98 protein-coding genes and 1 tRNA gene (2 of these 99 cut by a window edge) are annotated in these 115,343 nt (G+C 56.6%); 60 read left to right on the top strand and 39 right to left on the bottom strand.

Annotated elements, in window-relative coordinates; all coding sequences use genetic code 11:
* The 5 genes from VGR81_08265 to VGR81_08245 form a co-directional block, all read left to right on the top strand.
* Window positions 1-613 carry the final stretch of an SPFH domain-containing protein gene (locus VGR81_08265; protein ID HEV2288931.1) on the top strand. The gene continues 728 nt to the left of window position 1, outside the view, so the window shows 613 of its 1,341 coding nt (coding positions 729-1,341); the start codon falls outside the window, past its left edge; it ends in the stop codon at window positions 611-613.
* Between the two features lie 412 nt (window positions 614-1,025).
* Window positions 1,026-2,201: a hypothetical protein gene (locus tag VGR81_08260; protein ID HEV2288930.1), complete on the top strand. Its 1,176-nt coding sequence runs from the start codon at window positions 1,026-1,028 to the stop codon at window positions 2,199-2,201.
* Window positions 2,164-3,627: an ABC transporter substrate-binding protein gene (locus tag VGR81_08255; protein HEV2288929.1), complete on the top strand. Its 1,464-nt coding sequence runs from the start codon at window positions 2,164-2,166 to the stop codon at window positions 3,625-3,627. The genes VGR81_08260 and VGR81_08255 overlap by 38 nt, the downstream gene beginning before the upstream one ends.
* On the top strand, window positions 3,624-5,465 hold the full coding sequence (locus VGR81_08250) for an ATP-binding protein (protein HEV2288928.1): 1,842 nt from the start codon (window positions 3,624-3,626) through the stop codon (window positions 5,463-5,465). Before VGR81_08255 ends, VGR81_08250 begins: the two co-directional genes overlap by 4 nt.
* Window positions 5,466-5,471: 6 nt before the next feature.
* On the top strand, window positions 5,472-6,902 hold the full coding sequence (locus VGR81_08245) for a sigma-54 dependent transcriptional regulator (protein ID HEV2288927.1): 1,431 nt from the start codon (window positions 5,472-5,474) through the stop codon (window positions 6,900-6,902).
* 46 nt (window positions 6,903-6,948) lie between these two features.
* Here VGR81_08245 and VGR81_08240 read toward each other — a convergent pair whose 3' ends face one another.
* A complete protein-coding gene (locus VGR81_08240; GenBank protein ID HEV2288926.1) occupies window positions 6,949-7,581 on the bottom strand; it encodes a hypothetical protein in 633 nt (210 codons plus the stop codon).
* Window positions 7,582-7,789: 208 nt separating this feature from the next.
* On the opposite strand from VGR81_08240, the gene VGR81_08235 reads away from it, so the two are divergent.
* Complete coding sequence (locus VGR81_08235; GenBank protein HEV2288925.1) at window positions 7,790-8,536, top strand: polysaccharide deacetylase family protein; 747 nt, start codon at window positions 7,790-7,792, stop codon at window positions 8,534-8,536.
* A gap of 28 nt (window positions 8,537-8,564) precedes the next feature.
* Window positions 8,565-8,834, top strand: a complete 270-nt coding sequence (locus tag VGR81_08230; GenBank protein ID HEV2288924.1) for a hypothetical protein — start codon at window positions 8,565-8,567, stop codon at window positions 8,832-8,834.
* A gap of 115 nt (window positions 8,835-8,949) precedes the next feature.
* On the opposite strand, the gene VGR81_08225 is transcribed toward VGR81_08230, so the two are convergent.
* Window positions 8,950-9,150, bottom strand: a complete 201-nt coding sequence (locus tag VGR81_08225; GenBank protein HEV2288923.1) for a hypothetical protein — start codon at window positions 9,148-9,150, stop codon at window positions 8,950-8,952.
* A 200-nt stretch (window positions 9,151-9,350) separates the two neighbouring features.
* Here VGR81_08225 and VGR81_08220 point away from each other — a divergent pair, with 200 nt between their 5' ends.
* Window positions 9,351-10,136: a hypothetical protein gene (locus VGR81_08220; GenBank protein HEV2288922.1), complete on the top strand. Its 786-nt coding sequence runs from the start codon at window positions 9,351-9,353 to the stop codon at window positions 10,134-10,136.
* Window positions 10,137-10,153: 17 nt separating this feature from the next.
* Here VGR81_08220 and thiO read toward each other — a convergent pair whose 3' ends face one another.
* The 5 genes from thiO to VGR81_08195 all read right to left on the bottom strand — a co-directional run bounded on the left by thiO (window position 10,154) and on the right by VGR81_08195 (window position 16,242).
* The gene (gene thiO / locus VGR81_08215) at window positions 10,154-11,341 is read right to left on the bottom strand and encodes a glycine oxidase ThiO (GenBank protein HEV2288921.1); all 1,188 of its coding nucleotides are present in this window, start codon (window positions 11,339-11,341) and stop codon (window positions 10,154-10,156) included.
* Between the two features lie 177 nt (window positions 11,342-11,518).
* Window positions 11,519-12,124: a hypothetical protein gene (locus VGR81_08210; GenBank protein ID HEV2288920.1), complete on the bottom strand. Its 606-nt coding sequence runs from the start codon at window positions 12,122-12,124 to the stop codon at window positions 11,519-11,521.
* Window positions 12,125-12,329: 205 nt separating this feature from the next.
* Window positions 12,330-12,908: a hypothetical protein gene (locus VGR81_08205; GenBank protein HEV2288919.1), complete on the bottom strand. Its 579-nt coding sequence runs from the start codon at window positions 12,906-12,908 to the stop codon at window positions 12,330-12,332.
* A 39-nt stretch (window positions 12,909-12,947) separates the two neighbouring features.
* Complete coding sequence (locus VGR81_08200; protein HEV2288918.1) at window positions 12,948-14,858, bottom strand: ATP-binding protein; 1,911 nt, start codon at window positions 14,856-14,858, stop codon at window positions 12,948-12,950.
* Window positions 14,836-16,242, bottom strand: a complete 1,407-nt coding sequence (locus VGR81_08195) for a sigma-54 dependent transcriptional regulator (protein HEV2288917.1) — start codon at window positions 16,240-16,242, stop codon at window positions 14,836-14,838. Before VGR81_08195 ends, VGR81_08200 begins: the two co-directional genes overlap by 23 nt.
* Before the next feature lie 562 nt (window positions 16,243-16,804).
* On the opposite strand from VGR81_08195, the gene VGR81_08190 reads away from it, so the two are divergent.
* The 6 genes from VGR81_08190 (at window position 16,805) to VGR81_08165 (ending at window position 26,164) form a co-directional block, all read left to right on the top strand.
* Complete coding sequence (locus VGR81_08190) at window positions 16,805-18,616, top strand: OmpA family protein (protein HEV2288916.1); 1,812 nt, start codon at window positions 16,805-16,807, stop codon at window positions 18,614-18,616.
* A 104-nt stretch (window positions 18,617-18,720) separates the two neighbouring features.
* On the top strand, window positions 18,721-20,718 hold the full coding sequence (locus VGR81_08185; GenBank protein ID HEV2288915.1) for a hypothetical protein: 1,998 nt from the start codon (window positions 18,721-18,723) through the stop codon (window positions 20,716-20,718).
* 204 nt (window positions 20,719-20,922) lie between these two features.
* Window positions 20,923-21,540, top strand: coding sequence for a hypothetical protein (locus VGR81_08180; GenBank protein ID HEV2288914.1), 618 nt, complete (start codon window positions 20,923-20,925; stop codon window positions 21,538-21,540).
* 377 nt (window positions 21,541-21,917) lie between these two features.
* Window positions 21,918-23,327 carry a sigma-54 dependent transcriptional regulator gene (locus VGR81_08175; GenBank protein HEV2288913.1) on the top strand — a complete coding sequence of 470 codons (1,410 nt, stop codon included), beginning with the start codon at window positions 21,918-21,920 and terminating at the stop codon, window positions 23,325-23,327.
* A gap of 459 nt (window positions 23,328-23,786) precedes the next feature.
* Entirely contained in the window at window positions 23,787-25,478 is a 1,692-nt protein-coding gene (locus VGR81_08170; protein ID HEV2288912.1) for an ATP-binding protein, read from the top strand.
* Window positions 25,475-26,164: a histidine kinase dimerization/phospho-acceptor domain-containing protein gene (locus VGR81_08165; GenBank protein HEV2288911.1), complete on the top strand. Its 690-nt coding sequence runs from the start codon at window positions 25,475-25,477 to the stop codon at window positions 26,162-26,164. The genes VGR81_08170 and VGR81_08165 overlap by 4 nt, the downstream gene beginning before the upstream one ends.
* A gap of 55 nt (window positions 26,165-26,219) precedes the next feature.
* On the opposite strand, the gene VGR81_08160 is transcribed toward VGR81_08165, so the two are convergent.
* Window positions 26,220-26,495, bottom strand: coding sequence for a DUF4242 domain-containing protein (locus VGR81_08160; protein HEV2288910.1), 276 nt, complete (start codon window positions 26,493-26,495; stop codon window positions 26,220-26,222).
* A 255-nt stretch (window positions 26,496-26,750) separates the two neighbouring features.
* On the opposite strand from VGR81_08160, the gene VGR81_08155 reads away from it, so the two are divergent.
* Window positions 26,751-28,427, top strand: coding sequence for a SpoIIE family protein phosphatase (locus VGR81_08155; protein HEV2288909.1), 1,677 nt, complete (start codon window positions 26,751-26,753; stop codon window positions 28,425-28,427).
* 99 nt (window positions 28,428-28,526) lie between these two features.
* Here the strand turns inward: VGR81_08155 and VGR81_08150 are convergent, their stop codons facing one another.
* From VGR81_08150 to VGR81_08130, 5 genes are all read right to left on the bottom strand, one after another.
* On the bottom strand, window positions 28,527-29,387 hold the full coding sequence (locus VGR81_08150) for an ABC-2 family transporter protein (GenBank protein ID HEV2288908.1): 861 nt from the start codon (window positions 29,385-29,387) through the stop codon (window positions 28,527-28,529).
* Between the two features lie 5 nt (window positions 29,388-29,392).
* Window positions 29,393-30,211 (bottom strand): ABC-2 family transporter protein, encoded by an 819-nt coding sequence (locus tag VGR81_08145; GenBank protein ID HEV2288907.1) that lies wholly within the window; start codon window positions 30,209-30,211, stop codon window positions 29,393-29,395.
* A gap of 133 nt (window positions 30,212-30,344) precedes the next feature.
* Window positions 30,345-32,252 (bottom strand): tetratricopeptide repeat protein, encoded by a 1,908-nt coding sequence (locus VGR81_08140; protein ID HEV2288906.1) that lies wholly within the window; start codon window positions 32,250-32,252, stop codon window positions 30,345-30,347.
* 653 nt (window positions 32,253-32,905) lie between these two features.
* Complete coding sequence (locus VGR81_08135; protein ID HEV2288905.1) at window positions 32,906-34,357, bottom strand: aminotransferase class V-fold PLP-dependent enzyme; 1,452 nt, start codon at window positions 34,355-34,357, stop codon at window positions 32,906-32,908.
* Between the two features lie 31 nt (window positions 34,358-34,388).
* On the bottom strand, window positions 34,389-35,426 hold the full coding sequence (locus tag VGR81_08130) for an ATP-binding cassette domain-containing protein (protein HEV2288904.1): 1,038 nt from the start codon (window positions 35,424-35,426) through the stop codon (window positions 34,389-34,391).
* A 132-nt stretch (window positions 35,427-35,558) separates the two neighbouring features.
* Here VGR81_08130 and VGR81_08125 point away from each other — a divergent pair, with 132 nt between their 5' ends.
* On the top strand, window positions 35,559-35,816 hold the full coding sequence (locus tag VGR81_08125; protein HEV2288903.1) for a hypothetical protein: 258 nt from the start codon (window positions 35,559-35,561) through the stop codon (window positions 35,814-35,816).
* A gap of 414 nt (window positions 35,817-36,230) precedes the next feature.
* Here the strand turns inward: VGR81_08125 and VGR81_08120 are convergent, their stop codons facing one another.
* The gene (locus VGR81_08120) at window positions 36,231-36,884 is read right to left on the bottom strand and encodes an IS1 family transposase (protein ID HEV2288902.1); all 654 of its coding nucleotides are present in this window, start codon (window positions 36,882-36,884) and stop codon (window positions 36,231-36,233) included.
* Between the two features lie 392 nt (window positions 36,885-37,276).
* On the opposite strand from VGR81_08120, the gene VGR81_08115 reads away from it, so the two are divergent.
* Window positions 37,277-38,491 (top strand): hypothetical protein, encoded by a 1,215-nt coding sequence (locus VGR81_08115; GenBank protein ID HEV2288901.1) that lies wholly within the window; start codon window positions 37,277-37,279, stop codon window positions 38,489-38,491.
* 103 nt (window positions 38,492-38,594) lie between these two features.
* Here the strand turns inward: VGR81_08115 and VGR81_08110 are convergent, their stop codons facing one another.
* On the bottom strand, window positions 38,595-39,794 hold the full coding sequence (locus tag VGR81_08110; protein HEV2288900.1) for an ABC transporter permease: 1,200 nt from the start codon (window positions 39,792-39,794) through the stop codon (window positions 38,595-38,597).
* A complete protein-coding gene (locus VGR81_08105; GenBank protein HEV2288899.1) occupies window positions 39,791-40,528 on the bottom strand; it encodes an ATP-binding cassette domain-containing protein in 738 nt (245 codons plus the stop codon). The genes VGR81_08110 and VGR81_08105 overlap by 4 nt, the downstream gene beginning before the upstream one ends.
* Window positions 40,529-40,801: 273 nt before the next feature.
* Between VGR81_08105 and VGR81_08100 the strand changes: the two genes are divergently transcribed.
* From VGR81_08100 to rfbD, 6 genes are read left to right on the top strand one after another with little or no spacing between them, the layout of a single operon-like run.
* Window positions 40,802-42,061, top strand: a complete 1,260-nt coding sequence (locus VGR81_08100) for an efflux RND transporter periplasmic adaptor subunit (GenBank protein ID HEV2288898.1) — start codon at window positions 40,802-40,804, stop codon at window positions 42,059-42,061.
* Entirely contained in the window at window positions 42,058-43,041 is a 984-nt protein-coding gene (locus tag VGR81_08095; GenBank protein HEV2288897.1) for a tetratricopeptide repeat protein, read from the top strand. Before VGR81_08100 ends, VGR81_08095 begins: the two co-directional genes overlap by 4 nt.
* Before the next feature lie 34 nt (window positions 43,042-43,075).
* On the top strand, window positions 43,076-43,861 hold the full coding sequence (locus VGR81_08090) for a sugar phosphate nucleotidyltransferase (GenBank protein HEV2288896.1): 786 nt from the start codon (window positions 43,076-43,078) through the stop codon (window positions 43,859-43,861).
* Entirely contained in the window at window positions 43,858-44,313 is a 456-nt protein-coding gene (locus VGR81_08085) for a dTDP-4-dehydrorhamnose 3,5-epimerase family protein (GenBank protein ID HEV2288895.1), read from the top strand. Before VGR81_08090 ends, VGR81_08085 begins: the two co-directional genes overlap by 4 nt.
* A gap of 18 nt (window positions 44,314-44,331) precedes the next feature.
* Window positions 44,332-45,360, top strand: a complete 1,029-nt coding sequence (gene rfbB, locus VGR81_08080) for a dTDP-glucose 4,6-dehydratase (protein ID HEV2288894.1) — start codon at window positions 44,332-44,334, stop codon at window positions 45,358-45,360.
* Between the two features lie 6 nt (window positions 45,361-45,366).
* Window positions 45,367-46,221 (top strand): dTDP-4-dehydrorhamnose reductase, encoded by an 855-nt coding sequence (gene rfbD / locus VGR81_08075; protein HEV2288893.1) that lies wholly within the window; start codon window positions 45,367-45,369, stop codon window positions 46,219-46,221.
* 31 nt (window positions 46,222-46,252) lie between these two features.
* On the opposite strand, the gene VGR81_08070 is transcribed toward rfbD, so the two are convergent.
* The 3 genes from VGR81_08070 to VGR81_08060 form a co-directional block, all read right to left on the bottom strand.
* Window positions 46,253-47,119, bottom strand: a complete 867-nt coding sequence (locus VGR81_08070) for a 2OG-Fe(II) oxygenase (protein HEV2288892.1) — start codon at window positions 47,117-47,119, stop codon at window positions 46,253-46,255.
* Between the two features lie 130 nt (window positions 47,120-47,249).
* Window positions 47,250-48,719: a hypothetical protein gene (locus VGR81_08065; GenBank protein HEV2288891.1), complete on the bottom strand. Its 1,470-nt coding sequence runs from the start codon at window positions 48,717-48,719 to the stop codon at window positions 47,250-47,252.
* Window positions 48,720-48,836: 117 nt separating this feature from the next.
* A complete protein-coding gene (locus tag VGR81_08060) occupies window positions 48,837-49,640 on the bottom strand; it encodes a glycosyltransferase family 2 protein (GenBank protein HEV2288890.1) in 804 nt (267 codons plus the stop codon).
* 235 nt (window positions 49,641-49,875) lie between these two features.
* Between VGR81_08060 and VGR81_08055 the strand changes: the two genes are divergently transcribed.
* From VGR81_08055 to hpnI, 6 genes are all read left to right on the top strand, one after another.
* On the top strand, window positions 49,876-51,090 hold the full coding sequence (locus VGR81_08055; GenBank protein ID HEV2288889.1) for an ABC transporter permease: 1,215 nt from the start codon (window positions 49,876-49,878) through the stop codon (window positions 51,088-51,090).
* Window positions 51,091-51,097: 7 nt separating this feature from the next.
* Entirely contained in the window at window positions 51,098-52,486 is a 1,389-nt protein-coding gene (locus VGR81_08050) for a TolC family protein (protein HEV2288888.1), read from the top strand.
* Window positions 52,487-52,599: 113 nt separating this feature from the next.
* The gene (hpnJ, locus tag VGR81_08045; protein ID HEV2288887.1) at window positions 52,600-54,135 is read left to right on the top strand and encodes a hopanoid biosynthesis associated radical SAM protein HpnJ; all 1,536 of its coding nucleotides are present in this window, start codon (window positions 52,600-52,602) and stop codon (window positions 54,133-54,135) included.
* Complete coding sequence (locus tag VGR81_08040) at window positions 54,132-54,548, top strand: EamA family transporter (GenBank protein HEV2288886.1); 417 nt, start codon at window positions 54,132-54,134, stop codon at window positions 54,546-54,548. The genes hpnJ and VGR81_08040 overlap by 4 nt, the downstream gene beginning before the upstream one ends.
* Window positions 54,545-54,919 (top strand): EamA family transporter, encoded by a 375-nt coding sequence (locus VGR81_08035; GenBank protein HEV2288885.1) that lies wholly within the window; start codon window positions 54,545-54,547, stop codon window positions 54,917-54,919. Before VGR81_08040 ends, VGR81_08035 begins: the two co-directional genes overlap by 4 nt.
* 45 nt (window positions 54,920-54,964) lie before the next feature.
* Window positions 54,965-56,110, top strand: a complete 1,146-nt coding sequence (gene hpnI, locus VGR81_08030; protein ID HEV2288884.1) for a bacteriohopanetetrol glucosamine biosynthesis glycosyltransferase HpnI — start codon at window positions 54,965-54,967, stop codon at window positions 56,108-56,110.
* Between the two features lie 45 nt (window positions 56,111-56,155).
* On the opposite strand, the gene VGR81_08025 is transcribed toward hpnI, so the two are convergent.
* Complete coding sequence (locus VGR81_08025) at window positions 56,156-57,931, bottom strand: TonB family protein (GenBank protein HEV2288883.1); 1,776 nt, start codon at window positions 57,929-57,931, stop codon at window positions 56,156-56,158.
* A gap of 295 nt (window positions 57,932-58,226) precedes the next feature.
* On the opposite strand from VGR81_08025, the gene VGR81_08020 reads away from it, so the two are divergent.
* A tRNA-Gln gene (locus VGR81_08020) sits at window positions 58,227-58,301 on the top strand.
* Window positions 58,302-58,370: 69 nt separating this feature from the next.
* Here the strand turns inward: VGR81_08020 and VGR81_08015 are convergent.
* The gene (locus VGR81_08015; GenBank protein HEV2288882.1) at window positions 58,371-59,933 is read right to left on the bottom strand and encodes a glycoside hydrolase family 27 protein; all 1,563 of its coding nucleotides are present in this window, start codon (window positions 59,931-59,933) and stop codon (window positions 58,371-58,373) included.
* A 267-nt stretch (window positions 59,934-60,200) separates the two neighbouring features.
* Between VGR81_08015 and VGR81_08010 the strand changes: the two genes are divergently transcribed.
* From VGR81_08010 to VGR81_08000, 3 genes are all read left to right on the top strand, one after another.
* Window positions 60,201-61,490 carry an SGNH/GDSL hydrolase family protein gene (locus tag VGR81_08010; GenBank protein ID HEV2288881.1) on the top strand — a complete coding sequence of 430 codons (1,290 nt, stop codon included), beginning with the start codon at window positions 60,201-60,203 and terminating at the stop codon, window positions 61,488-61,490.
* Between the two features lie 76 nt (window positions 61,491-61,566).
* Window positions 61,567-64,248 carry a hypothetical protein gene (locus VGR81_08005; protein HEV2288880.1) on the top strand — a complete coding sequence of 894 codons (2,682 nt, stop codon included), beginning with the start codon at window positions 61,567-61,569 and terminating at the stop codon, window positions 64,246-64,248.
* A gap of 66 nt (window positions 64,249-64,314) precedes the next feature.
* Window positions 64,315-64,815: a DinB family protein gene (locus VGR81_08000; protein HEV2288879.1), complete on the top strand. Its 501-nt coding sequence runs from the start codon at window positions 64,315-64,317 to the stop codon at window positions 64,813-64,815.
* Between the two features lie 59 nt (window positions 64,816-64,874).
* On the opposite strand, the gene VGR81_07995 is transcribed toward VGR81_08000, so the two are convergent.
* The 4 genes from VGR81_07995 to VGR81_07980 all read right to left on the bottom strand — a co-directional run bounded on the left by VGR81_07995 (window position 64,875) and on the right by VGR81_07980 (window position 68,428).
* Window positions 64,875-65,405 carry a peroxidase-related enzyme gene (locus tag VGR81_07995; protein ID HEV2288878.1) on the bottom strand — a complete coding sequence of 177 codons (531 nt, stop codon included), beginning with the start codon at window positions 65,403-65,405 and terminating at the stop codon, window positions 64,875-64,877.
* 178 nt (window positions 65,406-65,583) lie between these two features.
* Window positions 65,584-66,207 carry a hypothetical protein gene (locus tag VGR81_07990; GenBank protein HEV2288877.1) on the bottom strand — a complete coding sequence of 208 codons (624 nt, stop codon included), beginning with the start codon at window positions 66,205-66,207 and terminating at the stop codon, window positions 65,584-65,586.
* 29 nt (window positions 66,208-66,236) lie between these two features.
* Window positions 66,237-66,998 (bottom strand): hypothetical protein, encoded by a 762-nt coding sequence (locus VGR81_07985; GenBank protein HEV2288876.1) that lies wholly within the window; start codon window positions 66,996-66,998, stop codon window positions 66,237-66,239.
* Window positions 66,999-67,258: 260 nt separating this feature from the next.
* Complete coding sequence (locus VGR81_07980; GenBank protein ID HEV2288875.1) at window positions 67,259-68,428, bottom strand: energy transducer TonB; 1,170 nt, start codon at window positions 68,426-68,428, stop codon at window positions 67,259-67,261.
* A 199-nt stretch (window positions 68,429-68,627) separates the two neighbouring features.
* On the opposite strand from VGR81_07980, the gene ileS reads away from it, so the two are divergent.
* From ileS to VGR81_07955, 5 genes are read left to right on the top strand one after another with little or no spacing between them, the layout of a single operon-like run.
* Window positions 68,628-71,474 carry an isoleucine--tRNA ligase gene (gene ileS / locus VGR81_07975; protein HEV2288874.1) on the top strand — a complete coding sequence of 949 codons (2,847 nt, stop codon included), beginning with the start codon at window positions 68,628-68,630 and terminating at the stop codon, window positions 71,472-71,474.
* A gap of 3 nt (window positions 71,475-71,477) precedes the next feature.
* Window positions 71,478-71,990 (top strand): signal peptidase II, encoded by a 513-nt coding sequence (gene lspA / locus VGR81_07970; GenBank protein HEV2288873.1) that lies wholly within the window; start codon window positions 71,478-71,480, stop codon window positions 71,988-71,990.
* A gap of 2 nt (window positions 71,991-71,992) precedes the next feature.
* Window positions 71,993-72,832 (top strand): prolipoprotein diacylglyceryl transferase, encoded by an 840-nt coding sequence (gene lgt, locus VGR81_07965; protein ID HEV2288872.1) that lies wholly within the window; start codon window positions 71,993-71,995, stop codon window positions 72,830-72,832.
* Window positions 72,807-73,817 (top strand): RluA family pseudouridine synthase, encoded by a 1,011-nt coding sequence (locus VGR81_07960; protein HEV2288871.1) that lies wholly within the window; start codon window positions 72,807-72,809, stop codon window positions 73,815-73,817. Before lgt ends, VGR81_07960 begins: the two co-directional genes overlap by 26 nt.
* A gap of 12 nt (window positions 73,818-73,829) precedes the next feature.
* Complete coding sequence (locus tag VGR81_07955; protein HEV2288870.1) at window positions 73,830-74,867, top strand: VWA domain-containing protein; 1,038 nt, start codon at window positions 73,830-73,832, stop codon at window positions 74,865-74,867.
* A gap of 58 nt (window positions 74,868-74,925) precedes the next feature.
* On the opposite strand, the gene VGR81_07950 is transcribed toward VGR81_07955, so the two are convergent.
* On the bottom strand, window positions 74,926-76,050 hold the full coding sequence (locus VGR81_07950) for a VWA domain-containing protein (protein ID HEV2288869.1): 1,125 nt from the start codon (window positions 76,048-76,050) through the stop codon (window positions 74,926-74,928).
* 113 nt (window positions 76,051-76,163) lie between these two features.
* Here VGR81_07950 and VGR81_07945 point away from each other — a divergent pair, with 113 nt between their 5' ends.
* Complete coding sequence (locus VGR81_07945) at window positions 76,164-77,231, top strand: VWA domain-containing protein (protein HEV2288868.1); 1,068 nt, start codon at window positions 76,164-76,166, stop codon at window positions 77,229-77,231.
* Between the two features lie 225 nt (window positions 77,232-77,456).
* Here the strand turns inward: VGR81_07945 and VGR81_07940 are convergent, their stop codons facing one another.
* The 3 genes from VGR81_07940 to VGR81_07930 all read right to left on the bottom strand — a co-directional run bounded on the left by VGR81_07940 (window position 77,457) and on the right by VGR81_07930 (window position 81,670).
* Complete coding sequence (locus tag VGR81_07940; protein ID HEV2288867.1) at window positions 77,457-80,447, bottom strand: ATP-dependent DNA helicase; 2,991 nt, start codon at window positions 80,445-80,447, stop codon at window positions 77,457-77,459.
* Window positions 80,448-80,563: 116 nt separating this feature from the next.
* On the bottom strand, window positions 80,564-80,971 hold the full coding sequence (locus VGR81_07935; GenBank protein HEV2288866.1) for a hypothetical protein: 408 nt from the start codon (window positions 80,969-80,971) through the stop codon (window positions 80,564-80,566).
* Window positions 80,972-81,130: 159 nt separating this feature from the next.
* Entirely contained in the window at window positions 81,131-81,670 is a 540-nt protein-coding gene (locus VGR81_07930) for a hypothetical protein (GenBank protein HEV2288865.1), read from the bottom strand.
* 207 nt (window positions 81,671-81,877) lie between these two features.
* Between VGR81_07930 and VGR81_07925 the strand changes: the two genes are divergently transcribed.
* Window positions 81,878-83,062 (top strand): acetyl-CoA C-acetyltransferase, encoded by a 1,185-nt coding sequence (locus VGR81_07925; protein ID HEV2288864.1) that lies wholly within the window; start codon window positions 81,878-81,880, stop codon window positions 83,060-83,062.
* A gap of 36 nt (window positions 83,063-83,098) precedes the next feature.
* On the opposite strand, the gene VGR81_07920 is transcribed toward VGR81_07925, so the two are convergent.
* Entirely contained in the window at window positions 83,099-83,530 is a 432-nt protein-coding gene (locus VGR81_07920; GenBank protein HEV2288863.1) for a hypothetical protein, read from the bottom strand.
* A 253-nt stretch (window positions 83,531-83,783) separates the two neighbouring features.
* Here VGR81_07920 and VGR81_07915 point away from each other — a divergent pair, with 253 nt between their 5' ends.
* The 10 genes from VGR81_07915 (at window position 83,784) to VGR81_07870 (ending at window position 93,573) form a co-directional block, all read left to right on the top strand.
* Window positions 83,784-84,533 carry a hypothetical protein gene (locus VGR81_07915; GenBank protein HEV2288862.1) on the top strand — a complete coding sequence of 250 codons (750 nt, stop codon included), beginning with the start codon at window positions 83,784-83,786 and terminating at the stop codon, window positions 84,531-84,533.
* A gap of 103 nt (window positions 84,534-84,636) precedes the next feature.
* Complete coding sequence (locus VGR81_07910) at window positions 84,637-85,191, top strand: hypothetical protein (GenBank protein HEV2288861.1); 555 nt, start codon at window positions 84,637-84,639, stop codon at window positions 85,189-85,191.
* Between the two features lie 3 nt (window positions 85,192-85,194).
* A complete protein-coding gene (locus VGR81_07905) occupies window positions 85,195-85,500 on the top strand; it encodes a transcriptional regulator (GenBank protein HEV2288860.1) in 306 nt (101 codons plus the stop codon).
* 15 nt (window positions 85,501-85,515) lie between these two features.
* Complete coding sequence (locus tag VGR81_07900) at window positions 85,516-86,085, top strand: hypothetical protein (GenBank protein HEV2288859.1); 570 nt, start codon at window positions 85,516-85,518, stop codon at window positions 86,083-86,085.
* Window positions 86,086-86,481: 396 nt separating this feature from the next.
* Window positions 86,482-87,339, top strand: coding sequence for a 3-hydroxybutyryl-CoA dehydrogenase (locus VGR81_07895; GenBank protein HEV2288858.1), 858 nt, complete (start codon window positions 86,482-86,484; stop codon window positions 87,337-87,339).
* A gap of 75 nt (window positions 87,340-87,414) precedes the next feature.
* Window positions 87,415-88,284 (top strand): alpha/beta hydrolase, encoded by an 870-nt coding sequence (locus VGR81_07890; GenBank protein HEV2288857.1) that lies wholly within the window; start codon window positions 87,415-87,417, stop codon window positions 88,282-88,284.
* Window positions 88,285-88,451: 167 nt separating this feature from the next.
* The gene (recA, locus tag VGR81_07885) at window positions 88,452-89,561 is read left to right on the top strand and encodes a recombinase RecA (GenBank protein HEV2288856.1); all 1,110 of its coding nucleotides are present in this window, start codon (window positions 88,452-88,454) and stop codon (window positions 89,559-89,561) included.
* A 248-nt stretch (window positions 89,562-89,809) separates the two neighbouring features.
* Complete coding sequence (locus tag VGR81_07880) at window positions 89,810-90,961, top strand: penicillin-binding transpeptidase domain-containing protein (GenBank protein ID HEV2288855.1); 1,152 nt, start codon at window positions 89,810-89,812, stop codon at window positions 90,959-90,961.
* A 166-nt stretch (window positions 90,962-91,127) separates the two neighbouring features.
* On the top strand, window positions 91,128-92,438 hold the full coding sequence (locus VGR81_07875) for a peptidoglycan DD-metalloendopeptidase family protein (GenBank protein HEV2288854.1): 1,311 nt from the start codon (window positions 91,128-91,130) through the stop codon (window positions 92,436-92,438).
* Window positions 92,439-92,577: 139 nt separating this feature from the next.
* Window positions 92,578-93,573, top strand: a complete 996-nt coding sequence (locus tag VGR81_07870; GenBank protein ID HEV2288853.1) for a c-type cytochrome — start codon at window positions 92,578-92,580, stop codon at window positions 93,571-93,573.
* Window positions 93,574-93,619: 46 nt separating this feature from the next.
* Here the strand turns inward: VGR81_07870 and VGR81_07865 are convergent, their stop codons facing one another.
* Both VGR81_07865 and VGR81_07860 read right to left on the bottom strand, forming a co-directional pair.
* Window positions 93,620-94,570: a thiamine pyrophosphate-dependent enzyme gene (locus tag VGR81_07865; GenBank protein ID HEV2288852.1), complete on the bottom strand. Its 951-nt coding sequence runs from the start codon at window positions 94,568-94,570 to the stop codon at window positions 93,620-93,622.
* A 31-nt stretch (window positions 94,571-94,601) separates the two neighbouring features.
* Entirely contained in the window at window positions 94,602-96,563 is a 1,962-nt protein-coding gene (locus tag VGR81_07860; protein HEV2288851.1) for a 2-oxoacid:acceptor oxidoreductase subunit alpha, read from the bottom strand.
* A 374-nt stretch (window positions 96,564-96,937) separates the two neighbouring features.
* On the opposite strand from VGR81_07860, the gene VGR81_07855 reads away from it, so the two are divergent.
* The gene (locus VGR81_07855; GenBank protein HEV2288850.1) at window positions 96,938-99,406 is read left to right on the top strand and encodes an ABC transporter permease; all 2,469 of its coding nucleotides are present in this window, start codon (window positions 96,938-96,940) and stop codon (window positions 99,404-99,406) included.
* A 52-nt stretch (window positions 99,407-99,458) separates the two neighbouring features.
* Here VGR81_07855 and VGR81_07850 read toward each other — a convergent pair whose 3' ends face one another.
* Window positions 99,459-99,611, bottom strand: coding sequence for a hypothetical protein (locus VGR81_07850; GenBank protein HEV2288849.1), 153 nt, complete (start codon window positions 99,609-99,611; stop codon window positions 99,459-99,461).
* On the bottom strand, window positions 99,608-99,952 hold the full coding sequence (locus tag VGR81_07845; protein ID HEV2288848.1) for an NIPSNAP family protein: 345 nt from the start codon (window positions 99,950-99,952) through the stop codon (window positions 99,608-99,610). Before VGR81_07845 ends, VGR81_07850 begins: the two co-directional genes overlap by 4 nt.
* 15 nt (window positions 99,953-99,967) lie before the next feature.
* Here VGR81_07845 and VGR81_07840 point away from each other — a divergent pair, with 15 nt between their 5' ends.
* From VGR81_07840 to VGR81_07820, 5 genes are all read left to right on the top strand, one after another.
* Complete coding sequence (locus tag VGR81_07840) at window positions 99,968-100,771, top strand: helix-turn-helix transcriptional regulator (GenBank protein ID HEV2288847.1); 804 nt, start codon at window positions 99,968-99,970, stop codon at window positions 100,769-100,771.
* 89 nt (window positions 100,772-100,860) lie between these two features.
* Window positions 100,861-102,213: a hypothetical protein gene (locus tag VGR81_07835; GenBank protein HEV2288846.1), complete on the top strand. Its 1,353-nt coding sequence runs from the start codon at window positions 100,861-100,863 to the stop codon at window positions 102,211-102,213.
* An 87-nt stretch (window positions 102,214-102,300) separates the two neighbouring features.
* Complete coding sequence (gene lexA, locus VGR81_07830) at window positions 102,301-102,924, top strand: transcriptional repressor LexA (GenBank protein ID HEV2288845.1); 624 nt, start codon at window positions 102,301-102,303, stop codon at window positions 102,922-102,924.
* A gap of 80 nt (window positions 102,925-103,004) precedes the next feature.
* Window positions 103,005-103,868, top strand: a complete 864-nt coding sequence (locus tag VGR81_07825) for a glucose 1-dehydrogenase (protein HEV2288844.1) — start codon at window positions 103,005-103,007, stop codon at window positions 103,866-103,868.
* Window positions 103,869-104,183: 315 nt separating this feature from the next.
* Window positions 104,184-104,618, top strand: a complete 435-nt coding sequence (locus VGR81_07820) for a polymer-forming cytoskeletal protein (GenBank protein ID HEV2288843.1) — start codon at window positions 104,184-104,186, stop codon at window positions 104,616-104,618.
* Window positions 104,619-104,701: 83 nt separating this feature from the next.
* Here the strand turns inward: VGR81_07820 and VGR81_07815 are convergent, their stop codons facing one another.
* Entirely contained in the window at window positions 104,702-105,853 is a 1,152-nt protein-coding gene (locus VGR81_07815; protein ID HEV2288842.1) for a hypothetical protein, read from the bottom strand.
* A 167-nt stretch (window positions 105,854-106,020) separates the two neighbouring features.
* On the bottom strand, window positions 106,021-106,380 hold the full coding sequence (locus VGR81_07810; protein ID HEV2288841.1) for a cytochrome c: 360 nt from the start codon (window positions 106,378-106,380) through the stop codon (window positions 106,021-106,023).
* 184 nt (window positions 106,381-106,564) lie between these two features.
* Between VGR81_07810 and rplM the strand changes: the two genes are divergently transcribed.
* The 4 genes from rplM (at window position 106,565) to tsf (ending at window position 109,330) form a co-directional block, all read left to right on the top strand.
* Complete coding sequence (rplM, locus tag VGR81_07805) at window positions 106,565-107,020, top strand: 50S ribosomal protein L13 (protein ID HEV2288840.1); 456 nt, start codon at window positions 106,565-106,567, stop codon at window positions 107,018-107,020.
* 67 nt (window positions 107,021-107,087) lie between these two features.
* Window positions 107,088-107,510 (top strand): 30S ribosomal protein S9, encoded by a 423-nt coding sequence (rpsI, locus tag VGR81_07800; protein ID HEV2288839.1) that lies wholly within the window; start codon window positions 107,088-107,090, stop codon window positions 107,508-107,510.
* Between the two features lie 185 nt (window positions 107,511-107,695).
* Window positions 107,696-108,577 (top strand): 30S ribosomal protein S2, encoded by an 882-nt coding sequence (gene rpsB / locus VGR81_07795; protein ID HEV2288838.1) that lies wholly within the window; start codon window positions 107,696-107,698, stop codon window positions 108,575-108,577.
* Window positions 108,578-108,658: 81 nt separating this feature from the next.
* The gene (gene tsf, locus VGR81_07790; GenBank protein ID HEV2288837.1) at window positions 108,659-109,330 is read left to right on the top strand and encodes a translation elongation factor Ts; all 672 of its coding nucleotides are present in this window, start codon (window positions 108,659-108,661) and stop codon (window positions 109,328-109,330) included.
* A gap of 88 nt (window positions 109,331-109,418) precedes the next feature.
* Here the strand turns inward: tsf and VGR81_07785 are convergent, their stop codons facing one another.
* The 3 genes from VGR81_07785 to VGR81_07775 form a co-directional block, all read right to left on the bottom strand.
* Window positions 109,419-112,091, bottom strand: coding sequence for an ABC transporter permease (locus VGR81_07785; protein HEV2288836.1), 2,673 nt, complete (start codon window positions 112,089-112,091; stop codon window positions 109,419-109,421).
* Window positions 112,088-112,429, bottom strand: coding sequence for a PadR family transcriptional regulator (locus VGR81_07780; GenBank protein HEV2288835.1), 342 nt, complete (start codon window positions 112,427-112,429; stop codon window positions 112,088-112,090). The genes VGR81_07785 and VGR81_07780 overlap by 4 nt, the downstream gene beginning before the upstream one ends.
* Window positions 112,430-112,678: 249 nt before the next feature.
* A protein-coding gene (locus VGR81_07775) for an ABC transporter permease (protein ID HEV2288834.1) crosses the window boundary here: on the bottom strand, window positions 112,679-115,343 show its 3' portion. Its footprint extends 29 nt past the window's final position; the window shows 2,665 of its 2,694 coding nt (coding positions 30-2,694); the start codon falls outside the window, past its right edge — the gene reads right to left on this strand; it ends in the stop codon at window positions 112,679-112,681.

The raw sequence follows: 115,343 nt of genomic DNA, 5'->3' as shown, positions 1-115,343 counted from the left end.
GGAGTATGCGCAAGGGCTGCAAAATATTTTGCTGAAAGAGCAGCAGGGCGAGGAAATGACCTTTGAGCAGGAGATCGAAGCCAAGCGCGTGAAGATTGCCGAATATCAGGCCGAGGAAAACAAAGTCCGGCAGGTGAAACAAGCGGAGGCGAGCGCGCAGGCGCGCGTCATCGGCGCCAAGGCGGAATCGGATGCGATGCAGTACACGCTGCCGTTGAAACAGAAGCAAATCGAGCAGGCGCGGCTGGAAGCGAAGGCGCGCAAGGAAGCGACGCTCGAAAATGCACAGGCGGAAGCGCAGGCGAAAGTCATTGACAGTCAGGCCGAGCAGCAAAGCCAAGAGCTTCTGGCCAAGGCCGACGCGGATCGCATTCGCATCACCGGCGCGGCCGAGGCGCAGGAGTTGCAACTGGAAGGAGCCGCACTCAAAGGCAATCCACTGCTGATTCAAAAAATCGTTGCAGAGAAACTGTCGGACAAAGTTCGCATCATGATGGTGCCGATGGATGGCAAATTTTTCTTCACCAACGGCGTGCTCGATGCGCCGCTGGGCACTGACGCGCCTCCCGCGACGGCTAATGATCCGCCGACTCCGCGCGGAGGCAGCCAGTGATGCGAGTTCCCGGGCGGCTGAACAGCCGTCGCAGCCGGGTAACTGCTGGCCAAACCCCTGTGGGTGGCTTCGCTCCCGCCGCAGCAAAGCCACCCGCCAGCGGTTCTTCGAGAGCGACCTGCTGGGGGATGCGAACTCGTTGGGCACACGCTCTTCGAGCGCATGCGTTGCGGAGAAACCGCGTGTGCTATGATGGCCCGCGACGCGCGTGTGGCGCGATCCCATGCTTTCCTTCCGCCGAAATTTGTTCTTCCGCATCGCCGATTGGCTTGCATTTTTGTTTTTTGCTCTCGCTGCGGTTGGCGCGCATGCATCCCCGCAATCCTCAGCGCGAACCGAGACACAGTCGAAGGCCGCCACAACAGAGCAGTCATCAGAGAGCCAGGAAAAAGCGCAGACAGAGGAGCAGGGATTGACATCCGCGGCACGCGAGCTAGCACGCAAGGTCGCCGGAGCGGTGGGCGTCGACGTGCAAGCTCTTGTCGCCCTTTCGAGCCCGCCCGCAAATCTTTCTTCAGTTTCACAGACGGAATTTCAGCAGGCATGCGACGCTTTCCGCGGCGAAATGGCCAAAGCAGGGAAGACCTTGCAATCCGCGGCGGCGCAGCCGCCGGCGAATGTCTCGCTGACGATTACACTTTCTGAAAATCTTTGGGAGTATTTGTGGGTTGCGCAAGTGAATGGGTACGGCGCTGTGAAGACGTTTTTCGTCGCTGTTCCGCGGGACCGCGTGAGCGCGGCGCAGCGATTCCAACCGTCGCTCGTGCTTCAAAAACAATTCATTCTCAGCTCGCCTGAGCCAATTCTCGATGTGGCGTTGCTACCGGCGAAAGAGGGTGCGCACGAGGAACTTCTGGTGCTGCAGCTGGAGCGCGTCGGGCTTTACACGCAAGAAAATGGAGCGTGGGAACTTCAATTTGACACTTCGCAAGCTGTGGACTTTGGCCTCTTTCGCCTGCCACGGGATGCGCGCGGACGATTACAGCCTGACGAAAATGGCCAGGAACACGCCGTACTGCCGGGCATCGACTGCAGCATTGCGCTTGCTGGAACAGCGCTCGTGCCGTCCTGCAAGCAGACCAATGTCGGCTGGCTTCCCTCTCTTCGTTTCCCGAGCGCTTCCACTCTTCAGCCGACGGGTTCAACGGATGAAAACACTTTTACACTTCCTGCAACGGGAACGCAGGAGTTCGATTCGCTTGCGTTTTTCGCGCCTCCGCCTGCCTCCGGAGCTTCGCTCGATTTCGTCGCTGCGGCACCGGATGGCCGGGCATTGCTATTCGATGGATCGTCGACACCGGTCGCCACTATTTCCGGTTGGGGCAGCGACATCGCCGCGCTTTACTCTTCCAGCCGAAATCGGTGGCCGTTGCTTGTGACCGGCACGGGTGATTGGACTACGGCTGATACGCTTCAGGCTTTCCATATCGTTGATCGGAAGGCGACACCGGCGAGCGACGTTCTGGAATTCGACGGGCCGATCACGACGCTGTGGTCCGAGGGAGAAAATAGGGCGCTCGCGGTTTCGCGGAATCTCAAGACAGGAATGTATGAAGCGTACTTTATTCGCGCAAATTACAACCAGTAGCCTCTTGGCAACTGCGCTATTTGCGGCCATCGCTGCATTCGCGGCGCGGAGGCCGCGCTATGGCGGCACGCTGTTCATCGATTTCGAAGGCCGAATCAGTTCTCTCGATCCGGCGCAGACCCCGGATTCCATTGCGGATCGCATCGCACAGAATCGCATATTCGAACTGATTTCGGACCGCCTGGTTATGCTAGATCAATTCGGCCAGCCGCAACCTGCGCTGGCGGTTTCATGGACGCATGACGAGACGTACAAGCATTGGGAATTCATGCTTCGCAATGTGAAATTGCAGGATGGAAGCCTCATTGCTGTACAGGCTGTTGTTGACTCGCTGCAAGCGGCGAATCCTTCGTGGCATGTTTCTTTGCGCGCCGATAATGGGCCGGCAACGGCCGGTCCGTCGACTTCAAAGGTGATAATCGACTTCGACGCGCCACAGCCGGATTTGTTATATCGCTTGGCGGAGCCGCACAATTCAATTCTCGTTCGGCAGGCTGACGGGTCGTTCGCTGATACGGGACCGTTTCGCATAGTGACCTGGGAACCAGGGAATCACGCTGCGCTCACCGCAAACGCCGATTACTGGAACGGGCGGCCGTTCGTTGATGCAGTCGACATTCAAATGGGCCGTACGATTCGCGACCGAATGATCGATCTCGACCTTGGAAAGGTGGACATTGTCGACGTGGCGGCCGATCGCGCGCGGATTGATGCTTCGCGCGGCGTGCGCATCTCTGCTTCTCCTCCTTCTGAGTTGCTCGCGCTAGTGTTTCTTCGTTCGACGACAACGAAAGACGTTCGCGTGCGCCAGGCGCTTTCGCAGGCGATTGATCGCGCGTCCCTGGTCGATTTTGTGTTGCAAAAAGAAGGAGAGCCTGCAAGAGGGCTTGTGCCGCAATGGTGCTCAGGCTATGCCTTTTTATTTTCGCTGCCGGGCGCCGTGCTCCAAAGCACAGGAGCCATGACGCAAACCCCTTCCTCCGTGGCGCTCAAGCTGGGCTATGATTCCGCCGACGCCATGGAACGCTCTATTGCCGAGCGAATTGCCGTGAACGCGCAAGCGGCAGGGATACCTCTTTCGACTCATCCGATGCCAGGTGGGACAGCGAACTGGCAGGGCCTGGACGCGATGATCGTGCGCCTGCCCCTTTCTTCACCGGATCCTGCCGTGGCGCTCGAAGATTTCCTGCAAGCGCTCGCGCCAGTTGCCGATTTGGATTCTTCACTCGCGGGGCCGCTCTCCGATCCCACGAGCCTTGACGAACTCTACTCCCGCGAACGAGCCGTCATCGATACGTATGGCGTGATTCCCCTCGCGCACGTCCCGGAAGTCGTGGGGCTGAGCGCGCGCGTGCGCGACTGGATGCCGATACATTCCGGCACGTGGCGCCTCGCCAATGTGTGGCTCGATGGAGCGCAGCCGTGAGCTTCCGCTTCAAGATGTTCGTTCTTTTTCCGATGGTGGTCGTCGCCGCGGTTGCAGTTGTCGCGTTCGGCGTCACGATTTCGACGCGACGCGCCTTCGAACAACTCGACGCATCGCACACGGAGGCCATCGTAGGACAATTCCAGCGGGAGTTTTCGAACCAGAAACAGGAGATTATTGGGCGCATTGAGGATATCGCCAATGCCGAAGCGACGCTCACGATGGCTATGAATCTCAGCACGCACCGTCAGGATCCCTCTGTTTACGGGAACGATGCCTCGAGCGTGGGAAATGCGCATCAGCTTGATTTCCTCGAGTTCGTTGACAGCGACGGGAGCATCATTTCTTCGGAGCAATGGCCTGCGCGGTTCGGCTACAAGGAAAGCTGGCTGCTCGAAAAAACGGACTGGACGTCGCGTGGCGCTTTCCTTGCCGAGATGGACACGCCGGACGGTGCGGCGCTGGGTCTGATCGCTGTTCGCACGGTGCCGATTGGCAATGCGACTTTTTACATTGCCGGCGGCGAGCGGCTCGGCAAATCATTCCTTTCATCCCTCAGCTTGCCCGCGGGAATGCGCGCGCTGCTTTACACGAAACTGACGCCGAATTTTTCCGCCGTGAACCTGACCGACGTGAATGGGCCAGTCAATCAGGCCACGCGTTTGGCGCCTCTTGTCGAAAACGAATTCGCGCAGCCGGAAGAGTTCGCGACCACGATTCAATGGACGCGCAAAGCGAGTTCGGAAGAAGCGTTCCATGTTCTGCCGCTTTTCGGACCGGGCGGCGATGCGGCAAAGGATTTGCTCGGCGTTTTTCTTATCGGCAGTTCACGCCGCGACCTGGTGCTGCTCGAACGTCGCATTCTATGGCTGGCGCTGGCCGTCGGCGGCATGGCGCTGGCGCTAGGGATTCTTCTAAGTTGGTGGGCAGCGATGCGCGTAACGCGCCCCGTCGGTGAACTTGTCACTGGCGCACAGGAAGTCGCGGCCGGGAATTGGCACGCTCGTGTGAATATCGCTTCTGGAGACGAAATTGGCACGCTTGCACAAGCATTCAACTCCATGACCGAGCAGCTCGTGGGTCAACGAGAACGGTTGGTGCAGGCGGAACGTGTCGCCGCATGGCGCGAGCTGGCCCGCCGGCTGGCGCACGAGCTGAAGAATCCGCTCTTTCCGTTGCAGATCACGCTGGAAAACCTGCGTCGCGCACGCGAGCAGAATTCGCCGGATTTTGATGAAATTTTTCACGAATCCACGGCCACATTGTTGGCGGAGATTGAAAATCTGAAAGCGATCGTTGGCCGCTTCAGCGATTTCGCAAAAATGCCGCAGCCTGAGCTGCAGTTTACGAATGTGAATGAAATCGTCCACGGCATCATTCGCCTTTTCGAGCCGCGGTTCACCGCACTGGGGGAACCGGAGATAAAAATGGATTTGCAACTCGCCGAAAAATTGCCCGTGATCCAAGCAGACACGGCGCTGCTGCATCGCGCGCTCGGCAATTTGGTTCTCAACGCACTGGACGCTATGCCATCGGGCGGCACATTAAAGATTCGGACTTTGCGGCACGATGGCGGGGTGCGCTTGGAGGTGTCCGACACCGGCGCTGGGCTGACGCCCGAGGAATGCGCGCGACTTTTCACGCCGTATTACACGACCAAGCAACATGGCACAGGACTCGGACTCGCCATCGTGCAGTCCGTGGTGAGCGATCACGGTGGACGCATCTCTGTCGTAAGTGAACCGGGGCAAGGCGCGACATTTGTCATTGATTTGCCTCCGACGCCACCGGTGACAATCGAAGCACATGAGGAAGCTCGCGCAGCACGGGAGGTCTGACGTTTGATGTCCGCGAAAGCGCACATTCTGATCATCGATGATGACGCGAATACGCTCGCGTCGCTCGCGCGTGCATTTCGATTGTCGGGCCACGAAGCGACGGTCTGCGACAACGCCGGGCGCGCTCTGGAGATGGCCCGCGATGGGCATTTCGATTTGATTCTTTCGGATGTGGTGATGCCCGGCAAAGATGGCATCGCGCTGCTGGAGGAAATGAAGAATCTTGGCGTCGCCTCGCCCGTGGTGATGATGTCAGGGCAAGCGACGATCGAAATGGCCGTGCGCGCCACGCGGCTGGGTGCGGCAGATTTTCTTGAAAAACCGATTTCGACGGAAAAACTTCTGCTCACAGTGGAAAACTCACTGAAGCTCGCGCGTTTGGAGCAGGAAAATCGCGACTTGCGCCGGCGCGCGGGGCGTCACCAACTCATCTGGGCAAGCCCGACGATGAGATCGCTGATGGCGGAGATAGAGCGCGTGGCAGCAAGCGAAACGCGCGTGTGCATTCGCGGAGAGACGGGCACGGGCAAAGAGCTTGTGGCGCGAACGCTGCACGAAAAGAGCGCGCGCCGCTCCGGGCCGTTCGTCACGCTGAATTGTGCCGCGGTGCCTGCGGAGCTATTGGAATCAGAGCTTTTCGGCCACGAAAAAGGCTCGTTCACCGGGGCGGCTTCGCGGCACATTGGAAAATTTGAGCAAGCGCATCGGGGCACGCTCTTCCTCGACGAAATCGGTGACATGCCCGCGCCGATGCAGGCTAAACTGCTCCGCGTGCTCGAAGAAGGCGAAATCGAGCGCGTCGGCGGCGACCGCGCGATTTCGGTGGACGTGCGCGTGATTGTCGCGACGCATCGCAATCTTGAAGACGAAGTACGGCGCGGCGCTTTCCGGCAGGATTTGTACCACCGGGTTTTCGTTTTTCCGGTTGTGCTGCCGCCTTTACGCGAGCGCATTGAGGACATCCCCGTGCTTGCAGAACATTTTGCACGGCAGGTCGCGGAACAAAATACGTGGAAGCCGAAGAGATTTTCTGCAGAAGCGATAGAACAACTTTCGCGGTACGCATGGCCTGGGAATGTGCGCGAGCTGCGCAACGTGGTGGAGCGGGTGATGCTCCTTGCACCGGGAGATGAGATTGACGCCATGTCGGTCCGGCAGGCGTTACCGCAGGCGGATTCGGCAGGTGCGGCTGGCGATCCTGCCGGGACTGCGGGCAGTGCCGCCGCAGGGCCCGGCGCGACGAGGGCGATGTCTTTCGGCACCATGACCGAGCGGGTGGATGCGTTCGAACGCGAGACGATTCTCACCGAGCTCAAGCGCCATCATCACCACATGACCAACACCGCCAAGGCGCTCGGACTTGAGCGCAGCCATCTCTACAAGAAGTGCCAGCACCTGGGGATTGATCTTCGTTCGCTCAGAAAAGAAGAGGACTGAGCAGAGAAAAGCTCCAAGGCGCCAGTAGCAGACCAGCGCTCTGTGCTTATGATCCCATTGCTGACGTGGCCGATTCCGGCGGAGCGAAGATTTTTTGCAAGAGGAGGTGCGTCGGGAGATAGATCACCACGACTAGGCCTAGCCACATGAGCGCGAGATGCACTGGCTCCGGGCCCCACATGCAGTGCAGGATCGGGTCGCGAAAAACATAATTGATGTTTAGCGCTGGATTGGTATAGCGCGCTGCGACCATGGCCAGAGCGGCAATCGAACTTTGGAAAACGAATCCGCCGCGATCGTATCCGGCGCGCTTGAGCGACCAGAGCAACAGAATCGGCCAGACAACATGGAACAGAGAAAGCAAGCGCACCCAGAGCGGATAATGCACGTCCCACATATATTCGGTGCCACCCCATAAATGGTGGCCAAAAAACAACCTCCATCCCGCGTCGAGGTCCCAGAGCAAATCGGCGAGAATCGATGAAACGGCCTGGCTTGACAGCAGCCGGGAATTTCCAAACCAAAATCCCGCGCACGTAAGAATCACGGCGATGTCGCAGAGATGGATGAAATTCGCAGCGCCCCATGTGATCCAATACGCGGGAATCCATACGGCAAGCCAAATCACACTGGCCCAGCGGACCCATCCTGGAAATTCCATGTCTTTTGGTATGTGCATATTCGTTTCGCGGGGATGACTTGCAGGGAGAATGCCAGCATCCGCGCCTTTTAAGAGCAGACATGGTATCAAATTCTCTATATGATTTCGCAAAACTCACGGAAACCAAAAAACTATTCGCGTAAGTGCACAGAGCTGCGGAGAGAAAGTGGCGAGGGGAGAAGTTGCATGCGAAAATGGAATGAGAATTAGGATGGAGTGAAAAAGGATGCATGGAGCGGAAATCGCGGGTGCTACGGCGCTGGGAGCGGCTATCGTTGGTGCCTGGGGTGCGGTGCATCCGCAATCGCAGATTTTTGGGCGAACGATTCGTGAAACAGGGAACGCACAAACGCTCGCATTGACATTCGACGACGGCCCGAATCCCGCTGTGACGCCGGAGTTGCTGGAACTGCTCGGCCAGCATAATGCGCGAGCCACATTTTTCCTGATGGGCAGCCGCGTGCGTGCGTTTCCGGAAATCACGCGGGAAATCGCGGCGCGCGGGCACACGGTCGGAAACCATACCGAGACGCATGCGAACTTGACGTTTCTTACGCCCGCAAAATTGCGAGCGGAGTTGAATCGTTGCAGCGAAGCGATTCACGCAGCCATCGGCGGTGAGGAATTGAGCTGGATGCGCCCGCCATTTGGTTTCCGCGGGCCGCAACTCGGCGCGGTTGTCCGCGGGCTTGGTTACTCAGGCGTGGTGATGTGGTCGAAGTGGGCGTGGGATTGGATGCCGCAGCCGGCGAGCCGCGTGATTCATCGCTTGCGGCGTGTGTTTGGCGGGGATATTTTGCTGCTGCACGACGGTGATTTTCGCGTGCCGGAAGGCGACCGGCGGCACACAGTCGAGGCGCTCCGGCATTGGTTGCCGCGATGGAAAGATGCGGGAATTCGTTTTGTGACGCTCGACATGATTGGCGCTGCCGCGCTGGAGAAATTTCCAGCGGGCTCCAGTGAAAAGGCCTGAAATCTCTCACAGTGAAGAACGGAGAACCATGGACGACAGAAAATTTTATGACGAGAAAGACGAGACGAAACAAATCCCGCTCATTTGCCCGCATTGCCGGCAGGAAAATACGTATCCGGTGCGATGGAAGCTGCGTACGAAAAAGAGCGGATTGCCCCGAGGATCAAACGAAGAGGACCGTTCCCACTTTGCGAAGGCGCGGTCGTACATGGTGCGCGTCGACGACATGGTTGCGTGCCGAAATATCAAGTGCCGGAAGCGATTCGATCTGACTGGGCAAACCGTCATTTTGGTTTGAGCCAAACTACTCGCGGTATGGCGATTGAGAACCGTCGGGAGTAGTGAGGAAACTCCCGAAAATAGAGCCGGAAGGTTAAACCCAGGCCGCGTACCCGGCGCATGAAAAGACAGACTTAGATTTCAGGGTAGAGGTCGAAGAAGGCGTCGAGAGATTGCTTAAGAGTGGCTTCGATTTCCTCGCGCGTGCCTTCGATGAGATGCATGGTGATGCGGCTGGAATTGCCGTTTTTGAGCTGCACTGTAGCGTCACCCACCGATGCGAGCTCCGCGGCAGGGAAAAGCCTCATACCGTAGACCAAAGCCAGATTTGCCATGTACGTCGCTCCTTGTGGGCATGATTATGCAGATAGAAAAGCCTAAACGCTGACCACGCAAGAGTCAAACGCGCACCCATTGCAGCAAGCGATTGACAGGCACCAATGCGAGGGGCATCCTGAGAAATAGGCAGGGCATCAGACATGCATATTTGCGCAGGGGTGCGGCGATGACTCTCCGAAACCCGATTCGAAGCGGAATGGCGTGCTTATCGCTGCTGCTGAGCAGTACATCTGCGATAGCGCAAACCACGACACCACATCCTGGGCCGCAGCCGACGATCTCTGCGGCTTCAACCACTACGGCTCCGGCGACGAATGACGCGGAGAAATACATTCAAGTACCAACCGGTACACGATTAGGTCTTGTGCTGCACAACGCGATTTCAACGCGCAGCGCACAACCGGGCGATCCGGTTTATCTGGAGACGATTTTTCCAGTGCTCCTGAATGGCAAGATTGTGATTCCGGCAGGCTCGTACGTGAGCGGGGAAGTGACCGAGGCGAAGCGGCCGGGACGCGTACACGGGACGGGCGAAATTCGCATTAAGCTCAATAACCTAATCTTGCCGAATGGCTATGAGGCGAGTTTCAACGCCATACCAACCGGCGCGGGTACGGGCGGGAACGAGAGCGTCGGAAAAGAAGGAACGATCAAAGGTGATACGAGCAAGGGTCAAGATGTAGGAACCGTAGCTGAGACGACGATTGCGGGAGCGGGAATCGGCGCGATTGCGACTCGAACCGGCGCTGGCGCGGGTATGGGAGCAGGAATCGGCGCTGCGGCAGGGTTGCTGGCGGTGCTGCTGACGCGCGGGCCGGAAGCGGAATTGCCGCGCGGGACTACGCTGGATGTGGTGATGAGCCGTCCGCTATACCTGCTGAGTGAAAAAATAAATTTTACGAGCCCTGGACAAGCCTCAACGCTTGCTGGCCCCGCGAATCGCGAGCCGCAGCGGAAGGCGGGTTTGCCGATACCGTATTGAGGAAAGAAAGTGTGTGGTCAGCGCGAGTGCGCCGCCCCTTGCGTCGCGTTGCATGACTGAACATAGCGAAGAGGGCTGAACGGCGCGAAGTAATCGGAAGTTTTCCCCTGCACAATCCATTCGGAAAGATACTTCGCTGTCGCCGGCGCGAGCAGCATGCCATTGCGATAGTGTCCTGTAGCGATAAACAAACCCTTCACGTCGGTCGGCCCGATGATCGGGAGATGATCCGGCGAATCCGGCCGCAGACCCGCCCACATCTCAAGGATGGGAGCCTCGGCGAGCGCAGGGATCATTTCCGTGGCGGCGTGAAGGAGCTTGCGCAGGCCAGCGGGAGTCGGATGTTTTTGGATAGCGCCGGGTTCGAGCGTGCTGCCCACGACGACACGGCCCCTCTCGCGCGGAACCATATAGCCGAGCTCGCAACGAAGAATTGTGCGCGGCGCGCCCGGCACAGGGCCGAGCGCGACCATCTGTCCGCGCACGGGAAGCGTTGGCGCGAAGGATTCAACACCGGCGATTTCCGCGCAGCGCCATCCGGCGGCAATAACCACGTTGCGTGCGCCAATTTTTTCGCTGACCTGCACTTGACGACGAGGATCGGAGGGAACTTGCTTGGCGTGAACAGCGAGAACGCCTTTGCAATGCGCGTGTTCTGTGACAACGGCGCGAACCTCCAAATCGCCGCGTATTTCAACGCCTGTATTGGCCGCTGCGGCGAGTGTGACCTCCGTGACGACGCGCGGGTCGAGATTAGCTTCGTCAAGAATCCAGAGAGCAGAACGAACAGCAAGGCCGAGTCCTGGTTCGCGGCGCCTGGCCTCATCGAGCGAAAGAGCTTCGGCGCGGATGCCAAAGCTGGAAAGTTCATGCAAACGTACGTCGCGCTCGGCTTCGCCCTGAGGTTCAAGGAAAAGTTCCATCGCGCCATTGGCATGAAAGCCCGCAGGCATGCGAGAAGCCTGCTCGATGGCAGCGATGAATTCGGGATAAAGGCGGAAGCTCTCAAGACCGAGAGGAACAATGCCTAAGGATTCTGGGTCGGGAGCGGGCGATATCGTTCCGGCGGCCGCCCAGGAGGCTTCGCGGCCGGGCTCCTGGCGGTCGAGAAGAAGAACGGATTGCTTCGCGCGAGCAAGTTCGAAGGCGAGCGACGCACCGATGATTCCGCCGCCGACAATAATAGTGTCGTAGCGCTGCATCATTCAATCTTACCGCAAAGCTTCAATGGCGAGCTGGAACGAAAAATGGACGAAACGGATCGGTGCAGTCCATTGAGCTGCTTACGGCGAAATTGTCGTCACACAGATATTAGCTCAAACTTGCAATAGTGGAATGCAGGTGGAAAAGCGAGGCGCAAGTGCGCGCCCCGCTCCGTGATTTTATTGTGGGCCGAGATACATTACATGGATATACGTTCCGAGGCGTACGTTATAGGCCAGGTACCAGCCGATGTGGTCCGGATCCGCGTAAATGACGATGTCATCGGAATTCCAAAGCCAATCGGCGCAATCGTCATAATCGTAGGGTGCGACACTAAAGTAGAAGCCGCCGAACCAGAATCGATCTCTGGCGCCACCTTCAATGCGGTAAACATGGCTGCGTCCAATTCCGTCAGGGAAGCGGCCATGCTCCCACGGATGATCTAAGTGATAGTGCGGGTCATCAGGTCCGGTATTGTGGCCGATCCATCTGTCTGTATTGGCGTGAACGTGCGGAGCTGATGGATGGTTCGGCCGGTCGCGATAGCTCACGCGCTGATTTGAGCCCTCGGGCTGCTGCTTGACTTCGCGAGGAGGAGCGGGTTTCGGTGCCGATCTCGGGGCGGCAGAGGGGCCGCGCGCGGGAATGTATCCGTGGCCAACGGGTGAGCTTCTCGTCGCGCTTCTTGTCGGCCGCTGGGCTGGTGCTTTACTGGGCCTTTGCTGGGAGAATGCAGGAACCGAACAAATGAGCAAGAACGCAGCAAGTCCGACCATTTTTTTCATGCCAGCCTCCGAAATGCGTTCAGACGTTTCCTTCAGCATGGAACAAAACCAAACCCGGTAGCTGGGGTCCGAGATTTCAACTCCGTTCCTACATACGACTATAGGCCAGACGGTGGTTCGCCATCAAGTGGCGAGCGGTGCCGCATCGTAGAGAGATCAAGTTGTCACCGGCCAATTCTGCGCAGTGAGCCGCGCTTGTTTGATGCTAAAGAGTTTTGATTAACTCGATGGAAAGAAGGTAAGCCTTCTGCGCAAGATTCTTAGCACGCGCCCAATCGGAGGTGCGCACTGCGTCGCGGGACTGGTCGAGCCACCCATTGATTTTGTCTACCATGTCCTTTTGGGATGCGTTGAGATCCCGCCCATCGGCGCGATGCAAATTTTGTTCGGAGTCGCTAACCAGTTGATTGGTTTCCTTTTCGAGTTGCGCCTGGTCGGCAGGAGAGAGCTGCGGCGAAATCTGCGGGGCTTCAGGACGGGCTGGCTCGGCGGTTGGCGGAGGTACAGCTGGCTTTTTCAATTTGTCAGGCTGAGGTGTGAGGTCCGCAGGCGGATTGGAGGGAGCCGGGTTTTTCGGAGCGGGAGTGTTTGGAGCAGGAATGGACGCCGGGGATTTCGTTGTTTCAGGTGCCGCTACGGGAACTGGCGGCTGAGCGGGCACTGTGACTGGTGCTGCGGCGTGAACCTTCTTGCCGCTGCAGCCGGAAAGCAGAGAAGCCATTGTAAATAAAGTGGCCACAAGAATACTGACCGCGCCTGCCGCGGAGATGCGGGAGCACGTCATCAACCAGAGCCGAGGGTGGGTTGCGCCTGGTCTCGACATTCAAGTCTGCTTGGCAAACGGCTGGCCGAAGTCTCTGAAACTATGGGCCGCGGGCATCGTGGCGACATGCGCCAGAGGCAGTTCGATACGGAAAGTGGTGCCGTGCCCAACCTCTGTATCAAATTCTACCGAACCATTGTGCAGTTGTACAAACCGGAAAGTGTTGGCCAGGCCCAGGCCCGTGCCGCCTTTGCGCGTGGTGAAAAAGAGCTGAAAAATCTTGGCGCGATTCTCCGGAAGAATTCCCGGACCTGTATCATTCACGGAGATTTCCGCCATATCGGCAGTGCGGTCCAAGGTCACGGTAAGAACGCCCGCCTTGGGCATGACGTCGCAAGCATTCAGAACCAAATTGAGCAAGGCCTGCTCAATCAACTGACGGTCAATTTCCACCAGAGGAAACATCGAAGGAATCTCTTTTATTAAGCGTATATTGTTACGTTCGATGGCTGGCTTGGCCGCGGCGAGCACGCTTTCGATCAGTTCGGGAAGGCTGGTCTCTTGACGCGCAAGTTCCACTGGCCGGCTGAATTCCAGAAAGGTTTTCACCACACGGTCAAGGCGATCGATTTCCGTGTCGAGCATTCTTGCGGCCTGTTGGGTTTCTGGTTCGACAGAGAGGTTCGATTTCAAGACTTCGAGCCAGACGCGCATGGAGTTCAGAGGATTCTTAACTTCATGAGCTACGCCGGCGGTGACGCGGCCGAGCGCGGCGAGTCTTTCGGAAACCTGCAACTGCGAACCGATGCGTTCGAGAGATTCGAGGTCGCGCAGAGTGACGAGCAGGCCCATGCTCGTGCCGTTCTCCTGGATGAGCTGCACGCTTGCACCGACCCGGCGAGTACCCAGCTCATTCGAAATCTCGACTTCCACCTGTTCAGTGCCCTCCCGCGAAAATTCGCCATTCGGGCCGATTTGTAACGCAACAGCCACCGGATGCCCTGGAGGAAAGATTTCTTCGATTTTGCGTCCGAGAACGCTTTCGGAACCGACATCGAGGAATTTGCCCGCCGAAGGGCTGACGAGAACGGCGCGTCCTTCGGCGTTAAAAAGCAAGAGGCCATCTTCGAGGCCGGCCATGATTTGGTTCATGTTTTCGCGCAGAGTGCCAAAAATTTCACGCACGTCGCGAAGCTGCTGTCCGATGCGGCTGATTTTGCCGGACACTTGGCCGAGTTCACCCGTACGGATGACGGGCTCAAGATCGAATTCACCCGCGGAAATACGATCCAACTGCGTTGAAATTCGCGAGAGCGGAGCGAGAGCCATCTGGCTCACGAAAGCGGTAAAAAGAGTCGAAAGAATTACCGCGGCGAGCGCGAGCCATGCGGCGGAGTGCAGACCAGGCCACACTTCATCGCGAAGAAGAGCGGAAGAAATCGCGACATGAATTTCGCCGAACGGTTCCAAGCCGATGTTGAATGGCAGAGTGACCTCATAAACCTGCGGCGGCCCATGCAGAATTTCAAGCTGATTGATGAAGGAAGCGCGAACCAGCTGTGAGAGTGGTGGCCGTGTCGCGACCGGCTTGCCAGGAATCGAAGGATCGCTCGAAACCAGCGCAAGACCCTGGCTGTCACCAATCGTGATCTCGTAAATGGTCGGCGAAAAACTCATGTCGGATTCGATCAGAGCAGAAAGACCGGCGCTCTTATCGAGAGTTTGCTGAATGTAGTCGTGAACAGCCTCGGGGTCGGCCGATGTGGGGGCATCGCCACGATCAGCGGCCTCACGCAAAGCGTCCTGTGCCGAGACGAAGACTTGCTGAAGAACAAACTGAGAGCGATCGTTCGCCTGCGTAATGACCTGCCGCGTGAGCCGGGCGACATACAAAGCGGAGATCAGCGCGACGACGACCAGGACTAGCAACGAAGTCGCCAGCGTGAATTTATTTTTGAGGCTTAGCGACATTTTTGCGAGATGCCTCGTACTCCTTCAGCTTGTTGTGAAGCGTCTTCAAGCTGATGCCGAGCAACTCGGCGGCGCGCGTTTTGTTTCCATTGGTCGCGGCGAGAGTTTGTTGGATCAGTTCGCGTTCGGCCGCTTCCACCGTGGTCCCCGGAAGAAAGTGCAGGCCAGAAAGCTCGCTCGTTTGAATCACAGGGCCCCGTGCGAAATCTTCAGGAAGATGCTGGCGGCCAATTGGGCCACCATCGCAGGTGATTGCCGCCCGCTCAATCACATTGCGTAATTCACGAACGTTGCCGGGCCATGGATAGGCTTTGAACAATTCCATGACTTCCGTGTTCACTCCGCTAGCGTGGCGGCCATGCTTTTGATTGATGTCCGCGAGTAATTGCTCGATGAGCATAGGTAAATCCTCCTTGTGATCTCGCAAAGGAGGCAGATGGATATGGAAAACGTTCAAGCGAAAGTACAGGTCCTGTCGCAGATGCCCCTGTGCAACTGCCTGCTGAGGATCTTTGTTCGTAGCAGCCAGCACGCGAACATTCACCGGAGTTTCGACTTTGCTGCCGATGCGGCGAATCTTGCGGTCTTCGAGGACCCGTAGAAGTTTGGACTGCGTGGCTGCTGGCATTTCCCCGATTTCATCAAGCAACAACGTGCCGCCATCAGCGAGTTCAAAGCAGCCAAGGCGCCGTTCGGCGGCTCCGGTGAAAGAGCCTTTTTCATGGCCAAAAATTTCGCTCTCCATCAGTGACTCGGGGATCGCGGAGCAGTTGATGGCGACGAAAGGCTGACTCGCCCGAGGCGAGAGCTGGTGAATGGTGCGCGCGACAACTTCTTTGCCGGATCCTGTTTCCCCGGTGATGAGCACCGAAGCTGTCGACGGAGCAGCGGTTTCGACCTGGCGCATGACCGCAGTCATATTCTTCGATCCGCCGACCAACTCCCCCAAACGCCCAGCGTCCCGCAACTGGCGAGTGAGAGCAGCAACTTGCTTGAGGTCGCGCACCTTCCCCATGGCGCGATCGAGAAGCGAGCGCAGCACGGGTGCTTTCAAGGGTTTTTCGATGTACCAAAATGCTCCAGCTTCGATTGCTTGCACAGCGCGCTCATCGCTGCCGCGCCCCGTGATGATGATGACCGGCGTTTCCGGAGAGGTTTTGTGCACTTCACTCAGGAAATCCAAGCCGTTCATGCCGGGAAGCTCCACGTCCGCGAGGATGACGGCGGGCTGGAACTCGGCGAACCTTGCCAGACCTTCCTCAGCCGAACCGACGCCAAGGATTTCGCAGCCCCACTTGCGGAGGAGCGCTTCGTAACCTTTGCGGGCGTTCTCCTCATCCTCGACAATCAAGATGCGATGCGAAAAGGTGGCGTGACTGGCCATGTAAAGCCAATTTACCAGTCAAGAGAGGTAAAGCCAAGCGTATGCCTTCACGCACTTAGTGTTTAGACGGATGCGCCTGCTGGAGAGATTTTCGACTTGGGACGAATGTGAGAAGGATTACTTTGGAGATATCGAAGTCAAAAAACCCCATTGCCTCCAACTCGCTGGATTATAATCGCTTGCGTTTGATGCATCTTCTGGCGGCCACGGGAAATAAGCATTCTAGAGTTGGCTCAAGGACAACAGTATAAGAGGCTTCGCGCCCAGACTTTGATCTGAACTGGTTCCTCTGCGCTGGGGGTTAGATGGAATGAGGGGTCTGTTTCGGGGACTGGTAGTTTTTGCCGCTGCAATTGTTCTGCCTGTGTCTGCCTGGGGGCGCGGCCCCGAAAAGCACCCGCACGGTCATGCAATAGCTAAGACTTCTAGTACGAGCAAGACCGGCAGAACGACATCCGCAAGGGAATCCAGTTCTGAAGGCGCGGCTAGCTCAAGCAAAGCGGGTGACGAAGGGCAATCGAAAGATAATTCCACAACAGACGAGACTTCGAAGTGGGTTCCTATGGCGTCGGCCTCAGGTGGATTAGGGCTTTTTACGATCGATTCTGGCGAAACGATCGCCCGGCACGGTTTGTCGTTTGACGTAGACGCGAACAAATTCTCGCGCAATCCAGGAAGCATCACCGTACTCGAGACCGGCTGGAGCATTGGCTACGGCGTTACGGACAAGCTGACGGCAATTTTCCAGTGGAACGTGCACAATCACGTTCACGTTGACAACCCTGCGGAGCTGAGCCTGGACTCGGGCACGGGTGCGCAATACGGGAACACGATCTACAACAGCCTCGTTCCCGGAGGCACGCCGGCGTATGTCGAGGACTTTCCATTCGCTTACACAAAAAACGGGGGCGTGGGGAACATTGATATCGGAGCGAAATATGGGCTGCTCTCCGAAAGCCGCGGTGATCAGCTGAGTCTGGCGCTACGCGGCGATATCTTTGTTCCAACGGTAACGTCGATACCAAATCTTTTGGTGAATCAGTCGCAGAGCGGCGCGCTGGATTTTCAATTTGGAGCGGATGTAACCAAAAGTGTGCTGGACGATGAACTCGAATTGACCGGCGACATGGGCTATCGCGTCACGCGGGATCCAGGGCCTGAATTCAATAACTCTCCGGCTCTGACGCGAGCGGATCAAATGAATGCTGGCTTCGGTTTCCTAATGTTCCCGCAAAGCCGCGTGCAAGTGATGAGCGAATACACGGCGACAGTATTTGTGGGCGCGCACACACCGGATACGACGTTTGGGGCGCGAGATCCGATCGACACGGTATGGGGTCTGCGCCTTTACCTCACCCAAATGGCGGCAATGGACATCGGCTATCGCTATATGATTAACCTCCCCGACGTGCTCGATCGCAATGGATTCGTCGTAAAACTGGAAGGAGCATATTGGCCGGAAGAAATCAAACCGCTGCCACTGGTTAACATACAGCTGTCCCTGCGGCCTACTGACGTGCAAGAGGGGTCAAATGCGCAAGTGACGGCAACGACGCAGACAACGGATTCGCAGAATTACCCGCTCACCTATTCATGGACAGCGGATGCGGGAAATATCGTCGGCACAGGGCCGAATGTTCGATGGGATTCGACGGGCGTGAAGGCGGGTATGTACACGATCAACGCCACTGCGGAAGATACGCACGGCGGAACAGCGACGACATCCGCGCAGATCACGGTAACGCCTAAGCCCATTCCTCCGCCGACGATGAGTTGCTCGGTGGATCATTCGACCGTCATGGCCGGGGAAAAGATCAACGTGACGGCCAGCGTCAACGACCTTTCGAATACGCAGTTGACTTACCAATGGCTGACGAATGGCGGCCAGATTTTGGGAACAGGCTCAACTGTGCAATTGGATACGACCGGACTCGCGCCTGGCAATTACACGGTGACCGGACGTGTGCAGAACGCAAAGGGTGGTGCAGCCGCATGCGCGGCGGACGTTACGGTTCAAACGCCTCCACCTCCGCCACAAGCCTCGAAGATCAATCAGTGCTATTTCCGCTTGCGCAGCGCACGTGTCGATAATGTCTGCAAGCGCATTCTGGATGACGTTGCCGTGCGCATGCAAAACGATCCGAAGGCCAAGGTCGTCATCGTCGGCTATGCGATGCCGAGACGCGAACGGACGCGAAAGCTGACCGACCAATTAGCGAAAGACCGAGCTGAAAACGCGAAGAAATATCTTGCGCAAAAGAAAGGCTTGGATGTCTCGCGGATTGAAACCCGCATGGGTACTGGCGCTGCCAAAGCCGGCAAGGAGAATCGCCGGATGGATATTATCTGGGTCCCAGATGGCGCCACATTTTGACGTGCACCCTGAATAGGGACGACTTTCGTGCTTCCAGCGTTTCGAAGCGGGCCCCACACTGTTCTATGCTCAGGGCAAGCGCTGCAAAGAGGCTGAGAAACAGTTTGAGATTGGAAGGAGCATCGAGCGATATGGAGGAGCGGCGCCTGCTGATCTTCAAGCATCGTGCCGTTTTTTTCTTTGGGCTTGCAATATTTCTTGCCCTGGTCGCTGCGCGCGCACGTGCGCAAACCTGGCGAGCGATGGGGCCGCAAGGCGGAGACGTACGCGCACTGGCCGTGGATCCGCGAAATCCAAAGATTCTTTATCTTGGCACGACCGATGGACATATCTTCACTTCGCGAGACGCCGGAGATCATTGGCAGATTCTCGGCCGCGCAGGTGAATCACGACAAGCCGTGGTGACGGCGGTCATCGTGGACCCGCGTGATTCCCGGGAAATATATGCCAGTGAATGGACGCGCGATCCTCACGGTGAAGGCGGTGGAGTATTTCGCAGTCGCGATGCGGGAGTGCATTGGGCGCCCATGGGGCTAGCGGGACATGCCGTGCGCGCGGTCGCGCAAGCGCCTTCGAACCCAAATGAACTCGTCGCCGGAGCGCTCGACGGAATTTTTCTATCTCGCGATGGAGGTGAAAACTGGGAGCGAATCTCCCCGCAGAAAGATGCAGAACTTTACAATATAGATTCGGTGGCCATCGACCCGCGCGATCCCGGGACAGTTTACTCCGGGACATTCCATCTTCCGTGGAAGACAACGGACGGTGGAAAACATTGGTCTCCGATCCATTCCGGCATGATTGACGATTCGGATGTGTTCAGTCTTGTCGTCGACCGTCAGAAGCCGGATCGAATTTTCGCCACAGCGTGCTCTGGAATTTATCGCAGCGATAATGCCGGCGCGCTCTGGACGAAGATTCAAGGGATCCCCTTTTCGGCGCGCCGTACGCATGCGATCGTGCAGGATCCTTCCCATCCGCAAATCGTATACGCGGGAACGACAGAAGGACTGTGGAAGACTGCGGACGGTGGAGCGAATTGGCAATTGATGACGCCGGCGAGCTGGGTCATCAATGCGATGGCCGTCGAGCCGAACTCTCAGCGTGTGATTCTGGGAACGGAGCAGCTTGGCGTGCTGGTCAGCGATGATGGCGGCAATTTTTTTCATGTTTCGAATGACGGATTTGATCATCGGGAGATTTTTTCCGTCGCCTTGAACCGGCGTCGTCTGGGAAATCTGGTTGCAGTGCTGGCGGATGCGCCTGAGCCAATTCTGCAGACAAAAGACAGTGGACGAACGTGGTTTCCTATGGGCGCGGGGCTGCGCAGCGAGGACCTCAAGAAAATTTACTCGTCGCCGCGGGGATGGCTGGCGGCGCTTGATGACGGCGGGATCGAACTCTATGATTCGCTGCGCCGCCAGTGGCTGTATGTTGGAGAAATCCCCGCCGCGAGCGGATCGCGCCAATTCCATGTGGTCGTGAACGATATCGTGTTTGAACGGACAGGTTGGTATGCAGCCACGACCTCAGGGCTGTTTGTCTCGCGCGATTCCGGGCAGAATTGGGATTCCATCCCGTTGAGTTCACCGGGTCTGCCTCTGAACTCGGTGATGGTCTCGGCGGGTGGCCGCGCGATTTGGGTTGTTTCCTCGGGCGGAATGCTTTGCTCTAAAGATGCAGGTCGCACATGGCGCTGGCGTGACTTGCCGCTCTCCTCCGGCGGGTCTCTCGCGCTCCATGTAAATGGCGCGACGTTTCTGGCGAGCGCCCGACGCGGCCTCTATATTTCGCACGATAAGGGCGCGACGTGGACTCTCGAAGCACATGGATTGCCGGCCGGGCCACCCGAAGACGTGGCTGTCCTTGGAAACGATTGGGTTGTCTCGATGCGCGATGGCGGCCTTTATCTTTCCCAGGACTCCGGTGCGAATTGGAACCGTCTCGGAGGGACGGTGGCGGATGGTTATTTTCCGCTTGTCGCATCAGGGCCGTCGTCAGGAAACATTTTTGTGGCATCAACGACGGAAGGACTCTACGCTCTCGAACTTTCCACGTACGCGGCAAGCACAGCAGCACAATCGGGCGCGCAGCACCAGTAGGGCCTGTTAAATATCTTGCACAATCCTCTTCAAAAGCCTTGCAAAACTGTATTGGCGGGTCGAATCTATGAATAAGCCTTGCTCATTCTCGGGCTGCCCAGCCAGGAAACATATATTTAGATTAAACCAATGAGAGTCTTTCACGGAGGTGCCAAGTTGAAGCATTCGAAATATTCCCCATGTTGGGTTGTTGCGGTGACTGTCATGGGACTCGTATTCGCGGGCTGCTCAAACAAGGGAAGCAGCGCGAGCAGTGCAGATAACGCGAGCAGCTCGGCTGGAGGACAGTCAGCGGCTAGTGCCGCGCCTCCTCCGATCACCATTCCGGCGGGAAAAGAAATTCAAGCGCGGCTCGAGACATCGCTCAATAGCCGCGACAATCAAGCCGGAGACACTTTTGAAGCCACGCTTACAGATCCAATCGTCGTGGACGGACAGACGATCGCGGAGCGCGACACAAAACTGCGCGGAGTCGTTGTTGACGCGCGGGCATCTGGGCGACTCTCGAAGCCTGGTCTGCTGAGTGTAGAGCTGCGAGGAATTGACATTCAGGGAAATTGGGTGGAGATCTCGACGGAACCCCTCACCGTGGAAGCCAAATCCCATAAGAAGCGGGACGTGATTGCGATTGGGGGTGGCTCGGCGCTGGGCGCACTGATTGGTGGCATTGCCGGCGGCGGAAAGGGCGCCGCGATAGGCGCGCTGGCGGGCGGCGGCGCAGGCACGGCGGGTGCTGCTGCAACCGGAAAACTGGACGTTCGTTTGAGCGCAGAATCACATCTGACCTTCCGCCTGAGCCGAGCCATCGCAGTAAGTCAATAAGCAGAACACCTTTTGCAGCCTTTGGTTTGAACAGTTAAGCTGAATCACAGAAAATCCCTGCACCGCATTGCGGCTGCCGGGATTTTTTGTATAGGGTTGCAGCAGGAAGCGTGTCCACGAGCATTTTTCATTTTGAAATTACCCTTAAATGCGTGTATATACTTGAAAAGTGAAGTAGTTATTTGATTAGCAGACATATCGCAATTACTATGCCGTGCCGAAACGGGCCTGGGCACAGAGTTAACGAAGGCATTTTGGAACACCAAGTGGCGAGTCTCTAACAAATTAGGAAAATTCCGGATTTGGTCTGAGGTTTGCTTCGGGAAAAGTGGAATCGTGCCGCAAATGGAACACGAAACACGCTAGGCGAGGCACAAATGAAAACTCAGATGGATGCATCTGAGCCGCAAGACCGTGTGCGGACAGTAGCAGCGAGCCTCCTGATTGTGGACGATGAAGAAGCCACGCGCAGGCTCTGTAGCGACATCGCAATGGAAGCCGGGCTGCGCGTGCGAACCGCGAGCACGACGGAAGAAGCTTTGGAAGCCTTGGACCAATATCCCGCCGACATTGTTATCACGGACTTAAAGGTGCCGCAATTGGGTGGTCTCGAGCTGCTCAGGCGTCTGCGCGAGCATTACCCGCAGATTTCTGTTCTCGTATTGACGCAATACGGTTCCATTTCGACCGCCGTGGAAGCAACGCGTCTCGGCGCGGCCGATTACCTGACGAAACCATTCCACGTCGAAGAGCTGCGCCGTAAACTGACCCGGCTGATCCACGAACAAGAACTCGACCAGGAAAACCGCGTCTTGCGCGAGCAGTTGCGCACTCGACCGGGATATGGAGAACTGATTGGGTTGTCGTCGAAAATGCAACGCGTCTACAAGCTGATTGAAAAAGTCAGCCAGCACAACTATCCGGTCCTGATCTTGGGCGAGAGTGGCACGGGCAAGGAACTCGTGGCGCGCTCGATTCACTTTTCGGGGACGCGGAAACAAAAGCCGTTTGCGCCCGTGGATTGCTCGGCGCTTGTGCCGACGCTCATCGAATCGGAGCTTTTCGGTTACGTCAAAGGCGCATTTACCGGCGCGATGCATACAAAGCAAGGATTGATCGAGAGCGCGGATGGCGGCACTTTGTTTTTGGACGAGATTGGCGACCTGCCCGTGGATATGCAGGCCAAGCTGCTGCGCGTGCTTCAGGAGCGGGAGATTCGTCCCGTGGGGTCGAACGAGCGCGTTTCAATCGACGTGCGTGTGATCGCAGCGACCAATCGGGACCTGGAGGCGGCTGTGCACAACAATGGCTTCCGCCAGGATTTGTTTTTCCGTCTCAATGTCGTTCAAATCAAGCTGCCGCCCCTGCGCGAACGCAAGACGGACATTCCGATATTAGTGCAGTCGTTCCTCGAAAAATTTGCTGATCCCGGGCGCCCCGCGCCCGTGTTGGCCGAAGATGCGATGGCGCATCTCACGGCCTACGATTGGCCTGGAAATGTCCGCGAACTAGAGAACGCCATTGAACGTGCCGTTGCGCTCGGCTCTGGCCCGATTCTGCACTCGAGTGACCTTCCATCGAATCTTCAATATGGCGCTCCCGCGAGAGAGCGCGCGCTGGCGAGTGACGAAATTGTTCCGCTCGAAGAATTGGAGCGCCGTGCTATTCTCCGTGCGCTGCGTGAGTCGGGTGGCGACAAGCTCGTTGCCGCGAAGCTTCTTGGCATCGGCAAAACCACACTCTATCGAAAGCTCAAGGAATACCAGGTGCGTCTGCCAGTGAGCTAGCCTCGTATCGAATGGCGAAATAGCATAGCAATCGGGCGGGTCGGCATGGATGTGCCAGCTCACTCAATCCCATCAGGTCTTAAGTGTCCGTGTCTCCACGCCACGTGAATTGCTCTCCAAAGTACTTCCTCGTCATGAAAGATGACGATGCTCTCCATGCAGCCGTGCCTGTCTGAAGCGTAGTGGTTCCCATAACGAACGATCCCGTATCGGAGTGGGAACGCGTAGGCATGAGTGAATCGCCGGCAGAATCGTAAGGCGCTCATTAGTCACGATTTGCCAGCCTCCTTTCTATTGGTAAGCGCAATGCATGGGCTTCGGCAGAGGGCTATTCGAGATGGACTATCTGAAAGCTCGAAGAATCGAAAAACTTCTGATAAAGGCCAGGGATTTCGCGATTTTCTGGTGCGTCGTGTTCGTCGTCTGCTACTTGATCCTCCGGCTGGGGCGCTGAGTCATATGGCGCTGCGCTCCTGGTTCCATTCGTGGAGAACCAAACAGAAGTCTCTAGCCGTGGGCGCTATGGCCGAAGAAGAAAGTGAAGAGCTCCCAGTGACGCCGGAAGAGGGCTCCTTGGTTGAACGCGCCGACCGCCAGTGGAAAAGACTTCAGGCCGAGTTGCTGAGCGTTCTCGACGGTGTCCGTTGCGGCGTACTGCTCGTTGGAGCGGAGGGGAATATTCGTTTCGTGAACGCGCATTTTGGAATGCTATTCGAATTGGATGCCGGTGCTTTGGAGCGCTTGAAGGATTTTCAGGAGCTTTGGAACATGCTCCAGCCGCGATTCGAAGATCCGAGGGCGTTTCCCACGCCGTGGCGCATTTTTGCAAATGGGTCAGGAGATGCGATTTACGATGAGTTGGAACTTGTTGGTGAAGCGCCGCGCATCTTGGAACGGTATGCCCGTCCAGTGCTCGATGAAGACGGAAGAAAGCTCGGCTGGCTCGAAATCTACCGGGACATCACCAGCCAGAGGAATATCCAATCGAAGCTCGAGCAAACGGACAAAATGGCCGCGCTTGGACAGCTCGTCTCTGGGATCGCGCACGAGCTAAACAACCCGTTGACGTCCATCATGGGATACGCGCAGTTGCAGTTAGCGCGCAACAGCGCGGAAGCTCCGGGCGGCGAGGCCAAAATGATTTTCGAAGAAGCCGAACGCGCCCGGCGGATTGTCAAGAATTTGTTGTTCTTTGCGCGTCAAGCCGAACCCGAGCGCACGCGCGCGGACATCAATGCAATCATCGAGCGCACCGTTTCGTTGCGAGGCTACGAGTTGAGAGTCGAAAACATTACCGTAAGCTGTGAACTTGCCCCCGATCTTCCTGCCACATTGGCTGACCCTTTTCAATTGCAACAGGTTGTATTGAACCTGCTTGTGAATGCAGAGCAGGCCATTCTCGAAGGCCGCGGTCAAGGCCGCATTCGCATACGCACGAGAAAAGTTTCAGAGGACCGGCTCACGATCGAGGTTTTCGATAACGGTCCGGGGATTCCGCCGGAAGTTGCGTCGCGAATTTTCGATCCTTTCTTCACCACCAAGCCGCCGGGTGTCGGTACAGGCCTGGGCCTTTCGATTGTGTATGGCATCGTCGAGCAGCATGGTGGCGAGGTCACCTTTGAGAATCTGCGCGGAGGGGGAACCAAATTCAAAGTGGATCTGCCAATAACCGCCGTGCCAGATGCAGAAGCGCCGGTCGACATGGCCATGAATGCGGATACGCCGCGGAAGGCCGCCAGTAGTCGCGTGCTTGTTGTCGAGGATGAGCCGACTGTTGCACAGCTCGTCGCCGATGTGCTGCGCAACGAAGGCCATCGTGTGGACACGGTGCTCGACAGCCCGGAGGGATTGGCGTGGATCGCGCGGAACCACTACGACTTGATCATCTGCGACCTGCGTATGCCTCGGCTGGATGGGCCGGCGTTTTATGATGCACTCGTCCGCAATGGCAATTCAGCGCAGCATCGAATTCTGTTCATTACCGGCGACACGCTAGGCCCGCACACGGCGGATTTCCTGAAATCACACCAGCTTCCATATCTGGCAAAACCATTTCTGGTCGAGGAATTGAAACTGGCGGTGTGCAGGGTGCTCGGCGAAAGCGTGCCAAGTGCGCAGTTTGGCCGAGCGGGAGAGAAAGCACACGTATGACACGAGCCGCAGTCGCGAGCGAAGCACCGGCATGGATGGTTCCAAAACGCGCATCTGTCGTCATTGGAATAAGAGAAGACGAAGAAAGAGATAAGATCATGCGCGCAATCGCCCGTACTAGCTCGCACAGGGAAATCGCAACGGCTAAGGCGTTTGATGAGCTGAGTTCTTCAGCTGCACGACTGGAGCCGCGGACAATCGTCTTCGAGGAGGATATCCTCCCGTCGAACCTTCCATTTGGCGACGCTGCTCGTCGGCTAGCGCTCTTTGCTCCGGTCGTCGCCGTTGGCCTGCCGGAGCGGCAATCGCAGCTCGCCGCTCTGATCGCTCGTGGGGACGTCGACTTCGTCGCTCGCGCGGGCGAATGCGCGGCCGTCGTGGCCGCTCTCGTTGAGCGGCGACTTCATGCGCGGCCTGCCGAGCGTATGTTTCGCGCCGCGTGGATGGCCGATCTTCCCGGTGACTTCGCGGAAATTCTTCGCCACGAAATCAATAACCCGCTGACCGGGATTCTCGGCAATGCGGAGCTGCTCTTGTCCCAACATCGCGCCGTCCTTCCGCCGGTCTCCGTGCAGCGGCTTGAGACAGTCGTGGACCTTGCCGTGCGCTTGCGCGAGACGATTCGGTGCCTTGGCGCAGAATGGGAGCGCCAGCACACCACCCTGCGATCGGTGCATTCCGCCTAGCTCGCAGGGCCGTGCAACCGTTTCCATTGCACCGAAAATTTGGCCTTTCAGTCGGCTATGCTTCCGATGTCGTAGGGTCGATGACGTTCTTCACCTGAGAAATTTTGTTAGCGGGAAACCCGCCCTGCCGTGCATGTTCGCGCACCATTTCTTCATTCGGCGCAATATAGATACAATAAATCTTATTGTCCGTCACGTAGCTATGGACCCACTGAATCTGCGGGCCGAGATTTCGCAGCACACTGCACGATTTCGCCGCCACACCTTGCAACTGCGCATCGGAAAGGGAACCGGCACCAGGGATCTCTCGTTCAATAACGAATTTTGGCATCAGTAAGTCTCCTCGTGGTGGGATTCGCCGGCCATTATACATGGAAACAGGCGCATGCCTGCGCATGCTCAGGATAATGCATCTTCGGAAGGCCAGCAAATACTGTCAGAACCCGTGACCTGGGCCTGCACCCATCGAGAACGCCCACAAAAATGGGCAAAGGGTTGCCAACCGCGGCAACTTCTCCTACCATGGGCATGAATTCTCCTGCTTGCGCCTCCTGGGCGCACCCGGAAAACGGATTCGACAACCGAAATGCCGCGACCTCCTCGATTGCTGGTGCTTGACCCCTCCGGGACGCGCAGAGAAGTGCCTATCGCTATTTTCCCGTTCCGCATCGGGAGACAGGCTGGCAACGAGCTGACGCTGCGGGACAGCCGGATCAGTCGCCAACAAGCACAAATCACCTCCGTGGAAGGCTCTTATTTTTTGGAGGATCAGGGCAGCCGCCATGGGACGTTCGTCAATGGTCAGCGCATCACTGGGTCGCACACGCTGAAGCAAAAAGACAGCGTGGATTTCGGTATGCCGGATTCTTTCAAACTGATTTATCTGGGCGACGAAGCGACCATTGAAGAATTGATCAATCAGGTCGAAAAGCCGGCTCCCGCTGCAGCAGGGACCCAGGGTCTCTATCATCTCGGCGTGCTGCTGGAAGTCGCACGCACGCTCGGTTCTGGGCTGTCACTTGAAGATGTGCTGGCGGCTGTGCTGGATGCAGCCATTCGGTTGACACGCACGGAACGCGGTGTGTTGCTGCTGGCAGACCCCGAAGGCGCAATGAAGCCAGTGGTCGCACGCGACGCCAAGGGCGGATCATTGCCGGTCAACGAGTTGAAAATTTCCTCCGGTGTGCTGAGGCGTGTGGCCACCTCGCGCCGCGAGTTGATCGTCAGTGATACCGGCGACGAAGCATCCATTCATCAGCAAGCCAGCGTAGCGTCGCTTTCCTTATTGACGATCGTTGCCATCCCTGTTGAAAAGCTCCCTGTCATTGCCGCCGTCGATGTTACCGTCACATCAGAAGAAGCCGACCTGCTTGGCGTCCTATACCTCGATAGCCGCTCGCCCACAACGGCTTTTACGGACATTGATCGCGAGGTTTTGCACACACTGACCCGCGAAGCCGCAAATGTCATCGAGAACGCGCGGCTTTTTGCAGCCTCCCGTGATAAAGCGCGGTTGGATCACGAAATCGAGATCGCCAGTCAGATTCAGAAGGAACTTTTGCCCAAAACATTTCCGCAAACGCAGAACATCGCCGTAACGGGCTCGACACTTGCCTGTCATTCCGTGGGAGGCGATTGCTTTGACGTGGTCTCACTGGGCGGAGGCCGCTTCGGATTTTTTGTGGGTGACGTCGCCGGGAAGGGAATCGCGGCTTCGCTGCTCGCAACTCTCCTGCAGGGCGTCTTCTATACGACTGCAGCCCTTGACATTCCTCTGTCCGAAGCGACGCAACGCGTAAATCAGTTCTTGTGCGAACGTTCGAGCGACGACCGTTACGCGACGCTTTTTTACGGCGTACTCGATCCCGCTGGCAATCTCGAGTACATAAACGCGGGACATGTGCCGCCGCTTCTACGCCGCGTTTCCGGAGATGTTGCTGAACTGAGCTCATCAAACTTTCCCGTGGGCATGTTCAACGTGGCCGAATTTAAGAGCGAGCGAGTGGTGCTTGCTGCGGGAGATTTTCTGGTCATCTATTCCGATGGTGTTTCCGAAGCCAAGAACATGAAAGAGGACATGTTCGAGCAGGCGCGGTTGAGCGAAGCGATGCGAGATTTTTCTGGCGCGAGCGTCGAAGAACTGGCCGAAACTATTCGAAACAAAGTGCGCGAGTTCACTGGCGGCGCACCGCAGGCGGATGACATCACCATGGTCATCGTACAGTATAAAGGCGCGTCGCAGAGTGCGAGTGCGCCAGCGTAGGAAGCGGGGCGCGAGGTTCTTACCAGGTGCCCCAATTGAAGTTCTTTCCTGGAATGTTTCCTGATCCGACTCAAATTGAAAGCAGAAGGACTCTCCGGCTCACGAACCCGTTGAGGAATAGTGGCGCGTGCCATAATTCCACATCGAGATCGCAAAAACGAGAAAGGCCAGGGCGACAAGAGGAACAAAAGGCAGGTATTCCGGCGTAACCGTGTGGCCGAGGAGCCGTACGCTGGGATAAAACGACGCGAGCCCGAAGGGAATAATCCAGCAAAGGAAAAACTGTACCACACCGGAATAGATCGAAAGGGGATAGCGGCCGAAGGCAATCACGTTCCAGACGGGCGGATGCACGCCGATGCGGTCTTCGAACCAGAACGAAATTGTCGTGAGCAACAGGAAAACCGAAACATAAATGATGCCCGCGCAAGCTCCCCAGAAAACAAGCAGCGAGAATTTTCCGACAGTCCAATGCACATTCAATTCATGGGACGCGTATCCCATGCAGAAGAGGCCCGTGGCGATTTCCTGCATGGACTCGACGCGAAACTGCTCGAATAGAACTTGAAACAGAGTCGATATGGGCCGCAGCATAACGCGATCAAATTTGCCTTCGATGATGTAGTTGTTTCCAAAGTCGTAAAGGTTGAGGCTGATGACGTTAAAAATCCCATAGGGCAAGAGCGAGAAACCGTAGAGGAAGATTTCCTCATTCAGTGTCCAGCCGGCTAATGCCGGGACCTTTTGAAAAAGCACGATGACGAAGCAAAGTGCGAAGATTGTAGCCGCCAGGCTCGTGAGCGTCGAGACGATGAAATCCCCACGGTAGGAGACACGCATTTTGACGTATTGCGAAAAGTATTCGCCAAAGAGCATGGAGTGCCGAACGAAACCGTGCCAAAACTGACGAAGAACGGATTCCTGCTCCTTCTCGATGGGCGATGTTTTCATATCCCTCATGCGTCCTATCCGCCGTGAATCGTGATTTTCTTCGTGGCGCGCTCCCACCAGACGTGCGCCAGATACAACAGGATAATTACCCATAGCCACTGAATGCAAAGCAGCTCAACAGCCTTGTGCGTCGAAAACTTGCCCAGATAAATTGAGAGTGGCGTATACGCGATGTGCTCGAAGGGAAGCCAGGCCAGCACGGCCGCCACTTTATTCGGGAAATAGGTCATGGGAATCAGCAGGCCGGAAAGCAATTCGATGAGCCAGTATTTCGCGCGTATCATTGCAAGAATAGACTTCAGCGGAATCGCGCAGGTTCCGATCATGAAATTGATCGCGCCCATCAGGAAAAATGAACCGATGACTCCGAGAACAAACAGAGCAAAGTCTGTCCCGGACGCAGGTCCCATCACTGGAAAAACAAACGCGACGACGATGGCCGTAGGCACGGTCAATAAGCCGAGTCGAAATGCCGACTCGCCCATGGCGCGAAAAATCCACATCCATTGCACCGAGACGGGCTTGATCAAATCCATGGCGATCTTGCCTTCGATGACCTCGTAAGCCATTTCCTGGTCAATCGTATTCCAGTAAAACGAGCGGATAATCCAGCCGACGCTCACGTATGTAATCATCTGGGGCAAGTTGAAGCCCGCGATAGATCCGGACACATTGCGAAATACCGCGCTCCAGATGAAGTAATAGACCGTAACGTTGAGGAGATACGTGATGATGCCGGTAAAGTAACGCAGGCGAAATGCGAGGATGTTGACGAACCCGATGCGCGAAAATTCTGCGTAGGGTACAAGCGCTGCCTGCACGCGCGAGGCCATTACACGCCGCTCCACCGAAGTTCTAATTCAATCGAACAGTTCATTTCATTCGCGCGTCATTCGCCTGCGATATGCAACCAAGCATCGTAACACAGGCTCCTTGAGCAGGGTGGTCAGGTGAGTCGCGATGGAATCAATTCTGCTTAAGCGGGGCTTCTTTTGGCTTGCTGATGACTTGCGTCGTTCCCACCCAGAACAACTTGTAGTCCGTGAAATGATGATAATTGTGGAAGAAGCGTCCGTGGAATTGGATATAAAGATCCGTGGTCTCCGGCAGCCATAGCTGTACTTTGTGCACCGGGAATGAAACGGGACGATAATCGAGCGAGAGGTGATAGCGCCGCAGATCAATTTCTTTGATGGGTTTTGCAATATCAACATCCATGTGCACCAATTCGTCGCCGCTCTCGGTAATCCAAATACGGCCCTTTAAGGGAAGAAGAAATCGTTGGGAGGAGTTTTCAAAGGATTCCAGGGGACTTGTGGGCCGGTCCACGCGCTGTTGAAAGTGCAAAACCCATGCCGGGCGATCCTGCCACTTGCCCAGTCCTTCGCAGCTCCATTGAAAGTCTTTTCGAAAATTGGAATGGAGGACTAACTCGAGCGCAGGCGCGCCGAAGTCCGCGAAGTAGCCGGGCAAATCCGCGGTCGAAACCCCATTATTCCGAGTTTCTTCGATATGGGGAATTCTCGGGTTCGATCTGTCGACTGTGACGATATAGTTGAATTTCGCCGAGTCAGGCTTTTCGAGCTTCCCGTCTCGTTTGATTTCAACGGATTGATACTCCTCCACTGCGGTCATTCTTTCGAAATCACTTACGAAATCTTCCGCATGGGTACCGGCGCCTTTCAATAGCCTATTCAACGGGCATGACGCAGAAGATGTCGCGGCGATGTTCACCGCGTCAATGTCCGGCGGGGCCCAATTCTCTCTCGGTGGCGTTTCGACCAGATCTGCCGTGAGAAGAGACGCTGCCGATGAGTTCGGCGTTCCGACGATTGGAATCAACGCTGAAGCGGGAGTTGCCATGGTAGCCGTTGAGGCCGAGAGTCCAATTTGCGCCAACTGCTCCTCAAGGCTTTTCACCCAACGCTGCGCCTGCGGCACGTTGGGATCGCTTGGATTTTCGCGGATGAACGTATCGAGAGCGGCAATCGCCCGCTGACGATCCCCGAGTACCGCCTCGGATTGGCCTACCACCAGCCATGCCCGGCTGGCGTCGTGTTCGTCCAATTTCAAAGCGATTTTGGCATTGTTGCGCGCCTGCTCATAATTTCCTGTCTGTTGATAGCAGATGGCCAGCATCCAATGGGCCTGCCATGATTTGGGATTCAAGTCATTTGCTTGCGAAAGCGTCTTAATGGCTTCAGCAAAATCAGACTCACGATAAAGGACCGACCCAAGAGAAAGAAGTGTGCGGAATTGTTTGGGATCGATCGAAGCCGCTTTTTCCAGATAAGTTTTCGCTTCGGGCAACTGATTTTTCCGAAGATACGCAACGCCGGCGAGGTAATTCGAATACGGGTTGCCCGGATCCATTTTCAAGAGCTTTGCGATATGCTTCAGCGCTGAATCCGTCTTGTTGCTGTTCAAATCCTTCAGTGCCTGGTCGGCCTCTTTCTGGGCCCGGGGAGCCATCACAAAATTTCCACCGGGAGAATTTCCCAGGACTCCCGGTTTATCGATAGGCCGGAGGAAGACGATCAGTGCGCTCTCTGCGCCATTGATGGGAACGACCAGGTCTTCCGTCGCTGGGTGATAGCCCGGAACACTCACCTCGACTTCATAGTCGAGCCCCGGCTGCGCGCCCTCAATTTGCCATCCGTCCCCAAGCCGGTGTGGCAATTGCATGATGGGCACCATGTCGGTTTCCGAAGTCATGCGGATCGTCGGCGGAGTCGCGATTGTATTACCAAGAGAGTCCTTGATGTAGAGAATGACGGGAGCTCCCACACCGAGCTTCGGTTCATATTGCGCCAGAACGCTACTCGCCATTCCAGTCAGGAGGACAACGAGGACGACCCATTTCGCAGTTCTCATGCCCATAGAGCACCTTGATTTCGAAGAGGCAGATTCAAGAGGAGAGGTATTCGAAAACATTACCGTGCACTTGACGAAACTATGCACCCTCAGCCAAGACCATGTCAAGGTGCATGAGGCATCCATTCGGTGGGTTTTCGACAGCGACGATTTTGACAATGCGGTGCGAGATGTGGCGATTGGAAGTTCTGGAGGCTGGAGGGTTTGCGCAGCGGGCGCGCGAAAAGGAAGAGACGAAAATCTGTCCCGATTAGAAAAGCGCAAGTGATTGGTTTTGCGAGTGGTTAGCGGAAACTCACTGAGCTTTAGTGTCCCGATTAGAAAGTTGCGACGATTGGCGGACGACGGGCCGAGGCGGGCAAGCCTGATGAGGCGGGCGATTTCCCGAATCGGGAACAATGGTGGACGGAGGCGAGTGTCCGAAATCGCAAAGTTTTTCAAAAAACCGAAAGAATCAGCGATTAGAACGGCCTCCCGTTGTTTGTTTTGTGTAAGTTGCATCGAGTTCTAATAATTCATATCTCTAGCGATTAGAATCAGCAAAAGCGTATAAAAAGCGAAAGGCCACGTCGCCGTGGCCTGGCATACTTCCACCGCTATCGCTCGCAGCCTGGGCTTTCCAGGCTGCAAACCACTGTGTACCATAGAGTTAACTATTTGTCAAGAGGAATACGCCCTTTTCGAGATGCCTCGCGGATGTGGCTCCATGCGCGCTCGACGTGGCGTCGCTCGGTGTTCGTCTGGCCGATGCAAAGCCGCAGCGTAAGCTTGCCGTCCAGTTTGGTGTGCGTCAAATATAAGGCGCCGCTCTGGTTCAGCAGATCCAAAATTTCTTGATTGGTGGCGTCGCCGGAACGATGCCGAAAGCAAACCAGATTGAGCGGGACGGGCGCGACGAGCTCGAAATCGCTATCTTCGCGCACCCAAGAGGCGAATTGTTGTGCGAGTTCAACATGCCGACGAACGTGGTGCTGTAGGCCTTCGATCCCGTAGTGGCGAATCACAAACCAGAGCTTCAAAGCGCGGAACCGCCGGCCAAGCTGCACATGCCAGTCGCGGTAGTCGATCACGGCGCCGGATTCTGTGGCTTTGTTGCGCAGATATTCGGGCAGGATGCTCATTGCGCGAATCAGCGCGGCGCGGTCGGCGACATAAAAGCAATCACAATCGAAATTCGTGAACATCCATTTGTGCGGATTGAAGCAGTAACTGTCGGCGGACTCGATGCCGTCGTGAATCCGGCGAAATTCCGGGCAGAGCGCCGCTGTGCCGGACATTGCCGCGTCGACGTGAAGCCAGATTTTGTGCGTGCGGCAAATTTCGCCGATGGCGCGGACTGGATCTATTGCGTTGGAAGAAGTCGTGCCCACGGTTGCGCATACAAAGCAAGGTGTATGTCCGGCGGCCAAGTCGCGCTGGATTTGCGCAGCGAGCGCATCCGGGCGCATCGCGAAGTTTTCGTCGACTTCAATCAGACGCAGATTTTTGCCGCCGATTCCGGCGATTTTCGCCGCTTTTTCGAGCGAAGAATGGGCTTGCGAAGAGGTGTAGGCGACGAGCTTACCGTCGCAGCCGCGCTCGTTCGAAGCATAGTTCGTCGCGCGTTCGCGGGCGGCAAGCAGCGCGCACAGCGAAGAATTGGACGCCGTATCTTGAATCACTCCACCACCTGTGGTGGCAGAGAGAAATTTGCCGGGCAAGCCGAGCATCTCCACGAGCCAATCGAGCATGTGCGTTTCGAGTTCCGTGCAAGCCGGACTGGTGGCCCAGAGCATCCCCTGAACGCCGAGGCCCGCAGAAAGCATTTCCCCCATGATCGAGGGAAACGAAGTGTTCGACGGGAAAAATGCGAAGAAATTCGGAGATTGCCAGTGGGTGATGCCGGGCAGAATCAGCTTTTCGACGTCGCGCAGCATTGCATCAAAGGACTCGCCCTTCTGCGGCGCATTTTTCGGAAGCGAGGCGCGAATTTCGCCGGGCTTCGCCCGCGACATCACGGGGTAGGATTCGATGCGTTCGTAATAATCGGCGATCCAATCCACGACAGCTTTTCCATGACGGCGAAACTCCTCCGGAGTCATGTGAAAGCCTGTTTTTTCAGGCATGCGGGCCACCTTGTGCGTGAGAATCGTTTCGCTAAAGTACGACTTCTTGCAGGGCCGCGCCGGCGTAGATGCGCTTCACGACTTCTTCAATCGGTTCGTCCTCGATGAGCAGGTCGCGGACTTCGACGGTGTTCAAAATCTGGCGGATCAGGTCTGCCGTGGAGACCTTCACGCGGTCGAAACGGATGCGATAGGTGAGCTGATCGACTTGTTCGAACTCCAGACCGTCGCGCGTGAACGCATGCATGCCCGCGAGCTGCGCGGAGTCCTTCACGGCAAATTTGATCTGCTTGGTGCGCAGCAATTTTTGCTTGAGGAGATCGAGAGGGCCATCATAAAGCAGCCGGCCGTGATCAATAATCATGATACGGCGGCACAGTTCCTCGATATCGTCGAGATCGTGCGTGGTCAGCAACACGGTGGTTTGAAATTCGCGATTGATGGCGCGCAGAAATTTGCGAATCTGGTCTTTCGCAACCACGTCGAGGCCGATGGTTGGCTCATCGAGAAAGAGCAGCGGCGGATTGTGCAGCAGCGCCGCAGCCAGGTCGCAGCGCATGCGCTCGCCAAGAGAAAGCTTGCGTACCGGCGTGAAGAGATAATCCTGAATGCCGAGAATCTGATTGAATTTCTCCATGCGCTCCTGAAAATCGCGCTCGGAGACTTCGTAGATGCGCCGGAGTAGCTTGAATGATTCGACGACGGCGATGTCCCACCAGAGCTGCGTGCGCTGGCCGAAGACGACGCCAATGGTTTTGACGTATTGCCGCCGCTGCTTATAAGGGATGAAGCCATTCACGCGCGCTTCGCCGGAGGATGGCATCAAGATTCCCGTGAGCATTTTGATGCTGGTGGATTTGCCGGCGCCATTCGGGCCGATGTAGCCGACCATTTCGCCGCGCTTGACTTCGAAACTCACGCGGTCGACGGCGCTCACGGTCATGTAATCGCGCACGAAGAGATTTTGAATCGAGCCCCACATGCCTTCGCGGCGGCGAAACGTGCGGAAGTCCTTTGAGAGTTCGCGTACGTCGATGAGCGGAGAGCCGGTCAATTTGTCAGCAGCCATTGCGCCAAAGATTCTAGCATGGAGTGTTTTCTATGCAGGCAACACCCCGCAAAGGGGTAGTGGTGTCATTTGATGGGCGACCGGGGAAAATAGGGATGGACTCATTTCGGCGCTGAGTGTGAGAATATCCTTATGAGAATATTCTGGCATAATGGCGGCGTTCATGTGATGCCGGAGAATGGCGAGGAATCCAAACTTCTTTGCAAGCTTACCGAGAACTTAAAGATGGAAAAGCCGCCGGAGATGCAATGTTGCATCCCCAGCGGCGATACGCCGTCAGGCGACGGCTTGTTTGAATTGGTCGTTAGTAACGAACAAACGCGTCCAAGCGGCTTCTCCGGTAAGGCCAACCACAAGAAGCAAGTCATTTGCATCAATGAACCTCTGTAGATGGTCGCGAAGCTGCGCTGCGGTATAGTTCGTCCGCAGCACCCACTTGGAATACAGAACGTGCAGGGCACCGAGCTTTCTCAACGCACTGAGCAATGGCTCGTAATCTTCGCCCCGTCGTTCTAGGTCATACACAATCATGTATTTGCGCACACATATCACACCCCTTTGTGCCCCTGTTGGGCGCTTGTGCGGACACACCTGTACTGTGTGTTCCGCGGGTTATGTTTTTTCCTATTGACAGGGGGCGCGATTAACGCCTAAGATGTGGGTGAACAGTTTCCACATCTCCCCACCAACGGGACTCAGCGCCCCACCCGCAAAGTGGGGCGTTGCTGCGTAAAGCTACAGCAATTCCAGTATATCACCCTAGCAACCACTGCGCTACTAATAGTTGTGCTTTTCTTGTAGCCACTAGGCGGCAATCTCCGATATATCCCACACGTGATCTGTAATTCCTGCCTGCATTCCTGGCGTGACCCGCAGCGAAGAATGAATCCGGCAAAAGTTATACCAAGCAAAGTAGACAGCCAAGGCCGCTTTCAGATTCTCTAGTTTCTTGGAGAAAGCGTTGGTCAATCTCGTGAACCTGCGAAGCTGCATTCTAACGGTTAGGTTTTGACGCTCAACATGCGATGTCGAAATGAACTGCGGTTTCGGGTTGCCCATGACTGGGACAGTCCTCGTATCCACAATCTCTGAGGGGCTGTACCGTTCGCGTGAGGACTCGTCGCCCGAATACATCTTAATCAACATCGCATAATCTATGTTTGTTCCGAACGTGTCATCAACCGCGCCTACATAGGGCCGGAATCCATCGGTTGTCAGTTGCGGACGAGTGATAAGGCGTGATTCCAAGTCTTTCATTAGGAAATAGGCGTTTCGCGCATCGCGTTTTCCGACACGAAAAGAAGGGACTAGCTTGGTTTCTGAATCCATTGCGATGAACAGATATTGTTCACCCATTGTGAGATCGTCATGCCGCGTCAGGTCTAGGTTCTTCTGGCGAACGAAAACGAAGCCGTGCATTTCATCAACTTGCACACGGCGGGCGCTAATGCCACGCATCTTTTCGTCAAGAAGCTGCGCACAGCGTTTGCCAGTGCGAAGGAGGACGCGGAGCACGGTTTTGTGTTCGACGCCAACCAATCGGGCTGTAGCTCTCACAGAGCACCCTTCCACGAGCGCATTGAGGATTTGAGATTGTTTCTCTTTCGGCAGAACATTCATTTCGGCTTGCCTTTCTGCGGAAGCAAGCCGATAATCCGTTTCAGGGTTCGGCATGCGGCTTACTCCGCGTGCTGGATTTGCCCCGTTTTCGGTTACAGCCGGAAACGGGGTTTTTGTTTTCATGGACTAATCATAGAATAAGTAGCTGTTAGTTGTCAAGCTAAATTTAGTACTTGACATAAATTTAGATATAGCGATAAACTCCCCTCAGTCCTAAGGAGGGACAGGCGATGCAGAATCCGTTCCGCCCCGGCGCTGGGCACATGCCGCCTTATCTCGCTGGGCGACAAAAGGAGAGTGAGGAGTTTAATCGGCTTCTCGAACAAGACATCATTTTGAAAAACCTAGTCCTTACTGGCCTCAGAGGATTGGGAAAGACAGTCCTGTTGGAAACTTTTAAGCCTATGGCGATCAGGTCGGGTTGGCTGTGGGCCGGAACTGATTTATCGGAGTCAACAAGCATTAGTGAGGAAAATCTAGCGACACGCCTTCTAACCGATCTGTCCGTAGTTGCGAGTTCATTTGTCATCTCGAAGAAAGAACGTCCCAAGGTGGGTTTTGGAAATCAGCCTGACGATGTCGCTGTGGCCTTAAATTATCCTGCGTTGCGAGCTATGTATGAAAGCATTCCGGGTCTGGTTCTGGACAAGCTAAAGGGAGTGCTGGAAACGGTCTGGCCCTACGTTGAGGCGTCTGGGCGCAGGGGTATCATCTTTGCCTATGACGAAGCACAGAATCTCACTGACCACGCGAAAAAAGACCAATATCCGCTGTCACTCTTACTAGATTTGTTCCAATCGTTGCAGCGGAAGAATTACCGATTCATGCTTGCCCTCGTCGGACTTCCGACACTATTTCCCAAGCTTGTTGAGGCACGAACTTTTTCAGAGCGTATGTTTACGGTGATATTCCTGAGTCCTCTGAACGAAAAGGAAACCGCTGAGGCGGTTAAGGAGCCTATTCAACGTGCTAAGGATTGTCCCATTAACTTTGACCAGAAGTCGGTGAGAACGATTTGGAAAGTCGCGCGAGGATACCCGTATTTTGTGCAATACGTTTGCCGCGAAGTGTTCGATATTTGGGTTCAGGCCATCGAGGGCGGGAAAGAGCCGCCACTAATTCCTGTTGCTGAGATTATCGCTAAATTGGACTCAGATTTTTTCGCTGGTAGATGGGCAAGAGCTACAGACCGACAGAGACAGCTTTTGGGAGTAATTGCTGAGCTGCCAAATGCAGATGCAGAGTTTACGGTACAGGAGATCGTTGAATCTGTTGGCAATAAGGAGACGAAGAGATCGTTTAGTAGCAGCCATGTAAACCAGATGCTAGTTTCCCTCTCGGAGTCTGGCCTAATTTACAAGAACCGATACAGCAAATACTCGTTTGCCGTGCCTTTGTTGGGAGACTTTATTAAGAGACAAAAGTTACAGGTACTTAGCGCATGAGCAAGTGGCGTGCCTATCTATCTAGGCCGCCACCAGGATTCAGAGGCAAACGACACCACTACCCGCAAAGAGGGTACGCGGCCTGTCCCGGGATTGGATGCGGTTAAGTGCGAAAGAGTACGTCTTCGCGATTGAACATGCGCACGGCTGCAGCGAGGCCGAGAGCTGCGTAAACGCAGGTCATACCGAAGACCGCGGCCATCATCGCCCAGTGATATGTGCCAGAGATAATTTCTTTGCTCACCATGCAGGTGTTCAAGATGGGGATGAACGCTGTTATCCAATTCAATTCGATCCCCGGGATTGTGCCGATCACAGCTGGAATAACGACGATGAAAACCAGAGGCTGGACATAGCTCTGCGCCTCACGGTAGCTCTTTGCCAGAAGCGCGACGGCCAGCAGGCCCGCAGCGAAGAGAACCGCGAGCGGCAAGATCAGCAGGATGACGGCGACGACGGATCCCGGGTCAATCGTGAATTGAAGAGAGGAACCGGCGGCTGCAACGATGGAGTTCTTGAAGTGGGTGAAGGAAAAGCCGAGCGAGAGAATGGAGAGTACGGCCGTGACCACCGAGGCCGTCACAATCATCAGGAATTTTCCAAAGACAAGATCCGTGCGCGAAGCCGGGCTTGAGAGGATTGTCTCCATCGTGCCGCGCTCTTTTTCGCCGGCGGTCAAATCCATGGCCGGATACGTCGCGCCGGTGAAGCAAAAAATGATAATGAAATAAGGAATCAGACCGCCGAACATAGCCGCGCCGACTTTGGAGGGTGGTGCGACGTTGCTGGATTCTATCGTGAACGGTTCGAGCAGGCTTGCGGGTACACCTCTCGCTTCAAGCGCGGCGCGCGCGACGCCATCTCGATATTGGCTGAAGAATGCCTGCAATTTGTCATTGGCGATCTCCGATTCTTCGTTGCTCTTGTAGTAGCCGATGGAAATCTGTTCCGGATGGCCGCCGGCGATGGAGGCGTCAAAGCCCTTGGGAATTTGAATCAGCGCACGAATCGTCTTGTCCGATACTTCCTGCTTTGCGTCATCCTTGTAGGGGAGGATTTTGACGCTGGCGAAATTCTGCAGCGCCGACATAATCTTCGGCGAATCCTCGCCGCCCTGGACCATAATCAACGCAATTTCCTTCTGCGCTTGCCCTGCAAAATGCGCCATGGCATATCCCATCAGGAGAAACAGCAAAGGAAAAGCAACGACAGGGATGATGATCATGGAGCGGATGGTGCGCTTGTCGCGCAGCATGTCGCGCAATTCTTTTCGGTAAACGGTCCACGAATTTCGCAGGTTCATCGCGCTTCTCCCGAAACTTCCACAAAGATGTCCTCGAGATCACTTTTGCCGTAACGCTGCCGCATCTCTTCGAGCGTGCCCTCAGTTTGCATTTTGCCATTGTGGATGATGCCGATGCGGTCGCAGAGCTTCTCGACCTCGCTCATCACGTGCGTCGAGAAGATCACGGTCTTGCCTTTTTCACGGCACTGACGAATGAAGTCCGTGATGGAGCGGGCAGCCATGACGTCGAGGCCATTCGTAGGCTCGTCGAAGATCATCACTGGCGGATCGTGGACCAGGGTGCGAGCGATGGACACCTTCTGCTTCATGCCCGTGGAGAGCTTGGCGCAGCGGCGGTCGCGGAACTCTTCCATATCCAGCGCCTTGAAAAGCTCATTCGTGCGCCGCGCGATTGTGGCATCATCCAGTCCAAAGAGCCGACCGAAGTATTCAACTGTTTCCGCCGCCGTAAGCCGGTCATAAAGGGCCGTCGCCGTGGAGAGGAAGCCGATATGCGCACGAACTTTCTGGGGATCGCGGACGACGTCGAAACCCGCCACCGTCGCTGTGCCGGAGGTTGGCGCAAGAATCGTCGCCAACACGCGCAGGGTCGTCGTTTTTCCAGCGCCATTGGCGCCAAGCAAGCCGTAGATCTCCCCGGGCTTACAAGTGAAGCTAACGCCATCGACCGCTCGAATCGCGCCGCGCTTCTTATCATTGAAGGTTTTGCAAAGCTCGACAGCTTGGATCATGAATTCCCCTCTGCCTGTCTATATACGTCTAAGGCGCTCGCATGTTACATGGAGACACGAAATTTTGTGAGCGGGATTTCATCCTGCCGCGCCGTACGAAAGAGATAGATTTCATGCCGAAGTCGAGTATGAAAAAGCGACATACGGCTGGCATCACCGTTCATTGCTGTGGCATCCTGAGATGTTGACGCTTTTCGCGGCACGGTGTGGCTCGCCATAGGCAAGCCGTGGAGCCGTCTGTTACAATTCAATGAAATCTGGGGGATTCATCGATTGGCATCGGAACAGACAAACGCAGGACCACGAAAAAGCTGGGTCGTTGTAGCCGGCGGGATCGTGGTCGTTGTAACCGTGGTCCTGATTCTCGCCAGTCGCGATCAGGCTCCTGAAGTCCAAGTCGCGAAGGTAAAACGCGAGAACCTCTCGGCTTCGATCAGCTGCAACGGAAAAGTTGAGCCGATTGAACCATTCGTCCCCCGTGCGCAATTCGCAACCTTTATCCAGAAGGCTGAGGTCACGGAGGGACAATCCGTTCATAAGGGACAGGTGCTGTTGGTGCTCGATGCCAACGCACAAAAGACTCAGCTGGCCAAAGCGCAAGCGGACTTGCTGGCAGCTCAAGAACGGCTTCGCGACGCCCTCGCGGGCGGTCCGCCAGACCAAGTGGCGCAGTTGGATGCTGATTTGCGAAAAGCGCAAATTGACCTGGCGGATCTTCAGAAGAAACAAGAAGAACTGCAGAAACTCGTTGCGGCGAAGGCCGCGACGCAGGATGAGCTGGATCAGAATGGAAGCAAGCTTGCGCAACAAAGCGCAACAGTCGAAATGCTCGAGCAAAAGAAAACGGCGATTGCAGCGCAAGCGGCCGTGAGCCAGCAGAGCGCACGGCTGACCATCGAGGAGCAACAGGATCTGATACAGACCTTGCAAGGCTACGTGCGCTCGGCGACTGTCATCTCGCCGATTGATGGAACGCTTTATTCATTGCCGAAGCACGCCGGTGACTATGTTCAGGTAGGAGAGCCTCTTGCACAGGTGGCCGATTTGCGTCACGTTCGTGTGCGCGCGTTTGTGGATGAACCTGACCTTGGTGTGCTTGCCCCTGGTCAAACGGCGGAAATCACTTGGGATGGGCTGCCGGGCTACGTCTGGAACGGCAAGACCGAGGCCGTGCCGAAGCAGGTAACGACTCTTGCCGTACGCAGCGTTGGCGAAGTCCTTTGCTCGGTGCAGAATGATAATATGAAGCTGATTCCCAATGTGAACGTGGACGTCAGGATTCAATGGAGCAACCAGGACAGCGTTTTAGTGATCCCGAGAGGAGCGGTTCATGGCGATCCTCCCAATTACTTTGTCTTTGTAATGGATAACGATGGCACACTCCACCAGCGTGCAATAAAACTGGGCATTGCCAATCCCACCGAATTTCAGGTCGTAGCCGGATTGCAAGAAGGAGACCGTGTTGCACTGTCCGGGGATGCCGCGCTCCGTGACGGTATGAGTGCGCACCCTGTAGAAGCGGGTCAACGATGAGGTTGACGCTCGCGCGGTTGGTTTGTTGCGCGGCGTTAGTCATCTTTACAGCGGGAATTGCCAGCGCAGCCGATGATCTGTCGACGGTCGAAGAGCAATTCGCCGCGGGCGATTACGGCGATGCAATCAATACTCTGCGCGCCATCGTATCCCAGAATGCCGGCGACGCTCCCGCTCATTACTGGCTCGGCCGCTGCTACTACGAAGAGCGTGATTATAATAACGCCGTGACGCAACTTCAGCAGGCAGCCTCTCTCGACGCGAAATCCTCCGTCTATCACCAGTGGCTGGGCCGCGCATATGGCGAGAAGGCCGATGTGGAACACAGCTTCCTTTTGGCTCGGCAGGTAAAAAAGGAATTCGAGGCGGCGGTGCAAGCCGACCCATCAAATATTCAAGCGCGACGCGATCTGGAGGATTATCTGCTGGAAGCGCCTTGGATTGTGGGCGGCAGCAAAGACGACGCGCTAACGCAAGTGAACGAGATCGCAAAACTGGATCCCATTCAAGGGCATCTGGCTCGCGCTGATTATGACGCGCATCTCGGCAAAGACAACGACGCCTCCTCTGAATACAATCAGGCGCTTTCGATGAGGCCGCAAACAATCGATCCGTATTTCGAAATCGCCGATTACTATGCCAAGAAACAAAACAGTGCGGCGTTGCAGCAAGTGATCACCCAGGCCGAAGCCACGGATCCGAGGGACCCCCGGCTGACTTTTTACCATGGCGAAACCAGGGTCATCAGCGACACGGATCTAACCCTTGCGGAAGAGGAATTGAAGTCCTATATTGCCCGCTCGCCACAGCGCAGTGACTGGCCATCCCATTCGAGGGCGCGTTATTGGCTGGGAGCGCTTTACGAAAAACAGGGCGACAAGGTTGCTGCGTCCGAGCAATACCGCGCTGCCCTGCAACTCGACGCTGGAAATAAGGCGGCGCGCCAGGCGCTCGACAACCTCGAAAAGTCAATGCGTTGATCGGTCGCGGCAAATTGTTTGGAGGCACGCGCGAATGTCCACAATGAAGGGAGTCGTTCTCGCCGGCGGGACCGGATCCCGCTTGTTTCCCCTCACCCGCGTCACAAATAAGCACCTGCTGCCGATTTACGACCAACCGATGGTGTTTTACCCGATTCAAACTCTGGCAAACGCCGGAATCCTCGACATTCTTTTAGTCACCGGTGGACACAGCGCCGGCGATTTTTTACGGTTGCTCGGCAACGGAAAAGATTTTCACCTGCGCCATCTTTGCTATGCGTATCAGGAAGGCGAAGGAGGCATCGCTGACGCTTTGCGCCTCGCCGAGCATTTTGCGGATGGGCATCCGATTTGCGTCGTCCTGGGCGACAACATCATCGAGACGAACATTATTGCCGGATGCGATGAATTTCGCCGCGGCGGGGCGGGCGCGCATATTTTCCTGAAAGAAGTGCCGCATCCCGAGCGTTTCGGTGTTCCGGTGTTCGACGGCGATCGTATCGTGCGCATCGAGGAAAAACCCAAGCAGCCTAAGTCCAACTATGCAGTGACCGGCTACTACATCTACGACACAACCGTGTTCGAAAAAATCCGCACGCTCAAACCTTCCGGACGCGGAGAACTGGAGATTACCGATCTGAATAACCAATACATTCAGGAAGGCTCGCTGCACTACAGCGTTATCGAAGGTTGGTGGACCGACGCGGGAACCTTTGAGTCGCTGCTGCTCGCGAATAACCTGGTGGCTAAGGGCGGCGCGAACAAACTGGAAGCGGCGGCGAGCGGAACAAAATCGCAGCAAGCGGGCGGGAAACGATGATCCAGGGCGTTCGCGTCAAGCAGCTCAAGATGATTCCTGACGAACGCGGGCGTTTGATGGAAATCCTGCGGCAGGACGACAAGGAATTCATCAAATTCGGCCAGTTGTACATGACCACGGCATACCCGGGCGTGGTGAAGGGCTGGCATTACCACAAACTGCAGATCGATAGCTTTTGCACCGTCAAAGGAATGATCAAGCTAGTTCTTTATGATGCGCGTGAGAAATCGCCGACCTATCGCGAGGTGAATGAATTCTTTCAGGGCGAACACAACGCGATTCTTGTACAGATCCCGAATTTCGTTTATCACGGATTCAAATGCGTCAGCGAGACGGAAGCCATTGTGATCAATTGTACCACGGAAGCGTATCGCCACTCCGAGCCGGACGAGTTTCGTTTGCCTTACAATGATCCCAGCATCCCTTACAACTGGGACATTCAACTCAAATAGAATCGCGGAACGTCAACGATGAAACTTGTGGTCACGGGCGGCGCGGGCTTCATCGGATCCAATTTTATCCGCTATTTTCTTGGCGCATACCCTGACGCGGAAATCCTCAATTTCGACAAGCTCACATACGCCGGAAATCTTCAGAACCTCGAGGATATTGACGCGTCGCCGAATTACCGTTTTGTGCGCGGTGACATTTGCGACGCAGAGGCCGTTGAAGAGGCCCTCGCGGACCCCGCCGACGCCATTGTGCATTTCGCTGCGGAAAGCCATGTCGATCGCAGCATCGCCGGCGCGCGCGAATTCCTTCGCACCAATGTCGAAGGGACGCTCGTCATGATGGAAGCCGCGCGCAAGCGCAAGATTCCGCGCTTTCTGCATGTGAGCACTGACGAAGTCTACGGCAGCATGGCGCCGAAAGAGTCTGCCACGGAACAGTCGGTTCTTGCTCCGAATAGTCCATACGCTGCCAGCAAAGCTGCTGCGGATCTGCTCGTTCGAAGCTATGTGCAAACGCACAAATTCCCGGCGGTAATCACGCGCTGCACAAATAACTACGGCCCGTATCAATTTCCCGAGAAACTGATTCCCCTGATGATTTCGAATGCATTCGAAAGCAAGAAGCTGCCCGTCTATGGCGATGGGTCGAACGAGCGCGACTGGATTTTTGTTGAAGACCACTGCCGCGCGCTCGATGCCGTACTTCAGAAAGGCCGCGTTGGGGAAATCTACAATATCGGCTCCGGCCGGCCCGTACCGAACATTGGAATCGTACGCAGTTTGTTGAAGCTCCTCGATAAGCCGGATGGTTTGATCGAATTTGTTCAGGATCGCCCCGGCCACGATCGCCGTTATGCCCTGGACGATTCGAAGATTCGCCATGAACTGGGCTGGGAGCCCAAAGTCGAGCTCGATGCCGGACTCGAGCACACGGTCGATTGGTATCGCAAACACATTGACTGGGTGCATGCGGCCACGAGCGGCGAATATCAAGCCTATTACGAAAAATTCTATGTGAAGCGACGGACCACTCTCGCCGAACTCTGAACTGCCTTGAAAATCTTTCTCACCGGCAAACAAGGGATGCTTGCTCGGGCGATTGCCGAAGTCCTGGCTCCACGCCACGAAATTTCTGCTGTTTCGCATGGCGAAGCGGACATCACGGATGCGGCAGCCATCGCTCGCGCTGTGGAATCTGCTCAGCCCGATGTCGTTGTAAATGCGGCGGGATTTACCAACGTGGACGCTTGCGAAACGCAGCGGGAGCTCGCCTTTCGCGTAAATGCCGAAGGTCCTGGCAATATTGCGCTTGCTTGCAAACGCCTGGGCATTGGCATGATGCACATCAGTACGGATTACGTGTTCGATGGGACAAAGGCCGAGCCGTACGTGGAAGAGGACGAACCACGGCCACTGAGCGTCTATGGCAAAAGCAAATTGCAAGGCGAAAGGGAAGTGCAGCGCCACCTCGAACGGTCATGGATTGTTCGCATCTGCAGTGTCTTCGGGCCGTACCGCAGGAATTTTGTCGCGCTCGTCGTGGGCAAGGGGCGCAAAGGCGAACCGCTTCGCATCGTCGAGGGCTTACAGTTCGCACCCACGTACACATTCGACGCCGCAGCCGGCATCGAGCAAATCCTTGCGCGCGGGCCGCACGGTATCTACCACTTGACGAATCAAGGGTTCACCTCGCGCATCGATTTCACGCGCGAAATCCTTCGCCAGGCTGGCTTTCCGAACATCCCTGTGATTCCGATAACGAGCGAAGAGGAAAATCGTCCTGCGATGCGGCCAAAAAACTCGCGGCTGGAGAATGCGCGGCTAAAGCGTGAAGGGTTGCCGTTGCTGCCTCCGTGGCCGGATGCGGTCCAACGCTATCTGGCGCAGTTGGCAAACGAAAATCAATGAACTTTTGATTTGCTGCTGGATTTTTGCGTAATTACTTCTTCCGCGACAGAAAACCAAGCACCTTGCTGGCTAAGTCATCGCCTATCCCAAAGGTTTCTTTAGCGCGTGAATAGAGATGGACGGCTTTCTTGTCGAGCCAGATCATTGCGGCCTTGGCTTTCGTGTCGTTGGGGCGCGCTTGATAGTTCGTTGAGTGCCCAATGCAGTTGGGATCGGTTTCAATCGTGTAGTAGTAGAGTGCCAGGCTCTTGCGAGAGACGTTTTCCGGGCATGTGAGTTTTTCCGGGAAGCCGTGATATGACTCGTCAGTAGTGCTGAAAACAAGGACATGATTCAGAAGCGGCGGAACGCTTGCAGCACAATGCTGCATGTCCTTGTCCCATAATTCAATCGCTCCACCCCAATCCGCCTGCCACTCCGGATTCAAATAAAGAATCAGGTTCAGCCTGCGCCGCCAGTTTTTCTGATGATGATGCATGGTGAAATCGGCGTGCAGGTTCAAGAATCCGCCTCGCGAGGATTGATGCAAGCCGCCACCCTCAAGCGTCGGATCGGATAAGAGATTCTGAATTCCAGTCAGTTCCGAGAGCCATGCAAGAAAATCGGCAGAGTTCAATTCGTCGACCACTTTGCCGAGCACGCTCGGAAACATCTCTCGCTTGGTGAGGCCGGACTTGTTTTCGTTGAAATGTTTGTACTGAATCCAGGCGTCGCTCGATGGAGCGGGAAATTCGTCGGCCAGCGCACGCGCGGTCGCCGCATCAAGAAAATTATCCAGATGAATATGCGGGAACGGCGTCGCTTCCTTGTATCTTTTCGACAGTGCCGGCAACTCCAAAGCCCAGCGACTATAGGGGAAAAGCCGCGGTCTTTCCGTTGTGGCCGTTGCAGTCGCCATGGATTGCCTGTCTTTCTTCGTCTCTAACATTGGCGCCGAAAAAAAGTTCGATGATGCATCAACATGTTTCGTTGCGCCGCCGGAGTATAAAACAGAGTTCGCATTTGTGAAACACATTGTAACAAGCGCATCACGGAATCGCACAAACTGCTACCGCCGCGTTTTGATAGGCGCAATGTATGTCCGCTGGCGCGGGCTGTTGGATGACGACCCAGGTCACGCCATAGGTTTTTTTCAAGCGCTCAAAGTCAGCCGCACGAAAATGCTTCCATCCATTCGCTGCTCGTACTTGCGCTTCGCAGTCATCGGCGAGCGGAAGCCAGGGATAGAGCACCGCTGCGCTCCAATCTTTTTCTCCGTCGGCCAATCGGCTGCGCTCGGCGTTGGCGCGAAAGCCTTGATAGTTTTCTTCGGGCAATGCCATGTAGTGAGGATCGAGCGCAAAAATGGCGTCGGGAGCCGTGTTTCCTCGAATCCAGACAAACGCCTTAAGCCAGGCGTTCTCCGGCGCCGCGCCAGGCCATTCCACGTGCTGTGTAGCCGGAAAAAGCTGCAATTGCGCGAAGCACATTCCAGCACACAGCGGAGCAAAGAGCAGCAGCCAGCGCACCACACGACCTTTCAGAATTGCTTCTCCGATCAAGCCACCGGCAAACAAGAAGAAAAGCGTGTAGACAAGTTGCAGGCTCCTCATCGGCTGATAGGGCGTGAGAATTTCCAGACTGTGTGGAATCGTGACAATCAACCCTGCCGCGAAGCAAATTGCCTCGAACACCAACGTGACTTCGGCCAGTCTCTCAAATGCGGCATTTCCCCGTCGCCGCGCGATTCGGATGATCCACCAGAGAATTGCCAGAGGCGCGAGAATTCCGAGCCATTCGTACCATTCCCAACGCGGCAGAAAATAATAGCGGTGATCCTCCAGACATTGCCAGTATACCGCCGAGGGCTGTTTTCCAAAGATTCGCGCAACGGGTAGAAAGAGCAGCAATGCGGCTGACGATGCAGCGGACGATCGTTGCTTAAGTTTTTCGAGAATCAGAAGCAGCGCGACAAAGAACAGTCCGAAAACGGTCATGAAAGGGTGGACTACAGCTGTAATCGCCAGCCATAGCACCGTGAGCAGGTATTTCTTGTCCAGCGCCGCGTCGATCGCAAAGAGAACGGCAAAAGCGGAAATGGATCGCGGATTCAGGTACTCATCGAAAATGTAGAGTGACGTGCCCGCAACCGGCAACGTCAGCAGCGCAGCAACCATCGTCACCGCACCCCAACGTCCGGCAGCGGTCGAGAAGCACTTCGAAGCGATTTTCCAGCATGCAAGAAGGAAGAGGAATATCGACGCGAGATACCAAGAGAAAAGCGCCCAATCGAGCGAAAGGTGCGTGAATCGCGCCGTCCAGGCGATCAAATGGGGGAAAAGCGTCAGGTGCGAATTGGCTTCGAAAAATTCCCGCCCGAACGGGTAATACGAAGGATGAAGAAACCTGACAATCGCGGAAACATAGATTTCCGCATCTTCCGCGCGCGGATGGTAGCCGTGAACGAGCAGCGCGCCAAATGTCAGGAGGAGTAGAAAACCGATTTCTTTGCGCTTCACGCGGGTCTCCCTCGAGAATTCGGCTGCGCCGCTTTATTCGGCATTTTTTCCGTTTCTTGCGGGGCCTTGGGGAGGACCAAGTTCACTGGCAATATGTGCAACAGCTGGCTGCACAGCTCACACACGGGCGGATACAACTTTGCGCGCACCATTCGAATAGTATTTCAGATCAAGCTTGCGCCCGGTTTCCTTGAAAATGCGAAAGCGCATCAGTCCCCATTTCTGAAGCGCAAATTTCAAAGAAGTCGCCACGACACCCAAACCATAGCGCACACTTCGGCGAAAATTAATCGACGATGCCTCTTCGAAATACCGCGCCGGGCAGGAAATTTCGCCGACTCGAAATCCGAAGTAGAGCACTTGTGCCAGGACTTCATTGTCGAATACGAAATCATCCGAATCTTCCAGCAGCGGAAGCGCCAGCAGAACTTCGCGGCTGAACGCACGGTAGCCAGTGTGATATTCAGAGAGCTTAGCGCCGAGCAGGAGATTTTCAAAGGCGGTCAGAAATCGATTGGAAATATATTTGTAAAGCGGCATTCCTCCGCGGATCGCCCCGCCGCCAAGAATGCGCGAGCCCAGCGCCACATCGCAGCTGCCGCAGGCAATAAGCCCCGCCAGCGACGGGACCAGAGCGGGATTGTACTGATAATCGGGATGCAGCATCACCACGATATCGGCGCCCGCAGCCAGCGCCTCGCGATAACACGTCTGCTGGTTGCGCCCATATCCATAATTGCGGTCATGCACGAAAACCTGCAAGCCGAGTTTCTCGGCGAGCTTCACGGTCCCATCCGTGCTCGAATCGTCCACCAGAATTTTCATATCAACTACATCGGGAAGATCGTGAAGAGTTGCTTCCAGTGTTTTCTCGGCATTATAGGCGGGCATGACAACAGCGATGCTCTTACCTTGGATCATTCACACTCCGTCAGATTTCTTGCTTTCTGTTGCCGTTTCTGATTGGGACTTCTCCTGAAGCTTGTAAGTTAGTCCCTGCGGTTTGCGATGCACAGCGATTCTTGAAGTGTTCCAAGAGCTCACTTGCCGCATCCTAATGGGTGCTGCTGTGTGCGTCAAGAATTATCCGACTCCGCAGAATTCGGATTTGCTATAGTGAGGCGAAGCGCACACGCCGTGAGAAAAGGCTAACAGCATGGTCTGGTCTGAAACATGGAATTTGGCGATGGAGTCGCTGCGCGCCAACAAAATGCGCGCGATGCTCACCATGCTCGGCGTCGTCATCGGCAGCGCCTGCATCATCCTTGTTGTCACTGTAGCTCTTGCCGGCAAGCAATTTATTATCGGAGAAATCGAAGCCGTCGGCTCGAACATCGTTTATGCATCTCTGACGACGCCATTCGGACAGCCTTCCGCCATATCGGACCAGATCTCTCTTGGCGACATGGAAGCGATCAAACGCGGCATCCCGCAAGTCTCGGCGGTCGCTGGAACGCACGACATTTCCATGCCGGTCGGCGCAGACGAGGGTGCGCGTCCAGCAAGTTTGGTTGGCGTGACGCAAGAGTTTCAGCGCATTCGCAATCTGCTTATCGTCAGCGGGCGTTATTTCGATGACGGAGATTTCATAACCAGCAGCAAAGTATGTCTGCTGACCGAACATCTGGCCAAACTGGCATTCCCCTACGAAGACCCGGTGGGGAAAAACATCCATATCGGCGATCTAAGCTTCGTAGTGATTGGCGTTTTCCGCGAACGAGCTCAAACCTTTGGGCAGACTGAAATCACGACGGACTCCGCGCTCGTTCCTTTCCCATTGATTCAGTATTTCACGGGTCAGAATTTCATCAAGACCTTTTACGCCCAGGCTGATAATCCGCAGGATGTTCCCCTTGCGACTCAGGATGTCGGCGATATTTTAAGAAGCCGGCACCGCCCCGGTGCAGAGTATCAGGTGCAAAACTTATCTTCCATCCTGGAGGCGGCTAGAAATATTTCGCTGGCACTGACAATTGTCCTCCTGCTCATCGCTATGATTGCCTTGGTGATCAGCGGGATCGGCATCATGAATATCATGCTTGTCAGTGTCACTGAGCGAACGAGAGAAATCGGAATCCGCAAAGCGGTTGGGGCTCGCCAGCAGGAAATCCTCTATCAATTTCTTATGGAGGCGGCGCTCATCAGCGGGCTCGGCGCGATTGTCGGCGTTTTCATTGGTGTGATGATTCCGTTCGCGATTTCCGCCGTTGTGCAGCTTTTTCCTGACCTCGGCAACATCTCTATTCCGGTTTCCTGGGGCTCCGTGCTCTTAGCGTTTACCGTTTCGTGCGCGACAGGCGTTTTTTTCGGTTATCTTCCGGCAAGTAAGGCAGCTAAACTTCAGGCAGTTGAGTCACTCCACTACGAATGAGACGAAAATGAAAAAAAATCTCGCATGGACGTTTGTATTTGTTGGGATACTTTTTGGCGCGCCGATTTTGGCGCAGGAAGCGCCGCACTCCATAAAACTCCAGCTTCAGAGCCAGACCGGAGCCGTGACCGCGTTGCCACAAGCTGAATCTGCGCAGTCCCCCGATGGCACGCAAGTTCTCACACTCGATAAGATCGTGACGATGGCGATGCAACACAGCCCTGAGCTGGCACTTGCCCGCGCGCGCTACGTTGTGGCGAAGAATCAGGCGGGGCTCGACCGCTCTGATTTTCATCCCAACCTCTACACGGGGGCCGGCTATATCTACACCAATGGCATTCCCGAAACGCCCAGTGGCTCGGTCCCCTCGGTTTTTGAGCTTGCTTATAGTCAGGACATCTTCGATCCAGTCAAACGCGGAATTCAGCATTCCGATGAAGATCTGGCCAAGAACCAGGAACTCGAATATCAGAATACACGCGACAAGGTAATGGCCGATGCTGCCCTGGATTATCTCGAATTGGCTGCCGTTCGCCACTCCCTCGCGCTGCTGCTCGATGACCAGCAAAGTCAGCAAAAGATCCTGGATGTGACGCGCGAGCGTGCCCAGGCGGGCCTCGAACTTCCCGCGACGCTGACCGAAGACGAACTTAATTTGGCAAAAACAGAGCAAAAGATCGTGGAATATCAAAGCCGGGATGAGACTCTATCCAGCCAGATTCGCGAATTGGCTGGACTTGCTCCCGATACACCTCTCCAGGTTTCCCTTTCCGAACAACTTCCCGCGCAGCCGGGCATTTCTGCATCAAATAATTTAGTCGGCGCGGCAGTGGACCACAGTTTTGCCATTCGGGAGGCTGAAAACGTGCGCAGTGCGCGTGATCATGTGTATCGTGGCGCGAAGGATGCCTACTGGCCTACGATTTCGTTCGTTGGCGAATATAGCGTCTTGAGCGACATCAACAATTACCAGCAATATTTTCGCCAGTACCAGCAAAACAACGTGAACGTGGGCGTGCAGATAACCATTCCGATTTTCGCCGCGCGAACGTCAGCCAATGCCGCACTGGCAAAGAGCCAATTGAATGAGGCCGAACTCGAATTAGCCAATCAAAAAACGACTGTGCGCATGGGCGCGGAAGAAAAAATCCGTACGTTGAAGGAAAAAGAGGCAGGAAGCGAAGTAGCGCGTTTAGACTTGGAACTCGCGCAGGAGCAGCTCCAAAGCAAGCAGGTGGAATTCGATCAGGGCCAGGCCAAGCTCCGCGACCTGGAGCAGGCGCGGGTCAAGGAAAATGACAAGTGGCTGGCGTTCTTGGACGCGGATCTTGCCCGGGAGCGCGCGGAGGTTGATCTTCTGCAAGCCACTGGGCAATTGGCACAAGCGTTCCACTGAGGGAACTTTTCGCAAACGATTTCTATTCGCAGGGGTGTGAATTCGAGTAGAATGGTTTTTTCAACCCTGCGGAGTATTACCTATCGTGCCGTCCCGCACGAGGAGGATGTTGAATGGCGTCTGTAATGAAAACGCTTTTGCTCAATCCACCGAGCTTTGAGAATTTCGATGGCGGCGCAAGTTCGCGCTGGCCGGCTACGCGTGAGATCGAGTCCTATTGGTATCCGGTTTGGCTGACGTATCCCGCGGGCATGCTGCCCGGCAGTCGTTTGCTCGATGCTCCTCCGCATAAAGTAACTCCCAAGCAAACCGTCGAAATCGCCAAAGACTATGAATTTGTCGTCCTGTTCACGTCCACGGTCGGTTTCGAGAGCGACCTGAAGATGGCTCGCGCCATGAAGGAAATGAAGCCCAGCCTGAAAATCGCCTTCGTTGGCCCGCATGTGCAAATCAAGCCCAATGAAAGCCTGATGGCTAGCTCGGACATCGATTTCATCGTGCGCGGCGAGTTCGATTACGCCGTCGTCGATTATGCCAATGGCAAACCGCTCAGCGAAATTGCCAACGCCAGCTATATCAAGGACGGCCAGGTGGTTCACAATCCCACGCGGCCTCCGCTCCATACAGCCGAGCTCGACGAGCTGCCCTTCGCGACGGACGTCTACAAGCGCGATTTGACGATCGAACGCTATAACGTGCCGTTCCTGCTTCATCCATTCGTTTCGTTTTATACTTCGCGCGGCTGTCCGGCCCAGTGCACGTTCTGCCTTTGGCCGCAGACGCTCTCGGGGCACACCTGGCGTGTACGCTCCGTCGACAGTGTGGCCCGCGAATTCGAGCAAGCTCACAAGTTGTTTCCGCAAGCAAAAGAATTCTTCTTCGATGACGATACATTCAATATCCGCAAGGATCGTGTCATCGAACTTTGCAAGCGTTTCAAGCCCGTGGGCTTCCGGTGGTCCTGCACAGCGCGCGTGCACAGCGACTACGAAACCTTGAAAGCCATGGCCGACGCTGGAGCGCGTCTCTTTATCGTCGGCTTCGAGTCCGGCGATCCGCAAATTCTCAAGAACATCAAGAAGGGCGCGACGGTCGAGATGGCTCGCAGCTTCGCCGCCAATTGCAAGAAGGTCGGCATTCGCATTCACGGCGATTTCATCATTGGACTTCCCGGCGAGACCAAAGAAACAATTCAGCGCACGATTGATTTTGCGCGCGACCTCGATTGTGAAACGATTCAAGTCTCGATGGCCCATGCCTACCCGGGCACGGAACTTTACACCTTGGCAAACGCCAACGGGTTCTTGGCTACGGAAGCTCTCGCCGATTCCGGCGGCCATCAGTTGCCGCATCTCGTCTATCCGGGCCTGAACCGCGAGCAAATGATGGACGCGGTGAATCGCTTCTATGATTCTTACTATTTCCGTCCGCGCGTTGTGTGGCGCATTGTCCGCGAAGCCCTCTGGGATGCGAACGAACGGAAGCGCCTGTTCCATGAGGCTGTATCCTTCATGAAACTGCGCTCGGAGCGCGGAAAATACGCCAAGACGGGCAAGGCGCCCGCATCTAAAGAGCCGCCATCAATCAGCGTCCAGCCAATTTCGTCTCATTCGAACACAGAATTTCCGACAGAAACCCAGGGCGCATGAGTTTTTCACATCGTTTGCACGGCAAGACGATCCTTCTGATCAGTCTGATGGCGCTTTTCGGGCCGCTCGGTGACGTATTGCTCCGCAAGGGCATGAAACAAATTGGCGCCGTGTCGAATTGGCGGCCTGAGGCGCTGTTTGCCACATTCGATAGGACATTTCATACCGGCTCGATCTGGCTGGGAATCTCCTCCCTGTTTCTATTCTTCATCGCTTATCTTTTGGTGCTTTCCTGGGCCGACTATAGCTATGTGCAGCCGGCCTCCGCGACGGGTTACCTGGTTGTCGCCGTGCTGGGTTATTTGCTCCTTGGCGAAGCGATTCCCTGGATGCGCTGGATTGGTGTGCTTGTGATTTTCATCGGCGTGGTGCTCGTTGGCGGCACGCCGCCGCGAACGACGGAGGAAGGATGAGCGTTCGCGACGCCATTTCGCTGGCCATCATCATTTTCGGCGGAACGGGAGGAGAGCTCGCGGTCACGCGCGCGATGAAGCACATCGGCGAGGTGCAGCGTTTCCATCCGCGTCACTTGCTCCGGACCATCTTCAGCGCTTTCCGCGTTGGCTGGATGTGGTTCGGAATCAGCTTGATGACTTTGTCGTTTTTCGCGCTCCTCGCGCTGCTTTCCTGGGAAAATGTCAGCTTCGTCGTGCCGGTCACGGCGCTCAGCTATGTCGTTGGCGCCTTGGGCGGCAAGTTTCTTCTCGGTGAGCAAGTCGAGCCTAAGCGCTGGATCGGCGTCCTGCTGGTCTGCCTCGGAGTCGTTCTAGTCTGCGTAGCTTGACCCAAGGATTCATCGCGCGATCTGGGCGCGCGCCAAGGACACGGCATGTGGCATGAAATCCTGCGCTGGTCGCTGCTGGCTTTGGCAATCGGTCCTTTCGGATACTATTTGCTGGCCATTACTGCCGCGCGGCGTTTCTTTCGCAATCGCCCTCCCATCCAAAAAGATTTCACGCCGCCCGTCAGCGTGCTGAAGCCTGTGCGCGGGCTCGACCGCGAAGCCTACGAAAACTATGCAAGTTTTTGCCGCCAGGAATATCCCGAGTTTGAAATCATCTTTGGCGTCACGGAAGATTCCGATCCAGCCATACCGATCATTCACAAACTGATGCAGGATTTTCCGCAATGCAAGATTCGCTTACTCATCGGAGCCGAGCCCTTGGGCACCGGCGATAAAGTGAACAAACTCTGCCGCATGGTGCGCGAAGCGCAGTACGACATTCTCATCATCAGCGACAGCGACATTCGCGTCGCCCCCGGCTACCTTTACGCCGTCGCGGGACCGTTCGCCGATCCTAAAGTTGGCGCCGTCACGTGCCTTTATCGCGGCATTACCGATGGAACGCTCGTTTCCGAAATGGAGGCGCTCGGAAACACGTCGGATTTCGACGCAGGTGTGCTCTCCGCCTGGCAACTTGGTGGCGTGGATTTCACTCTCGGGGCCACAATGGCGACAACGAAGGAGCGGTTGGCGCAGATTGGTGGCTTCGAAGCGCTTGTGGATCATTTCTCCGACGATTACGAACTAGGCCATCGCATCCATGCCCTCGGCTACCGCGTCGAGGTCACCACTTTCCCCGTGTTCACTGTTTTTCCGACGCAGACGCTGGCGCAGTGTTTTCGCCACCAGGTCCGTTGGAATTTGACGATGAAGCATTCTCAGCCCTGGGGCCACTTTTCTCTGATCTTCACGCAGGGCCTGCCCTGGGCCATTCTTGCAGCTGCGATAGCGCCATGGTGGCAGCTTTCGGTTTTTTATTTGGCGGGATATGCCGTACTACGTGGCACGATGGCCTGGACCGTCGGTGTTTGGGGCGTAAACGATCCTTTGCTGCGCAAGAAGATGTATCTCGTGCCCGTGCGCGATGCTTTCGCATTCGTTGTCTGGCTGACGAGTTTCTTCAAGCGCCGCATCGAATGGCGTGGAGCATACTATTACATCCGCAATAAAAGACTGGTTCCCGCTGGCTAGTGACCATCCGCAGGATGGGATTTGTAGTTAATCGAGGCTTTTAGTTTACCGGTGCAGACGAAAGTTAACCATCACTACATATTCCGTCGCCACCGGTTTGCCATCCAGGGTCGCGGGGGAGTATCTCCATTGGCGGACCGCATCGATCGCGGCGGTTTGTAACACAGTCGGACCCTTAAGCACTTTGGCGGACGTCACTTTCCCTTTTGCGTCGATCTGTGCCTCGATCTGTACATCGCCTTCGATCTGCGACGTGATAGCAGCCTGAGGGTAGATCGGATTTACCGAATGCATCAACTTCGGGGGCGTAGCGCGCCCGCCTTGCACCGGTAGGGGTTTCGACGCAACCGGCGGAGGTGATGCCGGAGTGGGAAGATTCGATCCGGTGCTTCCCGGAACAAGCGAGTTCAATCCTTCCGCTGCCGTGCCAACTGCATTCGTGCCGCCGATTTCCGGAGGTTGTGCGCTGATGGTGGCCGCTGCGTGGGGCGTGATTGCAGCATGTGCAGATAGATCCCCGGCGTAGATATTCGCCGAGGTATTCGAGGATGCCTGATCCTCATCGGAATTGATGACTTTCTCTCCGCTGTGCACTGGCGTAACTGTAATCGCCGTTTGCGGCGGCGTGCTGGCGTGACCGGTTTCTGCGAAGCTTGCCGTCTTTGCCGCCGGAGAATCGCTCAGGGGCGGCGTGGGCACTGCACTCGACGGCGGTGCCGTCGGTTGCGACGCCGCTGGAGTTGCCGACGTCTGCGCGGCAACGGAATTAGCCCTCGATCTCTGCAAGAGCCCAAAGGGCAGTGGATGGTTCCGCAGATAATATCCCGCTCCTGCCGCAAGTCCCAGAACAACTATGACAATGCTGGTGATAGCAAAGGCGTGCGATCGCGGCTTTGCTGCCGCGGGCTGCGAGATCGAAGAAGGATCAAATGATGTTTGAATGTTGACTGGGCTCGGCCGCGTCACTTCGGGCTCGCGCGAAAAAACTTCTTCTTCGGTCGAAAGCGTGTCAAAGGCCGGTGGCTCCGAACTGCCGCGCATCGTCGGGGCGGAATTGGCATTGGAACGGCTCGACGCTGCTGGAACCGGCGGCTTCGCTGGCGCCACCAACGGTTTCGTCGGAATTCCAATCTTCATTTCGATAGCCGGCTGTTCGTTCGCCAGCGGTACGAGTTCTTCCTGCTGTCCGATCTTCGGTGCCGCATATTCAATTGTCGGCGGAGCAGCGACGACAGGCTTTTTTTCCACTGGTACCGGAATCGAAGTCTCTCGAACGGCGGGGCTGGCAGCGCTTACGGTAATGGGCGCCACATCGATTCGCGGCGTTGCGGGAACAATGGCAGCGGCTGGAATTGCCGGCTTCGCCGAAATTGGCGGAGCAATGGATTCGGCAGCCGGCGCCGGTTGTTTCACTGCAGCCGCAGACTGTGGATCGGAAGGGAAGTGTATGTTCCAAAATCCCGGAGCCGGTTGAATGAACTCGAGTTTGACGTAACTCGACGCCGTCCCAGCGCTGTTGACTTGCACAATTCGGCAGAGCGCCGTTTGCTTGCTTTGCAGATTTGTCAGCACCAGCGCGTGGCCCGTGCGCACTCGCGCGCGCAATTTGACGACGCCGCCGCGCGGAAACACGATCATCGTGGTCGTGTCTTCCTCAAACGGTTCAACGTGCTCGGTGGATTCCAGAACTACGGCGGTGATTTGGGAACCATGTACGCGGACGGCTGTTTCCATCCCGATGGCTTCTGCTTCCAGCGTTTCGTTCGATTTTGTCTTTGGGCTTGCTGGAGAAACCGGGATCTCTGTCGTCGAACTCGCCATCGCGCGCTACCCTCTATATAAATTTTCCGCTGCTGCGACGGCCGCCGCAATAGTACTGGACTTAATTTCTCGAGGCCTGTACCGGAGTACAGGCCGCTGTTCGAAGGGGTGAGGTATGCGGAGAGAGTTTTTTGTCGGTCTGGATTACAAATGCTGGATGGCAATTACAACTTGCGGCGGCATGACCCTCATTTCAGAAGGTTTGTCCGTTCACGTCTGAAGCGGTTGACGAAAAATGCGTTCGTGCATAAAGTAATAAATGGATTCTCGCCCTGCTGTTTTCGTTTTGCACGGATGGGAGGTCGTACAATCGGTAGTACATCAGACTCTGGATCTGATTATCCTGGTTCGAGTCCAGGCCTCCCAGCCAAACTTCAGGCAAGATAATAAGGCCGCTTTCGCCTCTCATTCCAAGTGCTCGTATTTTTCAACAAATGCCCTACGGTGTTGGCGTCACTCGCAGCAGAACGACTCCGTGTGCCGGAACGGTCGCTGTATAGCTCGGTCCCGAAGTCTGCACATCAGCATGTTTCCAAAGGTCCCTCACCTTCAGCATCTTGGTCGTCACGCCGGCGTCACTCCATTGCACAGTGACGCTCTGCGGCTGATCGGCCTTATTGAAGAGGCCAATTGCCATCGCCCCTCCCTGGAGCCGCCGCGCTAAGACAACCGCAGTAGATTCGGAATCGGGAATTCTCTTCACGGGTGTTCCATCGGGATCCTGATCGATCGCGATCACTTCCCGATTCGTGAGGATGTCCTTAATCGCTTCCGACATTGTCCGCAAATCGTTGCCTGCAAGCAGCGGCGCCGCCAGCATCGACCACAGGCTCATGTGCGTCCGGTATTCCTCATCGCTCATGCCGCCGTTGCCGATCTCCAGCATATCGGGATCGTTCCAGTGCCCCGGCTGAATATACTTGGCGATGTCAAATTGTGAAAATCCGATCCCCGACATCGCTTTCCAGTTATCCTGAATGTCGTCGGTCGTACGCCACAGATTTCCGCCGACCTTCGCTCCCCATGTCCAAACTCCATCCTCGCCGTACTGGCACAGACTGAAAACGATCGGCCGGCCGGTCTTCAGCAAAGCATCTCCCATTTTCTGGTATACCGCTTGCATTTCGGTATTCTTGTAGATTTCTTCTGCGCTGCACCAATCGTACTTCAGGTAGTCGAAACCCCACGCCGCGTACGTATCTGCGTCCTGTTGCTCATGGCCATAACTTCCTTCGTAGCCGGCGCAAGTCTTGGGCCCTGGCGAAGAGTAGATTCCGATTTTCAATCCCTTCGAATGAACATAATCCGCGAGTGCCTTCATGTTCGGAAATTTCAGATTGCTTGTAATATTTCCATTCGCATCTCGCGAGCCTTCCCATGTGTCGTCGATGTTGATGTACGTATAGCCCGCTGCCTTCATGCCGCTCGATACCATCGCGTCGGCCATCTCGCGGACGTCTTGGTCATTCACTTTTCCAGCAAACTTGTTCCAGCTGTTCCAGCCCATCGGCGGCGTCCGTGCCAAGCCGTTATCTGGCACATTGTTCAGCGCAGGAATAGGCAGGCGAGCCGGCGGCAGCAGAATGCTAGGGCTGGTGCGAATGGCTGTCCCTTTCACCTCCGGCCTGCCAGGAAACGTGGAGGTCAGCATGATCTCGCCGTCTTTCACCACCCCGTCGTACGTGACCTTCCGCACCTGCGGCGGTCGCCAGAAGTTCACGATGAAATGAAGCACGCCATTGCGTATGCTTCCGTCGCTGATGGGCGTGCTGCGATTCGCCTCATACATGACCTTGCCCGTCACCGTCCCGCCGTCCTGCTTCAAATCCAGGTATAAGTGGTGAAAATTCCCGTCTCCTGTGGGCATTTGGAAATCCCAAAATCCGGTGACGTTGGTTTGGGCGGAGGAGGGAAGCGCGAAAAACAGCAGCGACAAAAATGCGCAAAGCCTTGCCTTCGTAAGCGCCGATCCTAATTGCGAGAAGTCATTTGAGCGTTCCATCCGTTTATGTCTAACCTCTCTGTGTTTGAAATCGCCACCGAGCATGGCGTGCTCAAATCCACAAAAAGCCTTCTGCTTGCCACGATTCCTGCGGGAGAGTGTACATCATCGCCAGCGCTACCGAAATTGGATGCTGAAGGAGTTCAGAGCTTCTCGGAGATCCGGCGCAGTCCCGAAATTTGGCTCGCGTCGGCCTTCTGGAGAAACTCGAAATTGTGGAGTTGCCGAAGTTTCTCAGCGTATACTCGCGCCGCCTTGGAGGAGACCATGAACTCTGTCTCGCGCGCAGTGCAATTTCTAGTTCGAGTCGCGGCGATTCTCTTAATTGTTCTCTCTCTGCCTTATAGGATGGGCGCACAGACTCATGAGACGGCAGAACACTGGGTGGGTACGTGGGCCGCGTCTCCGCAAATGCCGCCCGCGGATGCCGCGCAGCAGGAATCGTTGGACACCGGATTTAGCAATCAGACTGTGCGCATGATCGCGCATGTAAGCATCGGCGGAGAGGAATTGCGCGTCCGATTTTCCAACGTTTTTGGCAGTGCTGCTGTCACGCTGGGCCGCGTACATATAGCGGTGACGGACAAAGGAGCTGCGGTCGTTCCCGGAACGGATCGCCTGCTGACGTTCGGCGGCCAGCAGTCTTTCACCATCCCACCCGGCGCAATGGTGCTGAGCGATCCCGTGCATTTGCATGTGCCGCCGCTATCTCGCCTCTCAGTTAGCGTGTTTCTTCCCGCATCCACGGGCCCTGCCTCCTGGCACGCACTCGGCAATCAGACCACCTACATTTCCGGTGAGGGCGACTTCACTTCCAGTATCGATATGCCCACCGCCAGCACCGAGAAATCTTGGTACTGGCTTTCCGGTGTCGAGGTCCTTGCCGATCGCCGAACTGCCGCTATTGTGACCCTCGGCGACTCCATCACCGATGGTGCGTATTCCACCCTCGACGCAAACCATCGCTGGCCGGATATTCTCGCCGAGCAGCTCGCAGGACGCGCCAATACACATTTAGCAGTCCTCAACGAAGGAATCTCCGGAAACCGGCTCTTGCATGATGTGGCGGGTCCAAGCGCACTCGCACGCTTCGATCGCGATGTCCTCGCCCAGGATGGCGTCCGCTATCTTATCGTTCTCGAAGGAATCAACGATATCGGCTGGCCAAACATGGTTGGTGGAAAGTACGACGCCCAAGCCGTGACCGCTCAGGACATCATTGCTGCTCTTCAACAGATTGCCGAACGCGCGCATGCGCACGGCCTTTTGGTTTTGGGCGGTACGCTGACGCCGTTCGAGGGTGCATTTTATGAGACTCCGGGCGGCGAAGCTCAGCGCGAGGCGGTTAATAGCTGGATCCGCAGCAGTGGCGTCTTTGATGGTGTGATCGATTTCGACAAAGCTACGCGCGATCCCAATAAGCCAGGCCAGTTCTTGCCGGCTTACGATTCAGGAGATCATCTGCATCCGGGGGACGCCGGTTATAACGCCATGGGCCGCGCCGCTGCACAATATTTCCATTCAGCGCCTCCTGCACGAAAACATCGCCACCGGTAATCAGAGGCAGCTCTCGTAGCGCCGCCGCCGTCGAATGAGATACGATGTTGTGTTTCGATTGCCGGAGGAGCGGCGAATGACGGCCGAAGAGCGGCGCCTGGAAGAATCCCGCCAGCGCAAAGTGCATTGGAAACGATGGGGGCCTTATCTCTCCGAGCGCCAGTGGGGTACCGTCCGCGAGGACTACAGTCCCAACGGTGATGCATGGGATTATTTGCCGCACCAGCATGCCCGCTCGCGTGCCTATCGTTGGGGGGAAGATGGAATCGCCGGTTTCAGCGATCGCCACCAACGTTACTGCTTCGCTTTGGCACTTTGGAACGAGCGCGATCCTATCTTAAAGGAGCGCCTCTTCGGGCTCACGAATCTTCAGGGAAATCACGGCGAGGACGTGAAGGAATACTATTATTATCTGGACGCCACGCCAACCAGCTCTTACCTCAAATGCCTTTATAAGTATCCGCAAGCCGCATTTCCCTATGAACAGCTCGTCTCCGAAAATGAGCGCCGCACGCGTACTGATCCTGAATTCGAGCTGATCGATACCGGCGTGTTCAAAGAGAATCGCTACTTCGACGTTTTCGTCGAATATTGCAAGGAAGATGTCGAAGAAATCCTGATTCGTATCACTGCCATCAATCGCGGTCCCGATCCCGCGCCGTTGCATCTCCTCCCAACGCTGTGGTTCCGCAACACGTGGATTTGGGGTGGCCTTGTCCGCACCGCCTATGCTCAGCAAATTCCTTCGCCCATGGGCACCGCTATCATCGAGGGCAACCAGGCGGACTACGGCAAGCGCTGGCTCGTCGCCGAAGGCGCGCCCGAGCTCCTCTTCACTGAAAACGAGACGAATATAGCGCTGCTTTACGGTTTGAAGAATCCATCTCCTTACGTCAAAGATGGCATCGACAATTATGTCGTTCACGGTCAGAAGGACGCCGTCAATTCGGCGCAGAACGGCACGAAAGTTGCCGCGCATTATCAGGTGCAGCTGCAGCCGGGCGCCAGTTTTTCGATTCGTATGCGGCTGTCGGATCAATCACCGATACAGGAATCCGGTGAGTCTCCATTATCCGTTTCCGATTTCTTCGGGCCGGATTTCGAATCCACTTTCTCTCAGCGCATCCGCGAAGCCGACCAGTTTTACACCCGTCGTATCTACCACGGCATGAGCGCTGATGCGGAGATCGTCCAGCGCCAGGCGTTTGCGGGATTGCTTTGGGGCAAGCAGTCGTATCACTACGATGTAAAGACTTGGCTAACCGGAGATCCCGGCCAGCCCGCTCCTTCCCCTGACAGGCTCAGAGGCCGCAATCACGAGTGGACCCATCTTTATACCGCCGACGTCATCTCCATGCCCGACAAATGGGAGTACCCGTGGTTCGCTGCTTGGGACTTGGCATTCCATTGCGTCGCTATGGCCACGATCGATCCGGACTTCGCCAAGAGCCAGCTCGTACTCTTTCTTCGCGAATGGTTCATGCATCCGAACGGCCAAATTCCGGCCTATGAGTGGAATTTCTCTGATGCGAATCCGCCCGTACACGCTTGGGCTGCGTGGCGCGTCTACAAAATTGAGGGCCGCGTCCGCGGCAGGGCGGATCGCCGGTTTCTCGAGCGCGTCTTCCAGAAGCTTCTCCTGAATTTCACATGGTGGGTTAATCGTAAGGACCCACTTGGAAGGAATGTTTTCGAAGGAGGCTTCCTCGGTCTGGACAACATCGGGGTTTTCGATCGCTCCATGCCTCTGCCCGGCGGTGGTTACATTGACCAATCCGACAGCACAAGCTGGATGGCCATGTTTTGCCTCAATATGCTGGCTATGGCCATGGAACTCGCGCGAGAGGACTCCGTGTACGAAGACGTCGCCAGTAAATTTTTCGAGCATTTCGTCTATATCGCCGATGCGATGAACAACATGGGCGGCGAAAAAAATGGTCTGTGGGACGAAGAGGATGGTTTCTATTACGACGTCACGCATTTCTCCGATCACGAACAGGTTGCCATGAAAATCCGCTCCATGGTTGGATTAATTCCGCTCTTTGCCGTGGAGACCTTTGATCCGGAAGACATCGCTCGCCTGCCGGATTTCGAGCGCCGTATGAATTGGTTCCTACAGCATCACCCGGACGTTCCCGAGCACGTCGACATGACCCAGCGGAACGCTAAGGGTTCCCGGCGCTTGCTTCTGGCCATCACCAACAAGCGAAAAATGCTGCGCGTGATGCGTTTTATGCTGGACGAAAGCGAATTTCTTTCGCCTTATGGAATTCGCTCGCTTTCGAAATACCACAAGGATCACCCTTTTGTTTTGACGCTCGATGGCCAGCAGCATGCCGTTGACTATGAGCCCGCCGAATCCACCACTGGTCTATTCGGCGGCAATTCCAATTGGCGCGGGCCTGTGTGGTTCCCTCCGAATTTCCTGCTTATCGAGTCGCTTCAGCGCTATCACTATTACTATGGCGATGATCTGAAGGTCGAATATCCGTATGGCTCCGGCCAGCAGCGGACACTTTGGGAAGTCGCCGTCGATCTCTCCCGCCGGCTCGCGAAAATTTTTCTCGCAGACAAGGATGGTCGGCGGCCGGTTTACGGAACGAACGATTTGTTCCAGACCGATCCTCATTGGCGCAATCTCATCTTGTTTTATGAATATTTTCACGGCGAAAACGGCGCGGGCCTCGGCGCGAGTCATCAAACGGGCTGGACCGCCCTCGTATCCAAGCTCATCGAACAGAGCGGCGACCGGCATTAGATGCAGGGAAGTCGCTAGCACGCGCAAGAAATTTCTTGGAATTGGACTTCAGAGAGGAGAAACGGAATGGCGTCTATAGTCGAATCCATCTTGAACGAATTTCGCGAAGAAGTGCCGGCGACTCGCCGCATGTTGGAGAGAGTTCCGGGAGATAAGCTCGCTTGGAAACCGCATCCGAAATCCAGATCTCTCGGCGAACTGGCCCTGCACGTTGCCAATATTTTCGGCCTGGCCGAAAAGATCGTCTCATCGGATGAATTCGCCGCCGGCATTGCTCCGCCTGCGGCCATCCCTGGCGTAGAAGAAATTCGCGCCGCTTTCGAAAAAAACGCTCGCAACGGTGAAGAAGCCCTCGGCAAGCTGACCGAGCAGTCCGCGCTTGGGAGTTGGCGCCTGGTTTTCAAAGGCAAGGAGCTAACGCGCAAGACTCGCGTCGCCGCGCTGCGAACGAACATGCTGAATCACATGTATCACCATCGCGGCCAGTTGTCAGTTTATCTCCGGCTTCTGGATGTACCCGTTCCCGTGGTCTATGGTCCGACAGCGGACGAAAACCCGTTCGCCTAGCTTGTCCTGAGTCTTCTCTTTCTCGGGCGCACCATTGCTCTATTGGAGTGCCGTGATGCTCAGAAGTCTGCCACCAGTCCAAGCCCGAGCGATACGCGATTGATGTAATTGAAGATTGCCACAGTGAGTGCTGTCTCGCGGAGCGCTGCTTTGTTCCAGCCCGCGCGTATCACTTCCTCAGCGTCGGAATCCTCGATGTCCGCTGGAGCCTTCGTCAATTTCTCGGCGAAACGGAATAATGCCTTTGTCTTGTCGTCTACGGGCGCGTTCATATAATCCGTCGCCAGTTTGCGCGCCATAGGCTTCTCGATTCCAAACTGCCGTAGCACTTCCATATGGATAGCGATGCAATACATCGAGGAATTGATCCCGCTCACCACCACGCCGATCTGTTCCTTTATGCTTGCCGGAAGCGCGCCTTCGCGCATAATTGCTCCCATTATCTCCAATTGGGCCTGAATCACTTCCGGCAGCGGCCCGAGCGCCTTGAAAAAATGTGGCAGGAATCCGAAATTTTTCTCAATCTTCGCATAAATCTCGCGCAGTTCTGGACCTGCATCCCTGGCCTCGACTTCATCCACGTACGGCATGTGTCACCCCTCAGGTTTTCCTGTGATGATTACTGGCGCGTGATCCCCGTTGTCAATGCTGGAAGAAATTGTGATGAAATTTTCATTATCGTAGTTCGCGCAGTAAGCCTCACAGATGTAATAACGCGCAGAAGGGTTGGTCTGGATTGCTATGGCGCCAAAAATCACTGAATATTATCTATCTTGTTTTTTCCACCAGTTCGATCAGGATTTTTTTGCCGTTTGGCACGTCGGTCAGGAAAAAATTGACCCGCGTCCCATCCGCACCCGCGCGCGTGCTGGGATAAATCGCCGCAATCCCGAGCCTCGTGTGAATCAATTCCGCCGCCCTGGTGACATCCGGAGTGAGAAATTCGACCTGCTGAATTCCTTCCCCCATTTTCGCCAGAAATCGCGCGATCGCCCCCGTACCGCCCAGCTCGCGTGTTGTCAGGATGTCCAGATGCGCTCCGTCTCCGGCATCCCACTCGAATTCCTCCGCGTCCTGATCTGGCGGAACCTGCGCCAACCGCGGGTTCCCGAGAGCTTTGCGAATCGCGAAAAAATGTTCTGGTGTCACCACGATGCCCACCGTGGCATGATCCGACAGGAGTTTCCCAATTTCGGGCTCCGTCCGCCATTTCACAATCGCGCTCTCGGCTAGCTCGCGGCCTCGCCTGTAGAGTTCGCGCGCCGCGCTCTCTCGCGCCTGCCGCTCGGCCGAAGACAGCGCCGCAACAAGTTCGGTGATCGAGTCGTCCTTTAGACTCACAATTCCTTCAATCCAGTCGAGGATGAGCCACGACGGAAGTGTACTTGCCATACGAGGAAATGCAAAATCGGGGATCGACTCTAAGGCGTCGGTTTCGCCGGAGCCGCAGCGTTGTAATTGGAAAGTGCGACGCGCGTTTCTGCGCCCGCGTGGATTGTTGCTGGAACATCCCATCTCGCGTTCACGTCGTCTACTTGCGCTTCAACGCTGAGCGACGTGATCCAGTAGTTTCCGGGCGGTACGCCGGTGAACCCCGCATTTCCATTGATGTCTGTTTGCGTTTGCGCTACGAAGTATTTCGACTGCGTAAAATCCATCACGAGCCGCTTGATCGCAGGTCCGCGCGCCTCCTGCTTGGCGTTCCATTTCGCGCTCGGATCGATCGAATCCAGCGAGGAGTCCATCCCGTCCTTGCTCTCCGGATGCAGAAGGATGTATCGCTTCACCTTCGCGTGGTACTCATCCAATTCCTTCTGATATTTCTCCGGATCTGTCTTGGCGTCGCTTTCTTTGAATTTGGGCACCGGGAAACCGAAATTTTTGTTTGGCGCATTCAGCTTGAAATAGGCGTTCCAGAATTCCTTCACGTTGATGATGTCGTCCGGCGTCAGGCTTTGGATGAAATCCTGTCCTGTGAGTTGCGCCGTATGGTGTTTCTTCATCCAATTTTTCAGTTCCTTGGAAACCGTGAGCGCATCGATAAAAGTATTCAGGTCCGGCTTTGGCACAGCCTCATCAGCTTCCTTTTCAATCTCCGTGTAGCTTTTGCGAAGCAGGCAAAAGGGCAAGCCTCGAACTGGCTCCGCAATGCCGGCGGAAGGTGTCAGATGGACGCTAAACATGACGGACCCCGTTTGCGCGCAGGCGCGTTGCACCATGCCCAAAGGGAGTAGGGCAAAGAAAATCCCGAAGCCCAGTGCCGCATTCCGCGGTCCTCTCATGCCGCGTATCCTAGCAGAGGCGCGCCCGCGTCATTCACGCCAGTTTTCATCGCTGTGCCGAGATATGAATCATTCCGCGCGCACGCTTCAGAAAGCTGGCGCACAAACTGAAGTTAGCAAGAAGAATTCGGTGATACATCAGCAGGTGAGGTTGCTGCCAATCAGTAAAGCCGGAAATCAACTTCGATTTCCATGCGCACCGCAGCCGGGCGTCCGTCAGGCCCCATAGCCGGCTTGAAGTGGTAGATATCGCGCACAGACTTTACAGCCTCTTCGTCCAGTCCGTAGCCCAGCCCCTTTGCGACATGAATGTTGGTAGCGCGTCCGTCTACGCCCACTACTATATCCAGCACCACAGCCCCCTGAATCTTCAGTTTGAATCCGTCATCAGAGTACTTGGGGTCAGGGCAATAAACGCACACTGGAACCCCATAGCCATTTTCACCCGCATTCGGTGTTCCGCCACCCACGCCATACCCCTCGCCTTGTCCGATTCCGGCGCCATTGCCATTTCCAATTCCGCTTCCGCTGCCGCTCCCCATTGAATCGTTCACCAGCTTCGAAACCGGATCGCCATAATTCGGAAGGTCGGGATTCGGTATGTGGATGTTCGGCGGCACCACGACGGTCGGATCAACTGTCAGTTTCGCGTGCTCGGGTGGCCTTGTAAGCGGGGCGGCAAATTGCGTCGTCGCAAACTTAGGTAGCCGTCCTCGCGCGGCGGGAAGATTATCGGCGCGGCCTCCGCCGCCTCCTGCGCGCTTGTTGCCCATTGCCAGCTTGGGCAGATACTCCGAAATCGGAATCTCCGTTACTCTCGTCGAAGCCGCCTGCGTGGGCGGCGACATAAACTCCGGCAGCAGCGGCAAAATAATCAGCACGATAACCACGACGTGCGCCGTAAGCGAGAGCGCCTGCACTTTCGTAAATTGCTGGTTCTTCGACCAGATCTCCGGAACAGGAATCGGCTGGCTCGTCACTTCCAGCGGAGGGAGTTTTCGCGGCGCAACCGCTTCGTGGATGCGGTCCCAGAACATCGCAAACCAGCCTTGCGACGTGACCAGCATGTCCGAGTGGATGGGCTTTCGCGCCGAAGGCGGCAGCGGTCGCAGCCATTCTTTGAAATTGTCTTTAAGGCTGGCACCGAATCGCGAGGGCTGAAACGCCGCCGAGGGAGTGCCGCGCGGCACTTTGATCGGCCGTTCAGTCAGGAATTCCTTGACGTTCGAGAGAAACACCGCCCACCACGATTCGCGGGCCACCGCGATTCGCGAGTACCTAAGATCCAACCGGGCTTCTTCGCCCGTCTGCGCCTTTTTCTGCTCGTCCATTGGTCGGCCTATGCGGTCCTTCTGCCTACACCATCACGCTCCCAAATCGGCTTTCCATTGCTTAGATTCCAAGGGGCTGGAAAGGATGTACGCCCTCCTGCGGCTGACACCTAACTGCTTTTCATTGTACCATAATCATGCTCGGTGCAGCGACGCGCCCGTCACACTAGAATAGCAAAATAGGCTGAGAAAAGGGTCCATGACGAAACTGCTTGACCTCAAAAGCACAATCAATCTTCCCCGCACCGATTTTCCCATGAAGGCCCAGTTGCCCTCTCGCGAGCCTCAGCAACTCGCCCTGTGGGACCAGTACGGCCTTTACCACCGCGTCCAGGAAATCCGAGCCGGCGCACCACTTTTTGTCTTCCACGATGGCCCTCCTTACCCCACGGGGGACATCCACCTTGGTACGGGCCTGAACAAAATCTGTAAGGACATGGTCGTCAAATCCAAAACTATGGCCGGCTTCCGTGTGCCCTATATTCCCGGCTGGGATTGCCACGGCTTGCCCATCGAGACTAAAGTTGAAAAAGACCTTGGCGGAAAAAAGCACAGCGTTTCGGCCGCTGAGTTTCGCCGCCTGTGCCGCGCCTTCGCCACTAAGTACATTGACTCCAACCGCCGCGACTTCAAGCGCCTCGGCATCCTTGGCCAGTGGGAATCGCCTTATCTGACGATGGACCATGACCACGAGGCCGTCATCGCCAGCGCCTTCCTCACGTTTTATGAAAAGGGCTACGTCTACAAAGGTCTCAAGCCCGTCTATTGGTGCCTGCACGATCGCACGGCGCTCGCCGAAGCCGAAGTCGAATACGAAAATCACACCAGCCCCTCGATCTACGTTCGCTTCCAGCTCTCTCAGGATGCCGTCAATGCTGGAAAAGTCCCCGCCGCGCTCAAAGGCAAAAATGTCTATGCCGTCATCTGGACCACCACGCCGTGGACCATCCCCGCCAGCATGGCGCTCGCCTTTCATCCTGATTTCCAATATGCAGCAGTCGAAACGACGACCGGGGAAATCTATCTCATCGCCGACCAGCTTCGCCGCAGCGTCGCCGAGGCTTGTGGTTATACAGAGTCAAAAGTTGTCGCAACGTATAAAGGCAGCGAACTCGAAACCGCGCGCCTGAAATTTCGCCATCCCTTTCTCGATCGCCTCGAACCCGCCGTCCTCGCCGACTACGTCACGCTCGATCAAGGCACCGGAATCGTCCACACCGCTCCCGGCCACGGCGCGGATGACTTTCGCACCGGCCAGAAATACGGCATCGAGACCTATGCGCCTCTTGACGACGAAGGCCGTTTCATCGAAGGCTTGCCGGAATACAAAGGCAAGAGCGTTTTTGAAGCGAATCCCATCGTCATCAACCTCCTCCAATCGCGGGGAGCGCTGCTCGCTCAGGGCAAACTTCAGCACAGCTATCCGCACTGCTGGCGCTGTCACAATCCCGTGATTTTCCGTGCCACAGAGCAGTGGTTCATCAATCTCCAGCACGACGATCTGCGCAAGCGTTCGCTCGAGGAAATCCACAAAGTAAAGTGGTCGCCGGCGTGGGGTGAAGATCGCCTCAGTAGCATGGTCTCCGAACGTCCCGATTGGTGCATCTCCCGCCAGCGTTTCTGGGGCGTGCCTCTGATTGTTTTCTATTGCGAGCAATGCGGCCAGCAGTTGAAGGATTTTCGCGCGCTTCGCAACGTCATCTCCTGGTTCGAAAGGGAAGGCGCCGACGCGTGGTTCACGCATTCCGCCGAGGAGCTATTGCCTCCGGGCACAAAATGCTCGTGCGGCTCGTCGCGTTTCCGCAAGGAAAAAGACATTCTCGACGTGTGGTTCGAATCCGGCTCGACGAGTCTCGCCGTGCTCAAAGGCGAAATGTGGCCCGCCGACGTCTATCTCGAAGGCCCCGATCAATATCGCGGCTGGTTTCAAAGTTCTTTGCTCGTCGCCATGGGCACGCGCGGCCGCGCTCCTTATAAGCAGGTCGTCACGCATGGTTGGACGCTCGATGCCGAAGGCCGTCCCATGTCGAAATCCGCCGGCAACGGCGAGCTTCCGCGCGAAATCTGCGAAAAATGGGGTGCCGATCTGCTGCGTCTGTGGGTCACTTCGCAGGATTATCAGACCGACATGCGCTTCTCGGAAGGCATGATGGTGCAGCTTGCCGAATCCTATCGCAAGATTCGCAACACGTTCCGATTCGCTCTCGGCAATCTCGCCGGCTTCGATCCCGCGCGCGACATGGTCTCCGACGCCGAGCTTCTCGAAATGGACGCCTGGATGCTCCATCGCGCCGGCGAACTCATCGCGCAATGCCGCGCGTGGTATGACGCTTTCGAATTCCATCGCGTCTTCCACGCTCTCCACGATTTCATGGTCGTCGATCTAAGCGCATTTTATTTCGATGTGCTGAAAGACCGCCTCTATACGTTCGCGCGTCGCAATAAGAGCCGCCGCTCTGCGCAGACGGCCATGTATCGCATCACGAGTGCGCTCCTCCGCCTCGCCGCGCCCATTCTCGTTTTCACCGCCGAAGAAGTCTGGAAACATTTTCCTCGCGTCTCCGGCGATCCCGAAAGCATTCATATGATGCTTTTCCCTGCACGGCAGGAGCTTGCGCCACAGGTCGATTCAACCAAGCGCGAAAATTGGGAATCGCTGATGGCCATTCGCGAGCAAGTGTTGAAGAAACTCGAGGAAGCGCGCAACGCCAAGGTCATCAACAGCGCCCTCGAAGCTAGCGTCCAGATGCGCGCGCGCGGCGAGACACTCGACCTCTTGAAGAATTACTCCTCCTGGCTCCCGCAGATCCTCATCGTCTCTCAGGTTCACGTGAACGCGGCAAACGGTACATCTGCAACAGCTGCGGCCGCTGGTCCCGTTGACGAAATCGAAATCGCGCGCGCCGATGGTAAGAAATGCGACCGCTGCTGGAACTATTCCGTCCACGTCGGCGAGAGCTCCGATTACCCAACGGTCTGCGAACGTTGTGTCGCCGCCCTCGCGGAAATCGAGCGCACTCAGAACAGCGCGGTCGGGAGCAGCTAGCTTATGGCCTCTTCTCGCAGCATCGCGTGGCGCTGGCTGATCGTGATCATTGTCGCTGTCCTCGCTGCCGACCAGCTCTCCAAGCACATCATCGAGAAATACACTTCGATGGACTATCTCCACACTGTTATTCCCGGGCTTCTGAATCTGACGCACACCTATAATCCCGGCGTGGCCTTCAGCCTCTTTGCCGACTCTCATTCGCCCACTGTGCGCCTGTTTCTCGTGTTTTTTTCCGTCGTCGTGATTTTTTTCCTGGTCTGTTTGCTGGCCGCGGAACGCGCCGGTGGCCGCACGGGACAGATCGGCATGGCCATGATTCTGGGCGGCGCACTCGGCAACGTTCTCGACCGTCTCATGCGCAATGGCGTCACCGACTTCATCGACTTCCATGTCTATTCTCATCATTGGCCCACATTCAATGTCGCTGATTCCTCCATCGTCATCGGCGCTGCGCTGGTTTTAGTGGAACTCTTCCGCGATTGGGGGCGTAGTAGCAAGAGTCAAGGAGCCTGACGATGCATCCCCTTTTGGGGACAATTCCGACTCCGTGGGGCCCTCTCCCCATCTATTCCTACGGTGTCCTCGTTGCCTTAGGTGTTCTTCTCGGTCTCTGGTATGCGCGCTGCTACGCCAAACGCGTCGGCCTCGATCCTGATCGCGTCTGGAATCTCGGCATCTACATGGTGCTCGTGTCGCTTGTTGCCGCCAAGCTCTGGTACATTCTTGCCGGTGCCGGCTACTATTCCCGCCACGCGTCCGAGATCTTCACCCTCGCTACATTGAAATCCGGCGGCACGTTTTATGGCGGCGTCATCGGCGCCATCCTCGTCGCGCTCCTCTACACGCATTTTCAGCGCCTCCCGCTTTTGCCTCTCGCGGATAGTTATTGCGCCGGTTTGCCTCTCGGCCACGCGATTGGCCGTCTCGGCTGTTTCGCCGCCGGCTGCTGCTATGGCAAGCCAACCTGGCTTCCCTGGGGCGTCATTTTCACCAATCCCAAGGCGGCCGAAATCGTCGGCACGCCTCTGAACATTCCTCTTCATCCCACGCAGCTTTACGAATCGTCGGCCGAATTCGTCAATTTTCTGATTCTGATTTTCTTGGCCCGCAAGCAGCGCTTCAAAGGCGAAATTTTTGCGGCCTATTTTCTCCTTTATGGTTTCGAACGCGGCGTGATCGAATTCGTTCGCGGCGATCCGGGGCGTACATTGTTTCTCCGTGGAAGATTTTCGCTGATGCAGGTCGTCAGTCTCGTGATGATCTGCATCGGCGTGTGGATTTGGCGCTGGAGCGCAAAGCGCGCGCGTCACGCCCACGCAGTCGCGCACGCTGCTCCCGCGGAGGCGCACCATTAACTTCCGCTTCACCGCGAACGCGGAAGCCGCCGGCCAGCGCCTCGATCGTTTTCTCGCCGCGCAGCTTCCCGACCTAAGCCGCACGCGCGTGCAATCTCTCGTCGAGCGCGGCCATGTGCGCATCAACGGCAAGTCTGCGAAGCCGTCGCATCGCATCGAGGCAGGCGACGCTCTTGTTGTTGAGATACCGCCCGCTTCGCCGCCGGAAACGCGGCCCGAAGCGATCCCGCTCGAAATCCTCTATCGTGACGATGATGTCGCCGTCGTCAATAAACCGGCAGGAATGATCGTCCATCCCGGCGCGGGTGTGAAAACCGGTACGCTCGCCAACGCCCTCGTTCACGAATTCGGCGCTGGAGCTTCGCTTTCTTCGCTCGGTGGCGAATCGCGCCCCGGAATCGTCCATCGCCTTGACCGCGAAACTTCGGGCGCTCTCATCGTGGCGCGCAACGACAAAGCCCATCGCGTTCTCGTCAACCAATTTCGCAACCGCGAAATCGAGAAAACGTATCTCGCCTTGGTCCACGGCAAGATGAAAAGCGACTCCGGCCGTATCGAGCTGCCCATCGCACGCGACCTCCATCGCCGCATCCGCATGACCACTCGCCGCCGCGAAGGCCGCGCCGCTCGCACCGATTTTCGCGTCCTCCGGCGCATCGATGGCTTCACGTTTCTTGAAGCCGATCTCCACACGGGCCGCACGCATCAGATTCGCGTCCACTTTTCCGCGCTCGGGCATCCCATTGTCGGCGATACGCTCTATGGCGCACCTCGCGAACCAATCGTAGGCTCCGCGCTGCTTCCCGCCCTTGGCCGCAATTTTTTGCATGCCTTCCGCCTCCGTTTTCTGCATCCAATAAACCTGACGCCAATTGACGTCCGCGCGTCGTTGCCCCGCGGCTTGGCTGATTACTTGCGTGAGATCGGCCGAACCGCCGGGGTCACTGCGGATTCGATTGACGCTGTGCTGGAGCCGTACCTATAATTAAATTTCGTCGTGCGCAAAACTCTGAAAATCTCGCTCGCTGTTTTGACGTTTCTCCTGCTTGCCGCGGCCGCCTCCGCGCAGCAGACTCAGTTGCCTCCTCCGCCTCCCCAACAGCAGGGCCCACCGCCCAAAACGGTCATCCACGTAGGCTTGGTTCATCTCGTCGCCGCTGTCACTGACCGCAGAGACAAATTCGTCACCGATCTCACCAAGAACGATTTTTCTGTCACCGAAGACGGCAAGAAGCAGGACATCACCTATTTCGCACGCCAGGCCGATTTGCCCTTGCGCATCGGCGTTCTCCTCGACACTTCCAATAGCATTCGTCTGCGCCTGCATTTCGAGCAGGACGCGGCAATCGATTTTCTATATAACGTGATTCGCCGCAATCGCGACCAGGCCTTCCTGATGACCTTTGATACCGAACCCGAAGTGGTTCAGGACTACACCGATGACGTGGGTGAATTGAGCGAGGTGATTCAAAAGCAGAATTCCGGCGGCGGTACGGCGCTGAACGACGCGATTTACGCCGCCAGCCAAAAACTTGTCAGCGCTCCTTTAGCCGAGGGCCCGAATCCGGATGTCCGCCGAGTTCTGGTTGTCATCAGTGACGGCGACGATAATCTCAGCGACCATCCTCTGAGCGACGCCATTCAGATGGCCGACCGCGCCGGCGTCTCCATCTATGCCATCAGCTCCAATAACGACTGGACAACGACGGACGGCACCAGCGCGGTGAAAGCCATAAAATCCGAAGGCGATAAGATTCTGGAAGAATACGCCGATGAAACAGGTGGCCGCGTTTTCTTTCCTTATCGCGTCGACGACCTCGCCCAGTCATTCCTCGACATCGGAACCGAATTGCGCAGCCAATATTTGATTGGTTATTCGCCTCCGTATGCCGTATTGGACGGGAGGTTCCACAGCGTGAATCTTCGCGTCGATCGCAGGGGTCTCACGGTTCGTTCTCGCAAGGGTTATTTCGCCGTTGCTCCAGTCGCTTCGATTTCTGGCCAGCCCGGTACGGGCGCATCCCCGCAGAAGTAGCTCGCCCGCGCTTTTCCAGTGGAGCGAATCGGCTATTCTCAAACTCCAGAGGGGTTTGTTACTCGTTTGCGCTGCTTGGTGCGTAATAACCCGCGCGCGTCAGCGTGCGCAGGTTCTTATCCGTGGTTTCCACTTTGATCTTGCGGAACGTCCCATCCGCTTTCGTATTCGAAGGGTAGTACGCGACGATGTACTGGCTGCGTAGCTCCTGCGAAATTTCTCCGAAGGCCTTGTCCAGATCGTTGTCATTCCGAATCGAAATCACGCGTCCGCCGGTTTGGTTCGCCATTTCGTGCGCCACCGCCCCGCCCGTGTACATCTGTCCGCTCAAGAAATAAGCGGCGCGTTCCGCGATCAGCAGAAAGTGAACTACCGCGTTCGCGTTTTGCGCCGCCAGAATCGCGTCCTTTTCGGTCTCCGTGCTCCCTTCGTCTTCCGCGTCCGTCAGTATGATGAGCGCCTTCCGTCCCGCTTCTTCCGGCATTTTTTCATTACACACGCGATAGATTGCGTCGTATAGCACAGTGCTGGGAGTTGGTTGATTCGTTGGGCCCAGACCCGTTGGCACAAAGATTTCCGCTTTTTCGAAGGCCTGTTGCAGCAATTCCTGGTCGTCCGTGAAGTCCGCCAGCATGTGCACTTCGGCGTCAAACGACACCGCCATCGCCAGGTCGCCCTTTTTCAAAATATCCCGCACAAATCGGTCCGCCGTTTGCTTTTCCGCCTCCAGCAGGTTTTGCTGGCTTCCGCTCGTGTCAATCATCATCGCCAGCGTGATCGGATCGGTCATATCCTTCGAAAAAAACGCGATCTTTTGCTCCACGCCATCTTCGTACACATGGAAGTCGTTTTGGCCCAGGCCCTGAATGATCGCTCCATGCTTGTCGCGCACCGTCACGTACAGCCGCACCAACTTCACTTGAATCCGCGTCGTTCCCGTCTGTGGCAGTTGTTGGTTCTGGCCTTCGCCTTTCGGTTTCTTCACAGGAATTTGCACCGGAATTTGCGGCACCGCATTCCGCGATGCCGCTGCTGCGCGCGATGCAGCCCACGCAATGCCAGTCCCGTGCATCCAAATCTGCGGAGCGGCCAGAATCGCCAGCCCGGCCAGAATCGCCGCCGCGCACGCGCTTCGTGCGGTAATTGTTTGTGGAATCGTTGTATACTTTTGAAGGTTCTTCATCGCGGATAGTTCGATGCGGCTCCCTTCCGAACGGATGTGTCTGGCTGCCGGGATAGTTTGCCGCACCCTGTACCGCGCGTCCACGAAGAACTTCAATCAGGGGGATGGTAACAATGAAGCGATCCTTGGCGCTGCTGCTCGCTGCACTTCTATTCCCCATGTGCCTTAGCGCCCAGTCCGGTTCCGGCTCATCGCAAATCGGCGCCGCACAGTCGAAGCCCCCGCAGCAAAATAAGCCGCCCAGGATTGTGATTCCATCCAAAGCGGTCGTCGTCCCCGTAACCGTAAAAGACGCTCAGGGAAATCTCGTCGCCAATCTGGAGGAAGAGGACTTCCGCGTCTTTCAGGATGGCGTCCAGCAAGTCATCACGAACTTTTCTGGCCGGGCCCTGCCAATGTCCGTTGTCGTCCTTCTGGACGATGATTTGGAGGCCAGAGCTGCACAGGCGGTTCAGCAAAGCCTCGACAGTGTCGCAGCCGGATTCGGACCGAACGACGAAGTCGCCCTGGTTCGCTTCGATGAATATCCGAAGACTGTGCTCGATTTTACTTCCAACAACGACACGCTCTTCGCCAAGCTGAAAGACATCCGCACCAGCGAAAAAGACGCTCTCGATTCGCGCGATTCCACTTCTCCATCCATGGCTATGACCTCGCCTCCGCGTCTCAATGGCCAGCCCATCGGCCCCGGCGCGAATATTCCCGTCGTGGCGAGCACGAGTGGCGTCACGAAGCACCTCGACGACGCTGTTCATTACGCCGCCGATATGCTCCGCACGCGCAACCGCGACCGCCGTAAGATCATCTTCATCATTTCTGATGGGACGAATGCTCGTTACAATCAGTGGAATCTCAACACCACGCTTCAATCGTTGCTTTCCTCTAACATCACTGTTTACGCCATTGCCGTGGGCGGCATTCTCGACCGCCCCGAAGGCGTTGGCCATCTCTCCTCGTACACGCACACGACGGGCGGCGATGTTTTTCATGCTCTCAAGCAGGGTGATCTCGAACGCATGTACGCAGAGCTGACCGAGGAAGCGCGCAATCAATACACGCTCGTCTTCAGTCCCACGAACACCGCCGGTCGCGGCAATTATCACAGCCTCGAAGTCCGCGTCGAGCGCCCAAATCTTTCCGTCACCGCGCGCCAGGGTTATTTCGCTCAGCTTCAGCCCTGACGTTTCGCGCTTCCTCTTTTTTTTTTGCGCTTGACATCCCGGGCAGCCGACCGTATAGAAGAATGATGCGGATGAGATGCGTGCCGGTAAAGCGCGCCTGATTCGCGGGAAGTTTGTGGGGAGATCGCTTCCGTAGTTCATGCGCGCGGCTGCTGGAAAGTTTTCAGAGGCCGCAAAAATGGTTCACCGAAGGGCAGCCGTAATGGCTGCCCTTTTTATTTTCTTTCAGTTTTCGTCCGCGGGTTGAATGGCGATCAGTTGCTCGTGTGCGGCGCAAATCGGCCGGTAATCGCAGCGCCGGCAAATGAAAAAATTCGGCTTCGCTGGAAATTCTCCCGCGCGAATCAGCTCTGCGACTTCGGCAACGGCGTCCTTCGCTTTTTTCAGGGTTTTTCCCTTGCGCGTCGTTTCCACAGCTTCGTTCGTCGTCAGATTGTAAAAAATCAATCGTTCCGGCTCGAGCTCCAGCACTTCCTCCGCCGCAATCGCATATAAGCTCAATTGCAAGCTTTGGTCCGCTTGTTTCGCTTGCTTCGGATTGCCCGTTTTGTAATCGATAATCTCAATCGCGCGCGGCCCGCCGTCCTGGATCCGGTTGATTTGGTCCATGCGTCCTAGAATTACCACGTTCGGATCGAGCGGCAGCTCAAACGCCTTCTCCTGATGCAGCACGTCCGCCGGTTCCTTCGCATAGCTGGCGCAAAATGCCTGCAGTTGCTCGAGTCCCGCTTTGCGGTACTCTTCTTCCTGGTAGTCGTCCTGAAACCCAGCAGCTCGCCATTCGCGTTCGAAAATCGCGGCCACTTCTTCGAACGGCACATTTCGCCTCTTGCGAATTTCGCGCACGAATTCGCGAATCGTCGTGTGCATCACGTTTCCGAATGTCATCATCGCCTGCGGCCCGCCGCGAATTCCCCAGACTTGCTGCAGAAGGTATTTCATCGGGCAGCTCTTGTACGTCTCGATCGCCGACGCGCTCAGTTGCAGCGGCTCGCCGCTCGGTGGATGGTACGCCTTGGTCCACAGCGCAATCCGCGAATAGGCGCGCGAATCTGCGGCAATCGCCGGGAAAAGTTGCGGCCGCTCAGGATCCGCCGGCAGCGACCCCACCGTTTCTTCCTCCGTCGGTACGCGGACTTTCGGCGCCAGTTGTTCCGCGTGCATCGCCTTCACTTTAGGATCCTCGAGAATGTCTTCAAGGAACGGCGAAGGCTTCTTGCGCTTGTTCACCACGGTACAAAGTGTCAGCAGCCGCCGCGCGCGCGTCATCGCCACGTAAAAAAGCCGCCGCTCCTCCTGAATGCGGAATTCACCTTTGGGCTGCTCCTCTTTCATCAACTCGGCGGGGAATTCGAGCACCGGCGCTTGCGGCCGCGCCGGAAAATCTCCATCGGAGAGCGTCAGCAAAAAGACATGATCGAACTCCAGTCCCTTCGCCGCATGCACCGTCATGAGCTGCACCGCATCGTCCGCTGGCTCTTCCGTCTGCGTAATCTCGCCGCCCGCTTCCAGAAAAAAATCGAAGTATTCGATGAACGCCGCGAGCGATTTTTCTTCGCTCTTGCTCTCCCATTCTGCCAGGAACGCTGCGAAGCGCTCCAGGTTCAGCCGGTCCGCATCCGAAGGCAGCGGCGAAAGCGCGAGTCCCGCCACGAGCCGGTCAAAGACATTCGTCGCATTCGCTCGCGCCGCAAGTTGCCGCAATTCTTTCAAGAATTGCAGCAGCTCTGCCGTCTTCATCTCCGGCCGGAACGCCAGCTCGCCCTGCGGCGCTTCCAGCACGTCCAGCAGCGATCGTTTCCCACCGCCGCGCTCCGCCATGCGCACCAGATCCTGCGGCTCGAATCCCCAGTACGGCGCCGCAACCACGCGCGCGCATGCCACATTGTCCGAACGAATCGCCACCAGTCGCAAATACGCCAGCAGATCGCGCACCAGCGTGTTCGACAGCACCGAAAGCCCGCGAATCAGAAACGGAATCTTTTTGCGCCGCAGCACATCGACGATTCGCGTGCGGTGCGTATGTTTGCGGTAGAGCACCGCACAACTTCGCCATTTTCGTCCTGCGTCGTGAAGTCGTCCGATTTCGTTCGCCACCCACCACGCCTCTTCCTCCGGCGTGGCAAATTCCGCGATGCGAATCTTCTCTCCCGCCGGATTTTCCGTATTCAATCCGCGATGCGGCAAAAAAGTCGGGCGCTCGTTGTGCTGGATCACCTGGCTGGCGATGTCCAGAATTCGCTTCGTCGAACGGTAATTCTGCGTCAGCGATTTCAGTGGCAGTCCCTCCGCGCGCGCTCCCTTCGCCGCTTCGCAGAATCGCTCAAAGAAAATCGTGAAGCTTCCGAACGACGCGCCGCGAAACCGGTAAATCGCCTGATTGTCGTCGCCCACCGCGACGATGTTGTGGTGCTTGCCCGCCAGCAGCCACAGCAATTCGAGCTGCGCAATATTCGTGTCCTGAAATTCGTCTACGAGCACGTAGTGATATTGTTCGCGCAGCCGTTCGAGCCGTTCCTTGTCCCGTTGCAGCAGTTGTACTGCCTGCATCAGTTGTCCGCCGAACGTAATCAGGTTCTTTTCGCGCTGCAGCCGCTCGCTGATGCGATATGCCCGCGCCACTTCTTCCTGCCGCGCCAGATTTTCTTCTTCCGCTGCACGTGCTTCGTCATCGAGCGAGCTTTTCCTCGCCTCATGGGCCTTGCGCAATCCGCCGACGTACTGCTGATAATCTTCCGCCGTCACCAGCTCGTCCTGGCAGCGCGAAAAAAACTTCACGAAGTCGCTCAAAAATTCGCCCGGCGACGCCAGCCGCGTGAAATGCTTTAGCGCAAGCTCGCGAATGTTCCGCCGCAGCAGGACCCAGTGCTCCACCTCGTCGATGCCGCGCAGTGATTGATTCGCTTCGCACAGAATTTTGTCCAGGCAGAATTTGTGAAACGTGCTCAGCCACACGCCATCGGCGCGCGCGCCCGCGGCTTTCACCACACGCGATTTCATCTCGCCCGCGGCTTTGTCCGTGAACGTCAGCCCGAGTATGTTTTCGCCGGAAAGTCCAGGATTCGTTTCGAGGAGATGGCAAATTCGCCGCGTGATGACGCGCGTTTTGCCCGTTCCTGCGCCCGCCACGACGAGCAGCGGCCCTTCGCCGTGCTCCACCACGGCAAGTTGTTCCGCGTTCAGCTCCGCAAATGCATCTGAAGTAGTGGCCGGCATCCTGTTGAGAAACAAATTCTATCGCGCTTCCCGCCGCCGCTCCAAATTTCCGCAGGATCGCTCACCGGCCACGATTCCGGTCGGCGAATGCACTCAGCCTTCCGTCCGCGCAATCCTCATTTACTGCTCGATCGACCTCCTTGCTGAACAGCCTCTTCCCACGCCATGCACTTTTTCCCCGCTTCTCCATAGTCGGCTTTGTCCAGAACCATTCCATTCGGTGCGCCGGATGCTGCCGATTCCGAGCCGTGCGTCGCCACAGATTCGCCTCCGGGAAACGTCCCGAGCGACTTTGTCCAATATCGCTTGTGTTTCGGTCCGTATTCCGCGAACACCATGACGCTCCAATAGTCGACGCCGTTCGCTCCGGACATCGATTGGTTGTAAGAGCAAGCGTAGTTGCTCATCGGCAGTCCATGAGATGTCGCTGGCGGCATCGGCAAAGGTTTGGGCTTCTTTTGCGCCGTCGCCGTCAACGCGACCCCAACACCAAACGCCAGCATCCAGTATTTTTTCATCGTCATTTCCTTTCCGCGTGTCGCATACCGCTCGCGCACCGCACGTATTTGGCTGCGATATTCATAAATGCTCTACTTAACGCTGGCTTATATTCCATCTCACTGGAAATCCGCAAGAAGGATTATTGCGGGGCCATTGGCCGCGCCAGGGCCGACCCCGATGGTTTATAGCTTCACTCCTTCGCCCTCATCCATCGCCGTCCAGTTCACGCCGTCCTTCGAAGTTTCAATCGCCACTTTGACGTGTCCCGGAGGACCCCAGTTGTAGACAATCCGCTCTCCCGTCGTTTTCCCCGGCACGGCCTTTCGCCCGTATTCAATCCAGGTATTCCCATTGACTTCCATCCGCGAAACGAACGGATTGTCGCCTTTTTCTCCCGCTGCGTAGAGTTCGTAATGCCAGTACGTGTGATCCGCCGTGTTGTACGTGTCCACAACAAGCGACTCCACCGCTCTTCCTCCCCACACATTGCTGAACGTGCACTCCAGATACAAATGATTCGGCGACCATTCGCAGTTCTCATTCCATGTGAACGAACTCGTCTTTCCCGTCCTGCTTTTTGACGTTCCGTGAAACACCCATCGCCCCGCCGAAACATTCAGGTTCTGCTGCTCCGGCGAAAGTCCCTGTCCGTTCGCCGCCATCGCCGGCGCCAAAACACAAATCACTCCGCACACAATCATTAGCATCACTCCGCGTTTCATCTCGCTCTCCTCTCCCTCTTTTCGCGCAAACTCAAATCTCGACCGGCGCAACTACACATCCGTTTCCGCCGCCTGTCAAGCCACGCAAGTCTAACGCTCACGCGTTCTAGATTTCGCCCAAATTGACCCCTTCCTTCCCGCCGCTTATACTGTTTCTTCAGTATAGTTCGTCGCATCTTATATTTGTTCTTGTCAGGAGACATCATCATGGAACAGCCCGTCATTTTAAGCGCCGTCCGCACGCCCATGGGAAAATTCATGGGCGGATTATCTTCTCTCACTGCACCCGAACTTGGCGCGAAAGTCGTCGCCGAATCCGTTCGCCGCGCCGGCATCGATCCCAAATCCGTGGACGAATGCATCATGGGCAACGTCGTCCAGGCCGGCCTCGGACAAAATCCCGCGCGCCAGGCCGCGCTCAAAGGTGGCCTCGATTATCACGTCGCCGCTATGACCATCAACAAAGTCTGCGGCTCAGGTCTCAAATCCGTCGGCCTCGCCGCACAAGCCGTCATTACCGGAGAATCCGAAATCCTCGTCGCCGGTGGCATGGAATCCATGTCCAATTGCCCTTATCTCCTCACGCAAGCGCGCACCGGCTATCGCCTCGGCAACGGCCAGTTGATCGACTCCATGGTCCATGACGGCCTCTGGGAAGCCTACGAGGACTATCACATGGGCGTCACCGCCGAACTCGTCGCCGAAAAATACAAAATCTCGCGTCAGGAGCAGGATCAATACGCGCTCGAAAGCCATCAGAAAGCCGTCCGCGCCATGAAGTCCTGTTTCTTCGAAGCGCAAATCGTTCCCGTGGAAATTCCGCAGAAAAAAGGCGATCCCATCGTTATCAGCAAAGACGAAACGCCCCGTGAAGACACATCGCTCGAAGCTCTCGCGAAGCTCCGTCCGGCATTTAAAAAAGACGGCACTGTCACCGCTGGTAATGCTCCGGGCACCAACGACGGCGCCGCAGTCGTAGTCGTCACCAGCGAACGCAACGCGCAGCGCCTCGGCAAAAAGCCCCTGGCGCGCATCATCGCGCAAGCCGTCGGCGGCCTCGAACCAAAATGGGTCATGATGGCGCCCGTTGAAGCAGTCAATAAGCTGCTCAAGAAAACGGGCTGGGATCGCGACAAGGACGTCGACCTCATCGAACTCAACGAAGCCTTCGCCGTGCAGGCCATAGCCGTCGCGCGCGAGCTGAAGCTCAATCCCGAAAAAATCAATGTCAATGGCGGCGCCGTCGCCCTCGGCCATCCCATCGGCGCCAGCGGCGCGCGCGTACTCGTCACGCTGCTCTACGAATTGCAGCGCCGCAACCTGAAGCGCGGCATCGCGGCCCTTTGCCTCGGAGGCGGCAACGCCGTAGCCATGGCCGTCGAACGCATGTAGACTGGCCTTATGGTGCTATGCGAACCACGAATCCGCTCAGTGACTTTTGCTGGATAGCAGCGCCATTTCCCGCAAGCGATTTTCTAGGTCGATGCGCAGAGTTCTTTGGTATGGACCAATTGTGGAAGCGTCCTCGAACATGCGTGCCACCAAACCTTCGGAAGCGCTGCCAGAGGAGCCCTCAGCGACGTTCTGCGTATCAAAGGTTTCCGCAATGTCGCCTAGATCGTCTTTGACGCGGCACTCAACAAATGCAACGTCCGATTGATTCGCAAATTCCTCATCTTTAGCATTGTCCAGCGTCTTAGTTAGATCATTTAGTGTTTTCAGAAGATCTCTTTTCATTATTCTCAGAGCGGTCGCGTACGTGCCGTTCACATCCGGAGCGAACTTCTGAGCTTGGGCCTTCCATTGCGGTATTTCGGACCGAAGCCCACTGTAAACGTTGAGCAGCTGTGTTTTGTCCATTGGGGCACTTTCCGCGGGATAAAGCTGAGCAACCTGCACCTGCCAGCGCGAGCGACGCGCCGATGGCAACCATCAATATAATTGCTCTCATAGCTTTCTTACCTCCTCTGCCCTCGGAAAGCCTCTACAGTAAAAATAAGCAGAAAGGCCGTAACGTCAACGGCGAGCTGCAAGAGGAGCGAATAAATGATAACGTAGCCTCTAACGGGCCGCGGTTTGCATTCTCCCGCCCGCATTGTAAGATTCATTTTCAATGTTCTGTCCCGTTTGCAAATACGAATTTCGCCGCGGCTTCGCGCATTGCAATCAGTGCGACGTCGATCTCGTCGACTCTTTGCCGCCCGAAGAGGATGCCGACCACTCGCTCGCGTCTCCCGCGCAACGCCAGCTCGACCATCCTGTCCTGCTCTGGAAGGGCGCGAGCGGCGGCGTCTACTCTGCGCTGACTCTCGCTCTCGAGAGCGCCCACATTCCCTACAATAAAGAAGAACTCGACGCCCGCCTCGTCTTCACTTCCGAGCATGTCGATCTGGAAATCTGGGTCCCCATCGCCAACCTCCCGCAAGCTGAATCCATTCGCGACTCCGTCCTCGCCAATCCCTTGAACGCCGATGCCGCCTCATCCCCCACGCTCGATGTTGCCGGCGAAGACGACGCCAGCGCCGAAATCCCCGACGAGAGCAACGAGGGCCCCGACAACATTCGCCGCGAAAACACCGCCCGCGAACTATTTCCCGAAGATGCTTCCGCCGAAATCTGGTCCGGCGCCGATGAAACTCTCGCCGATGTCCTCAAATCCTGCCTTGCCGAAATCGGCATCGCCTGCTACGTCGCCCGTCCCGATGAAGAGTCCGCCTCCGGCCCCGAATCGGCTTCCGCCTCCGTTTCGCCCTCTGCTTCTGCCGACGGCCACGGAACTTTTGCCATCCGCGTCCTTCCTGCCGACGAATCCCGCGCCCGCCAAATCGTCCGCGAAGTCATCGACGCCACCCCTCCGCAGTAGCTTCAGCAACTCTTCGCCAATAGCCGCACGCTTTGGAAAATAGTCATTGACGTCAGAGTTCTCTGTACAATAGAGTACGCTGATTGGGAGAGAGGAGTTTCTCATGCCCATTCCCCCACAAGAAGCTGCGAGCGCCCTGCACGACATCGAAAACGCCGAACGGCAGAGCGCCACTGCTTATCGCTATCAGAAATCTTCGCCGCATCTGTTCCTTTGGGGCATCATCTGGACCATCGGCTACGCTGTCATCTACGCAAGGCCGCGAGACTGGTTGGTCTGGGCAGTATTAATCGTCGTCGGAACCATCGGAAGCTTCTGGATCAGCTGGCGCGCGGGAGTCAAACGCACGCGGGCTTCTTTTAGCTGGCGCTACACAGCGACACTACTTGCTCTTTATCTGTTTACTGGCGCCTCTTTCGCGGTTCTACCGCCTAGGTCCAGCGCGCAGATTGACGCCTTTTTCCCCATCTTGATCGCCCTCTTGTACGTCATTCTCGGTATTTGGACGCGGGCCGCGCGAATCGCGCTGCTGGGCCTCGCGCTCGGCCTGCTCACCGTTGGGGGATACTTTTGGCTTCGCCAGTACTTTCTGTTGTGGATGGCTGTCGTAGGCGGTGGCGCATTGATTCTCGGTGGTTTTTGGCTCAGGAGCATTTGAGGCGTGGACTTCAAGACCGGCCAGCCTGATCCCATCATTCATCAGCCGCAGCGCCTGAAAATCATGGCTGCACTGAAGGCTTTGCCTGCGCGCGAACAACTGGAGTTCATGCGCCTCAAAGTCATCGTCGGTGCAACGGACGGCAATCTTGGTGCCCACATCGTCACTCTCGAGCAGTCCGGCTACGTCGAAGTCGAGAAAGATTTCGTCGGCAAGAAGCCGCGCACTCGCGTGCGCCTCACAAAAACCGGTCGCCGCGCCTTCGAGGATTACGTCGCTTTTCTCCGCGAAATCGTTGGACAGGAATAACGCAAGGAGGGTTCCATGCACATCGCTGACATTTCCATCATCGGTTGGATTCACACCATCGGCTGCATCGCCGCGCTTGTTTTTGGCGCTTGGAATCTCGTCGCCGCCAAGGGCACGCCACGCCACAAGTTTCGCGGACTCGGCTATACAATTTCCATGGTCGTCGCCATGGGCCTCTCGCTCTTGATCTACCGCTTTGACATTCCTCTCGTTCGCAGCGCAGCTCCGGGCCCAGACGTTTTTGGTCTTTTTCACTGGCTTGCTATTAATGCGCTCTTCTTTACGCTGCTTGGTTACTACGCGGCCTCGCGCCAGAACAGGGGTTTCTGGGCCTATGCACATCCGATTTCTATGACGCTGAGCTACTATTTCTTGGTGAATGGTCTTATCAGCGAGCTCTTTTCCCGGATAAACGCTCTGCGCCCGTTCGAGTTCACTATAGTCAACAGTAAGCCTGTTTTCGGGTCTCCTGTCCTGAGAATGACCCAGTTGACCGTCGAACTGAGCACGCTCTTTCTTCTGATTCTTTTTTCCGCCAAGGTCTGGCGCTACCGCCACTCCCGCGATAGGGGCATTGCAATGTAGCGCGGTATCGCCCGCCCGCGGCCAAGTGTTTTTCTCTTGACATCATAGTTATAAAGTGTTACATGTCGTTACTGACTGGCTATGCCAGTCGCAGAAGTCAGTGGGAGGGAAAGACGACGGGGCCGCGGCGACGCGGCTTTTCGCTTTTTATGCGCTTCCAAAATCCTAATCGAGTTTCTATGGAGAATTAGAACTTCATACAACTCACAGAAAACAAACGATCGGGCGCATTCCTAATCGAGTTTTTTCGCCGTTTTTTCTATCGTACTGTCCGATTCCGGACATCGCTTTTGATTGCTCCTAATTCTCATCATTGCTCATCTGTCGACTATCCATGGCGGCTGGGATATGCTTTCCTCGCATTTTATTTTCGATTTCGTTTTCTCTGAGGCTTGAATGTCAATCGACCAAATCAAAACCGTCGCTGTCCTGGGTGCTGGCACCATGGGCAACGGCATCGCTCACGTTTTCGCCAAATCTGGCTACAGCGTAATTCTCCGCGATGTTGATCAGAAATTCCTAGATCGCGCGCTCGACGCCATCTCGAAGAATCTCGACCGCGAAGTGAAAAAAGCGAAAATCACCGAAGCCGAAAAGCCCGAAATTCTCAAACGAATCCGCACCACCGCGGCCGCGGCGGATCTCGCTGCCGCCGATCTCGCCGTCGAAGCCGTTCCCGAGCAGCGCGAGCTGAAGGAACGCGTGCTGAAAGAAGCCGACGCTCTCTTGCGCCCGGGAGTTATTCTCGCCAGCAACACATCTTCGATTTCTGTCACTGCGCTCGCTGCGAAAACCAGCCGCCCGGAAAATTTCATCGGCATGCACTTCATGAATCCCGTGCCGGTGATGACGCTCGTCGAAGTCATTCGCGGCCTGCAAACCAGCGAAGAGACGTTCAGCACAACAATGGAGCTATGCAAAAAACTCGACAAGAATCCCGTCGCCGTCAATGACGCGCCCGGCTTCGTTTCCAATCGCGTCCTCATGCCGCTCATCAACGAGGCTGCCTACGCCGTCATGGAAGGCGTCGCCACGCCCGAAGCCGTTGACGCCGTCATGAAGATGGGCATGAATCATCCCATGGGCCCGCTCGAACTCGCCGACTTCATCGGCCTCGATGTTTGTGTGGATATTCTGGAAGTTCTGCAAACGGGCTTGGGCGATCCGAAATATCGTGCCTGCCCGCTGCTCAGAAAATATGTCGCTGCCGGCTGGCTGGGCCGCAAATCCGGCCGCGGCTTTTACAGGTACTGAAGCAATGTCAATCCTCACCTCGTCCAAGATAGCCAGCCCGGGCGAACGCATAAATTTCCCGCAAAGGAGAAGCACATGCCATACGTCACCGTTGGCAAAGAGAATTCCGGAGATATCAGCCTCTATTACGAAGACCATGGATCGGGAAACCCTGTTGTATTGATCCATGGATATCCGCTCAGCGGCTCTGCATGGGAAAAGCAGACTGCAGCGCTCTTGGCTCAAGGCTACCGCGTCATCACGTACGACCGCCGCGGATTCGGTCGGTCGAGCCAGCCCACGACGGGATATAACTACGACACGTTTGCCGCGGATTTGCGTAAACTCGTCACGCATCTCAAGCTGAACAATTTCACGCTCGTTGGTTTTTCCATGGGCGGCGGAGAAGTAGCGCGCTACATCGGAAAATACGGCAGCAAAGGCGTCAGCAAAGCCGTTATCGTTGCAGGCGTCCCGCCCTATCTGCTCAAAGCGGCAGACAATCCCGAAGGTGTCGACGGCAGCGTTTTCGAGGGAATCGCGAAAGCGGTTGCCGCAGATCGCTACGCGTTCTTCACTGAGTTTTTCAAAAATTTCTACAACACGGACGTTTTTTTGGGCAAGCGCATCAGCGAAGAGGTAGTCCGCGCCAGTTGGAACCTCGCCGCTGGCTCTTCCGCTTTTGCGAGCCTCGCCTGCGTGCCAACATGGCATGAGGATTTTCGCAAGGATGTCGCGAAGATCGATGTCCCCACACTGGTTCTTCACGGAGACGCGGATCGAATCCTTCCCATCAGCGCTTCGGGTGCGCGGACGGCAAAGCTCATCAAGAACGCCGTTTACGCCATAATCAAAGATGGACCGCACGCCATCACTTGGACGCACGCAGACGAAGTGAACGCGAAACTCCTGGAATTCCTCGGGAAGGGAATCGCGAAGCGCGCCGCTTCCGGCCGGGGCAAATAGGAGACTTGGAAGCGCAAATTAATCTTTGCTTTTTGTTCGCCTTGTGCTAATCTCTGGCTCTGGACGGAACCGGAGACGGATAGGGAACTCTCTGGTAAACTGCCGCAACGATAATTAGCGGCGGCTGGGGATTTTCAGTCAGCTGGAAATCCCAAAGGCAGGCAAAAATGACGCGAGGTGAGGAAATGGAAGAGAAAGTCAAAATGCTGGACGCGGCGATTGCGCAGATTGAAAAGCAATATGGCAAAGGCTCGATCATGCGCCTTGGGACCAAAGACGTTCTCGTGCCGGTGAACGTGATTTCCACGGGCTCGATTTCCATTGACGCCGCTTTGGGCGTCGGCGGCGTGCCGCGCGGGCGCGTCATCGAAATTTATGGCCCGGAGTCCGGCGGCAAGACCACTCTCGCCCTGCACGTCATCGCCGAAGCGCAGAAAACGGGCGGCACAGCCGCATTCATCGACGCGGAACACGCCCTCGATCCGTCCTACGCGCGCAAACTCGGCGTTGATGTGGATAACCTTCTCGTCTCCCAGCCCGACAACGGCGAGCAAGCCCTCGAAATCGCGGAAGCGCTGATTCGCTCGAATGGCGTCGACATTGTCGTCGTGGACTCCGTCGCCGCGCTTGTTCCCAAGGCCGAACTCGAAGGCGAAATGGGCGAGCCGCAAATGGGTTTGCAGGCGCGCCTGATGTCGCAGGCGCTGCGCAAGCTCACCGCCATCGTTTCGAAGTCGAAGACCTGCCTCATTTTCATCAATCAGATTCGCGAGAAAATCGGCGTCATGTTCGGCAATCCGGAAACGACCACGGGCGGCCGCGCACTGAAATTCTACGCCTCGATTCGCCTCGATATTCGCCGCATTCAGGCGATTAAAGAAGGCGATCGCGTCATCGGCTCGCGCACGCGCGCGAAAGTTGTGAAAAACAAAGTCGCCGCCCCCTTCCGCGAAGCCGAATTCGACATTCTTTACGGCGAAGGCGTTTCGCGCGAAGGCGATTTGCTCGATTTGGGTGTCACGCGCAACATCCTCGAAAAATCCGGCACGTGGATTTCGTTCAATGGCGAACGCCTCGGCCAGGGACGCGAAAACGCGCGTGTTTTCTTGCGTGAAAACGCCGACATTCGCAACAAAATCGAAGCAGCTCTGCGCAAACAGTTGGGCATGCCCGTGCCCGGGCATGATGCGGAGAAGTCCGCCGAGAACGCCAAAGGCGAAGCGGCAAAATCGGGCCCGCAGCCCGTACCCATCGCCAAAGCCAAAGCCGCACGATAATGCGCGCGCCGTTGCCAGGCGGCTTTCCGGCGGCGGCAATTCGGTCTTCGCCGGGTTAGGTACCGGCCCAAAAGTGCTGCCCATAGCGAGTACCTGAATCGCCATCGCCGCATCCAAGTACTATTGTGACTTCCGCTACCACCTGCAATGATTAGTCTGTTTTAAGTTGCGGCGAGTCCCTCGATTTTCTTAGAATGTGCTGGCAGCAAAGCCACAGGGGGACAGGAACCGAATATCGGCTAAATTTTATGAAAATTTTCCCAGCCAATTCGCACCGCGTACTAGCGAAGCTCGCTCTCATTTTTTCTATTTTCGCACTCATTTCTCTCGCGCCATTTGCATTGGCAAATGGTCCGGCACGTTCCGGTGCAACGGCATCCAAATCAGCAAATAACGCCACGCATCGCCGGTATCGCCGTTATCGCGGAACTCCGACATACGTGCAGGATCCGGGGTTGGGAGACGATTCACAGTTCGACGATCCCATCGTGCGCCAAGTCGCGCTCGATGCGCTCGGAAAGCAAAATGGATCCGTCGTTGCGGTAGATCCCTCCGATGGCCGGGTGCTTTCCATCGTCAATCAGAGGCTGGCGTATTCCGCGGGCTTCGAGCCTTGCTCGACGACGAAGCCGGTGATTGCCGTAGCCGCGCTCGAGAAAGGAATCATCAATCCGGACACGATGATTCGCGTCGGCTACCGGCGCTACATGGATTTGACCGAGGCGCTCGCGCATTCGAACAACGCATACTTCGAAGAGCTGGGACGACGGCTCGGCTTCGACACAGTCTGGCATTACGATCATCTGTTCGGCCTCGGCGAGCGGGCCGGCTACGATATTTCCGATGAGCAGCCCGGCGTTCTTCCGGCAAACCCGCCGCGCTACGGCGGCGTGGCGCGCATGTGCAGTTTCGGTGAAGGAATTCGCATGACGCCGCTGCAACTGGCGGCTATCGTTTCGACCATCGCCAACGGCGGGACAATGTACTATCTGCAGTATCCGCAATCACAAGCGGATGCGCAGGATTTTCAACCGCGCGTGCGCCGCACTTTGCAGATTGCTCCGCTTCTTCCCGATCTTCGCCAGGGAATGCTCGCGGCAGTTCTTTACGGAACTGCGAGACAAAGCAACGACCCGGAGGGCGAGCAGGCGCTGGGCAAGACGGGAACTTGCAACGATGAAACCATGGGCGGCCGGCTCGGCTGGTTCGCTTCTTATGCCGGGGAAGAGAGCCCGAAACTTGTCCTTGTGGTTTTGCTCCGCGGCCGCGCGCGAATCGTCAATGGCCCGCATGCCGCCGACGTTGCGGGCAAGATTTATCACGACCTCTATGAGCGCAAGTATTTTGCCGATAAGCCGAGCGAACCGATCGCGACGGCCACGGCCACTCCTGAGCGCTGACCGTTATAACTACAAATCCAGGCGCGCCGCGCAATTCACTCTGAATATCAGCAGACAAAAAATGAGTGCTAAAGCGTGTGCAAGGTTTCGCATTTCCGCTTTGGCGCGACCAGCGAATGCGCTATCCTGCGATTCCAGTTGCCTGCGCGAAGCTTGGGAGAATTCGTTGGCGCGGAAGAAAATCGTCATCTGGTCAGTCATTGTGGCGACGGGGCTGCTCGTCATTGGGGCGTCTTACTATGCGCGCTATTCCGTGCAACAGCGCCTTGCGCATGAAATTGTGCTGGCGCAGGAAGCGGCGATTCTTGCGCGAAAAAATTTGATTGAGTTCACGGTTCGTCGTGTACCGCGCGGAATGCCTTTTGCAGCTTTGCTTTTGCAAATGGGAGTCGATCCCGCCACCACGGTTCAAGTGGTTCTCTCCGCCCAACACGTGTTTAATTTCCGCACGCTGCATGCTGGCAATGAATTGATGCTTGGCCGCTCGGCGCTCGGGCAGCTCTTAATGCTGTGCTACCAGATCGATCCCGACCACATTCTTACCGTGGTGCGGCGCGGCGCGCAATTCGAGGCAACTGTCGAAGCGCAGCCGATTCAGACGGAGACTGCGTCGGTGGAAGGGAAAATCGGCGATTCGCTTTTCGACGCCGTTGCGCAGGCGGGCGAGTCGCCCGAACTGGCGATGCGGCTGGCGGACATTTTCAGCTGGGATTTGGATTTTTACACCGACCCGCGACCGGGCGACACGTTTCGCGTGGTTGTGGAGAAAAAGCGGCTCAAGAACAATCAGTTCATCGGCTACGGCAAGATTCTGGCGGCGGAATACGTCAACGATGGGCGCGCGTATCGCGCCGTGCTGTTCCACGATCCCGCAGGAGTGCCTGCCTACTACACGCCGGACGGTAAATCGCTGAAGAAGGCCTTTCTGCATTCGCCGCTGAAATTCGCAGCGGTGGTCACTTCGCATTTCAGCTATAGCCGCTTTCATCCAATCTTGAAGGTCTATCGCCCGCATCTGGGAACGGACTATGCGGCGCCGACCGGCACGCCGGTACAGTCGATTGGTGATGGCCGCGTGATTTTTGCGGGGCGCAAAGGCGGCGACGGAAATCTGGTCAAGATCGAGCACATCAACGGCTACGAAACCTATTACATGCACCTCTCGCGCATTCTGGTTCACCCCGGTGAGCGCGTGACGCAGGGGCAGACGATCGGACGCGTTGGCATGACAGGTCTGGCCACGGGACCGCATCTCGATTTCCGCATCGAGCGCCACGGGCAGTTTATGAATTTTGAACGCCTGCCGCTGCCGCCATCGCAGCCCGTGGCGCGCCGCGACATGGTGGAATTCGTGGCCGTGCGCGACAAAGAAATGGCGCTGCTGCCACCAGTGGGAACTTCGGTGGCCAGCGCGGTGGCGCCTGCATCATCTTCCAGCCGTCTCGCTGGGGCACCGGCGGCCTCAGCTCCTCGTTAAAAACCTTTCGCTAAACTGAAACTGTGAGTTGAGTGCATTGCAGGCCGGCTCAGCCCAGAATTTCCTTGCATCTTTGTGCCTCTTCCCCTAGCTTCGCCCGGTTATGAGAAGACTTGCGAGGATACTCGGCATACTCGGTATGGCGATGGTTGCGCTTCTCGCCATAGCGATCACGTTCACGATCGGCTGGCGTCCGTTCATCGGCCCGCGAGCGCGGCCGCTCACCAATCGGTCATTCGCCGTCACGCCGGAACGCCTTGCGCGCGGGCGCTACCTTGTTGAAAACGTCGCTGACTGCATGGGGTGCCACTCGCCGCATGACTGGGCAGCGCCAGATATACCCATTCCCCCTGGAATGGAAGGAGCAGGCGAAGTTTTTCCCTTGGCCAACTTGCCCGGCAAGGTTGTCGCGCCGAATCTGACCCCGGACCGGGAAACGGGCGCGGGTTCATGGTCTGACGATCAACTCGCTCGCGCGATCCGCGAAGGCATTGGCCACGATGGCCGCACGCTTTTTCCCATCATGCCGTATCTGCATTTTCGCAGCATGTCGGACGAAGATCTTGCCTCGGTTATCGTTTTCCTGCGCTCACTCAAGCCTGTCCACAATCCGCTGCCGCCGACGCAAATCATTTTTCCTGTGAAGTATCTGATCCGCGATGTGCCGCAACCGCTCGCAGCGCCGGTCCCTCCTCCGGATGCCTCCACGCCCGTCGCGCGCGGCGCTTATCTTGTCGCTGCCATCGCCGCATGCACGGATTGCCACACGCCGCAGGACGCACACGGCATGCCTCTCCCGGGGATGGAGTTCGCTGGGGGCTTCATTCTCGAGGGTCCGTGGGGACGCGTCGCGAGCGCGAACATAACGCCGGCCCCCTCGGGGATTCCTTATTACGATGAAGCTCTCTTCAAGCAGGTCATGCGGACCGGTTACGTCAAGGCGCGCAAGCTCAGTCCAATCATGCCGTGGCAGGACTTCCGTGGAATGACCGATGACGATCTTGCATCGATCTTCGCGTACGTGCGCACGCTGAAGCCGGTCGATCACCGTGTGGACAACACGGAGCCTCCGACCTATTGCCCGCTATGCAAATCTGTTCACGGCGCGGGCAACCAGAATCGCGCGAAACAGTAACAATTTACGAAAATCTCATCGAAGGCTGAAGGCTGGCACTGGCCGTTTACATTAGCTCTTGCAGATTTGGCGTGATGTCGCGGTGATAGAGATCCAGTTCCGCGAGCGGCTTCTGCTGCAGGCCGGGGATTTTTGCCTTTAGGTGATCCTCGTAGGTGGGAACGTCTAGCTTGTAATAAACGCCAAGCGGAATCCTTCCGCCGGGTTCCTGCGATTTCAGTAACGCCTGCGCTTTTTTCTGCGCGATTTCGACCGGATCATCGGGATTGTGGACGATGGGGTCGTAGCCGGTTTGATCGAGGCGATAGAGGCGCGGCTGGCCCTCGATCTGTCCGGCGTAAAATCCTTTGGTGTGCAGATCGTTGTACGTCGGGCAAGTTTGCAGGACGTCGACGAGCGCGCTGCCGCGATGCTCAATGGCCTGAGCGATAATTTCGGAAAGATATTTCGTATCGAGAGCGTAGCCACGCGCGACGAATGTGTATCCGCAGGCGAGAGCGAGGAGAATCGGATTGATGGCGTCCATGATGGAGGCTTCGGACATCGATTTTGTTTTTTGCCCCTTGGCGATGGTAGGAGAGGCCTGGCCTTTCGTCAGCGCGTAGACGTCGTTGTTCATCACGACATACGTGATATTCAGATTCCGCCTGCCGCCGGCGACGAAATGGCCGCCGCCGATTCCGTAAGCGTCGCCGTCGCCGCCCACGCCGATGACGGTCAAATCGTGATTCGCGAGCTTCATGGCCGTCACGGAGGGCATCACGCGGCCATGAAGCGTATGAAACGAATACGCGTTCATGTAGTGCGCGGACTTGCCGGCGCAGCCGATTCCACTGATCACCGCGACGCGATGCGGCGGCACCTGGAGCTTGGCGAGAGCCATCTGAACGGCGGAAATGACGCCGAAATCGCCGCAGCCGGGACACCAGTCGTTGTGAATGTCGGATTTGAAATCCGCCGGCTGAACTGTTTTCACATCCGTTGGCGCTGTGCTCATAAAAAATCCCTCACCCTGTGATTTCTTCGATTTAGCGGTTATAGCCCGGCGGCAGCGGCACCATTGGCGCTAGCATCTTCGGATTGGCTTCGCGCAGCTCGAGCATTTGGTCGAATTCCAGATTGCCATGGCCGGGTTCGACGACGCGGCCCTGCGAAATCACCAGCCGTTCACCCACGCCGGGCTTTGCCGCCTCGAGCGCGACCATGATCTCGTCTTCAGAGAACGGACGGCCGTCGTATTTCACCACGCTGTGATGAACGGAAATGCCGGTCTCCGTGCGGATGAGACGCGCAAGCTGGCCGGAATAATTGCCGTCGAAGCAAACGACGCGTTCGGCGCGCGACAGAATATTTTTCGCGGCTTCGGATGGGAAGGGGCTCATCAGGCGGATGTGCAGCATCGCGTATTTGGCATGATGCGGATCGGCATGGTGGAGCGCGTCGTGCACAGCGCCCTTTGTCGAACCCCAGCAGACCGCCAGCACGGGAATTTTCTGCGGCGCGGCGGGGCCGAGATAGATGTACTTCTTGCCGTCAGGAATTTCGCGCGCCGCGAGCGCCACCTTGCCCATGCGCTTTTCCATCATCGCGAGGCGATTGCCGATGCCTTCGGTGATGTGGCCGCGCGGATCGTGCTCGTCGGAAGTGGACCAGAAAATTCCACCGGTCTGGCCGGGGACGGAGCGCGGACTGACGCCTTCTTTGGTGAATGCGTAGCGCTGATAGTCGCCGTTGGTGTTCGCGGGCTTGACCAAGCCGCGATCAACTTTCAAATGCGAAGTCTTGAACGGCGGCAGCGTCTGATAGCAGCTCGCCATGTGTTTGTCGACCAGCACAATCACGGGGATCTGATAACGGTCGGCATAGTTGAAGGCGTCAAACGTGTCGTAAAAACATTCTTCGATATCGCCCGAAGCCATGACGATGCGCGGAATGTCGCCCTGTCCCGCGTTGAGAGCGAAGAGCAAGTCGCCCTGTTCCTGGCGCGTCGGCAAGCCGGTGGAAGGACCGCCGCGCTGATAGAGAACGAGCACAGGTCCGGGCGCTTCAGTGATGGCGGCGAAGCCAAGGCCTTCGGGCATAAGCGCAAATCCCGGTCCGGAAGTTGAAGTGGAAGCGCGAACGCCGCCGTGCGCGCCCATCACCGCCGCGTCGATGGCGGAAACTTCGTCTTCGGTCTGCAGCACGACGAGATTGTGGTCGCTCTGATAGCCTTCGAGATAAACGCTTTCGTCCGTCGCAGGGCTGATCGGGTAATATGTCTGGAGGCCGCATCCGGCCTTGATTTTGGCCATGCCCACGGCCTGCGAGCCTTTGACCAGTATCTGTTCGCGCTTCGGAGGCGCAGCGGGCAGAGCGAATTTCAACTGGCCCGCGAATCTTTCTTTTGCGTAATCGTAGGCATAGCGCGCGGCATTCACGTTCAAGTCCGCGACTTTCCCTGCCTTGGCGCCGAAGCTGTCGCGAATGGCTTCCGCAACGGGATCGAAATCGAATCCCAGAGCGCCCACGGAAGCGCCGAGAGCGAGCGTGTTAGTCATGATGCGATACGCACGAGCCTGGCCTGGTTTGCCTGCCTCGGTAAGCGCGCGGTCGAGCAATTCCGCGTAAGGCATTTCCCACAGGAAAATATCCTTGCGGCCGATCAACTCGATGAATTTTTTCTGTTCGACGTCGTAGAGCAGCGCTCCGCCGGGGGCGATTTCATGGACGTGGCCACGATGGGCAGGGAATTCATGATAGAGGTCGCCGATGAGTGTTTCCTCGTCGAGCGAGGAGAGCAGATGCACGGCGTCGAGGTGCGAGGAAACGTGCTCGCCGGAGATGCGCAATTTATAGGCGCTGTGCTTGCCTTTGATATTCGAATGATATTCGATCTGTCCGAAGACGTAATAGCCCGAGCGGGAGAGCGCTTTGGCAAGAATTTCCGCGCTGACGTTCAGGCCGCTTCCCTGCGGGCCGCCAATCATCCAGCAAAAATCCGATCCCATTTGTTTTCCACCCGTTCGATGGCTTTCTGCGAGACTTCGCAGCGCTGCCACGAAATGCGCGGCGCAAGCCGCCGAACTCTTATGCGAGTCGCCCGACGGGAAATTACCCGCCAAGCGAACCACCAAGCCTAGCATAGCGCAAGGAGTACGAAAACGGAAAATGCCCATCGCAGCTTGACTCGCCCAATTGCCAGCTCGCCGAGAAATTCGAAGCGAAGGATTCAATCCCTTTAGGATGGCGAAGATCAAACGTGGCCGACGGGCCTCGCGGAACATTTCTTAATCCATTGGCGTACTGATGATTGAGGGCCGGATTCTGAGCGCCGAGGCGTGCGATCAGAGAGCCGCGGGCGGTTCCTCACGGAGGCCTGCCGATGGATTCTCTCGCCGCACAACTGAAGCAAGTCTTCCGCCGGCTCGGCCGCGCGCCAATGTTCACATTCATTACGCTGCTGATGCTCGCGGCCGGGATTGGTGCGAATACTGCCGTTTTCAGCGTGGTTGAAGGAGTTCTTCTGAAGCCCTTGCCTTATTCGGAGCCGGGGCGGCTGGTCGGCGTGTGGCATACGGCGCCGGGTCTTAACATTCCACAACTGGATATGTCCCCTTCGAATTATTTCATTTACAGCGAACAGAGCCGTGCATTTCAAAGCGTCGGTATATACCAAAATGATTCCGTCAGTGTCACCGGCGTCGGTGAACCTGAGCAAGTGCCGTCCCTGGATGTCACAAAGGAAGTGTTGCCCATTCTTGGTGTTCGTCCGCTGCTCGGCCGGCTGTTCTCGGCGCAGGACGTTCTGCCATCGTCGGCCGCCACCATCCTTTTGACGTACGGCTACTGGCAGCACAAGTATGGCGGCTCCTCTTCCGCCATTGGGCGAACAATCATTGCTGACGGAAAGCCACGGGAAATCATCGGCGTATTGCCGCAGGATTTTCGCTTTCTGGATAGGCCGGACATAGCCTTGATAGTTCCGATTCAGTTTGACCGCGCGAAGACGTTTCTTGGGCAGTTTAGCTACGATGGCCTGGCAAGACTCAGGGCGGGAGTCACTCTTGCGGAAGCCAACGCTGACGTGGCACGCATGCTTCCTATCGTCCTGCGGAGTTTCCCGCCACCGCCCGGCTTCAGCGTCGAGCTTTTCCAGAAGGCGCACATCACTCCGGACTTGAGTCCCTTGATGCAGGACGTCGTCGGCAACGTCAGGAGCCTCTTGTGGGTTCTGATGGCCGGCATCGGAATGGTTCTGCTGATTGCTTGCGCCAACGTCGCGAATCTCTTTCTTGTCCGCACAGAAGGCCGCCAGCAGGAACTTGCCATTCGCGCCGCGCTTGGCGCCAGCCGTGGACGCATTGCCGGGGAATTGCTCTTCGAGAGCGTCGTCATCGGCTTGATGGGCAGCATTCTCGGACTGGGAGTCGCTTGGGCCGCACTGCGCCTGCTGATCATATTGGCCCCATCTGGCCTACCCCGCCTGAATGATATCGGTATCGATCTTCCTGTGCTTTTGTTTACCTTGGGCATCTCCCTGTTCACGAGCCTTCTGTTTGGAATGATACCGATCCTTAAGTATGCAGGCGCGCGCGTAGGAACCGGTCTGCGCGAAGGGGGACGCACTCTGAGTCAGAGTCGCGAACGGCATCGCGCGCGCAACGTTCTTGTCACCGTGCAGGTTGCGCTCGCCTTGGTCCTCCTGATCGGTTCCGGCCTGATGATTCGCACGTTCCGCGCATTAGTGCACGTAAATCCGGGGTTTTCCCCCGCACAGGTCCAAACATTCAGCGTTTACATCCCCAGCACCAGCGTCCCGGATCCCGTGAACGTCGTTCGTGCCCAGCAGGAGATGTCCGACAAAATTGCCGCTCTTCCTGGAGTCTCCTCGGTGGCATTCTCGAATGCGATTCCTATGGATGGCAACGCCTGGAATGATGCTGTTTTTGCGCAGGACCGCGCCTACGCACAAGGCGAGCTTCCCGCACTGCGCCGGTTCATATTCGTTTCGCCAGAATATTTCCACACGCTGGACATTCCGCTTATTGCCGGCAGAAATCTCGCCTGGAGCGACATCTACAACAAGCTTCCTGTCGCTCTGGTCTCCGAAAATTTCGCGCGCGATTACTGGCGCACGCCTCAGAACGCCATCGGCAAGCGCATACGCGTTTCCACGATCGACGATTGGCGCGAAATCATCGGCGTGGTGGGCGACGTTCATTACGACGGCATGGACAAACCCGCGCCAAGCATCGCCTATTGGCCGACACTCGCCGCCAAGTTCGAAAGCTCACCGATCAATCTGCGCCGCGAAGTGGTTTTTTCGATCCGCACGCCACGCGCCGGCTCGCAGGCTTTCTTAAATGAAGTCCGCCAGGCTGTCTGGTCCATCAACAGCAGTCTGCCGCTCTCCAGCATTCATACCCTGGATTATTTCTATAACCAGTCGATGGCGCGCACTTCCTTCACGCTCGTGATGCTGGGAATCGCCGGCGCGATGGCGCTGCTGCTCGGAGCCGTGGGACTCTATGGCGTGATCGCATATTCCGTTTCGCAGCGGACGCGCGAAATCGGCATCCGTATCGCCCTCGGCGCACAACAAAATAGTGTCGTCGGCATGTTCGTTCGGCAGGGATTGCTGCTCACCGGCATCGGCGTCGCTTGCGGCCTTGCCGCAGGCTTCGGCGTTATGCGGCTGATGTCGTCGTTGCTTTTCGGCGTGAGCGCGCTGGATCCGGTGACTTACGCAGGAGTGACGGCTATTCTCATCGCCATTGCGCTGCTCGCCAGCTATTTGCCTTCGCGGCGCGCGGCGAACGTCAATCCTGTCGAAGCGCTTCGCGCGGAATAACGACGGCGATGGCCAATGCGCCGTTGCCCTTGTGCGACGCGCGGAAGGCGCGTCAGCGGCGTTGCCTGTGATAGGCGCGCCAGGCGCCAATGGCGTCATACCAGTCTGGCGAGCGGTCGGCGATCTTCAGAACGCGAAGCGCGGCGATAAATTGCTCCTCGGTCGGCAGTGTCGATAATTCTCGAATCAGATCGCCAATCGTCATGCGCATGCCGGGAGTGTCGACGGCACGCCGAAGGTGCCGTCAACGATTTCGACGAAGTTTCTCTCTTCGCGCAGAATGAAGCGCATGGACTGCGCCATCGCGAAATTCTCGACTGCCTCCGAATCAGCCCGCAGGCGCGCCCGGTATCGCTCGTAGGCGGCGAGACTCTCGAAGGCAATCAGTCCCCAGGCGATGTCGTTCGTTCCTTCGCAGGGAAGGAAATATCCGACGAGATGGCCGCCATTGCGAGGAATGATGCCGCTCCAATTTTCGGCGTATTTTCTAAAAGCGTCCTTCTGGAATGGGTCAATCTGATAGCGGATCAGGCACAGAATCTTCATAAGCTGAATTCCCCTTTGTGGTCGCGCGGAAACTCGGTCGAGCGAGAAATCGCGGCCGTCTCCGGCAGTAAACCAGTTGCCCGGCAACGACACTTCGTTTACAATCAAAATGTGGATGCGGAGTCACAATCCGACCTTGCCGTTTCGCGAATTGCTGCCACCATTGGGGAACCGGCGCGCGTGCGCATGCTCTATTGCCTGGTGGACGGCCACGCGCGGACGAGCACGGAGCTCGCCGCAGTGGCGGAGGTGAGCCCGTCAACGGCGAGCGTGCACCTGAATCGGCTGAAGGTGGAACATCTGGTTCGCGTGCACGTCCAGGGCAAGCACCATTATTACAGCCTGGAGGGCCCGCACGTGGCGCGGGCGCTGGAAGGGCTGAGCATCCTCGCGGGCCGTCCTTCACAGAGATTCGTACCAAACACGCCAAGCCGCCTGCGCGCCGCGAGAACTTGTTACGATCACATCGCGGGCACAGCGGGCGTGCTGCTGCATAACCGATTTAAGGCCTTGGGCTGGATTTCCATGCACTCGAAGGATGGCGGAGGCGACACGTACGAATTGACTCCCAAGGGAGCAAAAGCGTTCGAGGCTCGCGGGATCGATATTGCGGCGGCGCTCGCGCTACGGCGGCGGTTCGCGTATGCGTGTCTTGATTGGAGCGAGAGGCAGCCGCACATCGGCGGCGCGCTCGGCGCGGCGATTTTGAAGGCGGCGCTGAAGCGAAAATGGATGGTGCAAGACCTCGACAGCAGGGCGCTGGACGTGACGAACTGCGGCAAGCGCGAGATGCTGGCCCGATTCGGCGTACAGCTTTAGGCATACGGCGCTCCTCCATTTCACTTCATGCTCCCGCGCTTGACACTCGCTCCTGTGCGTGTATAAATTCCCGCGGAGCGCGAATCCAGATGAACTCTGAAGAACAACCTGCCTCCGCATGCCGAGTCGATACCGACCCGGCTGTGCTCGACTCTGCTGGGTGCTGGAATGCAACGACGCGTGTCGCATTTCGCTTCTGTTTTCTTTATTTGGGTTTGTACATCCTCTTTACGCAGATGCTGACGTCGTTGTTTTTTGCGGCGACGAACGACAACGGCGCGTTTGAAGTGGATTACACGCGGCCTGTACAGGCTGTGATTGTCTGGATCGGCCACCATGTCTTCGGCATTGCCCACCCGATCCTGACGGCACTGACGGGAAGCGGCGATCGGTTGTTCGACTGGATTGAGCTTCCGTGTATTCTGGCGCTGGCGATCGCGGGGACGATCGTTTGGTCAGCTCTCGACGGCAGACGCGAGGGCTACGGCAAGTTGTATTCGTGGTTTTACGTCATCCTGCGATTCGCACTCTCCGCGACCATGCTTTCGTATGGCGCGGCGAAAATTCTTCCACTGCAGATGCCGTTCCCGAGCTTGAATCGTCTGCTCGAGCCTTACGGGAATCTTTCGCCAATGGGTGTTCTCTGGGCTTCGATCGGGGCTTCACAAGCCTACGAGGTTTTCGCTGGCGCCGCGGAGATGCTTGGCGGAATTCTTTTAATTTTTCCGCGCACTACGACGCTCGGGGCGCTTGTTTGCTTGGCCGATGCGACGCAAGTCTTCCTGTTGAACATGACCTATGATGTTCCGGTAAAGATCCTCGCGTTCCATTTGATTTTGGTATCGGCATTTCTTCTCGCGGGTGATTCGCAAAGGCTGTGCAGCGTATTCTTTTCCGAGCGCCCAGCGCCTGCGAGTCCGAAGAGATTGCTTTTCCGCGGCGAGCGCGCAAACCGCATCGCACTCATAGTGCAGATCCTTTTCGGGCTGTGGCTGGTTGGCGCGAATCTCTACGGCTCGATTTCCGTCTATAACGTCTACGGACCCGGCGCGCCGAAATCGCCGCTCCACGGCATCTGGAATGTCCAAGAGCTTACCGTCGATGGGCAGCCGCATCCGCCACTGCTGACCGATGCGGAGCGCTGGCGGCGCCTGGTTTTTGACTCGCCGCGATATATGACCATTCAGGACATGAATGAGACGGCGAAGTATTACTTGCCAAAAGTCGACATGACCGCGAAGACCATCAAGCTATCCAAATCCAGCGACAAGAATTGGAGCGCGGATTTTTCATTTTCGGAGCCATCCGCAGATGAAATGATTCTCGACGGCTCGATGGACGGCCACAAAATCCACGCAGACCTTCAGTTGTTTGACCGCACGAAGTTCCTCCTCGTCACCCGCGGCTTCCATTGGGTTCAGGATTATCCCTTCAACCGCTGAGTTGCGGCGCTGACCCTTAAGTGGCTCGCGCTTGACTTTCGCCTTTGCTTCGCCTATGCTGGCGCTGCTCCACTGAGGAGGTGCGCGATGGCGCTGACGAAACGGCAAAAACAAGTCCTCGATTATTTGGTCACTTTCCTGAACAAGCGCGGCTATTCGCCGAGCTTCGAGGAAATTGCCCGTGGACTCAAGCTGACCTCGCTCGCCACCGTGCACAAGCACCTTTCGACGCTCGAAAAGAAGGGCTACGTCCGCCGCGGCTACAACCAGAGTCGCTCTATCGAAGTGACGCAGCTTCCGAAGCCCGTGCGCAAGCAAGTGATCGAGCGGCATTCCGCCAGCCTTCCGCTCGTCGGACGCATCGCCGCGGGCGCCCCTCTCGAAGCGCTGGAAGACCGGGAAACAATCTCGCTTTCGGATTTTTCGCGGGGACCGAGCACGTTTGTCCTGCAAGTGAAGGGCGATTCCATGCACGAAGACCACATCCTCGATGGCGACTACGTTGTCGTCGAGCAAACGCAGGTCGCGAACCAGGGCGAAATTGTGGTCGCGCTCATCGCCAACGAGGAAGCCACGCTGAAGCGCTATTATCGTGAAGGCGCTGGGAAAATTCGCCTGCAACCTGCCAACTCGAAGATGGCTCCAATCGTCGTTCCAGCTGGAGACGTGAAAATTCAGGGCCGCGTTGTCGGAGTCCTACGCAAGTATTGAGATTTCGGTCTCCGCATTAAGAGATGAACGAGAGCTTCCCTTCTTTTTGTGGCAATTCGCGCCACTTGGAGGTCAATCTCATGGCGACATTGGAAGGAAAAGTGGCAGTCATCACCGGCGGGACGAGCGGCATAGGTGCGGGAACGGCCGAGGTATTCGTCGGTGAAGGCGCAAAGGTCGTAATCGCCGGCCGGCGCAAGGACAGAGGCGAGAAGCTCGCGCAGAAGCTCGGCGACCGGGCGACCTTTATACAAACGGATGTCTCGGTCGAATCCGACGTCGAGGCAATGATCAATCATGCCGTGAAATGCTTCGGGTGGCTCGATTGCCTGGTGAATAACGCGGGGAGAGGCTCGCAGTTTGCGACCATCGCCGATGCGGATTTGAAGGAATTCGATGCCGTCGTCGCCGTGCATCTGCGCGCCGTGCTTGCCGGGATGAAATATGCGGTGCGGGCAATGACGCCCCAGGGATCCGGTAGCATCATCACGATTGCAAGTGTGAATGGATTCCGCGCGGGGCTGGGAGGGCACTATTATGCGGCGGCGAAGGCAGCCTCCATTCATCTGACGCGTTGCGCAGCGGTAGAGTTGGGAGAAAAGGGAATTCGCGTGAACTCAATTTCGCCGGGCATGACTGCCACAGGAGCTTTCGGGAAATACAGTGGCATGACGGCGGGTGAAGCGGATGAGGCGGACGACCATCCGGAATACGCCGAGGCTGCCATTGGTGCAGTTATGTCGCGATGGCAACCGCTGCTCAGCGTGGCACGCGCCGACGATATTGCGCAAGCGGCGGTATTTCTCGCCAGCGATGCATCGCGCATGATCACGGGGCACAATCTTGTTGTAGATGGCGGCATCAGCGCGGGATGGCCGATCGGCGCTGTGCGTCCGGACCGCGAGCTCTTTTTCCGCAAGTTTCAAGAGGCTCGGTCCGCATAGAACTGAATTTTTCAAACCGTGCTGACTTTAGCCAGGCGACTGTCCTTTTGCCCATGTATCTGGCAGGCACTGCCGTGAAAATTTATTCTTGCCCCGCTCGCGTGGCCGGCATAGATTCGTAGTCCCTCAGCCCGAAGTTTGCTTCGCTGGTCTTGGTGTACGCCTTCGGACCTGGAGGAGGGCTATATGTGGGGCAGCAACGAAAAAAAACCGGCGCAGCCGACTCGTTCGAGCGAGCCTGTCAGGCCTGCGGTCCCGGAGAAATCGGCAGCGACTCCGGCGAGGACACAATCGCCAAATTGGGAGGGAACGGCAATGGCAATGAACGACCCTATGCATTCAGCACCGTCGAGCGGCGCCACGGCGCGGCTTGGAGCAAGTCTGCACGTGAAGGGCGAAATCACTGGCAACGAAGATTTGAGCGTTGACGGCAGCGTTGAAGGATTGATCCAGCTCGAAGAGCGCAAGCTCACCGTTGGCGCCAGCGCGAAAGTGACGGCTGACATCATCGCCCGCGAAGTCGTTGTCTACGGCAACGTCAAGGGTAATCTGCGTGCGCGCGACCGCATCGAAATCAAGAAGGATGGCTCTGTCGTTGGAGATTTGACGACGGCGCGCATCATGATCGAAGATGGCGCTTATTTCAAAGGCTCGATCGAGATCGACAAGACCGGCGATGGTTCGGGCGACCTCGATAAGTCGTTTGCGCGTTCCAGCGCTTCGAAAACCGCCGTTTCCGCTTCGGACTAGTCCTCGAGAAACCTACGCGTGGCAGGCGGGGCGATACCCGCCTGCCTTAACCTCGCTAGTTCCCTGCAATGACTCACCCCGGACTAAGGAATGCTTCCTGCTGGATTTCCCGCGTGGCGCGCCGTCGGAGCGTTGAGTATTGTCTGCAGCGCGGCCTTCTCGCCCGTTTTCGTTTGGGCGCTCGTCAACGCGAGCACAGCATAGGCCGTCGCAGCGTCATCCATAAAGCCAGAGGGGTTCGAGAATGGGTTGAGGCGGCGTCTGTTCAGCGAATAGCCATCCCAGCGGCCACTCCAATGCTGATTCTGAACCAACCAGTCGAGGCCATCTTTGACGTGGGGATTATCGTGGCCGAGCCCTGTCTGCTCCAGCGCGTAAACGATAAGGCCCGTTGCGTAACCATCGCTTTTCGTCACAAGCGGTGTTTTATCCGCCCGTTTCCACGTCCCGACCAGCGACGAAGCGGACCAGCCTCCGTCGGCTTGTTGCTTCGCCAAAATTTCATTGACGATGGATTCTTGTTGCTGCGCCGTGAGGATTCCGGGAATTTCCGCGGAGGCCCACAATAGCGATACGCGATTCAGCAGTGTTTGCGCTGCAGCTTCGCGACTGAAATAATCGCGCAGGGCCTGGAGATTCGCTTGAATTTCCGGAGCGGAGCGATAATTTTCCGGCGCCAACCCCGTGGCGACCGCCGCGAGCGTCGCGCCGTAGAACGCAGAGTCGTACGCTTCCCACGGTTCGTTATTGAACTCAATCCATTGCCAGGCGCCGCGCAGAGAGCCAGCAGTTTCCTGCAAAGACCACATTTCTCCGAATGCCGCACGCGTATCCGCGCTGAGCTTTCCAGTCCGCGCGTCGTTGCTCGCAAGAATCAGCGTATTGAGCACGGCTTCGGTTCCGCGCGACGCGGGGGCCTGGCTCGGATAATAGGGCTGAATTTCTTTCCAGAGGTTCACGCGCGTTCTGACGTTGTCGATCAGCTTGCGCTCATCAAGCGTTGGCGCGGAGAGACCGTACGCCGTGTCGATGGCCTGGCGTGACAAAGCGTAAGGCATCGCCGTGTGGCACGAGACGCAGAATGTCCCGCGATCGCGTGCCGCGTGCGGGTAGGTCATCCATGTGGTCTCGCGTTCATCGAGGTACGCGGCAGCGGCCCTGTGATTCCAGGAGTTGTCGAGATTCGTTTGCTGATGCGAACATGATGCGCAGAGACTTACGGCCGCGCAAAACATGAGAGCAGAGGGCCCTCGAAACAGCCTCTTCCATTGCATCTCGCAGGCCATTCTTGCAGGAGCCATGGGGTTTCGTCAATGCCGCTCGACAGCGATGCGCCGCTAGCAGCTATTCTGCGGCATACATGAATTGGAATGGGAAATCCGCGGGGCTTTCGCCACAGAGCCTAAAGGGTGTGCAAATATGCGATCAAATCACTAAGTTGTTGCGGAGTGAAGTCTAGACCTTCGGCAGGCATCATCCTCCGGCCGTTGATGATTGTTTGCTCGACGAAACGGTCATTCGCAGGCAATCCGCTGGGCAGATATTTTTTTTCGTAAAGCCGCGCCAGGCCCGGCCCATGCAAACTCCTCGACGAATAGGCATAGTGGCATGCGGCGCAGCGCTGCTCGTAAATTTGCCTCCCAGCGGCTTCCTGCGGATTCAAATTCAGTTGCGCATCGGACTCTTTGGAGAGATCCGGCCCGCACGCGGCCATGCACGCCGCAAGCGCCACACATACGAGAATGAATGCGACTCGTTTCAAGCAACTATCATCTTTGGGATGCGGAGAACCCGTCCAGACATTATCACATCGCGAGTTTTGGAGGCCGTTTGCGCGGAAAAATGCGGTCTGATTTGGGCTAAAGTGCGCCCGCGCGCGTTGACAAAATCGCGCAGATAACGTATCTTAAACGTTTGTCTATAAAGGAAAAGGGCGGTCTGAGCTGATGCGCACGTATATTCCGAGGGGCCGGGAAGCGGAGGAGCTTTCCGTTGGCAAGAACTGGATCGTGGTCGATGCAACGAACCAGGCGCTGGGACGCTTGGCGTCGCGCGTGGCGCGCGTGTTGATTGGCAAGGATAAGCCGTCGTTTACGCCGCATCTGCCGTGCGGCGATCACGTCATCGTGATCAATGCCGAGAAGGTTCGGCTCACGGGGAACAAGATCGATCAGAAGGTTTATCGCACGCACAGCGGCTATCCGGGCGGACTGAAGGAAGTCGCAGTGAAGCGCTTGCTGCCCGAGCGCGCCGACTGGGTGATTCGCGAAGCGGTGTTGGGCATGCTGCCGAAAAATAAGCTGCGGGCGCGGCGCGCGAAGATGCTGCGCGTTTATAAGGGCGATAAGGAATTGGCGCGGCACGCGGGGCAGAAGCCCGCGGCGCTGGCAGAAGCAAAGTAAATTTTCAGGAAAGGCTTTTGCGGTCGTAGAGTGAATACGGACCGCGCAAAGGAATCTGGAGGAAGTTTTGGGGACATCGCCTAACGCAGTGGAAGGAACTTCGAAGCAGCAGTTTTTTGGCACCGGCCGGCGCCGCGAAGCTGTCGCACGCGTATACATCAAGATGGGTTCGGGGAGATTTACTGTCAACGGCCGGCCCGTGGAAGAATATTTTCGCAACGTGGCGTGGCTGACGACGGCTGTCGAACCGCTGAAATTCACCGAAACGCAGCAACAGCTCGAAGTGAAGGCAACAACCAAGGGCGGCGGAGTCGGCGGACAAGCCGGCGCGGTGCGCATGGGGCTCTCGCGCGCACTGGCGCGATTCAATCCTGAATTGCGCCCGGGGCTGAGGAAGAATGGATTTTTGACGCGCGACTCGCGCATGAAGGAACGCAAGAAGTACGGACAGAAGGGTGCCCGTCGCCGGTTCCAGTTCAGCAAGCGTTAAAATGCATCCGGGCGCTGTAAAGAAGCTGGCAGCCCGGAGCATTGCAACGGAAGAAAATGAAGTAGAAGCTACAGAAGTAAATTCGCGGCCGGCGAGGTGCCGGCGAAAAAGGACGCTGTTCCGGCAGCAGAATTTTTCGTGATTCGCGAGCCGGGATCGAAGCGTTCATTCAACGAGGAGGAACTTTGGTTGAAATAACGATGAAGGAATTGCTGGAGGCCGGAGTTCACTTTGGCCACCAGACCCGCCGATGGAACCCGAAAATGAAAGAGTACATTTTCGGCGAACGCAATGGAATCCACATCATCGATTTGCAAAAGACCTTGAAGATGTTTCGCGACGCGGCGCGGCAAGTCAGCGACCACGCGGCGCAAGGCAAAGCGATTCTCTTTCTGGGGACGAAACGCCAGGCGCAGGAAGCCATCGCCGAAGAAGCGAAGCGCTGCGGAATGTTTTTCGTCAACCAGCGCTGGCTGGGCGGCACACTGACGAATTGGGTGACGCTGCAGAAATCCATCAAGCGCCTGAAACTGCTGAAGGCCATGGTCGAAGACGGACGCATGGCGACCCTGCCGAAGAAGGAAGCAGCGCGGCTCGATCGCGAACTGAAGCATCTGAATCAGAATTTCGAAGGCGTCGAAAACATGGCGACGCTGCCCGATTTGATGTTCGTGATCGACCCGAACGCGGAAGTGAACGCCGTGAAAGAAGCGCGCCGAATGGGCGTGCCGGTGGTCGCAATCGTGGACACGAACTGCGATCCTGATTTGGTCGACTGGGTGATCCCCGGAAACGACGATGCGCTGCGCGCGATCCGGCTGTTTACATCGAAGATTGCCGACGCAGTGCTTGCGGGACGCCAGCAATTCGAGCAAACGCAAATCGAGGAACAGAAAGCATCGGAAGGCGCGGAGGGCGCTGGGGAAGCCGTCGAGTACGTGGATACAAGCGCCTATGAGCAATACGAAAAGCAAGAAGGCGATTTCGTCGATCAAGAGCCGGTGATGGAGCTTCCGGCCGAAGAAGCGCCGGCGGTGGATAGCGGAAGTGAGGAAAATCAGCGATAGGGCAGCAAGTCCTTATTCCTCGGATTGTAAAACCTCACAATTTGTCCCTGGGAAAGGGAAATTACTCGGAAGGATACGGAAATGGCGACTCCAGATAGCACGCCGAATGTCCCCGCTCAATTGGTAAAGGAGCTACGCGAGCGCACAGGTGTTGGCTTTGCTGCGTGCCGAACGGCGTTGATTGAGGCAAAGGGCGACATTGAGCAGGCGATCGACATTCTGCGCAAAAAGGGGCAGGCCGCAGCGCAAAAGAAGGCCCAGCGGACGACCTCCGAAGGTCTGGTGGGGAGCTACATCCACGCAGGCGGAAAAATTGGTGTGCTTATCGAAGTGAACTGCGAGAGCGACTTCGTGGCGCGTACGGAGGATTTTCAGCGCCTGTGCCACGATATCGCGATGCACGTCGCTGCGCTCGATCCCCGCTTTCTGAAGCGCGAGGAAGTGACCGAAGAGATTCTCCAGCACGAACGCGAGATATTCCGCGAGCAAGCGCGCGCCACCGGAAAGCCAGAGAACATTCTGGACAAAATCGTCAGCGGGAAAATGGAGAAGTTCTATGAGGAAAATTGCCTCTACGAACAGCACTTCATCCGCGATGAGACGCTGACCGTCAAGGAACTGATCGACCAGGCGGTCGCCAAATTGGGTGAGAACATCGCTATCCGGCGGTTCGCACGCTTCAAGGTCGGCGAGTCCGAGGCTAAGCCAGCCGCACCAGAAACTGGCGCGGAAGGCGCGCTAGTCGCGTCGTAGGTTCTTGCAGACAGAAGACGAATTTTGCGAAACAGGCGGAGGGAACTCCGCCTGTTTTTTATTTCACGCAAGATTTATTGGCAACGAATCATTCGTAGCGCAGGGCGACCATTGGATCAACGCGCATCGCCCGCCGCGCCGGGATATAGCACGCAAGAAACGCGACCGCGAGCAGGACTGCGGCCACGGCGATGAGCGTCACAGGATCGCTGCCTCCGATGCCGTAAAGAAGCTGCGAGAAGCTCGACAGCACGCGAATGAGAATCAGCGCAGCCGCAGCGCCGATAAAAACGCCAGCGATGGCGAGCCGCAGGCCCTGGCCAACCACGAGCCGAAAAACGTCTCGCGGATGCGCGCCAAGTGCGATGCGAATGCCGATTTCATGCGTGCGCTGGCCGACCGCATAGGCGATGACGCCGTAAAGTCCGATTCCGGCGAGAGCCAGCGCAACCGCCGCAAACGCTCCCAGGAGCATCATCGCAAAACGGCGCGGAGCAAGCGACGATTCGATGATTTCGTGCATGGTTTCAAAATTAGTGAGAACTTCGTCTTTGCTGAGCCGATTACTGGCCGCGCGAATCGCATCCGTAAGGCCCAGGAGGTCTCCCGTGGCGCGCACAATCACGTTGGAATTCGACGGGACCACTGAAATCACATTGTCGCCTAGCTGCATGAAAGGAAAATACAGTTGCGCGCGCAGCGAGTTTTGCGAATCGGTGTCCAGTCCCCATTGCTTCACGTGGCCGACTACCCCCACGATCTCGAAAGGAAAGGTGTGGGTCGCATCTCCCTGATCGATGATTTTTCCTACAGCGTCTCCGTTCGGAAAATATTTTTTGGCAAGGACTTCGTCGATAACCACGACGGCTTTCGAGTTTTCATTGTCGCTGGCGGTGAAAAAACGGCCAGCCAGCAGCGGAATGTGCATGACTTCGAGGTAATCCGGGCCAACGATGTAATCGAGCATGTTGTACATCTGGCCTTCGCTCGCGGGACGCGGCTGGTCGGCAAGCCAGAAATTTTGATCGTCCTCGCTGTACATGGGGAATGCCCCCCAGCTGAGAGATTCGCCTTCGACGCCCGGAACGGCGGCGATGGCCGCGTCGAAATTGTGAAGTGCGGCGCGAATGGCCGCGGGCGAAGCGCGGTTCATTTGCGGAGGAAGCGCAAGATTGAATGTGATGATGTGATTAGGATCGAAGCCGGGATCGATCTTCCATAGTTGCGAGAGGCTGCGAATCAGCAAACCCGCTCCCGCTAGCAGCACGAGCGCAAGCGCCATTTGCACAACGACCAGCGCGCCCTGCGCGTGGCGTCGCGACGGGCTCACGGAGCGGCCGCCTTCTTTGAGCGCTTCATAGGTGCTGTGGCGCGCGGTGCGTATGGCCGGAAGCAATCCAAAAAAAACTCCCGCACACAGCGAGATGACAATCGTAAACCACAGCACATGCGCGTCCATGCCCACTTCATTGGCGCGCGGAAGAGTGGAGGGAAGAGCCGCGAGAGTGGCGCGCGTGCCTGCAGCGGCAAACGCGAGTCCGAGCGCGCCGCCTACAGCGGCCAGGAGAACGCTTTCCGTCAGCATTTGACGAATAAGCCGCGAAGTGCCGGCGCCCAGCGCGGAGCGCACGGCGATTTCTCGGCTGCGTGTGTTACCGCGAGCTAGCAGCAGGTTCGCCACGTTCACGCAGGCAATCAGCAGGACGAATCCGACGGCTCCCAGCAGCAGAAGAAGAAAGCCACGCACTTTTCCCACGATCGTCTCTTTCAGGGGAGTCAGAGCGGTGCCCATATCCTTGTCGGCTTCCGGATAAACTTGTGCGAGATAGTTCGTGACGCGTTGCATGTCGGCGCGCGCCTGTTCGATCGTGACGCCGGGCTTGAGCCGCGCGATGCCGTGGATGCCGAGGCCCGCGACGCGATTCGAGAGCACCGGGTTGGCAAATTCGCCGAGAGGAATGTACGCGTCGGTTTGGCCAAAGTAGTACATCGGCAAGTCAAAATGGCCCGGGAAAATGCCGACGACGGTATAACCCTTGCCGTCGAGAGAAATTTCCTTGCCAATAATGTCGCGCGATGCGCTGAATTTTCGTCGCCACAAGTCCGCACTGATGGCCACGACGTGTCCCATGCCAATCTGATCTTCCTCAGGCGTGAAGGAACGGCCGAGAATAGGCTTGACGCCCAGCATAGCGAAAAAATCGGAAGTAACCGCGACGGCATCGAGTTCTTCCGGAGCGCCAGCGCCAGTAAGCATGAAACCCGTGCCTCGCGAGACAGAGAAGTAGGAGAAACACTGATTCAAGCGATGCCAGTCGAGAAAATTGGGATAGGAAATCGAGCCGCGTTTGAACTGAGGTTTGCTGGCGTCAACGGTGACCAGACGATCGGAATTTGGGTAAGGCAAAGGATTCAGCAGAACGCCATTGACCACGGAAAAGAGCGCCGTATTCGCGCCTATGCCGAGAGCCAGGGTGAGAACGGCGACCACGGTGAAGCCCGGAGATTTGCGCAGCATGCGCAGCCCGAAGCGAACGTCGGCAAAGAAACTTTCCATCGAGGGCCACTGCCAGACTTCCCGGCCGCGCTCTTCGAGCAGCGTGACGTTTCCGAATTCGCGGCGCGCCATGCGCGTGGCTTCTTCACGCGAAATACCGGAGGCAACGAGCTCATCGATTTTTTCCTGCAGGTGTCCGGCTATCTCCGCCGAGAGATCGGAGTAGAGCCGCCGACGCGAAAACATTCGGCGAAGGGCGTTCATGATTTCACCGGCGAGAGAACACGCGCAATGCCTTCGAGCATCTGTTCGAAGCTCGAAACCTGGCGTTCGAGATACTTCGCGCCAGTACGAGTTAGCTTATAAATGCGCACGCGGCGATTGGTGGAGGAAACCCCCCACGCAGCCTCGACGCAACCCTCCTTGAGAAGCCGTTGCAACGCGGGATAGAGCGAGCCTTCCTCGATTTGCAGCAGGTCATCGGAATCGCGCTTGATGCGCTGCACGAGAGCATAGCCGTGCAGCGGTTGGCGCTTCAGCGTGCGCAGGATCATCATTTCAAGAGCGCCGGGGAAAAGGTCCCGGGGTTGGCGATTGCCCATGAGCGTCTCCTTCGCGAATTCAGAGTGTCAATTTCTAGGTATATTCGCTCTATGCCTAGAGCAAAATAGTATGATGCATGGCGAAAGTCAAGCGGAGAGTGAATGCGAAGTCGATCTAAAAGTTTTGCATCGCGGCACAAAAAGTCAAAATTCAAACCGATATACCACATGGAAGCGCGACCGGCCGCTCGTCAGCATGAGTACAAGTGAAAACCGCAGCAGCGCAATCGTGCACGCGCGAAACAGAAGCTACTCGTAGCGCAGCGCCACCATGGGATCGACTTTCATCGCTCGCCGCGCGGGGATATAGCAGGCGAGAAGCGCTACGGTTGTGAGAATAAAAACGGCGCCCAAGTATGTAATCGCGTCGAGCGGAGACACTCCAACCAGAAAATTACCGACGAGGCGGGCAATGGCGGCCGCTGCTAGGACTCCCAGGAGGGTTCCACCGCTGACAATAAAAAATCCCTGGCCAAAAATCATTTTCAGGATCTGCACTCGTTGTGCGCCCAAAGCCATGCGGATACCAATCTCGTGCGTTCGCTGGCTCGCGCCGTATGACACAACCCCGTAAACGCCTATGATCGCGAGCGCGAGGCCCAGAATTCCAAGCGACGCTGCCAGCCCGGCGGCGATTTGAAAAAGCATAGGGCCGTGCAACGTATCGATGGCCTCGATCATTGTCTGGACATCGGACACGGGCATAGCCGGAGAGAGCGAATGAATCATGTCCACAACTTCACGGTTCGCGGTCGCGAGCGGCAAGCTGGTGCGCAACTGCAACGTCACTGGCGTCTGATTCTGAAGGTGCTGCGCAAGCGGGAGATACACGAAAGGAGCCGATGGGCTGGTGATGTCAGTCGTCGTGCTATCAGCAGTGACGCCGACAACTTCGATCGGATTTTTTGGGTCGGCAGTATTCGCAAAATGCCTGCCGATTGGATTCTGGCCGTGCCAGTATCTTTCGGCCATCACTTTGTTGATTACGGCAACATGCGGCGACGTTGGGGAATCCGAATCGAGGAAGCCGCGCCCACTTAGGATGGGAATTCGCATGGTTTCGAAATATCCAGGCGAAACAGCGTTGTAGCCCGCCGCCGGCGCTTGTTGATTTGAGGGCGGCTGGTAACCTTCAATGGCCAGCTCTTCCCCGAAGCTGAAGTAACTCATGGGGGTGGTGGCCGCGAGACTGGCTGTTTCAATACCAGGGAGAGCGTGGACGCAAGAGAGCAGGTTCTGAAAAAAATCTCTCGCTTGAACCTCGTTGTATCCCGCTTCGTGCGCGTCGATGGTGAAATTGAGAACGTGGCTGGGGTCGAATCCCAAATTCGCGTGCTCGACGTTCCGTAAACTTCGCACAAACAATCCGGCTACGATCAGCAGCATCAGTGAGCCACCCACTTGGACGACAACGAGCGCGCTGCGAGTCCGCTGGCGAGCTACCGTCGCCGTGCGCCCCCTTTCGTGCAATAGATTGTTCAAGTTTCGGCGTGTCGCGCGCAGAGCCGGGGCGATCCCGACGACAGCGGCGGTAAACAAAGCGACACAAAAAGCGTCCGCAAATACGCGCCAGTCGAATTGAAAATCCAGCACAAACGGAATCGTGGTATTTAAGTTGATTGAACCGAGCGAGCGACTGGCGAGAAGCCCCAGGACAACTCCGCCAGCGCATCCGAGCAGCGCGAGGAGGAGGCTTTCCGTCAACAACTGACGAATCAGGCGAACTCGTCCGGCGCCCACAGCGGCGCGAACGGCCATTTCGCGTTCTCGCGCCGAGCTCCGCGCGATTAGCAAACTTGCGACATTGAGACAGGCGAGAATCAGCACAAGCCCCGCAAGGATCAGGAAAACCGCGCTCACGAGACGCAATGTTCCTGATGTCGAGGGGTCGGTGCCGGGGCTGAACAGGTCAAGCGGATTGGCAAAGAGAGACTTGCACTTATCGGTTGCGGGGTATTGCGTGGAGAGCCGCTGAGCGATCACGTTCAATACGGGTTGTACTGATTTTGCTGTTAGCCTCGGTTTCAACCGCGCGAAGATCGCTAGGACTGGCGGTTTCCGATCCACGACGAGATCTTTTTTGGCGTCCGATGTCACTATCCCCATTCCGAGAGGCAGATAACCTTGCACATCCATAAGGGAAGCGATGCCGTGAAATCCCTTCGGCGCCACGCCAATAATCGTAACGGGGTGTCCGTTTATCAGGACACTCTTGCCGATCACGCGTGAGTCGCCGCCAAGATGCGTTTTCCAGAAGGTGTAGCCGAGGACGAGAACAGGCTCGTCATCCACGGATTTTCCCGGCGTTGGCTCGATGAAACTTCCGAGCACCGGTTTTAGGCCCATCATTTGGAAAAAGTTCCCGGAGACGTAGCTCGTCCATATTGGTTGGTTATTGCCGTCGATGCTCAACCCATCCATCTGAAAATCCATTGCGCCAGCTACGTCGGAAAATACCGCCGTGGATTGTCTGCGGATGTCTTCAAAAGCGGGATAAGAAAATCCGTTGTTATAGTAACCGCTGAGTAGCTCGGCCTCCAGTGTGGTGATTTGCTCGGCTTTGGCGACGGGTGGCAACCGGAGAATGAGCCAGTCAACTACGCTGAAGATGGCAGTATTGGCGCCTATGCCGAGAGCGAGAGTGAGAATGGCCACCGCCGTGAACCCTGGCGATTTGCGCATCATGCGCAGCGCGAAGCGAATGTCTTGCAGCAAAGTTTCAAGGAAACGCACGCCGCTCGAATCGCGATACTCTTCGCGGATTTCGTCCTGCGTGCCGATGGCGAGCCGAGCTTGGCGGCGCGCTTCGGCAGGAGGCAAGCCGGATTGCACGAGTTTTTCGACCTGCTGCTCGAAATGGAAGCGCAGCTCGTCGTTCAAATCGTTTTCAACGGCTTTGCGGTGAAAAAGAGAG

The organism is Candidatus Acidiferrales bacterium (assembly GCA_035934015.1).
Classification (GTDB): domain Bacteria; phylum Acidobacteriota; class Terriglobia; order Acidiferrales; family UBA7541; genus DAHUXN01.
This window is presented reverse-complemented; position numbering and strand designations above follow the sequence as displayed.

Bases quoted from the DNA above. Each gene is read 5' to 3' on its own strand.
- VGR81_08255 (HEV2288929.1), top strand. From the start codon at position 2,164: ATGAAGCGTACTTTATTCGCGCAAATTACAACCAGTAGCCTCTTGGCA.
- VGR81_08245 (HEV2288927.1), top strand. From the start codon at position 5,472: ATGTCCGCGAAAGCGCACATTCTGATCATCGATGATGACGCGAATACG.
- VGR81_08240 (HEV2288926.1), bottom strand. From the start codon at position 7,581: ATGCACATACCAAAAGACATGGAATTTCCAGGATGGGTCCGCTGGGCC.
- VGR81_08235 (HEV2288925.1), top strand. From the start codon at position 7,790: ATGCATGGAGCGGAAATCGCGGGTGCTACGGCGCTGGGAGCGGCTATC.
- VGR81_08230 (HEV2288924.1), top strand. From the start codon at position 8,565: ATGGACGACAGAAAATTTTATGACGAGAAAGACGAGACGAAACAAATC.
- VGR81_08225 (HEV2288923.1), bottom strand. From the start codon at position 9,150: ATGGCAAATCTGGCTTTGGTCTACGGTATGAGGCTTTTCCCTGCCGCG.
- VGR81_08220 (HEV2288922.1), top strand. From the start codon at position 9,351: ATGGCGTGCTTATCGCTGCTGCTGAGCAGTACATCTGCGATAGCGCAA.
- thiO (HEV2288921.1), bottom strand. From the start codon at position 11,341: ATGATGCAGCGCTACGACACTATTATTGTCGGCGGCGGAATCATCGGT.
- VGR81_08210 (HEV2288920.1), bottom strand. From the start codon at position 12,124: ATGAAAAAAATGGTCGGACTTGCTGCGTTCTTGCTCATTTGTTCGGTT.
- VGR81_08205 (HEV2288919.1), bottom strand. From the start codon at position 12,908: ATGACGTGCTCCCGCATCTCCGCGGCAGGCGCGGTCAGTATTCTTGTG.
- VGR81_08200 (HEV2288918.1), bottom strand. From the start codon at position 14,858: ATGTCGCTAAGCCTCAAAAATAAATTCACGCTGGCGACTTCGTTGCTA.
- VGR81_08195 (HEV2288917.1), bottom strand. From the start codon at position 16,242: ATGGCCAGTCACGCCACCTTTTCGCATCGCATCTTGATTGTCGAGGAT.
- VGR81_08190 (HEV2288916.1), top strand. From the start codon at position 16,805: ATGGCGTCGGCCTCAGGTGGATTAGGGCTTTTTACGATCGATTCTGGC.
- VGR81_08180 (HEV2288914.1), top strand. From the start codon at position 20,923: ATGGGACTCGTATTCGCGGGCTGCTCAAACAAGGGAAGCAGCGCGAGC.
- VGR81_08175 (HEV2288913.1), top strand. From the start codon at position 21,918: ATGAAAACTCAGATGGATGCATCTGAGCCGCAAGACCGTGTGCGGACA.
- VGR81_08170 (HEV2288912.1), top strand. From the start codon at position 23,787: ATGGCGCTGCGCTCCTGGTTCCATTCGTGGAGAACCAAACAGAAGTCT.
- VGR81_08165 (HEV2288911.1), top strand. From the start codon at position 25,475: ATGACACGAGCCGCAGTCGCGAGCGAAGCACCGGCATGGATGGTTCCA.
- VGR81_08160 (HEV2288910.1), bottom strand. From the start codon at position 26,495: ATGCCAAAATTCGTTATTGAACGAGAGATCCCTGGTGCCGGTTCCCTT.
- VGR81_08155 (HEV2288909.1), top strand. From the start codon at position 26,751: ATGCCGCGACCTCCTCGATTGCTGGTGCTTGACCCCTCCGGGACGCGC.
- VGR81_08150 (HEV2288908.1), bottom strand. From the start codon at position 29,387: ATGAGGGATATGAAAACATCGCCCATCGAGAAGGAGCAGGAATCCGTT.
- VGR81_08145 (HEV2288907.1), bottom strand. From the start codon at position 30,211: ATGGCCTCGCGCGTGCAGGCAGCGCTTGTACCCTACGCAGAATTTTCG.
- VGR81_08140 (HEV2288906.1), bottom strand. From the start codon at position 32,252: ATGAGAACTGCGAAATGGGTCGTCCTCGTTGTCCTCCTGACTGGAATG.
- VGR81_08135 (HEV2288905.1), bottom strand. From the start codon at position 34,357: ATGCCTGAAAAAACAGGCTTTCACATGACTCCGGAGGAGTTTCGCCGT.
- VGR81_08130 (HEV2288904.1), bottom strand. From the start codon at position 35,426: ATGGCTGCTGACAAATTGACCGGCTCTCCGCTCATCGACGTACGCGAA.
- VGR81_08125 (HEV2288903.1), top strand. From the start codon at position 35,559: ATGAGAATATTCTGGCATAATGGCGGCGTTCATGTGATGCCGGAGAAT.
- VGR81_08120 (HEV2288902.1), bottom strand. From the start codon at position 36,884: ATGCGTGGCATTAGCGCCCGCCGTGTGCAAGTTGATGAAATGCACGGC.
- VGR81_08115 (HEV2288901.1), top strand. From the start codon at position 37,277: ATGCAGAATCCGTTCCGCCCCGGCGCTGGGCACATGCCGCCTTATCTC.
- VGR81_08110 (HEV2288900.1), bottom strand. From the start codon at position 39,794: ATGAACCTGCGAAATTCGTGGACCGTTTACCGAAAAGAATTGCGCGAC.
- VGR81_08105 (HEV2288899.1), bottom strand. From the start codon at position 40,528: ATGATCCAAGCTGTCGAGCTTTGCAAAACCTTCAATGATAAGAAGCGC.
- VGR81_08095 (HEV2288897.1), top strand. From the start codon at position 42,058: ATGAGGTTGACGCTCGCGCGGTTGGTTTGTTGCGCGGCGTTAGTCATC.
- VGR81_08090 (HEV2288896.1), top strand. From the start codon at position 43,076: ATGTCCACAATGAAGGGAGTCGTTCTCGCCGGCGGGACCGGATCCCGC.
- VGR81_08085 (HEV2288895.1), top strand. From the start codon at position 43,858: ATGATCCAGGGCGTTCGCGTCAAGCAGCTCAAGATGATTCCTGACGAA.
- rfbB (HEV2288894.1), top strand. From the start codon at position 44,332: ATGAAACTTGTGGTCACGGGCGGCGCGGGCTTCATCGGATCCAATTTT.
- VGR81_08070 (HEV2288892.1), bottom strand. From the start codon at position 47,119: ATGGCGACTGCAACGGCCACAACGGAAAGACCGCGGCTTTTCCCCTAT.
- VGR81_08060 (HEV2288890.1), bottom strand. From the start codon at position 49,640: ATGATCCAAGGTAAGAGCATCGCTGTTGTCATGCCCGCCTATAATGCC.
- VGR81_08055 (HEV2288889.1), top strand. From the start codon at position 49,876: ATGGTCTGGTCTGAAACATGGAATTTGGCGATGGAGTCGCTGCGCGCC.
- VGR81_08050 (HEV2288888.1), top strand. From the start codon at position 51,098: ATGAAAAAAAATCTCGCATGGACGTTTGTATTTGTTGGGATACTTTTT.
- hpnJ (HEV2288887.1), top strand. From the start codon at position 52,600: ATGGCGTCTGTAATGAAAACGCTTTTGCTCAATCCACCGAGCTTTGAG.
- VGR81_08040 (HEV2288886.1), top strand. From the start codon at position 54,132: ATGAGTTTTTCACATCGTTTGCACGGCAAGACGATCCTTCTGATCAGT.
- VGR81_08035 (HEV2288885.1), top strand. From the start codon at position 54,545: ATGAGCGTTCGCGACGCCATTTCGCTGGCCATCATCATTTTCGGCGGA.
- hpnI (HEV2288884.1), top strand. From the start codon at position 54,965: ATGTGGCATGAAATCCTGCGCTGGTCGCTGCTGGCTTTGGCAATCGGT.
- VGR81_08025 (HEV2288883.1), bottom strand. From the start codon at position 57,931: ATGGCGAGTTCGACGACAGAGATCCCGGTTTCTCCAGCAAGCCCAAAG.
- VGR81_08015 (HEV2288882.1), bottom strand. From the start codon at position 59,933: ATGGAACGCTCAAATGACTTCTCGCAATTAGGATCGGCGCTTACGAAG.
- VGR81_08010 (HEV2288881.1), top strand. From the start codon at position 60,201: ATGAACTCTGTCTCGCGCGCAGTGCAATTTCTAGTTCGAGTCGCGGCG.
- VGR81_08005 (HEV2288880.1), top strand. From the start codon at position 61,567: ATGACGGCCGAAGAGCGGCGCCTGGAAGAATCCCGCCAGCGCAAAGTG.
- VGR81_08000 (HEV2288879.1), top strand. From the start codon at position 64,315: ATGGCGTCTATAGTCGAATCCATCTTGAACGAATTTCGCGAAGAAGTG.
- VGR81_07995 (HEV2288878.1), bottom strand. From the start codon at position 65,405: ATGCCGTACGTGGATGAAGTCGAGGCCAGGGATGCAGGTCCAGAACTG.
- VGR81_07990 (HEV2288877.1), bottom strand. From the start codon at position 66,207: ATGGCAAGTACACTTCCGTCGTGGCTCATCCTCGACTGGATTGAAGGA.
- VGR81_07985 (HEV2288876.1), bottom strand. From the start codon at position 66,998: ATGTTTAGCGTCCATCTGACACCTTCCGCCGGCATTGCGGAGCCAGTT.
- VGR81_07980 (HEV2288875.1), bottom strand. From the start codon at position 68,428: ATGGACGAGCAGAAAAAGGCGCAGACGGGCGAAGAAGCCCGGTTGGAT.
- ileS (HEV2288874.1), top strand. From the start codon at position 68,628: ATGACGAAACTGCTTGACCTCAAAAGCACAATCAATCTTCCCCGCACC.
- lspA (HEV2288873.1), top strand. From the start codon at position 71,478: ATGGCCTCTTCTCGCAGCATCGCGTGGCGCTGGCTGATCGTGATCATT.
- lgt (HEV2288872.1), top strand. From the start codon at position 71,993: ATGCATCCCCTTTTGGGGACAATTCCGACTCCGTGGGGCCCTCTCCCC.
- VGR81_07950 (HEV2288869.1), bottom strand. From the start codon at position 76,050: ATGAAGAACCTTCAAAAGTATACAACGATTCCACAAACAATTACCGCA.
- VGR81_07945 (HEV2288868.1), top strand. From the start codon at position 76,164: ATGAAGCGATCCTTGGCGCTGCTGCTCGCTGCACTTCTATTCCCCATG.
- VGR81_07940 (HEV2288867.1), bottom strand. From the start codon at position 80,447: ATGCCGGCCACTACTTCAGATGCATTTGCGGAGCTGAACGCGGAACAA.
- VGR81_07935 (HEV2288866.1), bottom strand. From the start codon at position 80,971: ATGACGATGAAAAAATACTGGATGCTGGCGTTTGGTGTTGGGGTCGCG.
- VGR81_07930 (HEV2288865.1), bottom strand. From the start codon at position 81,670: ATGAAACGCGGAGTGATGCTAATGATTGTGTGCGGAGTGATTTGTGTT.
- VGR81_07925 (HEV2288864.1), top strand. From the start codon at position 81,878: ATGGAACAGCCCGTCATTTTAAGCGCCGTCCGCACGCCCATGGGAAAA.
- VGR81_07920 (HEV2288863.1), bottom strand. From the start codon at position 83,530: ATGGACAAAACACAGCTGCTCAACGTTTACAGTGGGCTTCGGTCCGAA.
- VGR81_07915 (HEV2288862.1), top strand. From the start codon at position 83,784: ATGTTCTGTCCCGTTTGCAAATACGAATTTCGCCGCGGCTTCGCGCAT.
- VGR81_07910 (HEV2288861.1), top strand. From the start codon at position 84,637: ATGCCCATTCCCCCACAAGAAGCTGCGAGCGCCCTGCACGACATCGAA.
- VGR81_07900 (HEV2288859.1), top strand. From the start codon at position 85,516: ATGCACATCGCTGACATTTCCATCATCGGTTGGATTCACACCATCGGC.
- VGR81_07895 (HEV2288858.1), top strand. From the start codon at position 86,482: ATGTCAATCGACCAAATCAAAACCGTCGCTGTCCTGGGTGCTGGCACC.
- VGR81_07890 (HEV2288857.1), top strand. From the start codon at position 87,415: ATGCCATACGTCACCGTTGGCAAAGAGAATTCCGGAGATATCAGCCTC.
- recA (HEV2288856.1), top strand. From the start codon at position 88,452: ATGACGCGAGGTGAGGAAATGGAAGAGAAAGTCAAAATGCTGGACGCG.
- VGR81_07880 (HEV2288855.1), top strand. From the start codon at position 89,810: ATGAAAATTTTCCCAGCCAATTCGCACCGCGTACTAGCGAAGCTCGCT.
- VGR81_07870 (HEV2288853.1), top strand. From the start codon at position 92,578: ATGGCGATGGTTGCGCTTCTCGCCATAGCGATCACGTTCACGATCGGC.
- VGR81_07865 (HEV2288852.1), bottom strand. From the start codon at position 94,570: ATGAGCACAGCGCCAACGGATGTGAAAACAGTTCAGCCGGCGGATTTC.
- VGR81_07860 (HEV2288851.1), bottom strand. From the start codon at position 96,563: ATGGGATCGGATTTTTGCTGGATGATTGGCGGCCCGCAGGGAAGCGGC.
- VGR81_07855 (HEV2288850.1), top strand. From the start codon at position 96,938: ATGGATTCTCTCGCCGCACAACTGAAGCAAGTCTTCCGCCGGCTCGGC.
- VGR81_07850 (HEV2288849.1), bottom strand. From the start codon at position 99,611: ATGACGATTGGCGATCTGATTCGAGAATTATCGACACTGCCGACCGAG.
- VGR81_07845 (HEV2288848.1), bottom strand. From the start codon at position 99,952: ATGAAGATTCTGTGCCTGATCCGCTATCAGATTGACCCATTCCAGAAG.
- VGR81_07835 (HEV2288846.1), top strand. From the start codon at position 100,861: ATGAACTCTGAAGAACAACCTGCCTCCGCATGCCGAGTCGATACCGAC.
- lexA (HEV2288845.1), top strand. From the start codon at position 102,301: ATGGCGCTGACGAAACGGCAAAAACAAGTCCTCGATTATTTGGTCACT.
- VGR81_07825 (HEV2288844.1), top strand. From the start codon at position 103,005: ATGGCGACATTGGAAGGAAAAGTGGCAGTCATCACCGGCGGGACGAGC.
- VGR81_07820 (HEV2288843.1), top strand. From the start codon at position 104,184: ATGGCAATGAACGACCCTATGCATTCAGCACCGTCGAGCGGCGCCACG.
- VGR81_07815 (HEV2288842.1), bottom strand. From the start codon at position 105,853: ATGTTTTGCGCGGCCGTAAGTCTCTGCGCATCATGTTCGCATCAGCAA.
- rplM (HEV2288840.1), top strand. From the start codon at position 106,565: ATGCGCACGTATATTCCGAGGGGCCGGGAAGCGGAGGAGCTTTCCGTT.
- tsf (HEV2288837.1), top strand. From the start codon at position 108,659: ATGGCGACTCCAGATAGCACGCCGAATGTCCCCGCTCAATTGGTAAAG.
- VGR81_07785 (HEV2288836.1), bottom strand. From the start codon at position 112,091: ATGAACGCCCTTCGCCGAATGTTTTCGCGTCGGCGGCTCTACTCCGAT.
- VGR81_07780 (HEV2288835.1), bottom strand. From the start codon at position 112,429: ATGGGCAATCGCCAACCCCGGGACCTTTTCCCCGGCGCTCTTGAAATG.